Origin of the sequence: Streptomyces sp. VRA16 Mangrove soil (genome assembly GCF_017377775.1) — a bacterium.
Lineage (GTDB): Bacteria > Actinomycetota > Actinomycetes > Streptomycetales > Streptomycetaceae > Streptomyces.
This window is the reverse complement of sequence record NZ_JAFVLN010000012.1, coordinates 170443-285208: the sequence shown is the minus strand read 5'-3', so window position 1 is coordinate 285208 and position 114766 is coordinate 170443. Positions and strand designations below refer to the sequence as shown.

Here is a 114766-nt window from a genome sequence, read left to right as displayed (position 1 = left end):
AGGCCGCCGAAGCGCATGGTGACGTCGCTTGCTTCGAGGACGGTGTCGGTGACGGTGTTGGTCATGGTGGTCACGCCCCCGCCTTCGTGGTGGCCGGTTCGTCGGCGTCGGGCAGTCTTTGTTCGGGTACGTCGAGCTGGCCGGTCTCGTGGAACTCGAGTTGGCGGCGCCGGTTGGCGATGATGCCTTCGGGGCGGAACCGCATGAGGAGGACGAGTGCGATGCCGAAGGCGAGGAGTGACTTGTCCTGGAGGAAGACGAGCTTCTCGGGGAGCAGGTAGAGGAGGGCTGCGCCGAGGATGGGGCCTGCGACGGTGCCCATGCCGCCGAGGACGACGGCGGCGAGGAGGAATGCCGAGTTCGGGGGTGTGGAGCCCGCGAACTGGTAGGGGTTGGGGACGACGCTGTAGGTGACGTGGGCGCTGACGGTGCCGGCGAGGCCCGCGAGGGAGGCGCCGAGGGCGAAGGCGACGAGTTTGACGCGGAAGCCGTTGATACCCATGGCGGTGGCGGCGGTTTCGTCTTCGCGGATGGCGATCCAGCTGCGGCCGATGCGGGAGTCGGCGGCGCGGGTGTAGACGAGGACGACGATCGCCATGATGAGGACCATCAGGAGGTAGTAGTTGGCGAAGCGTCCGAGGGTGAAGCCGGCGATGTTGTGGGTCTGGCTGAAGTCGATGCCGAGGATGTGGAGGTCGGGGATCGACGGGATGCCGTTGGGGCCGTTGGTGATGTCGGGTCCGGAGTCGCCGTCCATGTTGTTGACGGCGATGCGGAAGATCTCTCCGAAGCCGAGGGTGACGATGGCGAGGTAGTCGCCGCGCAGTCGCAGGGTGGGTGCGCCGATGAGGACGCCGAAGACGAGGCTGGCGGCGGCGCCGGTCAACGCTGCTGCCCAGAAGGGGAACTGGACGCCGGAGAAGCGGGAGAACTCGGAGCCGGAGACGAGGGCGGCGGTGTAGGCGCCGACGCCGAGGAAGGCGACGTATCCGAGGTCGAGGAGTCCGGCGAGGCCGACGACGATGTTGAGGCCGAGGGCGACGGTCCCGAAGATCAGGATGTTGACGCCGATGTTGGCGTAGTGGTCGTCGGTCTGGGTGAAGGGGAAGGCGATGGCTGCGGCGAAGCCCATGGCGAGGGTGAAGCTGCGGTTCTTGGCGACGAGTCGGGAGAACTGGTCGATGAGGCCTGCGGTGTGCAGGGCCCAGACGGCGAAGACGACGACGATGAGGTAGCCGATGAAGAGTTCGCCGTACTCGGTGTCGATGCCGTAGGTGAAGACGAAGAGGCCGACGATGGTGACGGCGGTGATGATGAGGCGCTGGATCCAGGGGGTGGGCAGCGGCGTCGGGGGGATGGCGTCGGGCTTGGCGAGGTAGGCGCGGAAGGTGTCTGTGGCGCTGTGTTCGCCGGCTCCTGCCTGGGGGAGTGAGAAGGCTCCGATGAGGGGGAGGAGGGAGGCGACGGCGGCGATCCAGCCGCCTGGTTCGAGGTTGGTGAGGCCGCCGAGCTTGGCGGCGATGGCGATGACGGTGAACCAGGTGGTGCCGAAGGCGCCGAGTGCGGTGAGGGCGGCGGGTGCGTTGCTGCCGTCTCGGGCGAGGGCGCGCAGGCCGGGGACGCCGTAGTGGCCGAGTCCGACGAGGGTGACGAGGATGCCGGCGGTGAGGGTCAGCCACTGGAGGCCGCCGGGGTAGCCGGTGATGGTGAGGTCGCCGGGGAATTTGGCGGTCCAGGTCCAGGCCAGGAACGCGGAGGCGGCGGTGGCGATGCCGCCGATGACGAGGAGGGGGCGGGCCGCTGCGGCGGGGAGGGGGATGAGGCCGCGGGTGGGGGTGTCGCTCTGGGGCATGGCGTTTTCGGTGGTGTTGGTCATGGTGGTCACGCCCTGTCCGCGACGCGTTCGCCGAGCAGGCCTTGGGGCCTGAACAGGAGGACGAGGATGAGGAGGCAGAAGGCCCAGACGTTGGCCCAGGTGGAGCCGCCGAGTTGTTGCATGCCGGGGATGCCGTCGATGTAGGCGGAGGCCATGGTTTCGGCGACGCCGAGGACGAGCCCGCCGAGCATGGCGCCGTAGATGTTGCCGATGCCTCCGAGGACGGCCGCGGTGAAGGCTTTGAGGCCCATGAGGAAGCCCATGCGGTAGTCGATGCTGCCGTATTTGAAGCCGTAGGCGATGGCGGCGACGGCGGCGAAGAAGCCGCCGATGGCGAAGGCGATGACGATGATGCGGTTGGTGTCGATGCCCATGAGCTGGGCGGTGTCGGGGTCTTGGGCGGTGGCTTGCATGGCGCGGCCGGTGCGGCTGCGGCGGACGAAGAGGGCGAGGGAGGCCATGCAGATGACGGCGGCGATGATGAGGAAGATGTCGCCGTCCTGGATGGTGATGTTGCCCAGGTCGTGGGAGCCGCCGATGCCGGGGAAGGAGCGGGCGCGGTCGGCTCCGGGGTAGAAGTTGCGGACGACTTCCTGGAGGGCGAGGGAGAGGCCGATGGCGGTGATGAGCGGTGCCAGGCGTGGGGCTCCGCGCAGTGGTCGGTAGGCGAACCGTTCCGCTCCCACTGCTATGAGGACGGCGACGAGGCCGCCGCCGATCAGCATGAGGGGCAGCAGGATCCACATCGAGGTGCCGGAGGGAAGGATCAGTGAGACCGTGAGCGCGCCGAACGCTCCGGTCATGAAGATCTCGCCGTGCGCGAAGTTGATGAGCTGGACGATGCCGTACACCATCGTGTAGCCGATGGCGATCAGCCCGTACATCGAGCCGAGGAGCAGCCCGTTGGCCAGCTGCTGCGGCAGGGTGTTCACCGCGTGGCCTCCATGTCGCTGGTGGTCGGTGTGCACCCGTGGGGTGCTGGGTGGTGGTGTGAGAACGGGCCGCGCGGTGGGGGTCGTCCTGCCGCGCGGCCCGTGTGGTGCCTTGGGTCGTGGATCAGCTGACCGGCTGAGGCCGGGTCAGTTCTCTTCGTACGTGCCGGTCTTGACGGCCTTCCAGGCGCCGTTGGTGACCTGGTAGACGGTGAGCTGCTTGTTGCCGGTGTCGCCGTACTCGTCGAAGGAGACCTTGCCGGTGATGCCGTCGAAGTTGGACTTCTGGACTTCTTCGACGACCTTGGAGCGGAGTGCGTCGCCGGTGGGGAGCTTGCCGCCGTTGGCGTCCTTGACGGCCTTCACTGCCTTGATGATGGCGGTGGTGGCGTCGTAGGAGTAGCCGCCGTAGGCGCCGTAGTCGCCCTTGTAGCCCTTGGACTTGTACTCCTGGACGAAGGCCTTGGCGGCGGGGAGGGTGTCGACGGGGACGCCGACGGAGGTGGCGAGGTCGCCTTCGGCGGCCTTGCCGGCGGTCTCGATGTAGGTGGTGGCGAACATGCCGTCGCCGCCGAACAGCGGGATCTTGACGCCGGCTTCCTTGAGCTGCTTGGTGATCAGCTGGGACTCGTCGTACTGGCCGCCGTAGTAGAGGATGTCGGCCTTGGACGACTTGATCTTGGAGACGAGGGCCGCGAAGTCCTTGTCGCCGGTGTTGATGTGGTCGGTGCCGACGGCCTTGCCGCCCGCCTTGACGAACTGCTCCTTGAAGATGCGGGCGAGGCCGGCGCCGTAGGTCTGCTTGTCGTCGACGACGAACGCCTTCTTCTTCTTGAGGGCGTTGACGGCGTAGTCGGCGGCGAAGCCGCCCTGGAGGGCGTCGGTGGTGGCGGTGCGGAAGTACGTCTTGTAGGCGCGCTTCTTCGTGCCGCTCTGCCAGTCCTTGCCCTGGGTGAGGGACGGGTCCGTGTTGGACGGCGAGATCTCGACCAGGTTGGCGGAGGCGAAGACCTGCTGCATGGACTGGGCGACACCGGAGTTGAGCGGGCCGACGACGCCGACGACGGACTTGTCGCCGACGAGTGCCGTGGCGTTCTGCTGTCCGGTGGCGGGCTGGGCCTTGTCGTCGAGGGCCTTGATCTTGAAGGTGACACCTTCGACGGTCTTGTTCTTGTTGGCGTCGTCCACGGCGATCTTGGAGCCGTACTGGATGCCGAGACCGGTGGTGGAGTTCTCACCGGAGAGGGGTGCGTCGACGCCGATGGTCAGCGTGGTGTTGCCGCCGCTGTCGCTGCCCTTGTCGCCGTTGTCGTCCCGGGAACCGCAGGCGGTGAGGGTCAGCGCTCCGGTGGCGAGTGCTGTGGTGAGTATGAGCAAAGAACGGTGTCGCACGATCATTCCTCTCCCTGGCGCGGCTCCCGGGGTCGGGGGCCGTGTGTCTCGCCGGGCCGTACTGGGGTTGTACAGGGCCGTGCAGCAGACGCGCCCGGCGGCGCGGTGACTGGCCGTGACTATAAGCGCAGGTGGGGGAGTGGGGCACTGGGTGGGAGAGGCTGTGACGCTCTTGTTATGCCGGGGTGCGCGTGCGGGGGAGCGGTAGGGGCGATTGAGGCTTTTGGGTGGGGTCCGCCGGGTGGATGCGTGGCAAGAACACCCTGTTCCGCTAAGGAACTTGAAGTGATCTTGGTCCTTACGGGGTGGGGTGCGGGCGGGCGGTCCGGGACGGCGGGGTGTCCTGTGGGGGTGATGCGGAGTTCGTGATGCGGTGCATTGCTGTGTTTCGGCGCAGGTAACGGTGTGTTACCGATGCGTGAGGGCGGCCGGCTGCCCGGAAGGGCTTGCGGGGGCTGCCGACCGGGCGCAGGCGGCGTGGAGTTGGCGTGCCAGGTCGGTGGGGAAGGTGCCGCCGAAGAGGAAACTGTGCTGTTGCTGTGCCCGGTCGTTGCGGATCACGAGGTCGAGGTGGGGCAGGTCGATGCGGCGCGGCGGGTGCGGGCACTCGCGGATGCGGATTCGTACGGTGATCGAGGCGGGGTCGTGCGCCTTCACGGTCAGTGGCAGCCGGGGTGCGGTGGTGGTGCGGAACTCGGCGAAGGGGAGGGTGAGTTGGCTGATGGTGACGGGCTTTCCCTCTTGTACGCGGATGAGGAACCGGTAGCTGTCGGGGGTGGCGTCGTGGCCTTTGTAGTGCAGGTATGTCACCTGTGAGGGCCAGGGGGAGAGGGTGGGGGCGGTCGGTGTGGGGCGCAGGGCGAGTGCGAGGGCCGTGACGGTGCCCGCGGCGACGGCGGCCAGTGCCGCGTGCCTGCCCCAGGGCGGCAGGACGGCCCAACGCTCGCGCAGGGTACGGGGGTTGGCGGCTCCGGCGGTCATGACGTCCGGGGTCGCGGCTGGGGCGGGCGAGAGGGTGTCGTCCGGTTCGTACGGCTCGACGGGGCCGATGCCGGTCATGTCGGGAAGGTAAGCCGGAGGCGGTGGTTCCGCCAACGCCGGTGCGGAGCAGGAAGGTTGGTGAGGGCATCTGGCGCGTCGCCGGGTGACCCTGTGCAATACCTGTGTCCCGCGAGTGAACTCCTTTACCGCGCCCAGGAGGCACGATGGCGATATTCGTACGTACACCCGGTGTTCCCGGCAGACGCAGACCCCGTGGCGGGCTGGTCCTCGCCGCGGCCGGCGCGCTGGTCATGGCGCTGGCGGCCCCGGCCGCGTACGCGGCGGGGCAGGGACCCGAGCAGGCCCGGCCGGAGGTGTCCGGTGGTGAGACGCAACCGGTGTTCTCCCGGGCGGACGCCGTCTATCAGCAGGTCGACATCCAGACGGAGGTCGACAGTGACGGTGACGGGAAGCGTGACACCGTCAGGATGCGGATCCTGCGTCCGAAGGAGACGGACACGGCGCGTCTGAAGGTCGCCACGATCATCGAGGCGAGCCCGTACTGGGCGGGTGGCAACGATGTCCCCAACCACGGTGTGGATCTCGACGAGGACGGTCTGCCGCTGACCGGCGCGCGGGCCCAACCGGCCGCCGGGAAGCCCGGGTTGACGGGCCCGGCGGTCGCTTACTCCGGCTACTACGACAACTACTTCCTGCCGCGCGGCTATGCGGTGGCGCAGGTCGACAGTCTCGGTACGGGTGGCTCCACCGGCTGTCCGACGTCCGGGGGCCGCAACGAGACGCTGGGCGCGAAGGCCGCGGTCGACTGGCTGGGCGGCCGCGCCAAGGGCTGGGACCTGGACGGGAATCCGGTGCGGGCCGACTGGTCGACCGGGAACGCCGCGATGATGGGCATCTCCTACAACGGCACCCTGCCGACGGCGGTCGCCACCACCGGTGTGAAGGGCCTGAAGGCGATCGTGCCGATCTCGGGGATCTCCTCCTGGTACGACTACTACCGCGCCAATGGCGGGGTCGTGGCGCCGGGCACGTATCAGGGTGAGGACACCGACGTCCTTGCGCGGTACGTGTATTCGCGCGCCGACCAGGAGATCTGCAAGCCGGTCCTGGACTCTTTGGAGCGTGATCAGGACCGGGTGACCGGTGACTGGTCGGCGTACTGGGACGAGCGGGACTACATCAAGGACGTCGGCAAGATCAAGGCCGGTGTCTTCGTGGTGCACGGCCTCAACGACTGGAACGTGAAGACGAAGAACGCGGGACAGTTGTGGGAGGCGCTGAAGAAGAACCATGTGCCGCGCAAGCTGTGGCTGCACCAGGCGGGGCACGCCAATCCGATGCCGCTGCGCATGGAGGAGTGGCTGCGCCAGGTCCATCACTGGTTCGACTACTGGCTCTACGGCATCGACAACGGTGTCCTGGACGAGCCTCAAGTCGATGTGGAGCAGGCCGACTTCAGCTGGAAGCAGCAGTCGGACTGGCCCGCGGCCGGGACACGGGACAAGACGCTGCGGCTGCGCGCCGACGGTTCGCTGGGCACGGCCGGGGGTCCGGCCACGGTGCAGTCGCTGACGGACGCGGGCCGTACGGTCCCCGCCGAGCAGCTGGTGACGTCGCCGGACGCGGCGAACCCGAACCGGCTCGCGTACACGACGGGTGTCCTGGACGAGGACGTCCGTCTCAACGGTGTCCCGTCGGTCGATGTGCGCGCTTCGCTGGCGGGTTCGTCGCCGTACGTGACCGCGCTGCTCGTCGACTACGGGCGGGACACCCGCGCCACGTCGGGCACGGTCACCGACACGTCGCAGCAGGTCTGCTACGGGCAGGCGGTGCCGGGTATGTCGGGTGAGACGGGTTGTGCGTACCGCTCGAAGCACGCCACCGAGACCGCCGACTTCAAGATCGTGACGCGGGGCTGGCTGGACGCGCGCAACCGGGTCTCGTACGCGCGTCAGTCCAAGGTGGTCGAGGGGCGTGAGTACCGGCTGCGCTGGGACATGCAGCCGGAGGACTACGTGTTCAAGGCCGGGCACCGGCTCGGTGTGGTGCTGATCTCGACCGATTACGACTACACGCTGCGCTACCCGGCGGGCACGCGGATGACCGTGCGCGCCGGGGTCAGCTCGCTCACGCTGCCGGTGGCATCTGGTCGATGAGCGGGGAGTCCTTCAGCAGGCAGGTCAGGCGGGCCGTGCAGACCCGCCTGTCCTGCTCGTCGGTGATGACGACCTCGTACGTGGCCGTGGTGCGGCCGCGGTGCACGGGGGTGGCCACGCCGGTGACGAGGCCGGAGCGGGCGCTGGTGTGGTGCGTGCAGTTGAGGTCGACGCCGACGGCGACCTTGCGGATGCCGCCGTGCAGCATCGAGCCGACCGAGCCGAGCGTCTCGGCGAGGACGGCGGAGGCGCCGCCGTGCAGCAGGCCGTAGGGCTGGGTGTTGCCCTCGACCGGCATGGTGCCGACGACGCGGTCCGCGGACGCCTCCTTGATCTCGATGCCCATGCGGGTGCCGAGGTGTCCCGCGGAGAAGACGGCGGGCAGGTCCATGCCGTAGGCCGCGTACTCGTCGAGGACCTCTTGTGGGAACTTCACGTGGTTCTGCTCGCCCATGGGGCCCTGCTCCGTCCGTCGTGTCTGCATTCCTGAATGGGGTGACTGAGCAAACGCTCAGTCGGTTCCGGATTGTTCCAGGCGCACCACGACGGACTTGCTGGCGGGGGTGTTGCTGACGTCCGCTGTCGCGTCCAGCGGCACCAGGACATTGGTCTCCGGGTAGTACGCGGCCGCGCAGCCGCGGGCCGTCGGATAGTGCACGACGCGGAAGCCGGGGGCGCGCCGCTCCACCCCGTCGCTCCACTCGCTGACGAGGTCGACGTAACGGCCCTCGGCGAGGTCGAGCTCCTTGGCGTCCTCGGCGTTGACGAGGACCACCCGGCGGCCGTTCCTGATGCCGCGGTAGCGGTCGTCGAGGCCGTAGATGGTGGTGTTGTACTGGTCGTGCGAGCGCAGTGTCTGGAGCAGCAGCCGCCCGTCGGGCAGGTGTGGGTACTCGACGGGCGCGGCCGTGAAGTTGGCCTTGCCGGTGGCGGTCGGGAAGCGGCGCTCGTCGCGCGGGGCGTGCGGCAGCGCGAACCCGCCGGGGGCGGCGACCTTCTTGTTGAAGTCCTCGAAGCCGGGGACCACGCGCGCGATGCGGTCGCGGATCGTCGCGTAGTCCTTCTCGAACTCCTCCCACGGCGTACGGGACTCATGGCCGAGGACGCGGCGGGCGAGGCGGGCCACGATGGCGGGCTCGGACAGCAGGTGCCGGCTCGCGGGCTCCAGGCGGCCGCGGGAGGCGTGCACCATGCCCATGGAGTCCTCGACGGTGACGAACTGCTCGCCGCTGCCCTGAAGGTCGCGCTCGGTGCGGCCGAGGGTCGGCAGGATCAGGGCGCGGGCGCCGGTCACCGTGTGCGAGCGGTTCATCTTCGTCGACACGTGGACGGTCAGGCGGGCGCGGCGCATCGCCGCTTCGGTGACGTCGGTGTCGGGGGACGCGGAGACGAAGTTGCCGCCCATGGCGAAGAAGACCTTCGCCTCGCCGTCGCGCAGCGCGCGGATGGCCCGGACGACGTCGAGGCCGTGCTCGCGCGGCGGCGCGAAGTCGAACTCCTTCTCCAGGGCGTCGAGGAACGCGGGCGCGGGCCGCTCGAAGATGCCCATGGTGCGATCGCCCTGCACGTTGCTGTGGCCGCGCACCGGGCAGACGCCCGCGCCGGGCCGGCCGATGTTGCCGCGCAGCAGCAGGAAGTTGACCACCTCGCGGATGGTCGGCACGGAGTGCTTGTGCTGGGTCAGGCCCATCGCCCAGCACACGACGGTCCGCTTGGAGGCGAGGACCATCTCCAGGGCGCGCTCGATGTCGGCGCGGGACAGGCCGGTCGCCTTGAGGGTCTCGGTCCAGTCGGCGGTGCGGGCCGCCGCGGCGAACTCCTCGAAGCCGTGGGTGTGCTCGGCGACGAACCCCTCGTCGACGGCGCCCGGCGTGCCGAGGATCAGCTTGTTGAGCAGGCGGAAGAGGGCCTGGTCGCCGCCGAGCCGGATCTGCAGGAACAGATCGGTGAGCGAGGCGCCCTTGGCGAGGCCCCTGGGGGTCTGCGGGTTCTTGAACTTCTCCAGGCCGGCCTCGGGCAGTGGATTCACCGAGATGATGCGGGCGCCGCCCGCCTTCGCCTTCTCCAGGGCGGAGAGCATCCGCGGGTGGTTCGTGCCCGGGTTCTGCCCGGCCACGATGATCAGGTCCGCCTTGTAGAGGTCTTCGAGCAGGACGCTGCCCTTGCCGATGCCGATCGTCTCGGTGAGCGCCGAACCGGACGACTCGTGGCACATGTTCGAGCAGTCCGGCAGGTTGTTCGTGCCGAACTCGCGGGCGAACAGCTGGTAGAGGAACGCCGCCTCGTTGCTGGTCCGGCCCGACGTGTAGAAGAGCGCCTCGTCGGGGGAGGCCAGCGCCTCCAGCTCCTCGCCGATGATGTCGAAGGCCCGCTCCCACGTCACCGGCTCGTAGTGGGACGCGCCCTCGGCGAGATACATGGGGTGGGTGAGGCGGCCCTGCTGGCCCAGCCAGTACCCCGAGCGCGTCGCCAGGTCGGTCACCGGGTGCGCGGCGAAGAACTCGGGGGTGACGCGGCGCAGGGTGGCCTCCTCGGCGACCGCCTTCGCCCCGTTCTCACAGAACTCCGCCGCGTGCCGGTGCTCCGGCTCGGGCCAGGCGCAGCCGGGACAGTCGAAGCCGTCCTTCTGGTTGACGCGCAGCAGCGTCAGCGCGGTGCGCTTCACGCCCATCTGCTCACGGGCGATCTTCAGCGAGTGCTTGACGGCGGGGAGCCCCGCGGCGTGGTGCTGGGGCGCCGCTACCTGCGGCGCGTCCTGCACCGGGTCCGATGCGGGCGGCTTGCTGGCCATGTCGTGCTCCCCTTCGAGCCTGTCCTGCGAGCGTGCTGTGCGGTGCTGTGAGCTGTGTCTCCGATCCTCGCACGGGGGTCGGACAACGCCGTGGCGGGTGGCGCGTGGACCGGAGTGTCAGTGGGGTCTGGCAGGATCGGGGGCGTGGCAGAAAAAGCAGCGAAAACGGCGAAGACAACCGCGACGAAGGCGACGGACAGCGGTGCGGGTGGGCGCCCCCGGCTGATGCTCATGGACGGGCATTCGCTGGCCTACCGCGCGTTCTTCGCGCTGCCCGCGGAGAACTTCACGACGGCGTCGGGCCAGCCGACGAACGCGATCTACGGATTCGCGTCGATGCTGGCGAACACGCTGCGCGACGAGGCGCCCACGCACTTCGCGGTGGCGTTCGACGTGTCGCGCAAGACGTGGCGCTCCGAGGAGTTCACCGAGTACAAGGCGAACCGGTCGAAGACCCCGGACGAGTTCAAGGGCCAGGTCGAGCTGATTGGCGAGCTCCTCGACGCGATGCACACGCCGCGGTTCGCGGTGGACGGCTTCGAGGCCGACGACATCATCGCGACGCTCGCCACGCAGGCCGAGGAGGCGGGCTTCGACGTCCTCATCGTGACCGGTGACCGCGACTCCTTCCAGCTCGTCACGGACCACGTGACCGTGCTCTACCCGACGAAGGGCGTCTCCGAGCTGACCCGGTTCACGCCGGAGAAGGTCCAGGAGAAGTACGGGCTCACCCCGTCCCAGTACCCCGACTTCGCGGCGCTGCGCGGCGACCCGTCGGACAACCTGCCGGGCATCCCCGGCGTCGGCGAGAAGACCGCCGCGAAGTGGATCAACCAGTTCGGTTCGTTCGCGGAGCTGGTCGAGCGCGCCGACGAGGTCAAGGGCAAGGCCGGGCAGAACTTCCGCGACCACATCGAGGCCGTGAAGCTCAACCGCCGCCTGACCGAGATGGTCCGCGACGTCGAGCTGGACCGGACGGTCGCCGACCTGGAGCGCCAGGCGTACGACCGTACGGCGATCGCGATGATCCTGGACACCCTGGAGATCCGTAACCCGTCGCTGCGTGAGCGCCTGTTCGCCGTCGACCCGGGCGCGGCCGAGGCCGAGGAGGCGCCGGCGGAGCCCGGCGTGGAGGTGGACGGCACGGTGCTCGGCACCGGTGCGATCGCACCGTGGCTCACCGAGCACGGCACGGCGGTGCTCGGGCTCGCCTCCGTCGACACCTGGTCGCTCGGTGCCGGCTCGGTCACCGAGGTCGCGCTGGCCGCCGCCGGTGGCGAGGCCGCCTGGTTCGACCCGGCGACGATGGACGAGGCCGACGAGAAGGCGTTCGCCGCCTGGCTCGCCGACGCGAAGAAGCCGAAGGTGATGCACAACGCCAAGGGCGTCATGCGGGTCTTCGCCGAGCACGGCTGGCGCGTCGAAGGCGTCACCATGGACACGGCGCTCGCCGCGTACCTGGTCAAGCCGGGCCGCCGTTCCTTCGCGCTCGACGCGCTGTCCCTGGAGTACCTGGGCCGCGAGCTCGCCCCGGCCGGCGCCGCCGACGGGCAGCTCGCGTTCGGCTCGGAGGAGGACGAGCAGGCCGAGGCCGACGCCCTCATGGTGCAGGCCCGCGCCATCCTCGATCTCGGCGAGGCGTTCGGCGAGAAGCTCAAGGAGGTCGGCGCGGCCGAGCTCCTCACGGACATCGAGCTGCCCACCTCCGCGCTGCTCGCCCGCCTGGAGCGGCACGGCATCGCCGCCGACCGCGCGCACCTTCAGTCCATGGAGCAGATGTTCGCGGGCGCCGTCCAGCAGGCGGTCAAGGAGGCCCACGCCTCGGTCGGGCACGAATTCAACCTCGGCTCGCCGAAGCAGCTCCAGGAGGTCTTCTTCGGCGAGCTGGACCTGCCCAAGACGAAGAAGACCAAGACCGGGTACACGACGGACGCGGACGCGCTCGCCTGGCTCGCCACGCAGACCGACCACGAACTGCCCGTGATCATGCTGCGCCACCGTGAGCAGGCCAAGCTCCGCGTCACCGTCGAGGGCCTGATCAAGACCGTCGCCGCCGACGGCCGCATCCACACCACGTTCAACCAGACGGTGGCCGCGACGGGGCGCCTGTCGTCGACGGACCCGAACCTGCAGAACATCCCGGTGCGCACCGACGAGGGCCGCGCCATCCGCCGCGGGTTCGTGGTCGGCGAGGGCTTCGAGACCCTGATGACCGCCGACTACAGCCAGATCGAGCTGCGTGTCATGGCGCACCTGTCGGAGGACGCCGGCCTCATCGAGGCGTTCACCTCCGGCGAGGACCTGCACACCACGGTCGCCTCCCAGGTGTTCGGCGTGGAGCGGGACCAGGTCGACGCCGAGATGCGCCGCAAGATCAAGGCCATGTCGTACGGGCTGGCCTACGGCCTGTCGGCGTTCGGTCTCTCCGGTCAGCTGAACATCGACCCGGGCGAGGCCCGCGGCCTGATGGACACCTACTTCGAGCGGTTCGGCGGCGTACGCGACTATCTGCGCCGGGTCGTCGACGAGGCGCGGGCCACCGGATACACGGAGACGATGCTCGGGCGCCGCCGCTATCTGCCCGACCTGAACTCGGACAACCGGCAGCGCCGCGAGATGGCCGAGCGCATGGCGCTCAACGCGCCGATCCAGGGCACCGCCGCTGACATCGTGAAGATCGCGATGCTCAACGTCGACAAGGCGCTCACCGAGGCCGGGCTCACGTCCCGGATGCTGCTCCAGGTGCACGACGAAATCGTGCTGGAGATCGCGCCCGGGGAGGCCGCCGCCGCGGAGGAGATCGTGCGGCGGGAGATGGCCGGAGCGGTTGCCCTCCGGGCGCCGCTGGATGTTTCGGTGGGCCTGGGGACCGACTGGGAGTCCGCGGCGCACTAGCCTCCGGCGGGCGGGACGTCTCAGCGGGGCGGCACCTTGGGTGCCGCCCCGTTTTTTCGGGGGGTGCGTCTGCGCGGGCGGGGGGTTCGTCGCCGGGGGTGGGGTGCGTCGTGGCTGGGCGCGCAGTTCCCCGCGCCCCTGAAGCATGCGCTGCGCGCAGCTTCTCCTGCGCGAGCGAGGGGCGCGGGGAACTGCGCGCCCAACCCCCACCGGGCCCCCCGGCCCCTCCGGCCCCTCCGGCTCCTCCGGCTCCTCCGGCTCCTCCGGCTCCTCCGGCTCCTCCGGCTCCTCCGGCTCCTCCGGCTCCTCCGGCTCCTCCGGCTCCTCCGGCTTCTCCGGCTTCTCCGGCTTCTCCGGCTCCTCCGGCTCCTCCGGCTCCACCGGCTCCACCGGCTCCACCGGTCCCACCGGTCCCACCGGTCCCACCGGTCCCACCGGTCCCACCGGTCCCACCGGTCCCACCGGGCCCCACCGGGCCCCCACCCCCGCACCGCCCCCCAGGAAAAGCGGCGCTCGGGCGTGGACCCGGCCCCCCGATCGGCCCCCACACCGCGCACCCCCACGCAGTGGCCCCGCACGATGGGCCAATGCGTATCACCCTGGCTGCCCTCGCCGCCGTCACCGCGCTCCTGACGGCCACCCCCACCGCCGCCGCGGCCGACCGCACCCCCACCTGCCGGGCCCCCAAGCACCCGGCGCTCGCGAAGCAGCTGGCCCGGGACATCAGGGCCGCCCTCGCCCACCGCCGCGGCACCGTCTCGCTCGCCGTCCACGACGACCGCACCAAGGTCGACTGCACGCTCGCGCCGGCCACCCGCTACGACTCGGCGTCCATCGTGAAGGTCCTGATGATGGAGGCCACGCTGCGCAGGGCCGAGAACCGGGACCGCCCGCTGACCCGTTGGGAGCGCGGCAACGTCCGCCCCATGATCCGCAGTTCGGACAACACCGCCGCCAGCCGCCTGTGGAACGACCTCGGCCATCCCTACCTCGCCGCGACCCTGCACCGCGCCGGCACCACCCGCACCAGCCTCGGCCCCTACGGCTACTGGGGCCTGACCCGCACCACGGCCGCCGACCAGATGCGGCTGCTCGCGGCGCTCACCGGCCCGCGCTCGTTCCTGTCGGCCGGCTCACGCGCGTACGGACTGAAGCTGATGAGCGAGGTGCAGAAGAACCAGCGCTGGGGCGTGCCCGCCGGAATGCCGCGCGGTCTGCGCGCCCACCTCAAGAACGGCTGGCTGCCGCGGGCCACGCACGGCTGGCGCATCCACAGCATCGGCGCGTTCACCGGCGCGGGACGCTCCTACCGCATCGCCGTGCTCAGCCACGACAACCCGTCCATGAAGTACGGGGTGCGCACCGTCGAGCGGGTCGCCCAGGCCGTCCACCGCGCCCTCAACAAGGGCCGCGCCGCAGGTCTGGGGCTGACCCCGCCGGAGGAGATCAGCGAGATCCCGGACGGCTCGGTGCCGCCGGACGCTCCCGAACTCCCGGGTCCGTACGGGCTGCAGGGCCTCGCCACGCCCTGACCGCCACCGCGTACGCCACGACCCCGACGACCAGTCCCGCGCCCGCCCCGAAGCACACGGCGGGCACCACCTCCCACGGCGCCCAGTCGAGGCCCTCCCCCTTCACGTACGCCAGCCAGCGCGCCACCCGCACCGCCCCGCAGCCGCACGCACAGCCGCCGATCAGCGCCAGGGCCAGCCACCGTTGTCCCGCGGTGGGCGCCGGCAGTCCTTCCGCCACCGCCGCGGCGCGCACCGACCGCCACAGGAACAGCCCCGTCACGACGAGCGCGAGCGCCGAAGTCCCGTACTGCGCGTACCAGTAGAGCGGTGACCCGGCCACGTCCTGGCCGAGCACCGGTACCAGGCGCACGCCCCACCGGCCGTGGTGCGTGAACGCGTCCCACACCACGTGCGTGACCGCGCCGAGCACCGCGGAGACGTACCACCACAGCCACGGCACGCCCGGTGCGGGACGGCCCCGCACCAGTGACCACACCCGGCCGCGCGCCCGCCCCGGCAGCAGCGCGAGCACCGGCTCGCGCACCAGCCGCCACAACGCCACCAGACCGGCCGCGAACAGCACGTCCACCGTGCACACCCCGGCGAAGGAGTGCGTGAATGTGCCGAACTCCATGGCGCCGGGGATCGCGCTCGCCGCGAAGTAGGTGACGTCCGGCGCGAACGACCCGGCCACGAGCAGCGACGGCACCAGCCGCCCCCGCCCCGAACCGTCCCGCCGCACGAACGGCAGCACCGCCGCGGCATGGCTGATGGTGAACGGCAAGGGTTCCCTCCGGAACGACGGGGCACACGACGGGGCACACGGCAGGGCACATGGCAGGGCACACCGCAGGGCACACGACGAGGCACACGATGGGGCGCGGCCGCACGGACCGCATCGGAACACGAACGTCCGAGCGAGAAAGCGTACGGCAACGCGTATCTGATCAATCGGTTAATACCGGGCACGAACGGCTGTCTGTGCGGCGGAAGTTGTCGTAGGGTCGGCGGGGTCGTGCGCTGGGGAGCGTGCGGCGTGTGACGAGATGCTCCGGAACCGGGGCGGACCGGACGCACGCAGAGCTGGGACGGGCGATCGGGAGGGGTTCGCGGCATGGCGGCGGTTTTCGGCAAGAGGCTGCGCAGAGGTGTGATCACGGCCGCGGTCGCCGCCGCGGCGGTGGCGGCTCTCTCCGCGTCCCAGGCCCCGGGAGTGACGGCGCCTCAGGCGGACGGTGGCCGGTCGGCCGCGGACCGCTCGGACTCCGGTGACACCCCGGACCAGGCGTCGGGCCCCGACTACTACACGGACCTGCCGGATCTGAACAGCCCGACCGACGCGCCGACCGCCACGCCCGGTTCGGGCGGCGGCACCGGGGCCGCCCAGGCCGGCCTCCCGGCCACCGTCCTGGACGCGTACAAGAAGGCCGAGGCCGAGCTGGCCACGTCCAAGCCCGGCTGCAATCTGCCGTGGCAGCTGCTCGCGGCGATCGGCAAGGTCGAGTCGGGCCAGGCCAACGGCGGTGACGTGTACGCGAACGGCGACACGAAGCACCAGATCACCGGCCCTCCCCTCGACGGCAACGGCTTCGCGAAGATCACCGACACCGACGGCGGCCTCTTCGACGGCGACACGGTCCACGACCGCGCCGTCGGCCCCATGCAGTTCATCCCCTCCACCTGGGAGTGGGCGGGCCGCGACGGCAACGGCGACGGCAAGAAGGACCCCAACAACGTCTACGACGCCGCCCTCGCCGCCGGCCACTACCTGTGCCGCAACGGCTGGGACCTGTCGAACGCGAGCGATCTGAACAAGGCGATCCTCAGCTACAACAACTCCTCGGACTACCTCGCCAAGGTCCTGGCCTGGCTGGAGTACTACCGCAAGGGCACCTACGAGGTCCCCGACGGCACCGGCGTGCTGCCCAAGTACCCCAGCAGCGGCGGCAGCGGCAGCGGCAGCGGTGGCTCCGGTTCGTCGCCGAAGCCGAGCCCGTCCCCGGGCGACACCAGCGGCTCAGGCGGCTCCGGCGGGTCGAGTGGCTCGGGCGGTTCCGGCTCCGGTTCCGGCGGCGGGAATACGGGCGGCAGTTCGCCGAGCCCCACCCCGTCGGAGCCCACCAGCCCGACCGACTCCGTCACCAAGCTGTCCGACGCCGGCACCGGCACGCTCAGCGCGATGGCCGGCGACACCTTCGGCGAGCAGGTCCAGGTCCGCGCCAGGGACAAGGCGGGCAAGGGCGTCGGCGAGGTCAAGATCCGCTTCACGCTCATCGGCGAGACGGACGCCCGCTTCGCCGGCGACGCCACCAGCGCCGTCGTCACCACGAACAGCAGTGGCACGGCCACCGCGCCCAAGCTCACCGCGGGCGAGCAGACCGGCGGCTTCACGGTCCGCGCCGTCGTCGTCGGCCGCTCGCTGTCCGGCCTCGACTACAAGGCGACCGTCACCGCACGCGCCGCCGACACCCTGGCGCGCACCACCGACACGGAGCTCAGCTGCGTCGCGGGCGGTACGTTCGACGACACCGTGAAGGTGAAGGCGACGTACAAGGGCGCGGTCGCCGACGGCGTCGCGGCGACCGCCACCCTCATCAAGTCGGCGGACGACGCGACCGAGGCGACGACGGGCCCCTACTTCAAGGACGCGGACGGCAAGACGATGCGCACCCTCACCGGCCTCAAGACCGACAAGGACGGCCTGCTGGAACTGCCGAAGATGTACGCGGACGACGCGACCGGCACGTTCCTGCTGCGCATCAACACGACGGGCGGCGGCACGCTCACCGTCGAACTGAAGGTGACCGCGGCCCCGAGCGACGGCTCCTCCGCGACACCGACCGACTCCACGAGCCCATCGGCGAGCCCGTCCGCGTAACTCCCGGCGCACATACCGCACTTGAGCCCCCGGCCGACCATCGGCCGGGGGCTCGCGCGCGTCCGGCGGCGGTGCGAGGACGTCGTGTGCAACGTGTTCTCATCTGCCCCCGGCATTGCTACGGTGCACCGACCCAAAGGTCTGACGCACCATCAGATCCAGGGGACACCACTGATCCAGACCCGGGAGGCCCGACATGCGTGCCCTCATCGCGGCGGCGATCGGGCTGGCCGCGGCGCTCGCCCTCGTCCTCACCATCACGGCGGTCGGCGCCCCGGCGGGCAAGACGTCCCCCAAGCCCCTGCTCACCACGATCCCCAAACACCCTTGATCCGCACTTAGTTGGAGGAGGGCCGCCGAGATGCGCCGCAAGGCCAGCCTGATCCTGCTCGCCTTCGCCGTGTTCTTCACGGCGCTGTCCCCGCTGATGCGCTGGTACGCGTTCCCGCGCCTGGCGAAGATCCCGCCGAGCCAGTACCAGACCGCCGTCCTGGAGGCGAAGAACCCCACGCTCCTCGACTACGGCACGATGAAGGCCAAGAAGGTCTCCAAGGTGACCGTCGTGCAGACCCTCAAGGGCAACGTCGAGGAGGCCGAGAAGATCAGCGACAGCGCGGGCCGTGACGTCGTCGTCTGGGACGCGCTCTCCTACATCGTCGGCCCCGACGGCAAGATGGTCTCCAAGGTCCCCGAGCGCTACATCTTCGACGCGCACAGCCAGGACCCCGTGCACGCCACCGGCGAGATGGTCGACGGCGACCAGGTCAGGCGCGACGGCATCGAGTTCAAATGGCCCTTCCTGACGGAGAAGCGCGACTACGAGTACTTCGACGCGCAGGCCCGCATCACCCGCCCCATCCACTACAAGGGCACGACCACCTTCCGCGGCGTGAAGGTCTACTACTTCGAGCAGACCATCCCCTGGACCAAGGTCCCCATGCCCAAGACCATGCCGCTGCCCGGCGTCACCCCCGAGTCCGTCGCCAAGACCGGCACCACCCGCTGGTACACGACGGTCCGCAAGTTCTGGGTCGAACCCACCACCGGGGCCCCGGTGTACGGCGAGGAGATCCAGAAGAACGAACTGCGCGGCGGCACCCTGCTCGGCGGCCGCGACAAGGTCACCGTCTTCGCGGGCCACGTGAAGATGCGCGAGGACTACATCAGGTCGACCGTCGACCTGGTCAAGGACAACCGCGTCCTGGTCCTCCTGCTCACCTCCTACCTCCCCTGGGGCTTCCTGATCCTCGGTGTCCTGCTCCTCGCCCTCGCCCTGTGGCTGGAGGCCCGCGGCAGGCGGCCGGGAGAGCCGGAACGCACGGAGGTCGGGGAACCGGAGCCGGTCAGGGTGTGAGGCCGCGGCGCCCGGTGCGGCGGTCAGCGCCGGAGGCGGGCGTTCGTGTGCCGCGTCGGCTGCGCCGCGGCCGGGTCCTCGGGCCACGGGTGCCGGGGGTAGCGGCCGCGCAGATCGGCCCGCACCGCCTTGTACCCGTCGCGCCAGAACGAGGCGAGATCGGCGGTGACCGCGGCGGGCCGCCCGGCGGGCGACAGCAGGTGCACGAGAACGGGAACGCCGGGGACCCCGGCGACCCGCGGGGTCTCCTGCAGACCGAACATCTCCTGCAACTTCACGGCGAGGACCGGCTGTTCGGGGTTCGCGTAGTCGACCCGGATCCGGGAGCCGCTGGGCACCTCGATCCGCTCCGGAGCCAGCTCGTCGAAGCGGGCCGCCTCGCCGGTGGCCCACGGCAGCAGCCGCTTCAGGGCCTGGCCGGCGTCGACGCGGGCGAGATCGGCGCGGCGCCCGGCCCGGCTCAGCTCCGGCTCCAGCCAGTCGTCCACGCGCGCGTACAGCGCCTCGTCGCTCACGTCGGGCCACGGCTCCCCGGCGTGCCGCCGCAGGAAGGCGAGCCGCTGGCGCAGCACCTCGGCGTCCCGGTCCCAGCGCAGCAGCCCGAGCCCCTCCCGGCGCAGCCCGTCGAGCAGCCCTTCCCGTACGAGGGCGGGGGACGGGTTCCTCAGCGGGCGCACCGTCAGCTCGACCGCCCCGAGCCGGGTGACGTGGCGGGCCACCAACTCCCCGTCCGTCCAGGCCACTTCGTCGCCCTCGGTGTACAGCGGGGCGGCGGCCCACCGGGCGACCTCCTCGTCGACGACGGCCCCGAGCCGCACGCGCGCGTGCCCGGCGCCCACGGGCCGGTCGGCGACGGCCACGGCGATCCACTCGGCGTCCCGCAGCCCGGAGCCGTCCGGGACGTCGGCGCGGGTGCCGGAGGCCATGAGGAACGAGCCGCCGCCGCGACGGGCGACCCGCTCGGGAAAGGCGAGAGCGGCGACCAGACCGGCGGCGTGGTCGTCGCCCGCGGCGGCGGCGCCGCCCCCGTCGGCCTGCGGCACGAGCCGCGCCAGCCGCCGCACCTCCGCGCCCCACCGCCCGGCGTAGGCGTCGCCCCCGCGCCGGGCACGTCGCAGGGCCCCGCCCAGATCGTCCCCGTAGTCGCGCGGCGGCTCCTCGCTCAGCAGGGCCACCACCTCGGCGGCCCGCCGCGCCGAGACGGCCGGCGCCGCGTCCAGCAGCGCCCGCCCCAGCCGCGGATGCAGCCCGAGCCGCGCGAGACGCACCCCGCGCTCCGTCACCCGCCCGGAACCGGCCTCGACCGCCCCCACGGCGACCAGGACGTCCCGCGCCGCCGCCATCGCACCGCCCGGCGGCGCGTCGAGCAGGGCGAGCCCCGACGCCTCCGGATCGCCCCAGCAGGCCACCTGCAGCGCGAACGCCGTCAGATCCGCCACCTTGATCTCGGGCGAGGGGAACCGCGGCAGACGGGCGTCCTCCGCCTCCTCCCAGCACCGGTACACGGTCCCCGGCGCCTCGCGTCCGGCGCGGCCCGCGCGCTGCGTCCCGGCGGCGCGCGACGCACGTACGGTCGTCAGCGCGCTCAGCCCCCGCGCGTGATCGACCCGGGGCTCGCGCGCGAGCCCCGCGTCCACGACCACCCGCACCCCCGGCACCGTCAGCGACGACTCCGCGACGGCCGTGGCCAGCACCACGCGGCGTCGCGTCCCGGGGGAGAGCACCGCGTCCTGCACGGCGGCGGGCGCACGCCCGTGGACCTGAAGCACCTCCACGGGGCCGAGATCCCCCAGCTGACCGGCCACCCGCGCGATCTCCCCGACGCCCGGCAGGAAACACAGCACGTCCCCGGCCCGCTCGGCCAGCGCCCGCCGCACCACCGACGCGACATGCGTGAGCAGCGCCGGATCGACCCGCATCCCGTGCGGCGGCCGCACCGGACGGGCCGGTGGCGCCCACACCACCCGCACCGGGTGCGAGACCCCCTGGGCCTCGACGACCGGCGCGCCCCCGAGCAGCCGCGCCCACCCCTCGGCATCGGTCGTCGCCGACGCCGCGACCAGCTCCAGCTCGGGCCGCAGCGTCTCGCGCACGTCCATCAGGAAGGCCGCCACCGTGTCCGCGTCGAGGTGCCGCTCGTGCACCTCGTCGAGCACGACGGCGTCCACGCCGGTCAGCTCCTGGTCCCGCTGGAGCCGCTGGAGCAGCACCCCGGTCGTGACGACCTCCACGCGCGTGTCCGGTCCCACGACGCGCTCGCCGCGCACCGTGTACCCGACCCGCCCGCCGGGCTCGCCGAGATGCTCGCCGAGCAGCCACGCCATCCGCCGGGCCGCCGCCCGCGCCGCGATCCGCCGCGGCTCGGCGACCACGACCCGACGCACGGGCGCGTCCGCGTCGAGCAGCCCGGCGAGCACCAAGGGGACCAGCGTCGTCTTGCCGGTGCCGGGCGGCGCCACGAGCACGGCCACCCCGTCCGCGTCGAGCGCGGACCGCAGCGCGGGCACCGCGGAACGTACGGGGAGGCAGGAGAGGGCGTCGGCGCGGATCACGCCCTCAGTCTCCAGTACGGCCGCCACCCTCGGCGCACGCCCTGGCGCGACGAGGCCCTGACGGTTCCCGCGCTCGGCGCGCGCCGATCAGCCGCGGTCGTCCCGCTCGCACACGAAGATCGCCGTGCCCGGGATCAGGTTGCCGCGCAGCGGCGACCAGCCGCCCCACTCCTGCGTGTTCCAGGCCGGCCACTCCGGCTCGACCAGGTCCACCAGGCGGAACCCGCCGGCCACCACGTCCCGCACCCGGTCGCCGACCGTGCGGTGGTGCTCCACGTAGACCGCGCGCCCCTCGTCGTCCTGCTCCACATAAGGGGTGCGGTCGAAGTAGGAGGCGGAGACCGACAGGCCCTCGGGCCCCGGCTCGTCCGGGAACGCCCAGCGGATCGGGTGCGTGACCGAGAAGACGAACCGGCCGCCCGGCCGCAGGACGCGACGCACCTCGCGCAGCACCTTCACCGGATCCGCGACGAACGGCATCGCCCCGTACGCGGAACACACCAGGTCGAAGGAGCCGTCGAGGAAGGGGAGCGCGCCCGCGTCCGCCTCCACCAGGGGCACCTTGCCGCCGGCCCCGTCCTGGATGCGCTGCGCGTGCTGGAGCTGGCGGTGCGAGAGGTCGAGGGCGACAGGTCGCGCGCCCTGGGCGCGCAGCCAGCGCGAGCACTGGGCCGCGCCGGCGCCGATCTCCAGGACGTCCTTGCCGGCGAGCTCCTCGGGCGGGCCGAGCAGTTCGGCCTCCACCTCGTCGAGCCCCTCGGGACCCCAGACGAAACGGTCGTCCCCGAGGAAGGTGCCGTGCTCGATCTGGTACTCGTCCGCGTTCCGGTCCCACCAGCCGCGGTTGGCCCGCGCACTCTCCGTGGTGCCCGCGTCGCGCCGGGTCGCCGTCGAGTCCTCGTCCACCGTCGAGGGGTTCTCGTGCCCTTGCATTGGTCCGGACTCTTGGATGATCGGCTCCCTGGTATTAATCTGCGGGCACTGCGGCGGGTCCTGCGGCCCGCGTGGCCTCGTGAGACACGAATTGTGCCGGGTATGCGGCGATCCGCCCCGGGTGTGCGCCTTCGCGCATTGACCCTGTCCGGCTGCCCCCGTATGCTACAAGTTGCGCTGCGGGCCTGCGCACCTCAGACATAGCAGGCTGTGCTCGCATCTGTTGCATGTCCCCTCGGTTGTCGAGGCGCCTCCCGGTTCACGGGCGGGTCGCCTCTTAGGCTGTCCGGCTTCTTCGGTGCGAAACAGGCTCCCGGCGTAGCAGTACCCACCGACTTTCAATGTCCGCCGGAGCCCTTTCCCACATGACGAGCAGCACCGAGACCACCGCCACCACCCCGCAGGTTGCGGTCAACGACATCGGTAACGAGGAAGCTTTCCTCGCCGCCATCGACGAGACGATCAAGTACTTCAACGATGGCGACATCGTCGACGGCGTCATCGTCAAGGTTGACCGGGACGAGGTTCTCCTCGACATCGGTTACAAGACCGAAGGTGTCATCCCGAGCCGCGAGCTCTCGATCAAGCACGACGTCGACCCCAACGAGGTCGTCAAGGTCGGCGACGAGATCGAGGCCCTGGTTCTCCAGAAGGAGGACAAGGAAGGCCGCCTGATCCTCTCGAAGAAGCGCGCGCAGTACGAGCGTGCGTGGGGCACCATCGAGAAGATCAAGGAAGAGGACGGCATCGTCACCGGTACCGTCATCGAGGTCGTCAAGGGTGGTCTCATCCTCGACATCGGCCTCCGTGGCTTCCTGCCGGCCTCCCTCGTCGAGATGCGTCGCGTTCGCGACCTCCAGCCTTACGTGGGCAAGGAGCTCGAGGCGAAGATCATCGAGCTGGACAAGAACCGCAACAACGTGGTCCTGTCCCGCCGTGCCTGGCTCGAGCAGACCCAGTCCGAGGTGCGCCAGACGTTCCTCACCACCCTGCAGAAGGGTCAGGTCCGCTCCGGCGTCGTTTCCTCGATCGTCAACTTCGGTGCCTTCGTGGACCTGGGTGGCGTCGACGGTCTCGTCCACGTCTCCGAGCTGTCCTGGAAGCACATCGACCACCCGTCCGAGGTTGTCGAGGTCGGCCAGGAAGTCACCGTCGAGGTCCTCGACGTGGACATGGACCGCGAGCGTGTCTCCCTGTCGCTGAAGGCGACGCAGGAGGACCCGTGGCAGCAGTTCGCCCGTACGCACCAGATCGGTCAGGTCGTCCCGGGTAAGGTCACGAAGCTCGTTCCGTTCGGTGCGTTCGTCCGTGTCGACGAGGGCATCGAGGGTCTGGTCCACATCTCCGAGCTGGCCGAGCGCCACGTGGAGATCCCGGAGCAGGTCGTCCAGGTCAACGACGAGATCTTCGTCAAGGTCATCGACATCGACCTCGAGCGTCGCCGCATCAGCCTCTCGCTGAAGCAGGCCAACGAGGCCTTCGGCGCCGACCCGTCGGCCGTCGAGTTCGACCCGACCCTGTACGGCATGGCCGCGTCCTACGACGACCAGGGCAACTACATCTACCCCGAGGGCTTCGACCCCGAGACCAACGACTGGCTCGAGGGCTTCGAGACCCAGCGCGAGGCCTGGGAGACCCAGTACGCCGAGGCGCAGCAGCGCTTCGAGCAGCACCAGGCTCAGGTCATCAAGTCCCGCGAGGCCGACGCGCAGGCCGAGGCCGAGGGTGCCGTCGCCGGCGCCGGTGCGGCTCCGGCCGCGTCCGGTGGCGGTTCGTACTCCTCGGAGTCGGACGACAACTCCGGCGCGCTCGCTTCGGACGAGGCGCTCGCCGCGCTTCGCGAGAAGCTGGCCGGCGGCCAGAGCTGAATCGCTCTGCGCTAGCAGGTAGTTGACAGTGGGCCCGCACCTTTTGGTGCGGGCCCACTGTCGTTGCGCCGTCGCGCGGTAGGGGCTTCCCCCCGTTCGCGGGTCTCGGTTCGTCCTGGTCGCTCGCGCGGTTCCCCGTGCCCTGGAGGCTGGAAACATGGGCGATACAACAGTTGCTCGTGTGCCGTAACAGGGCGTTGTCAGGATCTCCGCGTCATGCAAGATCACTCTTGATCGCGACGGGAGCCTGCACATGGCAGCAGTGCGGCAGCAGACGGCAGGTACGGGAACCAGTCGGCGGAGCTTTCTGCGGAACGTCGGGCTCACCGGGGGCGCGGGGGCGATGTTCGCCACCATGGGCGCCCTCGGACTCGCCCCCACGGCGCAGGCCGCGCAGCGCGAACTCCCTTACCGGGCACCGCAGTCCGGGGACTTCACGCTGACCGGGCGGGGCGCCGCCAAGGTGGTGATCGTGGGAGGCGGCATCGCCGGGCTCGCCACCGCGTACGAACTCGGCAAGGCCGGCTACGACTGTACGATCCTGGAGGCCAGGGACCGGACCGGCGGCCGCAACTTCACGGTGCGGGGCGGCGATTCGACCACCGACCTCTACGGCAACAAGCAGACCGCGCGTTTCAGCGACGGGCAGTACATGAACGCCGGGCCCGCGCGGCTCCCGCAGTGGATGGTCACCCTCGACTACTGCCGTGAACTCGGCGTCCCCGTCGAGGTGTTCACCAACACCAACGCCGATGCCTACATCTTCAACGAGTCGGCCGGCATGACCGAGCCGATGCGCTACCGCACCGCCAAGGCCGACGTGTACGGCTATGTGTCCGAGCTGCTGGCGAAGGCCACGAACAAGGGCGCCCTCGACAAGGAGCTGACCGCCACCGACCAGGAGCAACTCGTCGAATTCCTCAAGGACTTCGGTGAGCTGGGCGACAAGCTGACCTACGAGGGCGGCGAGCGGCGCGGCTACACGACCGTGCCCGCCGCCACCGGCACACCTGGAGTGCTGCTCGGCGGCATCCCGTCCGCGTCCGACGTGCTCGCGAGCGGCGTCGGCCGGTACTTCTCCTTCGAGTTCGGCTTCGACCAGGCCATGCTGATGTTCCAGCCGGTCGGCGGCATGGACCAGATACCCAAGGCGCTGACCAGGGCCATAGGCGCGCACAAGGTGCGGACCGGGGCCGTCGTCAGCAGAATCACCGACAAGGGCGACGGCGTCGTCGTCACGTACACACAGGGCGGGCGGACCCGGTCCGTCGAGGCCGACTACTGCGTCGGCGCGCTGCCGCCCAACATCCTCGCCAAGATCCCGCACAACCTCGGCTCCGGCGTGCAGAGCGCCCTGGAGGCCATCACCCCGCAGTCCGCCGGAAAGATCGGCCTGGAGTACAAGTCCCGCTGGTGGGAGCTCGATCACAACATCTACGGCGGCATCACCGAGACCGACATGGACCTCAGCCACATCTGGCACCCGTCGTACGGGTTCCACGGCGAGCGCGGCGTCATGATCGGGTACTACAACTACGACGGTGACGCCGACGCGTACGCGAAGCTGAGCCCGGCGGCGCGCGAGGCGCGGGCCGTCGCGCAGGGCGTGAAGATCTACGGCGAGAAGTACCGCACCGAACTCGCCTCGTCCTTCTCGCACCACTGGCGGCAGACCCCGCACCTGGAGGCCGCCTGGCACAACACACCGGGCGGACCCGACGACGTGCGCTACAAGCCGCTCAACGAGCCCACGGGCCGCGTCTACTTCGCGGGTGACTGGCTCAGCTACACGGACGCCTGGCAGCACGGCGCGTTCACGTCGGCACGCCGGGCCGTCGGCAAGCTGCACGCGCGCGTGATGGCGGGTTAAGCGGTCGGTGCGTCCGTAAGAGGCGGCTGAGAAACGGCGGAAAGAGAAGGGCGCGGAGCGCTTCCGCGGAAGGGTGGTGACGGGAGACGGGCGGACGGGAATGTCCGCGCCCTTCGTACGCGTTCCCCTGGATGAACACGAGGAGGAGCGGTCACTGTGCTTGATCCGCAGGATTTGTACACATGGGAGCCGAAGGGCCTGGCCACGGTCGACATGGCGCTCGCCCAGGAGTCCGCCGGCCTTGTCATGCTCTACCACTTCGACGGATACATCGACGCGGGCGAGACCGGCGACCAGATCGTGGAGCGGCTGCTCGACTCGCTGCCGCACCAGGTCGTCGCACGCTTCGACCACGACCGGCTCGTCGACTACCGGGCCCGTCGTCCACTGCTGACGTTCCAGCGCGACCGCTGGACCGACTACGAGATCCCCGCGATCGAGGTGCGGCTCGTGCAGGACGCCACCGGGGCGCCCTTCCTGCTGCTCTCCGGCCCGGAGCCGGACGTGGAGTGGGAGCGGTTCTCGGCGGCCGTCCAGCAGATCATGGAGCGGCTCGGCGTACGCCTGGCCGTCAACTTCCACGGCATTCCGATGGGCGTCCCGCACACCCGCCCGGTGGGCCTCACGCCGCACGGGAACCGTACGGAGCTGGTGCCGGGCCACCGCAGCCCCTTCGACGAGGCGCAGGTGCCGGGCAGCGCGGCGGCGCTGGTCGAGTACCGGCTGATGGAGGCCGGGTTCGACGTGCTCGGTGTCGCCGCGCACGTACCGCACTACATCGCGCGCTCGGCGTACCCGGACGCGGCGCTCACGGTCCTGGAGGCGATCACGGGCGCGACCGGGCTCGTCCTGCCGGGCATCGCGCACGCGCTGCGCACCGAGGCGCACCGTACGCAGACGGAGATCGACCGGCAGGTCCAGGAGGGCGACGAGGAGCTCGTCTCGCTCGTCCAGGGCCTTGAGCACCAGTACGACGCGGCCGCCGGGGCCGAGTCCCGGGGGAACATGCTGGCCGAGCCGGTGGAGATCCCGTCGGCGGACGAGATCGGCCTGGAATTCGAGAGGTTCCTGGCGGAACGGGAAGGCGACGCCTGATCGCAGCGCCTAAGCTTCCGCTTATGTTGAAGGTGGGGCTGACCGGCGGCATCGGTGCCGGCAAGAGCGAGGTGTCCCGGCTCCTGGTGGAGCGGGGCGCGGTCCTGATCGACGCGGACCGGATCGCCCGCGAAGTCGTCGAGCCCGGTACGCCGGGGCTCGCGGCCGTCGTCGAGGCGTTCGGGGAGGGGATCCTCGGGCCCGACGGCGGTCTCGACCGGCCGAAGCTCGGGTCGATCGTCTTCGCGGACGCCGAGCGGCTGGCCACCCTCAACAGGATCGTGCACCCGCTCGTCGGGGCCCGCTCCGCGGAACTGGAGGCGACGGCCGGCCAGGACTCCGTCGTCGTGCACGACGTACCGCTGCTGGCAGAGAACTCCCTCGCGCCGCTCTACGACCTCGTCATCGTCGTCGACGCGAGTCCCGAGACCCAGCTCGACCGGCTGACCCGGCTGCGCGGCATGACCGAGGAGGACGCCCGCGCCCGGATGGCCGCGCAGGCCACCCGAGAGAAGCGGCTCGCCGTCGCCGACGTCGTGATCGACAACGACGTACCCCTGGAGAAGCTGACCGAGCAGGTCGACACGGTCTGGGACGACCTGGTGCGCCGGGCGCGCGCCGCGTCCCGGTGATCGTCCTCGCCGCGTTCACCGCGCTCGGCGGGCTCGTCGCCCTGCTCGCGGGTGCCTACGGGCTGCGGCGCACCCGGCGCATCCGGGCGGCGGGAAATGTCGTCGAGGCGCTGGTCAAGCCGCCGCAGCCGGGTTCCGACCGGCCGCTGCTGCAGTTCGCGACCGCCGACGGGCAGGTCATAGAGGTCGTCTCACCGGTCCCGGCCGGCCGGCACCGCCCGCTGCCCGCCGGCGGTGTCGTCAGCGTCGCGTACGACACCGAGGACCCGCGCGAGACGGTCGTGCTCGGCGGGGAACGGCCCGGCGTCGACCGGGGATTCATGATCGCCGGTGCGGTCCTGGTGCTCGTCGGCATGGGGCTCGCGGTGGCGCTGGGCTGAGTGTCCCCGCAGTGCCCGGTGGGCAGGAATAGCGGTTACCGGCCACGGCGTTGACGTGGTCGACACCGGAAGGGAGTGCACCGTGTCCGACGCCACCCCGGAGACGTACGTCATCGACTTCCGCGCCGCGGAGCAACTGCTCGCCGCGCGGGACCCCCGCGGTGCGGTGAAGCTGCTCGACGACGTGGTCGCCGCGCACCCGGAGAACACCGCGGCGCGGCTGCTGCGTGCCCGCGCGTTCTTCGCCGCCGCTCAACTCCGGGCCGCGGAGCTGGAGTTCTCCATCGTCCTGGAGCGGGAACCGGACAACGCGTTCGCGCACTTCGCACTGGCCCGCACCTACGAGCGGGCCGCCCGGCCGCAGCAGGCCCGGCGGCACTTCCGGCTCGCCGCGGCGCTCGATCCGCAGCCGGAGTACGTGGCCGCCGCCCGGTTCGAGGAGTAGCCGGGCCCGCCGTCAGGGCGCTTTCCGGTACGGCGGGACGTCACGCCCCGGCTGATAATGCGGGCCCTGGCGGATATGGCGGGTGATCATGAACAGGTCGACCGTCGTGATCAGCCAGAGGGCGCCGCAGGCCAGGGCCCAGCCGGGGCGGTGCGCGAAGAGGAACGCGATCGTGCCCGCCGTCGTCCACAGCAGGCCGAAAAGGGCGAGGCCAAGGCGCAGCCGCAGGGGGCTGCGGGCGGTGACCGGTTCGTCACCGGTACGGACCAGATGGTGCTGCATGGCCGTCACCTCCGCGCGGTGAGGAGAAGAGGCACCCTGGGTCGGTCTTCGACTTCCAGGGTGCCTCTTTCCGTCACGGAGTGGGGAGGGAGCGGCAGGGCGATCCGCGGCCTGGGTGAGCGGTCGCGTCAGTCTCCGCGACGCGCGCCGATGGGGCGGGCGTACGCCCGCCTCGCCGAGGGCGTTCGGGTGCGGCGGCGCCGCCACGGCATCGACCCGCGCGGGGTGTGCGGCCGCGCTGCACGTCCCCCTGGACACCGTCGGCCACCGTATCCGCCGCATCGTCCGCCCCACCGGTCTCTCCCCGGCCCGCCCCGGCGATCCGCAGCACCTGACGGCCGCCCTGGTGGCCCGGCGGGCGCGTACGTTGAGCCCATGACTGCTGCGACAACTGCCGTGATGCTGCTGGACGCCCTGAAGGCGGACGAGACCTGTGCGACGTGGCTGGAGTCCCTGGAGAACCCGGACATACCGTGGCTGGAGGCCGGTCTCCCGGAGCCGGACCAGCTGCCGGGCGTCCTCGTCGACCTGGCCGTCCCGCACGAGGACATCGCGCAGCTCCTCTCCCTGGCCGAGCAGGTGAGGCGGTCGCCCGAGCTGAGCGAGCTGCTGGGGCGGGCCGTGAGCGGGCTGCTGTGGCGGCCCACGGGCGCCCCGGGCGAGGGGACGGGACTGCCCGTCCTCCCCGCCGGGACGGGGGTGCTGGGGCGCTGCTTCGCGGTGCTGGTGTTCGTCGCCGCGCTGCCGTACGCGTACCGATTCCACGAGGAACGCGGCGTCCCCGCCGACGTCTCCCGGCGCACCTTCGCCGATCTGGGCCGCAACATGGCCGTGCACCGCAGGCGGTTCGGCACCACCGGGCTGCTCGTGCCCTGGTGGCCGACCCGGCACTTCCGCGGCGAGCTCTACCAGTTGGGGCGGCTCCAGTTCGAGCGGGCACGGCTCGGGCGGCGCACCGGGGAGGCCGTGGCAGGGGAAGGGCTCGCGGCGGGGCCCGGCGATCCGTGCCTGAGCGTGCACATCCCCGACTTCCTCGGGCCGATGACACCCGGGCTCTGTGACGACGCGATCGCGCGGGCCCGGACGTTCTTCGCGCGGCACTTCCCCGAGGAGGAGATCCGGGTCGCGGTCTGCCACTCCTGGCTCCTGGACCGGCAGTTGAGGAGGTACCTGCCGCCCGACTCCAACATCATCCGCTTCCAGGACCGCTTCCGCACCGCGTACGCCTCGGACGAGCCGGAGGACGACACCCCGGTCGCCTTCGTCTTCGGCGGTACCGAGACCCCGCGCGACCGGCTGCCCCGGCGCACGAGCGTGCAGCGCGCCGTGCTCGGACACCTCGACGCGGGCGGGCACTGGTACGCGGGGCACGGCTGGTTCCCGATGCAGGACTGAGGAACGCCCGGTGCGGGCTGTGCGTTCCTCGTGCATGAGCCTTGAGATGCGAGAGGGATACGGAGCGACGGGGCCGGGCGCCTTCACGCCCGACGGCTGTGCGGTGGAGCTGTACGCGAGACTGCCCGTCGAGGACGAGCCGGACATCGTCGAGGCGGCGGTCCCCGCGGGCGCGACCCTGCTCGAACTCGGCTGCGGGGTGGGCCGGGTGACGCACGAACTGATCGGGCGCGGCTTCGACGTGACGGCGGTGGACGAGTCCGCCGAGATGCTGGAGCGGGTCCGGGGCGCGCGCACGGTGCGCTCCACCATCGAGGGCCTGGACCTCGGGGAGAAGTTCGACGTCGTCATGCTCGCCTCGCTCCTGGTCAACACGGGGGACCCGGTGGTGCGGCGCGGCATGCTCGACACGGTCCGCCGCCATGTCGCCGACGACGGCTGTGTGCTGATCCAGCGGGTCCGGGACGGGGCCTACGAGAACCTGCCGAGGGAGCGGGTCTTCCCCGACCTGGACTTCACCATCCGCATGGTGTCGTCGGTGCCGGTCGGCGACGGGGTGCGCTCGGCGAAGGTGGAGTACGTGTTTCCGGACGCCAGGTGGACGCAGACGTACCGGGTCCTGCCGATGACACCGCAGGAGTTCGAACAGGCGCTGGCGGAGGCCGGGTTGAAGGTCGACCGGTATCTGACCGAGGACCGGGTGTGGGTGCGGGTGGTGCCCGTCTGAACCGGCTGAAGAGGTGCGGGGCGGTGCGATGAGTTCTGGCGGCGGCGCCGGTCTGTAGGGGTGACAGTGACCGACTGCTTGCTCGCACCGCTCAGGAGACCGCCATGACGAACCTCGCCCCCGCTTCCACGTCCGACGCTTCCACGGCCGACGCCGCCGCGCCGGTCCGCTCCCGCCGCGCCCGGATCGCGCTGAACACGACCGCGATCGTGCTGGCCGCGTTCTTCGCCGTCGCGAGCGCGCTGCCCAAGCTCTTCGCGGTCTCCGCCGCGGTCGACTCGTTCGACACGATCGGCTGGGGCGCGCCGGGGATGTACACCATCGGCGCACTCGAACTCGCCGGGGCCGTCGGCCTGTTGGTGCCGGTGCTCTCCGGGTTCGCACCGGTCGCGCTGAGCGGGCTGATGGTCGGCGCGTGCGTCACGCAGATCGTCGCCTTCGACGGGGAGAACGCGGCGACACCGCTGATCCTCATGGTTCCGCTGCTCGTGCTGGCCTGGGCGCGGCGCGGGCGGAACCGGGAGTTGGTGGCGCTGGTTCGCCGGGTGCTGTGAGCGGGGGCGTCCACCCGTCTGCCGGGTTCTGCCGGTGGGCGGGTGCGGCGTGCGTTGTGGCTGGTTGCGCAGTTCCTCGCGTCCCTGAACCTGAACGCATGCGCTGCGCGCAGCCTTCTCCCGCCGGACCGTCAGACGGAACCCGACCCCGAACCCGAACCCGATCCCGAACCCGATCCCGAACCCGATCCTGAACCCGCATCCGGCCCTGCCCCGGGCCCCTGCCCGAAGATCCCGCGCAACCGTTCCAGCTCGCGGCGGTCGCGCTTCGTGGGGCGGCCGGTGCCGCGGTCGCGGATGCCGACCGGGGCGACGACCTCGCGCGGCGGAGGCGGCGGGGAGTTGTCGACGTAGCACTCGACCGCGACCGGCGCCCCGACCCGCTTGCGGATCAGGCGCTTGACCACGACGACCCGCTCCCGGTACCCGGGCTGGCGCAGCCGCACCTCGTCGCCGACGCGCAGCGCGTACGCGGGCTTCACGCTCGTCCCGTTCACCTTGACGTGCCCGCCCTTGCAGGCCGCCGCGCCCGCCGAGCGGGTCTTGACCAGGCGTACGGCCCAGATCCAGCTGTCGACGCGCACGCTCTCGCCGCCGCCGGGCGCGGCCGCCCGCGCGGCGTCCGCCGGATCCTTCGGCGCTCCTGATGGGGGCGATGACTCCGATGCCATGCGTCGACCTTAGCCGCGTTGCCCCCGCCGTCGGCGAGCCCCGGAGCGGCTTCCCCTCCTCAGTGCGGATAATCCGGGCAAAGTGCATGAAGTCGACAGTGAAGGGCATCCTGTGACGCACGATCTGCACGCCGAGGTCGACCGGCTGATGGACGGACTGACGGCCGACCTGCAGCGGCTCGCCGCCATCCCGTCGATCGCCTTCCCGGGCTTTCCCGCGGCACCGGTCCGGCAGGCCCACGACCTCCTCGTGGACCTGCTGCGCGAGGCCGGCGTCGAGCACGTCGAGACCATCGAACTCCCCGACACCGCCCCGGTGATCTTCGGCGAGATCCCGCCGCCGACGCCGGAGGCGCCGACCGTCCTGCTCTACTCGCACTACGACGTGCAGCCGCCCGGCGACGAGAGCCTGTGGGACTCCCCGCCGTTCGAGCCCACCCCCATCGAGGAGGGCGGGGGCGGACTGCGGGCGCGCGGCGTCGCCGACGACAAGTCCAACGTCATCGCGCACCTGGGCATGCTCCGCGCCTTCGACGGCCGCCCGCCGGTCGGCATCAAGATCGTCTTCGAGGGGCAGGAGGAGTACGGCAGCCCCTTCGACACGTACCCGCCCACCGACCCGGAGCGGTTCGCCTGCGACGCCATGGTCATCGCCGACCTGGGCAACCTGCGCCCCGGCACCCCCACTCTCACCACCGGGCTGCGCGGCGCCGCCGAGGTGACCGTCGAGGCCCGCACCCTCAAGGAGCCCCGCCACAGCGGCGAGTTCGGCGGCGCCGCCCCCGACGCACTGCTCGTCCTCCTCAAGGCCCTCGCCACCCTGCACGACGTGCACGGCGACGTCGCGGTGGCGGGTCTGCGCCGCGACGAGTGGACCGGCGCCGGATACACGGAGGAGGAGTTCCGCGACCTCGCCGGCATCGAGGCGGATCTCCCGCTGCTCGGCAGCGGCACCCTCGGCGAGCGCCTGTGGAGCGGCCCCGCGATCACCGTCATCGGCCTCGACGCGCCCGGTGTGGAGCACGCCGCGTCCGCCGTCGTCCCGTACGCCCGCGCCAAGCTCAACCTCCGCTTCCACCCCCGGCAGGACCCCGTCGAGGCCCAGCAACACCTCGTGCGCCACCTCGGCGCCCTGAAGCCGTTCGGCGTCCCGCTCACCGTCACCCCCGGCGACACGGGCCCCGGCTACGAGGCGGCGACCGACGGACCCGCCTACCGCGCCGCCCGCACCGCGCTCGCGCACGCGTGGGGCACCGAGGCCTCGTACATCGCGACCGGCGGCTCCATCCCGCTCGTCAACGGGCTCGCGCAGGCCGCCCCGCACGCCGAGGTGCTGCTCTTCGGCGCGCAGGACAACCAGTGCAACCTGCACGCCCCGAACGAGCGCGTCCTCTTCTCCGAACTGCGCGCCACCGTGGTCGCGATGTGCGCCTTCGTGACCGAGTACGCCGCCGACTTCGGCACGGGCACGGCGGGCACGGGCACGGCAGGCACGGGCACGGCGGACACGGGGACGGCAGGCACCGGCACGGCAGACACGGGGGCCGGAGCGTGACCACGCAGACCACCGAACAGCCGCCCGCCCGGCGCAAGTTCACCTTCCCCAGCGCCCTCACCGTCCTCGCCGTCGTCACGATCGGCGTCTGGCTGCTCGCCTTCCTGATCCCCTCGGGGCAGTACGACAGGAACGGCGACGGCGCCCCGGTCGAGGGCACGTACCATCGCGTCCCCTCCGGACAGTCCTTCGTCGACCGGCTCAACGACCTTTTCCTCTCCCCGGTCAACGGTCTCTACGGCATCCAGGACCCCAAGACCTCCCTCGTCGGACCCGACAACTCCGGTGATCTGTACGGCAGTGCGGGTGTCTTCCTGTTCGTGCTCGCCATCGGCGCGTTCATCACCGTCGTCTTCGCGACCGGCGCTCTCGACCGCGGCATCGGCCGCCTCGCCCACCGGCTGCGCGACCGCGGCGCCCTGCTCATCGCGGGCGTCATGGTCGTCTTCTCGGTCCTCGGCACCGTGGAGGGCTTCGCCGAGGAGACCCTCGGCTTCTACGGGCTGATCGTGCCGCTGATGCTGGCCCTCGGCTACGACCGGATGACGGCGGTCGGCGCGATCATCCTCGGCGCGGGCATCGGCGTGCTCTGCTCCACGGTCAACCCGTTCGCCACCGGCGTCGCCTCGTCCGCCGCCGACATCTCCCTCGGCGACGGCATCGCGTTGCGGTTCGTGATGTGGGTGGTGCTGACGGGCGTCACGGTCGCGTACGTCATCCGGTACGCGCGGCGCGTGCGCAAGAACCCCGGGCGGTCGATCTCCGGATTCCTGCCCGGGGACCGCGAGACGTCCGACGCCGCCCGGACCGAGGTGCCCGAACTCACCGGGCTGCACAAGGCGGTCCTCGTCGTCACCGCGCTGGTCTTCGCGTTCATGATCTTCTCGGTGGTGCCGTGGGCGAGCGCCCTGACCGGCGACGCGGACGCGACCCCGTACGGTTTCGAACTCGACTGGTCCTTCCCGCAGTTGGCGGCGCTGTTCCTGTGCGCGGCCGTCCTCGTCGGGCTCGTCGCGCGGCTGGGGGAGCAGAAGCTCAGCTCCACCATCATCCAGGGCGCCGCCGACTTCATCTCCCCGGCGCTGGTCATCCTGCTGGCCCGCGGCGTGACCGTCATCATGAACAACTCGAAGATCACGGACACCGTGCTGCACGCCATCGAGGGCGTCGTCGAGGGCACCTCGTCCGCCATCTTCGCGATCATCATCTTCGTCGTGAACCTGCCGCTCGCCTTCCTCATTCCGTCCACCTCGGGCCACGCCACCCTCGCCATGCCGATCCTCGCGCCGCTCGCCGACTTCGCGGGCGTCTCGCGCGCGGTCGTCGTCACCGCCTGGCAGGCGGCCAGCGGCTGGATGAACCTGTGGGTGCCGACCACCGCCGTCACCATCGGCGGCGTGGCCCTCGCCAAGGTCGGCTACGACAAGTACCTGCGGTTCGTGTGGCCGCTGCTCGCGTTGCTCTTCCTGCTGATCTGCGCGTTCGTGGCGCTGGGGGCGGCGTTCACGTAGGGCCGGACACGGTCCGGCCCTACGGTGGACCGGGTGGACGGACTGAGCGCACTCGACGAGCGGATCACCGGATGCCGGGCCTGCCCGCGCCTCGTCGCCTGGCGGGAGGAGGTCGCGCGCACGAAACGCGCGGCCTTCGCCGACGAGACGTACTGGGGCAGGCCCGTCCCCGGCTTCGGCCCGCACGACGCGTCGCTGCTCGTCGTGGGCCTGGCCCCGGCCGCGCACGGCGCCAACCGCACCGGCCGGATGTTCACGGGCGACCGGTCCGGCGACGTCCTGTACCGCGCGCTGTACGACCTCGGCCTCGCCTCCCGCCCCGACGCCGTCGCGGCCGACGACGGCCTGACCCTGCACGGCGTACGCATCACGTCCCCCGTGCACTGCGCCCCGCCCGCCAACAAGCCCACCCCCGGCGAGCGCGACACCTGCCGCCCCTGGCTGGTCCGGGAGCTGGAGCTGCTGCGCCCGACCCTGCGCACCGTCGTGGTGCTCGGCGCGTTCGGCTGGCAGGCGGCGCTGCCCGCGTTCGCCGAGGCCGGCTGGGCGGTACCGCGCCCCCGGCCGCGCTTCGCGCACGGCGCCCGGGTCGACGTCGACGGCCTCGGCCTGTACGGCTGCTTCCACGTCAGCCAGCGCAACACCTTCACGGGACGCCTCACTCCAAAGATGCTGCGGGAGGTCATCGGCACGGCGGCCGCCTCGGCGGGCCTGTCGGTACGGAGCGCGCGCGGCGAAGTCACCTGAACGGATCAGCCCAACAGGAGTGGACGTCGACCCGTCCCTAGCGTGAAGGCGTGACGCCTACGGATACCGCGCAGCACGTCAGACCGCCGGCCGCGGCCTGGCGCAACCTCGTCGTGGCCACGGTCGGGTTCGCGCTCACCTTCTGGGCGTGGAACCTGATCGCGCCGCTCGGCAGCGCCTTCGGCGACAGCCTGGGCCTCAGCTCGTTCGAGCAGTCGTTCCTCGTCGCCGTGCCGGTCATCGTCGGATCGCTGGGCCGTATCCCGGTCGGCGCCCTCACCGACAAGTTCGGCGCCAAGCTGATGTTCCCGCTGGTGACCGCCGCGACGATCATCCCGGTGCTGCTCGTCACCGTGGCCCGGGACTCGTATCTGGCGATGATCCTGGTCGGGTTCCTGCTGGGCCTCGGCGGCACCACGTTCGCCATCGGCGTCCCGCTGGTCAACTCCTGGTTCCCGCCCGCGCAGCGCGGCGCCGCCATCGGCATCTTCGGCATGGGCATGGGCGGCGTGGCCCTGTCCGGCTACTTCACGCCGCGCATCGCCAAGCACGGCGAGAACCTGCCGTTCTACGTCGTCGCCGTCGCGCTCGCCGCGTACGTGGTGGTCGCCTGGTTCCTGATCAGCGACAACCCGAACCGCCCGATCCCCACCGACTCCCTCGGCCACCGCCTCGGCAAGGCCGGCCGGCTGAAGGTGACCTGGGAGCTGTCGGCGCTGTACGCGATCGGATTCGGCGGCATCGTCGCGTACGGCACGTACCTGCCCACGTATCTGAAGACCTGGTACGAGCTCGACCCCGTCGACGCGGGTACCAAGGCCGCCGGATTCGCGCTGGTCACCGTGGTCTTCCGGCCCATCGGCGGCTGGCTCTCCGACCGCGTCCACCCGGCGGTCGTCACCTCCTGGGCACTGGGCGTCGTGGCGCTTTGGGCCGTCGTGCAGGCCTTCGAACCGCCGCTGGCCCCCGGCGGCACCATCGACCTGCTCGTCATGGCGGCCGGCCTCGGCACCGCGAGCGGCAGCGTCTTCGCCCTCGTCGCCCAGGTCACCCCACAGCCCCAGGTCGGTTCCGTCACCGGCATCGTCGGCGCCATGGGCGGCCTCGGCGGCTTCGTCCCGCCGCTGGTGATGGGCGCGATCTACAGTGCGAAGGGCTCGTACAGCATCGGCTACATGCTCCTGTCCGACCTGGCGCTCGCCGGCTGCGTGTACGCGTACGGTCGGATGCGCAACGCCAAGCCGCAGGATCCGTCCGCGTCATAGGCTCGCGGGATGCCTGAGCATCCGAACCGTCCACACCGCCCCTCGCTGTACCCGGACATCGAGCCGTACGACCACGGCTTCCTCGACGTCGGCGACGGCAACCGCGTCTACTGGGAGACCTGCGGCAACCCCGAAGGCAAGCCGGCCGTCGTGCTGCACGGCGGCCCCGGCTCGGGCGCCTCGCCGTTCTACCGCCGCTACTTCGACCCCGAGCGCTACCGGATCGTGCTCCTCGACCAGCGCGGCGCGGGCCGCTCCACCCCGTCCGTGTCCGCGTACGACACCGACATGAGCGTCAACACGATCCCGCACCTGATCGCCGACCTGGAACTGCTGCGCGCCCACCTGGGCATCGAGCGGTGGCTGGTGTGGGGCGGATCCTTCGGTTGCGTGCTCGGTCTGCGGTACGCGCAGACGCACCCGCACGCCGTCACCGAACTCGTCCTCACCGGCCTCGCCACCGGCAGCCGCGAGGAGGTGGCGACCATGATGCGCGGCCTCGGCAAGGTGTTCCCGCAGGCGTACGAAGAGTTCCGGGCCGGCGTCCCCGAGGCGGAGCGCGACGGCGACCTGGCCGCCGCCTACCACCGGCTCCTGGAGTCGCCCGACGCCGAGGTGCGCGAGCGGGCCGCGCTCGCCTGGACCGACTGGGAGACGGCGTTGGTCTCGCTGCCGCCGCGCTCGATCCCGCGCTACCAGGACCCGGTCTTCCGCTACGGGTTCGCTCGCACCGTCGCCCACTACTGGGCGCAGGACCACTTCCTGGACGGCCCCGACACGGTGCTGCGCGATCTGCCGCTGCTCAAGGGGATCCCGGGCGTCCTCGTCCAGGGCACCCTCGACCTCAACAACCTCATCGGCATCCCGTGGCGCATCGCGCGGGACTGGCCGGACGCCGAGCTGGTGATGGTGGACTCGGCGGGGCACAACGCCGGGGCGCCGGGCATCGCGGAGCACCTGGCGGGCGCCGCCGACCGGTTCAGCGAGCGGTCCGGTCCCGCTTCCCGTTCCGGCGCCTGACGCGCTCGCCCTGGGGCTCGATGAACTGCAGCTCCAGGGCGACGGGCGCGGGCGCGACCCCGGGCCCGCCGGCCTGCGCCCAGGCCAGGATCTCGTCGGTGACGTCGTCCCCCATGGACCACCCGATCCACGCGGCACGGCCGCCGCGGGCCCGGCCCTGCGCGGACGGCTGCAGCACGACGACGTTCGCCTGGTCGCAGGGCCCGAGACAGTCGCTGACCCGGACGGCGAACGCGCCGCCGGAGGCTTCGGCCGCCGCCGTCAGCCGCTCCAGCTGCCAGTCGTGGTCGTGGCCGGGGTGCTTGCGGGCGTCGCCGCAGCAGCAGCCCCGGCACACGACGAGGGTGCAGGGGCGGGTGCGGGCGGCGCCTATCAGGGTGGGCACGGGGCTCCTGGGTGCTGGGTCTGCTGTTCCGGCTGGTCCGCGTCGCCGAAGAGGTGACGCACGGTGGAACGGTAGTTGGTCCGTACGTGCGCGAGCGCCACCGCCCTCGCCCGCTCCGGGTCGCCCGCGGCCACGGCCGCGTACAGCTCGCGGTGCTCGGCCAGCTGCTGGGGCCACTCCTCGTTGCGCCGGGTCAGCCAGCGCAGCCGGCCGGCGACCGGCTGCATGACGGTGACCAGGAGGCCGTTGCCCGCGAGGGCGAGCAGCCGGTCGTGGAAGCGGGAGTTGACGTCGGTGAGGGTCTCGGCGTCGTCCGCGCCGGTCGCCTCGGCGGCCAGGTCGAGGAGCTCGCCGAGCCGCGCCAGATCCTCCCGCGTGGCCCGCTCGGCGGCGAGCCCGGCCGCGTAGACCTCCAACGCCTCGCGCAGCTCGAAGAGTTCGGCGACGTCGGCGCGGGTCAGGGTGCGCACGAGGGCGCGGCGCGGGGTCTCGAAGGTGACGAACCCCTCGGCGACCAGGGCCCGCACGGCCTCGCGCACCGGCACCCGGGACACCCCGAACCGCTCGGCGAGCTCCCGCTCCACCAGCCGGTCGCCGGGGCGCAGCCGGCCGCCGACGATGTCGTCGCGCAGCGCGCCGAGCACACGCTCGCGCACCGCACCGAGGGGTTCCGTGACCGTCATGTCCCCATCTTCGCCGATCGTCGCCGCACCGGTTTACCGAGCCGTAACTGCACGGACATTGCCGGGAGTTGCCGGGAGCGGGACCATGACGGCGCTTTGGTATACCAAAGAAGGTCCCCAAGTGGACCCTCAAGGCCCTGGGAGGCTGCCCATGTCCGTGGCCGAACCGGTGAAGGCGTCGCTCGGCGCCGGCTTCACCCCCGACCCCCGTCTCGTCAACGAGGACCTCGCGCCCGCGGACGAGGGCGCCCGCAGGTGGAAGGTCTTCGACCTCTTCGCCCTGTGGATGTCCGACGTCCACAACCTCGGCAACTACACCTTCGCGGCGGGCCTGTTGGTGCTCGGGCTCAACGCCTGGCAGATCTTCACGGCCCTGCTCATCGGCTTCGTCCTCATCTACGCCGGCTGCAACGCGATGGGCCGTATCGGGCAGCGCCACGGCGTCCCGTTCCCGGTCGTCAGCCGGATCGGCTTCGGGGTCTGGGGTGCCAATGTCCCCGCCCTGATCCGGGCCGTGATCGCCATCATGTGGTACGGCATCCAGACGTATCTGGCGTCGGTGGCGGTGAACGTGATGGTGCTGGCGGCGTTCCCGGAGACGAAGTCGTGGACCGAGGGCTCCTTCCTCGGCCTGCACCCGCTCGGCTGGGCGTCCTTCCTCACCCTCTGGCTGGTGCAGTTCCTGATCATCACGCGGGGCATGGAGTCGGTCCGCAAGTTCCAGGACTTCTGCGGCCCGGCGATCTGGGTCGTGATGATCGCGCTCGCGGTCTGGGTCTGGGCGAAGGCCGGCTGGACGATCTCCCTCACCACCACCCCGCACCCGGTCTCGACCGGCGAACAGTTCCGCCAGTGGTTCGGCGCGATCGGCCTGATCCTGGCCACCTACGGCACGCTCATGCTGAACTTCTGCGACTTCTCCCGCTTCGCGCCCGACTACAGGACGGTCCGCCGCGGCAATTTCTGGGGCCTGCCCGTCAACTCGACCGCCTTCGTCGTCCTGTCGGTCGTCGTCACGGCCGGCAGCGTGGAGGTCTTCGGCGAGGCGATCACCGACCCGGCGCTCCTCGTGGCGCGGATCGGCAACACCTGGGTGCTGGTCTTCGGCGCCCTGACCTTCGCCATCGCCACCATGGGCGTCAACATCGTCGCCAACTTCGTCTCGCCCGCCTACGACCTGGCGAACGTCTGGCCGCAGAAGATCACGTTCCGGGTCGGCGGAGCGATCTCGACGGTGGCGGCGCTGCTGGTCACGCCGTGGAACCTCTACTCGAACCCGAACGTCGTGAACTACTTCCTTGGCGGCCTCGGCGCGTTCCTCGGCCCGCTGTTCGGCATCATCATGCTCGACTATTTCTGGGTGAAGCGCGGCAAGGTCGACACGGCGGCCCTCTTCGACGCGAGCCCCGGCTCGCGCTACTACTACCGGGGCGGCGTGAACCCGAAGGCGCTCGCGGCCTTCGTCCCCTCGGCCGCGCTCGCCGTGGTCCTGGCCCTCGTCCCGTACTTCGACGAGGTGGCGGCGTACTCGTGGTTCATCGGCACGGCGGTGGCGGCGGCCCTGTACGGGCTGATCTGCCGCTCGGAGCGCGACGGGGCGGCCGCGGGAGCCGTGGAGGCAACGGGAGCAACGGGAGCAACGGGAGCAATGGGCGCCGCGGCGGCCGAATGAGTGCATCCGGGGGTGACCGGCCTCGTCATGACGGCTGTCGAGGCCGGCCCCCGCGCATCATCCGCCCATGCTCACGCCCCGCAAGTCCCTGTACGCCGGTGCACTGCTGGCGGCGCTGCTGACGGTGACCCCGGCCACGGCCGCCCCGGCCCCCTCGGGCCCGGCGGCCACCTTCTGGGTGGACCCGAACACCCAGGCGGCCCGCCAGGCGGCGACGTACCGCGCCCAGCACCGCTGGAAGGACGCCGCCCTCATCGACCGCATCGCCCGGCGCGCCCAGGCGATCTGGCTCAACGGTTCGAACCCCGCCCCGACGGTCCGCGCGGTCACCCTCGCCGCGACCCGCGCCCACCGCACCCCGGTCCTGGTCGCCTACCACATCCCGCACCGCGACTGCGGCCTCCACTCGTCGGGCGGGGCGGGGGACGCGGCGGCCTACCGCGCGTACATCGACTCCTTCGCGGCGGGCATCGGTCCACGCGCCGCCTACGTCGTGGTCGAACCCGACGCGGTGGCCTCCCTCCTGGCGGGCTGCCCCGGCGCGAACGCCCGCGAACGCCACGCCCTGCTCACCTACGCGGTCACCCGCCTCGCCGCCCTGCCGCGCACCCGGGTCTACCTGGACGCGGGCAACGCGAGCTGGATCCAGGACGTCTGGTACCTGGCGAGCGCGTTGAAGTCGGCGGGGGTGGCCAAGGCGGACGGAGTGGCCCTCAACGTCTCCAACTACCGTACGAACAAGGAGACGTCGGCGTACGGGCGCCGGCTGGTGGACGTCCTGGGCAAGGTCGTACCGGGCTCCCACCCGCACTTCGTGATGGACACCAGCCGCAACGGCAACGGCCCTTGGCAGGGTACGGACGCCTGGTGCAACCCCCCGGGCCGCGCCCTGGGCACCCCGCCGACGACCCGCACCGGGGACGCGCTGCTCGACGCGTACCTGTGGGTGAAGCGTCCGGGGGAGTCGGACGGGGCGTGCCGGGGCGGGCCGGGGGCGGGGCAGTGGTGGGCGGCGAAGGGGCTGGAGCTGGCGCGGAACGCGAAGGGGTGAGCGGACCCTAGCCCTGCTTCGGGCCGGAGCCGGGGGGCCGCGGCATCAACACCAAGGCCGCGAAGGCGACGACGCAGCACCCCACGATGTACCAGCTGATCCCGGTGCTCGACCCCGTGTCCTCGATGATCGCCGTCGCGATGAGCGGGGCCGGGCCGCCGGCGATCACCGAGGCGAGCTGATATCCGAGCCCTGCCCCGCTGTAGCGGACGTTCGGCCCGAAGCTCTCGGCGATGAGTGCGGCCTGAGGCCCGTACTGGATGTCGTGGAAGAGCAGCGACAGCACGATCGCCAGCAGGACGAGGCCTCCGTCTCCGGTGTCGAGGAGGGCGAAGTAGGGGAAGGCGAAGGCCCCGACGAGGACGATCCCGACGCCGTACACCGTGCGCCGCCCGAACCGGTCCGACAGATGCCCGAACAGCGGGACGCTGACCAGGCCGATGGCGGCGGCGATCAGCGTGTCGTCGAGCAGGTCCCCGCGGGCCATGCCGAGATGACCGGTGCCGTAGGCGAGCACGAACGTGATGAAGAGATAGAACGGCGCCTGCTCCGACATCCGCACGAACGCCGACGTGAGCACCTCGCGCCACTGATCGCGCAGCACGATCCACAGCGGGAGCCGCTCCACCTTGCGTTCGGTGCGCACCTGGGCGAACTCGGGGCTCTCCAGGACCCGCAGCCGCACGTACAGTCCGATGCCGACGAGCACGAAGCTGACCAGGAACGGCACCCGCCAGCCCCAACTGTCGAAGGCGTCCGCGCTGGTCGTGCCGCTCATCAGCTTGACCATGCCGGTCGAGGCGAGCAGCCCGAGCGGCACCCCGAGCTGCGGCCAGCTCGCCATCAACCCGCGGCGTTCGGCCGTTCCCCACTCCATCGACAGCAGCACCGAGCCGCCCCACTCGCCGCCCACTCCGATGCCCTGGGCGACCCGCAGCACGACGAGCAGGATCGGCGCGGCGAGCCCGATCGAGCCGTACGTCGGCAGCAGCCCGATGAGGAAGGTGCTGACGCCCATCAGGAGCAGCGTCACCACGAGCGTCGACTTGCGGCCGCGCCGGTCGCCGAGATGCCCGAAGATCATCGCGCCCACGGGCCGGGCGGCGAACCCGACGAACTGCGTGGCGAAGGAGGCGAGAACGCCCGTGTACTCGGACTGCCCGGGGAAGAACAGGTGGGGGAAGACGAGCGCGGCGGCGGTGCCGTAGAGAAAGAAGTCGTACCACTCGATGGCGGTCCCGACGGTGCTCGCCGCCGCGGCACGACGCCGGTGCCTACGGACCTCGGACGGCGCGACGTGGGTGTGCAGGCCCTGCGGTTGCTGCGTGGTCACGGCAACTCCTGGCGCGAGAGGCGGCGTGGGGGGTGGGGAGGGGGCTGCCGGGAGCGTGCTCTCGTGGTGGGTACACGTCAAGGCGTGCGGCGGAGTCGTGGGGCGAGGACCCGGGGCTACGTGCGCCGCGCCCGCGCCTCCATCGCCTTGCGGGCCCCCGCCTCGCTCGGGAACTCGTGCACCGTGACCATGCCCGCGCTCCAGCCCACGCAGAACGCGGCGAACGCGGGCATCACCGGAGCCGCGAGCACGAGGAGCGCGCGGCCCGCGAACGCGAGTCCGACGGCACGCCCCTGCTCGGCCCGCTTGCGGCTCAGCGACTCCCCGGGGGACGGCGGATCCAGCAGATCCGCGCGATGACGGCGCCGCTGCACCACCCACCCCCACACCACCGCCCCGCAGGAGGCGATGACCTGCGCCCAGTCCCACACGCCGCGCACCCCGGACGGCAGGACCGAGCGGAACCCCTCGTACAGGCTGATCGCAGCGAAGCACAGGAACGCCATGACGGCCGCCATCAGCACGGCCGTCCGGATCCGGCGCAGCCGGTAGCGGGTGCCGCGCTCGTACCAGGTGGTGCCGAGACCGGGCAGTTCGGGGATCGGGGCCGGGACCGGCTCCGACGAGGACGGGGTCTCAGAAGATGCTCTTGATGCCACCCCAGACATCCTTTCCCAGCCTTGCGAAGTCCTGACCGGTCTCCGACAGGACGTGCCCCGAGCCGTGCAGGACGCCGCCGACCACGCCGTGGTCGTGGATGTCCTCACTCCAGTGCTCATGGAACGAATGATCGATAATACCGGTGGCGCCGATCACGACAGCGCCGCCGACCCCCGCCACCACGGCCGTCGGAACCTCGAAGGGCAGCGCGGCCACCACGCCCGCCGTGACCGCCGTCCCGGCGACGAGACCCGCGACATTCGCCCCGCCGTCCACCGCGACGGAGTGCTGCCACGACCACCCCTTGTCGTGGTCGTCGGAGGCTTCGAGGATCCCGCACGCCCCGGCCGCCGCGACATCGAGCACCGGGATCTCCTTGAGGAAGTCCGGCAGCTTCTCGGCGGCCTCGCCCGCGCGCAACGCGTCCGCCGCGTCGGCCAGTTTGACGTTCAGGGCCCGGTCGTACGGCAGCTTCGTACTGCCGTGATCGGCGCGGGCGATGTCGTCCTCAAGCCCCTTGAGCCGATTGACCGCGTCCCGGTACGCGCCCTTCTCCGGCAGATCGGCCGGCAGCTTCCTGCCCGCCTTCTGGTACGCCTTGCGCTCGGCCCGCAGATCCTTCTTCGCCGCCCGCTCCTGCGCCTTCGCGTCGTCCAGCTTCGCGCGCGCCTTCGCGCCCCCGGCCCGCGCGTCCTCGGCGTCGTAGGCGTACAGACCCCGCAGATAGTCGGCCAGCGTGGTCTTGTCACCCGGCGACACGGACCCCGTCGCCTGCGCGTACAGGCCGCGCAGCCGGTCGGCCGCGACCAGCCGGGCGTGCTGCGCCGTGTGCAGGATCTGCCGGCGCACGGTGTCGTACTCGGTGCGGGCGGCGATCGCCTTCTGGTCGTCCGCGCTCGGCGGATCGGCGGTCATCATCGCGTTCGGCACGCCCCTGGGGCCCATGGGCACGCCCTTGCGCGTGGCCGTGAACTCGGCGTTCTGCAGCGCGGTCTCGCACGCCGACAGTTCACTGACGAGCGTGTCGAGGATGTCGCCCGCGTCGTGCACGAGGTTCGCGAACGCCCCGGCCGTCAGCGCGTCCTCGCTCCACTGGGCGCGGAAACTCTCGGCCGCCTCCCCCGTCCACCCGGCGTCGCCGACGAGCCCCTCGACGGCCTCGGAGATGGGCCGGACCGCATCCTCCAACGGCTTCTTCGCACCCTTGTACGTGTCGGCCATCGTGCGCAGCCCCGCTATGTCACCGCCGACCCAGCTGTCACCCACCGCAGCCTCACCCCTCTCCCGTCATCAGATCCTCGAAGAGCCCGTGCACGTCGATGTCGTGCCGCTGGAACGAATCGCGCGCGTACGCCACCTTGTCGCCGTGGTCGTCGAGCCGGTCGGCGAAACCGGTGTGCAGGGCGACGATGAGATCGGCGACCTCGTTGACGGCGTGGTCGAGCCCGCCGTCGCCACCGCTCACGACCGGCGGCGCGACGTTCTGCCGCAGCCCCCGGTACTGCGCCGCCTCCCGGTGGAACGTCCCGGTCATCGACGTCAGATCGCTCAGCACGACCTTGTATCCGGCACCCGCCATCAGCGCATCTCCTCCGCGTACGCCGCCAGCGAGGCGGGCTGCCAGTGGGGCGCCCCGGTGAGCGCCACCGGGTCGAGCCGTACGGTCACCTCGTGCTCGGCCATCACCTCGGCCAACGGCCCGAGCGAGGTCGCGGCCCACGGCTGGGCCTCGCCGAGCACGGCGACGAGCCGGCCGAGCGACGTGAAGGCGAGGGCGACCGTGCCGTCGGTCGGATGCTCGAAGAGCTCGTACGCGATGAACGGCACCCGCACCGCGCGCCCGTCGCCGTCCGTGGCGTCCACCACGCGCGGATGGGCCGGGACGAAGACCGGCGTCGGGTAGGCGGGGACACCGGGTTTCGGGCCCGGGGCCCGGTCGTCCAAGGGGCGCGCGGGCAGCCCCTCGTCCACGTAGTCGAACAGCCGAGAGCGGCGCGGCGCGCTCGGCTCCCCGTACGACGTCTCCATCACCGGCCCCCTTCGAACGGTGCCCAGGACTGCCGGGCAGCGCCACACTAGGCATCGCGGCGACAGACAATTCCCTTCAAGCCGGTCGCCCAGAGCGAATGCATTCGCAACCCATACGTCACTTTGGGCGGGGCTTGATCGGGGCTTGACCCGGTGGTGGCCGAGGGGCCGGCGGCCGCGGTCGTTACCCTCCCCTCCATGCCGACCTCGAACGACACCGCCTTCCTCGACCACCTCGCCGACACCCTCGCCACCCTCCCCGGCACCCACGCCGTCTCCCTCGGCGGATCCCGCGCCCAGGGCACCCACACCCCCGACAGCGACTGGGACACCGCCGTCTACTACCGGGGGAGCGAAGGCATGTTCGCGCCGCGGTGTCTGCGGGAGCTCGGGTGGGAAGGGGAGGCGTCCGAGATCGGGGGCTGGGGCGGCGGCGTGTTCAACGGCGGGGGATGGTTCACCGTCGAGGGGCGGCGGGTCGACGTGCACTACCGGGACCTCGACGACGTCGAGCGGGTCCTCGCCGAGGCCGAGGAGGGGCGGTTCCGGGTGGAGCCGCTGATGTTCCATCTCGCCGGGATCCCGTCGTACCTCGTCGTCGCCGAGCTCGCCGTCAACCGGGTCCTGCGCGGCACCGCCCCGAAGCCCGACCGGTACCCCGACGCGCTGCGCGAGTCCGCGCCCGGTGAGTGGTGGGGGCGCGCCGAGGCGACGCTGGCGTACGCGCGGGCCGGGTTCGCGCCGAAGGGCGGGCGGACCGAGGTCGTCGGGGCCGTCGCCGTCGCCGCCGCGTCGGCCGCGCACGCCGTGCTCGCCGCCCGCGGGGAGTGGGTCACCAACGAGAAGCGGCTGCTGGAGCGGGCCGGGCTGCGCGGGGTCGACGATCTCGTGGTGGACCAGGGGCTCGGGCTCGCCGAACTCGTCGACCGGGCCCGGGAGTTGATGGCCGCGGTGGTGGAGGAGGCCCGTCAGGGGGCCTGAAGGGGGTACGAGCGGGCGTCCCGCCACGGAGTGCCTCTGCCGTCCGACACGATCAGGTGCACCTCGGTGACCCGCGCGCGCAACGGGAGGTGCGGGGTGAAGTCCGACGCCGGGATCTCGTCCGTGCCCGGACCGCTCGCCAGCGTCAGATGCGGGTCGAGGCCCTCGCTGCCGAAGATGCCGCGATAGGGGGCCGCCTCCGGCCAGCGTGCGCGCAGCGCCTTCGTGAGGGAGCGGACCGGGTCGGCGGGGGACGGCGAGAGGTACAGGACGCCCGGCCAGCGACGCAGATCCCGGTGCCGGAAGGTGAGCTCGATCGCCGGGGTCGAGGCGAACAGGGCGCGCAGGTCGCCGTCCGTGTCGGCCGTGAACGCGGGCAGCGGGACGAAGGGGTACAGCAGCGTCACGTGGGCGCGCGTTCCCGTACGGACCAGGGGGTCCGCCTCGGGGATGTGGATTGTCAGCGCGGTGTCGCCCGGAGAGTCCGGCCAGCCGGCCTCGGCCTCGGCATCAGTCGGAGCCTCGGTGTCGGTATCGGCCTCGGTGTGGGTATCGATGGGCACGGTCAAGTGTCACATTGCGGAAATGCGGGCGTTCCTTCCCCTCCATGAACTCCCGTTACGGTGGAGGAACCGCAACCAGTTCAGGTCTGGCCGACGTCGTCCGGCACCATCGCGTACGACAGGAGCCCCCGTGCCTTCTCTTCGCCCTCTTCCGCCCTGGCTCGGGCACGCCCTGCGGGCCCAGCGCGCCCCCGTCCCGTGGCCCGCCGTTGTGCGCGGCGCACTCGCCGCCGGGCCGCTGCTGCTGACCGCCGTTCTCGCCGGGCGCCCGTCCAGCGGGGTGCTGCTCGCGCTCGGGGCCATGCTCGCCGGCGTCAACGACCGGCCCGGTACCCGGCTCTCCGCCCTGACCCGGCTCGGCGGGCCCGCCCTCGCCGGCGGTGTCGGCATGACGCTGGGCACCGCGCTGCACGGGGGCGCCGTGCTCGTCGTCGCGGTGTTCGCCGGGCTCGGGCTCGTGGCCGGGGCGTTCAGCGCCGTCGGACCCGTCGCCTCCGCCTGCGGTACGCAGCTGCTGGTGACCGTCGCCATCGGCGCCGGGATGCCGCTGCCGGAGGCCGGATGGCAGCGGGGGTTGCTGTTCGTCGCGGGCGCCGGGTGGCTGATCGCGCTGCGGGTGCTGTTGCCGTCGCCCAGGAACCGCGCCCCCCGCGCCAAGGGGCTCGGTTACCTGTACGACGGTGAGCGCGTCGCCGTCGCCGCGGTGTACGACGCCGTCGCCCGGCTCATCGAGGCCGCGGGCCGCGGCGACGCCCGGGCCCGCCGCGCCGCCCTCACCGCCGCCCTCGACCAGGCCCAGGACGCCCTGCGCGGCGGCGGCGACGCGGCCCGCAGGCTGCGCGCGCTGTACGTCGCCGCGCTGCCGCTCGCCGAGGCCGCCACCGCGCTGGCCTGGGCCGGGAAGACGGTCCCCGGCCGGGCCGCCGAGGGGCCGCGCCGGCTCGCGGTCGCCGTGCGCACCGGGGAGCCGGTGGGGCCGCTGCCCGCGCCCGCCCGCTGCGACGCGGGACTGCGCGCGCTCGACGAGGCCCTGCTGCGGGCCGCCGAGGTGTTCGACGGGGGCCGCGCGCCCGCCCCGCTCCGGTCCGGGAGGACCCCGGCGGACGTCCTGCGCAAGGCGGCCGGGCCCGCCGGCCGCGAGTACGGGGTCCGCGTCGGACTCTCCTTCGGGGCCAGCGCCGCCGTCGCCCAGGCCCTGCACCCCGAGCACTGGTACTGGCTGCCCGCCACCGCCGTCTTCCTGGTCAAGCCCGACCTCGGGCCGCTCGCCTCGCGCGTGCTGTGCCGGGCCGCCGGAACCGTCGCGGGGGCGGCCCTGTTCGCGGGCCTCGCCGCGGTCCTGCCGCACCCCGCCGGGCTCGTCGCGCTGGTCGCGCTGTGCGGGGCGCTGATCCCCGTCGCCACCCGGCACTTCGCCGCGCAGACCGCGGTCGTCACCGTGCTGGTCCTCTCCCTCGTCATGGTCGGAGGGGAGCCCCAGGCGTCCGTCAGCCGGATCACGGAGACGCTGCTGGCCTGCGCGATCGTGCTGGTCGCCGGACATCTGCCGGGGCCGCGGGCGCAGCGCGGGGGCGGGGTCCGGGTGCGGATCGCGGTGGCCCGCGAGGCCGCCCACCAGTACGTACAGCATGTGCTGAGCGGGGCCACCGGGAGCGAGGCCCGGGTGCGGCGGTGGGCGCTGCGCCGCGAGGCGTACCGGACGCTGGCCCAGGCACGGGCCGCCGTCGACCTGGCCGCCGCCGAACTGCCCGTCGTCGCCCGGCACTCGGTCGGCGCGCGGCACGTCACCGTCGTGCTGGAACGGCTCGTCGACACGACCACCGCGTGCGCGGTGCAGGTCGACGACACCGGGCGGGTCCCGGAGCAGCACGCCGAACGGATCGGCGTGCTGCTCGCGGAACTCGCCGCCTGACACCGGCAGGCGTCAGGGCTTGGGCAGCGCACACCCCGGCGCGGACAGGTCGATCTTGTTGCCCGCGACGACGCACGGCACGATCCCGTACGTCTCCTGCGCGTAGTTGATGCCCTGGCGCACCGTCACGTTGCCGCTCTCGTCGACCTCGCACGGGTTGTTCTCCGTGCACCGCTCGCCGTCCTCGTTACCGGTGTTGTTCACCGCGACGACCTTGCCGGTCGCCTGGTCGAGGACGGGCGAGCCGGACGTGCCGCCGATCGTGTTGCAGGCGGAGGTGTAGCGGACCGAGTCCTTCCAGGTCCAGTCGCCCTCCTTGAGGCGGTACACGAAGCCGTCGACGGAGCAGTTGTACGTGCGCTTCCAGTACCCGGACACCACGCTGATCGCCGTGCCCTGCGTCGGGTGGTCGGCCGACAGCTCCAGGGCCTTGATGCCGTACGAGCTCTCGATCTGCTGGTACGTGGTGGTGAGCTGGTAGAGGGAGACGTCGGTGTCCGTCATCGTCCCGTACGCCACCTTGCTCGCCCGCAGCGTCGCGACCTTGCTGCCGGAGGAGTTGAGCAGGCTGAACGTACGCGTCGACGGCTGGTCGACCACGACCTCGCCCGGCCCGGGGAAACCGGACTCCAGGCAGTGGCCGTTGGACATCACCAGGGCCGGGTCCGTCGGCTGGGAGTTCGGGACGCGCACGACGGAGCCGGAGCAGTTGCTGAGCGCGACCGTGCCGGCGTAGGACACCGCCTTGGCTCTGGCGGCGGCCGGTGCGGCCGACGCACCGTCAGCCGCCGTGGCGGGGACGGCGGTTGCGGCGCTCGCGCCGAGAACGGCGACGCCGAGGAGCGCGCCGGCGAGGGACTTCTTCATGTGGGGGGTTCCTCTCCCGAGTTGAGAGTGGTGCACCTGGTGCGTGAGTCGTCACGCCTGACCTGAGCGGTTTGGCATGAGCATTGTGATGGCGTACGGCTCAGCGGACAACAGTGCATTCTCAGCGAACGGGGGAGAGGGGCCGGGGAGGCGGCGAAGAAGCCGGGGAGTCAGGGCCGCAGCTCGATCCAGACCGGCGCGTGGTCCGACGCCGTCGCGTCCCTGCGGTCGTGCGGGTTCTCGCCGACCGACGGCAGCGGCGGGCGCTCGGCGCCCTCCTCGGCCGGGACGCCGGTTCCGGCGCGGGAGATCCGGCCGACCAGTTCGTGCGTGACGAAGACGTGGTCGATCAGCTCACGGCGGCCCGCCTGGATCCGCGAGTACCGCTGGTCGGCGGGGATGAGCGGCGCGACGTTCCACAGCCGTTTCGCGTCGCCCCGGTCCGGCCGGTCGAAGCCGGGCGTGCCGATCTCGGAACCGGGCGGGCCGTGCAGGATCTGGGTGGTCGCGGCGGACGTGTCGTCGTTGAAGTCGCCCAGCACGGCGACCCGTTCGTGCCGTCCGTCCTCCCCGACGAGGACGTCGGCGAGCGCGCGCACGGTCGCCGCCTCCGCCGCCCTGCGCTGCAGCGCGTACGCCCCGTAGCGCGCCCGCTCGCTCTCGTCGTGTGGCTGGAACCTGCCGCCCGGATAGCTGAGCAGCTTCGACTTGAGGTGGCAGACGGCGGCCGTCAGCCAGGTCGCCCGCGTCGAGAAGTGCGCGGCGAGCACCCCGCGGCCCGCCCGGTCCGTGGTCCGGCCGCTGTCGTCGACCTGCACCGGACGCAGCCGGTCGGGGAACGCCGGGGTGTCCGCGACCACGTTCAGCACGACATCGCTCACGAACCCGACCCGGATCCCCCGTTCGTCGGGGAACTCGGACAGCGTCACGAAGTACTGCCCGTCCAGCATCTGCACGAGGTCGTCGAGCGCCGCGGGGTCACCCACCTCCTGCACACCGAGCAGCGTCGGCCGCAACCGGTTGACGGTCGCCGCGAGCGCGGCCAGCTTCGCCTCGTACGCGGCCTTGTCGCGCGGCCCGAAGGGGCTGCCGGGGCGGTAGAGGTTCTCCAGGTTCCAGGTGCCGACGAGCATGATGCCGTTCCCTCCCGGGCGGTGGGATCCGGCCCGGACGGGATGGGGCCGGGCCGGGGCGGCCAGCGTGACAGCGCGCACCGGCCGGGGACAGGGCGTGCGCACGATGTGCGACCCGGGTCGCCCCGGCGGCCGAACCGCCCGTACGCCGCTGAACGCACGCGGGGCGGACATCGCGCCGGACCCCGCTACCGTGCCCCCATGCCCACCCCGCCCGCGGACCTCATCGTCACCGGCTGCACGGCTCTGCTGCACGCCGACCCCGCCGAGACCGACCCCCGACGCGCCGCCGACGGGCTGCACTTCGTGCCGGACACCGCGCTCGTCGTCCGTGCCGGAGTCATCACCGACGTCACCGACAGCGCCGCCGCCGCGACCGTGCCGAGCCGTGAACGGATCGACGCACGCGGCCTCGTCGCCCTGCCGGGCCTGATCAACTGCCATACCCACAGCCCGATGGTGGCCCTGCGCGGCCTCGTCGAGGACCGGCCCGAGCAGGAGTGGTTCAACGACTGGATCTGGCCGATCGAGTCCAACCTCACCCCGCGCGTCATCGCACTCGGCGCCCGCCTCGCCTGCGCGGAGATGATCCGCGGCGGCGTCACCTGCTTCGCCGACCACTACTTCTCGATGGACGTCATCGCCGACGCGGTCGAGGAGACCGGCCTGCGCGCCAACCTGGGGGAGGCGTTCTTCTCCCATGAGGCTTCCCATGAGGCTTCCGGGGAGGCGTCCAGGAGCTCCTCCAAGGAGTCCTGGGCCCGCTCCCTCGACTTCGCGCTCACCCACCGCGGCCGCGCCGACGGCCGCATCACCACCGCCCTGGCCCCGCACGCCCCGTACACCGTCACCGACGACGACCTCGCGGCGACCGCCCGACTGGCCGCCGAACACGCCCTGTTGGTGCACCTGCACGCCGCCGAGAACCGCGCCCAGACCGACACCAGCCTCGCGCGCCACGGCCGCACCCCTGTCGACGTGCTCCGGGACACGGGCCTGCTGGGCGGTGACATCGACGTCCTCATCGCCCACGGCACCGGCATCCTCGGCCGCGACCTGCCCGCGCTGCGCGCCGCCCGCGGCCGGGTCGGGGTGGCGTCCGCGCCGCGCGGTTACATGAAGTTCGGCTGGGACACGACCCCGGTACGCGCCCTCGTCGACGCCGGCGTGCACGTCGGACTCGCCACCGACGGCGCCGCCTCCAACAACACCCTCGACGTGTGGGAGGCGATGACGCTCACCGCCCTCGTGCAGAAGCAGACCGAGCACGACCCGCGGTGGCTGACGGCGCGTCAAGCCCTGCGTCACGCCACCCTCGACAGCGCCCGCGCCGTCGGACTCGGCGACCGCATCGGCTCGCTCGCGCCCGGCCGCCGCGCCGACCTCGTCCTCGTCGACCTGAGCGGCCCGCACACCCGGCCGGTGCACGACCTGGCCGCGACCCTCGTGCACAGCGCGCGCTCCGCCGACGTCCGCACCACCGTCGTCGACGGCCGGATCCTGATGCGCGACGGACACCTCACGACCGTCGATGTGCCGTCCGTCGCAGGGGAGTTGAGCGAACTGCTGCCCGCCCTCGTCGAGCGCGGACACGGCCGCCGGATCCAGCGGTACGACACCTGACGGAGCCGCCCGCGGAAATCTTCCAAGATTTTCCTCCCGGCGGCGATGAGTTCCGCCTCCGGCCCCGGTCACCCCTGCGAGAGACCCGTCACGATGACTTACGGAGGAACCATGGGGCTGCCGAAGGTGGTCACCCGGGAGGAGTGGCGTGCCGCTCGCGAGGAGCTGCTCGCCCTGGAGAAGGCGGCGACCCGGGCGCGCGACGCGCTCAACACCCGGCGGCGCGAGCTGCCCATGGTGGAGATCGACAAGCTGTACGTGTTCGAGGGCCCGGACGGCAAGGCCGAACTGCTCGACCTGTTCGAGGGCCGGCCCCAACTCGTCGTCTACCACTTCATGTTCGCCCCGGAGTGGGACGCGGGCTGCCGCAGCTGCTCCGGCTTCCTCGACCAGATCGGGCACCTGGCGCACCTGCGCGCCCGGGGCACGGCGTTCGCGGCGGTCTCCCGCGCCCCGTTCACCAAGATCCTGCCCTTCAAGGCGCGGATGGGCTGGACCGTGCCCTGGTACTCCTCGAACCTCAGCGAGTTCAACCAGGACTTCGGCGCCACGCTCCGCGACGAGCACGGGCAGCTGCAGGAACGCCCGGCGCTCAGCTGCTTCCTGCACGAGGGGGAGCGGATCTTCCACACGTACTCGGCCTTCGACCGCGGCCTGGACAGCATCGGGTTCACCACGAACCTCCTGGACCTCACCGCCCTCGGCCGGCAGGAGGAGTGGGAGAAACCGGAGGGACGGGCGTCGTCCCTCGGGGCGCCGGCGGGCAGCGCGCGTGTCCGGTATCACGACGAGTACGTCGACTGACGGCCGCCGCGACCGACCTGACCTCGTCTCAACTCGGTGTCATTCTCGTCACGTTGCGAGTCCGCAGCGGCCCTGTCAGCGTTCTCCTTCACACAGGGCCCGGGACCGAACCGGAGCCCGAGCTTCAGGCACGATCACGGGGGACAGGGACGGACGATGATCAACGCACGAGTGGTACTGCAACGTTTCCCGGCCGGCGGGCCCCGCGGCTCCTGGCCCGCAGAGGAGTTCGCGCGTCAGCGCCGGCTCGAAGGCCAACAGGCCGAGGTGGTCATGGACCTGGCGACCGACGCGTTTCTCGTGATCGTACGGGAGGCGGCGGCGCAGCCCGTGGCGTGAACCGGGCCCGGTGTCACGGCGTGCCGACCGACCGGGACCACGCGGGAGTCGTCCCGGTCACCCGGCACAGCGCCAGATACAGCGGGATCGGCGGGGTGTAGGGCACGGCCCCGTCGGGGCAGTGGATGAGATCCGGCACCCGCGCCGCGTCCGGCACCACGGCACCCGCCGTGTAGCGGGCCGGCGCCGGCCATTCGAGCGCCACGTCGGAGTCCGACGGCACGAGCCACCACCAGTGCCCCTCGGCCGCGTAGACACATCCCATCCGGGGCAGCCGCCGCGTCATCGCGCGGGCGAACCCCTCGGGCACGGCCACCGCGTCGCAGCCCAGCGGTGCGGTCATGCCGTCCGGCACGGTCAGACGCACGGGTTCGGCGGGGTGCGGCCGCCCGGTGCGTCGTCTGCGGGAGAGCCCGACCAGCGAGTCCAGCTGCATCGTCCGCGTCCGCAAAGTGCCCGTCGTCACCACGCCCATCCGTTCCCGTTCAACACGCTCGGCGCCTCGGCACCTCAGCGCGCTCGTCGATCCCGCTCGTCGATCCCACCGGTAGAACTCCGCGGCCCTGCCCTGGCCCGCCCTGCCCTTGTCCGTCCCGTCATCTGTCCCGTCCCGTCCCCGGGTGCGGGGGGTTCGGGCCGTGCCTCACCAGGCCCAGCCGCTGCCGCCGCCGTCGGGCCCGCCGTGCGGCGCGTCCGGCACCGGTCCGGGGTCCGTCGCCCGCGCTCCGGCGTCTCTCGGCAGCTCCGCCCAGACCAGCAGGCCGGGGCCGGTCTCCTGGGCGCCCCACGCGGTGGAGACCGCGGCGACCAGAAGCAGCCCTCTGCCGTGCTCCTCCTCGGGCGCGATCCGCCCGGCGGGCCGGGCGTCGCCGGGGATGCAGCCCTCGTCGCGCACGGCTATCCGCACGCGCTCGCCCTCCCCGTCGTCACGCAGGTCGTGCAGCTCGCAGTGGATACGGCGGCTCGCGGTGTGGACGATCGCGTTCGTCACGAGTTCGGACACGACCAGGGCCGCCGCGTCACAGGTGTCCTCGCACGCGCCCCATCCCGTGAGCTGGGCACGCGTCATACGCCGGGCCTGCGCGGCAGAGCCCGGATGGGGAGCCAGTTCGAAACTGCTGCGGCGGACCGGAGAGATGGGCGACGTGCCCAAACGGTCACCGAGCGTAGCCTCGCCGGCTTCTGTTCCTAAAGGCGCGGACGGAATCACGCTTGCCACTATCGCCCCGTCGTGAACACTTGGCAAGAGCCACTCTGAAAAGTGCAGAGTGCAGTATGCCGTTCTGAACAGGCATGGCAGACTGCTCGCAACAGCCCGCCGCACGGCGGCTCCGGGACGCGCTCCGCGGGACACCCAGCCGATGTCAGGCCGCAAAATGGCCGGTTGTCGGCCTTCTCTCGCGGTTGTACGGGTCCGGGCACGGCTGCGTTTCGGACACGAGGACAAGGAACGACAACGGGTCGGGCGACACGCCGGACCGGGTCGGACTGCTGGGAGGGAAGCGGCGTGAGTGAACCGCGGTCCGCGCCGACGGTCGGCCAGGTCGTTCTCGGCCGGCGTCTGCAGGACCTGCGCGAGAGCGCCGGACTCAAGCGCGAGGACGCCGCGAAAGTACTCCGTGTAACCGCCGCGACCGTTCGCCGCATGGAGACCGCGGAGGTCGCGCTCAAGATCCCGTACCTGCAGATGCTCCTGAAGTCCTACGGCGTGACCGAGGCCGAGGCCGACGCGTTCGTGCGCCTCGCGGAGGACGCGAACAGGCCGGGATGGTGGCAGCGCTTCCACGACATCCTGCCCGGCTGGTTCTCGATGTACGTGAGCCTGGAGGGCGCCGCCTCGCTCATCCGGTCGTACGAGCCGCACTTCGTGCCCGGACTGCTGCAGACCGAGGAGTACGCGCGCGGGGTGCTCAGATCGGGGGCCATCGGCCGCTCCCTGGTCGACGACCCGGACCGCGTCGAACGGCACGTCGCCCTGCGCATGCAGCGCCAGGAACTGCTCACCCGCGAGAACGCGCCGCGGCTGTGGGTGGTCATGGACGAGACCGCGCTGCGCCGGCCCGTCGGCGACGCCGACGTGATGCGCGGGCAGATCGACCGGTTGCTCGACGCGATGGCGCTCCCGAACGTGACGCTCCAGGTCGCCCAGTTCGCGTCCGGGCCACACCCGGGCACGTACGGGCCTTTCGTGCTGTTCCGCTTCGCCGTGCCGGAACTGCCCGACATGGTCTACAGCGAGTACCTGACCGGCGCCGTCTATCTCGACGCGCGCCCCGAGGTGGCCACCCACCTCGAAGTCATGGACCGCATGGCGGCACACGCCGCGACCGCACAACGCACAAAGGAGATCCTCCGCGATCTCCGCAAGGAGCTGTGAATGGACCAGATCAGGGACCGAATACGAGGCGTCGACGGCGAACCCGTCTACAACGGCATGCCCGCGCGCGAACTCGGCACCGAAGGCTGGCACAAGCCCTGGAGCGGCGGTAACGGGGGCAACTGCCTCGAAGCGATGAAGCTGGCCGACGGACGCGTCGCCGTCCGCCAGTCCTCGGACCCGGACGGCCCGGCGCTGATCTACACGCCCGGCGAGATCTCCGCCTTCATCGAGGGGGCCAAGGCGGGGGTGGCGGACTTTCTGCTGTCCTGACCGTTCCTCAGGGACGGTTTTCGGGCGCGGTGTTCGGGCGCGGTGTTCGGGGTGCGGTTCACGGGGTGCGGCTTTCGGGGGCGACGGTCTTCTAGGTGCCCTTTGCGAGGCGCGGGTTTCGGGGGGCGGGCTTCGAGGTGTGGGCTTCGGCGTGCGGTTATGGAATGTGGGCTTCGGCGCGCGGGCTTCGAGGTGTGCGCTTCGGGGTGCGGGCTTCGGGGGTGCGGGCTTCGAGGTGTGGGTTTCGGGGTGCGGGCTTTAGGGCGCGGGCTTCGAGGTGTGGGGTGTTTGCGGAGGGCCGTGCCCACGGGCTTGTGCCCGGCTTCCTCACCCGGCGTTCTCCTTGACTCCGCCGGGGTCGCTCGGGCCGCTCGGGCTCGCTACCCCGCGTTCTCCTTGACTCCGCCGGGGCCGCTCGGACCGCTCGGACTCGCTGAGCGGTCCCGCGCCAGCACCCCGCACAACGCCTCGACCGCGGCCCCGTACGCACGCTCGGGCGCTGCCGCGTAGCCGACGACCAGCCCGTCGCCGTCCTGCCTCTCCTCCGCGCGATCCTCCTCGGCGGAGGGCGGGAACCCCGGATGCCGGAAATCGGCGAGCCCGTCGATCGCGATCCCTTGGGCCCGCGCCGCGGCGACCACCTCCGGCTCCCGCCCGGAGGGCAGCCGCACCACGGCGTGCAGCCCGGCCGCGACTCCGCTGACCTCGACCCACGGCGCCCGCTCGGCGAGCGCCGTCACCAGCAGGTCCCGGCGCGACCGGTACCGCTGCCGCATCCGCCGCACATGACGGTCGTACGCCCCGGACGACAGGAACTCGGCGAGCGCCAGCTGGTCGAGCGCGCTCGACCACCCCTCCCGTTCGCCCTTCGTCGCCAGCGCGTCCCGCACCAGATGGCCCGGCAGCACCATCCACCCCAGGCGCAGCGCGGGGGAGAGGCTCTTGCTCACCGAACCCACGTACACGACGCGCTCCGGATCGAGTCCCTGCACGGCCCCGACGGGCTTGCGGTCGTAGCGGAACTCCCCGTCGTAGTCGTCCTCCACCACGAGCCCGCCGCGCCGCCGCGCCCAGTCGACCACCGCGGCCCGCCGGTCGTGGTGCAGCGGACCGCCCGTCGGGAACTGGTGCGCGGGCGTGAGCAGCACCCCGCGCACGCCGTTGCCGAGCGCCTCCAACTCCGCCACGCGCGCCCCGTGTTCGTCGACCGGCAGCGGCACCGTCCGCACCCCGGACCCGGCCAGCAGCCCCCGGTGGAACGGGAGCCCGTACGCCTCCACGGCGAGCGGCCCGCGCAGCACCCTGCTCCCGTGGTGCTGGTCGCAGAGCAGGCGCAGCGCGTGCGCGAACCCCGCGCAGATCACGATCCGCCCGGGATCTGTGCGCACCCCGCGCGAGCGCGCCAGGTACTCGGCGAGCGCGGTGCGCAGTTCGATACGTCCCTGAGGGTCACCGGGGCCGAAGGCGGCGGCGGGCGCCGCGTTCAGGGCGCGCCGGTACGCCGCCGCCCACGCGGCCCGCGGGAACGCCGACGCGTCCGGCGATCCCTGCCGCAGCTCGTGCTCGTGCCTGCGACGAGGTACCGGCGCGGCCTCGGGTGTCCTGCGGCGCGCCCCGGCCGGCGGCGGCCCGGCCCGCTCCGCGACCCGCGTCCCCGACCCCTGGCGCGCGGTGAGCCAGCCCTCTGCGACGAGCTCGGCGTAGGCGTCCGCGACGGTGTTGCGGGCGACGCCCAGATCGGCGGCGAGCGCACGGTACGGCGGCAGCCGCGTGCCCGGCGCGAGCCGCCCGGACCGCACGGCCTCCCGCAGCGCGGCGGTCAGCGCACCCCGCCGGCTCCCCGAACCGGACAGCTCCAGATGCAGATCGACCCCGATCCGCTCCGCCGCATTGACCCACGATTCCGCCATGAGGTCGCACCCTACGACGGTCACACCCCGGGCCGCGGCCCCGGCGCCCGGTCAGACCGTCATGGGCCGGTCGTGCGCCCCGATCGGCGTCGGCAGCCGGGTCGCCCCCGTCAGCCACCGGTCGACCGCCGCGGCGGCCGCCCGGCCCTCCGCGATCGCCCACACCACGAGTGACTGGCCGCGCCCGGCGTCCCCGGCGACGAACACGCCCGGCACCTCGGTGGCGAACCCGGCGTCCCGCGCGATCCCGCCCCGCCCGTCCGCCGCCTTCAGCCCCAACTGGTCCACGAACCCGCCGGGTTGAAGCTCCGGGCCGTGGAACCCGAGCGCGATCAGGACCAGATCGGCGGGGAGCGTGCGCTCCGTCCCGGCCCGCGGCCTGCGCCCCGCGTCCACCTCGATCAGGTGCAGCGCCCGTACGTGCCCGTGGGCGTCCCCACTGAAGCGGAGCGTCGACGCCGCGAAGAGCCGGGCGTCCGCGTCCGCCGCCGGAGCCGTCCGCAGATCACCGGCCTCCTCGTGCGCGGCCGACATCCGGTACAGCTTCGGATACGTCGGCCAGGGCTCCGTCTCCTCGTCGCGTGCGGCGCCGGGCATGGCGTAGATGTCCAACTGCGTGACGGAAGCAGCCTGTTCGCGCACCGCCGTGCCCAGACAGTCGGCGCCGGTGTCACCGCCGCCGACGATGACGACGTGCTTCCCGGCCGCACTGAGCGGCGACACGGCCAGGTCGCCCTCGACGACCCGATTGGCGAGCGGCAGGTACTCCATCGCCTGGTGAATGCCGGTCAACTCCAGTCCGGGGACTTGGAGTTCGCGCCAGGCGGTCGCACCGGTGGCGACGACCACGGCGTCGTACCGTCCGCGCAACCGGTCGGCGCTGATGTCCCGTCCGACCTCCACGGACGTCCGCAACCGCACCCCCTCGTCCGTCAACTGCCGCAATCTCCGCTCCAGTTGGACCTTCTCCATCTTGAAGGACGGGATGCCGTAGCGCAGCAGGCCGCCCGCCCGGTCGTCCCGCTCGTACACGGCGACGGTGTGGCCGGCCCGCGTCAACTGCTGCGCCGCCGCGAGCCCGGCGGGCCCGGAGCCGACGACGGCCACCGTCAGCCCGCTGTGCCGCTCCGCGGGCCGGGCGGTGACGAGACCGTCCTCCCAGGCCCGGTCGGCGATGGCGACCTCGACGTTCTTGATGGTCACCGCGGGACTGTTGATGGCGAGGACACAGCCCGCCTCGCACGGCGCGGGGCACAGCCGCCCGGTGAACTCGGGGAAGTTGTTCGTGGCGTGCAGCCGCTCGCTCGCGGCCCGCCAGTCGTCCCGCGCGACGAGGTCGTTCCACTCCGGGATCAGATTCCCCAGCGGGCAGGACTCGTGGCAGAACGGGACCCCGCAATCCATGCAACGGTCGGCCTGCGCGCCGACGATCGGCAGCAGCCCACCAGGGACGTACACCTCGTCCCAGTCGCGCGCCCGCTCCTCCACGGGGCGGCGCGGTGCCTCCTGCCGCGGCGTGGTGAGAAAGCCTTTGGGGTCGGCCATGGCCGTCTCCCTGTCGTGCGCGCGTGAGCCCTTGCCGTTGGTCCACCTTTCGTCACGATACGTCGGTCCGGAGTGCCCCGCCTCAGGTCAGGGCGCGGGGCGGGGCTCAGGTCAGGGCTCTGGGCGGGGCTCAGGTCAGCGCAAGCACGAACGACGCCGACGCGGCGATGGCGGCGCCGCCCCGAATGTGGTTCCAGACGACCCACTCGCTCAGATACCGGTTCCATTGCGTGGCACTGCGCTCGGACTCCTCGTCACCGGCCAGCCTGGCGAGCGCCTCGTTGCGCGGAATGTTCGCCAGGACCGTCACCCCGAACGAACCCGCCAGATACAGCGCACACCCCAGCAGCAACTCGATGGTCCCCTGGTCCGGCCAGAGCACGAACGTCACGACGGCGATCACCGCGCACACCACGGCCGCACCGAGGAACACGACCATGAAAGCGGGGGTGACGGCGGCGACATTGATCGAGTTCATCGCGGCGATCCCGCTAGCGGCGGGCAGCGCGCCGAGTCCGCGCATCACGAAGGTGGAGAACGCCACGAACACTCCGGCCGCGACCCCGCACCACAATGCCCCGAGCACGACCAGAGCAAAGTACGGTCCCTCGATCATCATGACCCCCTCGGTCCGCCCCCGCGCTATGTGAAGGGATCATGCCGTAGATGTGCACATGAAGGGAGGGGTTTCCGTCCTCTGTGCACATAAATTCCGCATACCGGAACACGCTCGACCGGCGCCCCCGCGCCCCCCGCGCTTCCTATTGCTCAGCGGAGCCGAGGTGTTCGGTGGGGCAGGGGTGTTTGGTGGGGTTGGTGTTCGGTGGGGTAAAGGTGCGCGGTAGGGCGGAGGTGCTCGGCGGGGTTGGTGTTCGGTCGGCTGTTGTTCAGCCGGCTGCCGGGTGACCTGGCTGCGGGGTGACCCGGCATCGGTGAGCCGGCATCGGTGAGCCGGCTGTTCTTCAGCCGACTGTCGGTGCCCCCCGCGTCGGTGAGTCGGCCGGGGCTCAGTCGGCTGCCGCTCGGTCGATCACGTGCCCCCTCCCTTCCGTCGCCCAGTGTTCAAGTCCGTCGCCCAGTGTTCAAGAACTGCCTGCACCGCCCCTGTCACCCGTGCCCGCGCCTCGTTCCGCGGTACTCCCTCCATCAGCAACCGGTCGTACGGCGTGTCCACGTGCCGCACCGCGGCGCGCACCGCCGCCGTCACCGCGCCCCGCGACAGCGCCCGGCCCGCCGCGCTCCGCCCCACCCGGCCGCTCCCGCGCAGCCCGGCGTGCCCGGCGATGGCCGCGGCCCGTTCCTCCGGACACCCTGGGAACAGCCGCCGGATCTCCGCCGCGAACGCCGCCGTGAACCGCACATCCTCCACCGCCCGCCGCGCGGCGTCCCGCGCCCGCCGCCGCGCCCGTGCCTCCGCGTCCGCCAGACACCGCGCCTCGGCCCGCGTCAGCGCGTCCTCCTCGACGAGCACGCCCTGCCGCTCGTACCGCCCGCGCCGCCGGTGGAACCGCACCACGACCGCGGAGAGCCCGCTCTCCTCCCGTGCCCGCCGCGTCAGCGCGGTGTCGCCGCGCGGCAGAAACACCAGGTGCCCCAGGTCCGCACAGTCCAGACAGCGCGGCCGCCCCGCCTCCAGGACCAGCAGCCCGAGCGGCCCGCGACGGCACACCCCGCACCGTCGCCGCTTGACCGGCTGGAAGACGAGAGGGCCACGCGCGGCGAGAACAGGTGCATCGGCTGGGTCGGCGCTGCTCATACGGAGGTCATGCCCGGCCCGGACCCCCGGCCACCCCTCACACGCCGCCCGGCATCATGGACCGTGTGCGACTCGAAGCGATCACCTGGGAACGGCTCGGCGACACCCTGGCCGAGCGGCTCCTCGACCTGAAACCGTCCGACGGCGGCCCCTGGCCGAAGGTCGCCTTCGACGGTGCGCCGGCCGCCCGCCCCGGCGACCTGGCGGCCCGCGTCGGCGAAGCGCTGCGCGTCCGCGGCCGGTCTTCGCTGGTCGTCGCGACGGAGGGCTTTCTGCGCCCGGCGTCGCTCCGGTACGAGTACGGCCGCCAGGACGTGGAGGCGTACTACAGCGGTTGGTTCGACACCGGCGCCCTGTGGCGCGAGGTCTTCGGCCCCCTCGAACCGGACGGCACGGGCCGGATCCTGCCCGACCTGTGGGACCCGGTCACCGACCGGGCCACCCGCAGCGCCCCCGTCCAACTCCAGCCGGGTGGCGCCCTGTTGCTCCATGGCCCCCTCCTCCTGAACCACTGGTTCCCCTTCGACCTGACGGTCCACGTGAGCCTGTCCCCGGGCGCCCTGCGCCGCCGCACCCCCGAGCCGGACCACTGGACACTCCCGGCGTTCGCCCGCTACGACACCGAGACCGAACCCGCCACGACCGCCGACGTCGTCATCCGGGCCGACGACCCACGCCACCCCGCGTGGAACGGCGGCTGACCCGACGACGCGCCTCACCGGACGGGCCGTGCGTGAGAGTCGCCCTGCCCGCCCTGCCGGGCGACCCGTCACAACCACCCGTTGCGCTTGAACCCGCGGAACACCACGTAACAGATGGCCGCTATGACGGACATCATGATCGGGTAGCCGAACCTCCAGTGCAGCTCCGGCATGTGATCGAAGTTCATGCCGTAGATGCCACAGCCCATCGTCGGCACCGCCACGATCGCGGCCCACGCCGTGATCTTGCGCATGTCCTCGTTCTGCGCGACCGTCACCTGCGCGAGATGCGCCTGGAGGATCGAGTTGAGCAGTTCGTCGAAGGCCGCTATCTGCTCGGCCGCCCGCAGCAGATGGTCCGACACGTCACGGAAGTACGCCTGTATCTCGGGCGGCACGACCGGGAACGGCCGCCCCGCCAGTTCGAGCACGGGGCGCGACAGCGGCACCACCGCCCGCTTCAGCTCCAGGAGTTCCCGCTTGAGCTGGTAGATCCGCCCCGGGTCGGCCCGCGCCCCGTTCTGCGCGAACACGGCGGTCTCGACGTCGTCGATGTCCGCCTGCACCTCGTCGATCACCGTCAGATAGTCGTCGACCACACTGTCCGCGATGGCGTGCAGCACCGCGGCGGGGCCCTTGGCGAGCTGCTCCGGCTCGGCCTCCAGGGACTCCCGGACGGGCCCGAGCGATCCGTGCCGCCCGTGCCGCACCGTGATGACGAAGTCATGCCCGACGAACACCATGATCTCGCCGGTGTCGACGACCTCGCTCGTGGCGGTCAGCTCCGCGTGCTCGACGTAGCAGACCGTCTTCAGGACGGCGAACAGTGTCGTGCCGTACCGCTCGACCTTCGGCCGCTGGTGCGCGTGGACCGCGTCCTCCACGGCCAGCGGATGCAGATCGAACAGCTCGGCGATGCCCGCGAACTCCGGCTCGGTCGGCTCGTGCAGGCCGAGCCACACGAACCCGTCGTCCGCCTTGCGCACCGCTCGCACGGCCTCGTCGAGCGAACGCCCGCCCGTCTCCCGGCGGCCGTCGCGGTACGTCACGCAGTTCACCACCGCGGAGCCGAGCGGGGAGCGCGCCGGGTGGCTCAGATCGACCCGCGGCCGACGCCGCGCCAGCCGTGCGACTCTCCGCAACCCGCCCACTTTGCGCAGGTTGCCGACCCTTCGCAGATTGCCTGCCATCGACATGCTCGGCTCCTCGCGTCGCCGCTCGTACGTGCTCGTATCCGGCCGTCGCCCTGCCGCGAGGGCGACTTGGCCAGCCAGTCTGCCAGCGATCGCCGACACCGTGTTCAGCCCTGTGGGAACGGACGATTCCGCTCCAGATCTATTCGGGATGATCTCGGCGGAGACGGTCGCGGCCAGCCCAAATGCCCCGTATACCCACTCAGGGCTGGGATGATCGGGGCATGACGCACTCCGGCGGCCACGCCTACCTTCTCGACAACCAGCAGCCCGAGGCGGGACAGCGATTCGACGCGCTGTCGACGCTGTTCGATCCCACGACGTTCCGGCACATCGAGCGGCTCGGCATCGGTTCCGGCTGGCGCTGTTGGGAGGTCGGCGCCGGAGGCTCCTCGGTGGTGTCCTGGCTGGCGCGCAAGGTCGGGCCGACCGGCCGCGTTCTCGCCACGGACATCGACACGTCCTGGCAGACCAGTTCGCCCCGCACGCCGGTCGAGGTGCGTCGGCACGACGTCGGTGTCGACGACCCGCCGGCCGAGGGCTTCGACCTGGTCCACGCCCGGCTCGTCCTGGTCCATGTCCCGGACCGGGAGCGGGCGTTGCAGTCCATGATCCGTGCGCTGCGCCCCGGCGGCCGTCTCCTGATCGAGGACGCCGACCCGGCCCTGCAGCCCCTGCTCTGCCCCGACGAGCACGGTCCGGCACAGCAGTTGGCCAACCGCCTGCGGCACGGCTTCCGCGCCCTGCTCTCCGAGCGCGGCGCCGACCTCTCGTACGGCCGCAAACTCCCGCGTCTGCTCCGCGAGGCGGGCCTGCGCCAGGTCGAGGCGGACGCCTACTTCCCTCTGACCTCCCCGGCCTGCACGGCCCTGGAGACGGCGACGGTCGAACAGATCCGGGCCGACCTGGTCACGGCGGGCCTGGCCACGGACGCGGAGATCGACCGCCACCTCGCCAACGTGGCAGAGGGCTCGATGGACCTGGCGACGTCCCCCCTGATCTCGGCGTGGGGCAGAAAGGCCTGATCCGGGACGGGCGGGGAAGTTCCGGCGGGGGAGCCCGAGCGGGGCGCGGGGCGCCGAAGGGGAACCGGGCAGGGGCCTGAACGGGAGGCAGGCTGCTGAAGGGCGCCGGGCGGCGAAGCCCCGACAGGGGCACGGGAAACTGCGCGGTGAACTGCGCGAGCAACCGCCGCACCCCCCGCACCTCCGCACCCGCCACTCCACCGCAACTACCCCCTCCGCCCCCCCCCCGCGCCCCCGGGCACCGCAAGCCGGGGTCCAGGGGCGCAGCCCCGGTTTCGGGAAGGGGCGGGTCCGGGGGCACACTCCTCCCTGCCCCCCACCGACGACCACCCCACCGTCGACCGCTCCACAGAGCAGCCCCCTCACTGTCGACCGCTCCACAGACCAGCCGCCCCACTGTCGACCGCTCCACAGAGCAGCCCCCTCACTGTCGACCGCTCCACAGAGCAGCCGCCCCACTGTCGACCGCTCCACAGGCCAACCGCCTCACTGTCGACCGCTCCACAGACCAGCCACCCCACTGTCGACCGCTCCACAGACCAGCCACCCCACCGACGACCGCCCCACAGACCAACCGCCCCAACCCTCACTCCGGTGGCCGCCCCCCGATCCGTCCGACCGCCGCCGCCCCCGCCCGACACCCCTGCACCACAGCCCCCCGCCACGACTCCCCCCGAAGCCGCGCAGCGACCATCGCCCCGGTGAACGCATCCCCGGCCCCCGTCGAATCCCGCACCACCACCCCCTCCACCCCGGACACCCGCTCCCGCACCACCCCACCCCGAGCCACACAGGCCCCCACAGCCCCGGCCTTCACCACCACCACGGGAAACTGCCCGCTCAGCTTCGCCCCGGCGTCCTCCGCCCTCTCCACCCCGGCGAGCAGCACCGCCTCGTCCCGGCTCGGCACCAGCACGTCCACCCCCTCCGCCAGCGCCAGAAACCGCCCGACCCCCAACTCCCGCAGAAACCCGGCCGACGCCGGATCCACACTCACCGGCACAGCACGCGCGCGTGCATCGCGCACGGCGGCCCCCACCAGCGCGCGACCCGTGGCGGAGAAGAACAGATACCCCGACAGGTGCAGCCACCCCACGCCGTCCAGATACGCGGCCGACCAGTCCTCGGGCCCGGCCCGCAGACATGCCCCGCTGTCCGTCAGGAACGTCCGCTCACCGCCGTCCGCCTCGTCCACGAGACAGACCACGGCCCCGGTCGGCGCCTCGGCGTCCACCACCAGGCGCGGCCGCACCCCGGCCCGCACCAACGCCTCCTCGTGCCAGTGCGCCGAGTCCGCCCCGACCCGCCCGAGCAGCGCCACGTCCGCACAGCCCCAATGAGCGGCCCAACAGGCCACGTTGGCGCCCGCGCCACCAGGCACCGTCCGGATCGAGGCCGCCGTGTCCGTTCCCCGGGCGAGCTGCCCGCGATGCCGTGCGACGACATCCGTGACGACATCGCCGACGACGAGCAGCGCCCCACCCGCCCGCGTCACACCGCGGCCCAGGCCGCCGCGATCCGCCCGGCGAGCCGTACGTTCCCCCGCACGGCGGCCAGATTCGCTTCCAGGGAGGCCCCGTCGGTGTGCCGCACCAGATAGTCCAGCAGGAACGGCGTCACGGCCTGCCCGCTGACGCCCTCCTCCGCGCACGCCCGCAGCCCGCTCTCCAGCACGCGCGCGTGGAGCGCAGGGTCCAACTGCTCCTCCTCCGGTACGGGATTGGCGACGATCAGCGCCGAATCGCCGCCCTCAAGACCGTCCTGGGCCCGCATCACACGCGCCACCTCCTCCGGAGTGCGCAGCGTCCAGTCCACCGGCTCCCCGGAGTCGGCGAGATAGAAGCCCGGGAAGCGCTCGGTCCCGTAACCCGCCACCGCCACCCCCAGCGTCTCAAGCCGCTGCAACGTGGCCGGGACGTCGAGGATCGACTTGACCCCGGCGCACACCACGGTGATCCGGGTCCGCGCGAGCAACCTCAGATCGGCCGACTCGTCCTGGGTCTGAGTCCATTCCCTGTGCACCCCGCCGAGCCCACCCGTCGCGAAGACGCGTACCCCCGCCCGCGCCGCGAGCAGCGCCGTCGCGGAGACGGTCGTCGCCCCGCTCGCCCCCGTCGCGACGGCGAGCGGAAGATCACGCTGACTCAGCTTGCGTATGCCGTCCTCATGCGCGACCCGTTCCAACTGCGCCTTGTGCAGGCCGACATGAGGCCGCCCGTCGAGAACGGCGATCGTCGCGGGCACCGCGCCCTCGTCCCGGACGGTCTGCTCCAGTTCCAGCGCCACCCGCAGGTTCCGGGGCCGCGGCAGCCCGTGCGCGATGATGGTCGACTCCAGCGCCACCACAGGGCGCCCCGCCGCGACCGCGTCCCGAACCTCGTCCGACACGACCAACATGTGCTCGCCTCCCGCCAGTTGGAACACGATGACTGCGTCGGCGGTCTGCGCCGACCGTCTCTGTCATCCCTGGCGGACGCGCGTCACTCTCAAACACCCCACCCCGCGGCGGGACGGGAATGGGGCTCCACGCGTGCGTGGAGCCCCATTCCCCCGACTGTCACCTGTTTCCAGCTGTCACCCGTTTCTAGACGGGCCGCACTCCGCGCAACGCACCGTGCGGATCAAGGACGTACTTGCGGCTCGCCCCCTGATCGAACTCCGCGTAGCCGCGCGGCGCGTCCTCCAGGCCGATCACCGTCGCGTTCACGGCCTTCGCGATGTGCACGCGCTCGTGCAGGATCGCCATCATCAGGCCCCGGTGGTACGTCATGACGGGGCACTGCCCGGTCGTGAACCGGTGGCTCTTCGCCCAGCCGAGACCGAGCCGCACCTTCAGCGTCCCCGTGCGTGCGTCCTGGTCGACGCCGCCCGGGTCGTCGGTGACGTACAGACCGGGGATACCGAGCGCGCCACCGGCCGTCGTGAGCCCCATCAGCGAGTTCAGGACCGTCGCCGGTGCCTCGGGTGCGTTCGGGCCGTGCGCGCGGGCCTCGAAGCCGACCGCGTCCACGGCTGCGTCGACCTCCGGCACCCCCAGGATCTCGGCGACCTGCTCCTCGACCGTGCCGCGCGTGAGATCGACCGTCTCGCAGCCGAAACTCCGTGCCTGCGCGAGGCGTTCGGGATTGAGGTCGCCGACGATCACCACGGCGGCGCCCAGCAGATGAGCCGAGGCGGCCGCCGCGAGGCCGACGGGCCCGGCCCCCGCCACGTACACGGTCGAGCCGACCTTCGTCCCTGCCGTGACCGCCCCGTGGAAGCCGGTCGGGAAGATGTCCGACAGCATCGTCAGATCGAGGAGCTTCTCGCGCGCCTGATCGGCGTCCGGGAAGCGCAGCACGTTGAAGTCCGCGTACGGGACCATGACGTACTCGGCCTGCCCGCCGACCCAGCCGCCCATGTCGACATACCCATAAGCCGCACCGGGGCGGGCCGGGTTGACGTTCAGACAGATGCCGGTCTTGCGCTCCTTGCAGTTGCGGCAGCGTCCGCACGCGATGTTGAACGGCACCGAGACGATGTCCCCGACGTCCAGGAACTCGACGTCGGGGCCCTTCTCGACGATCTCGCCGGTGATCTCGTGGCCCAGCACGAGCCCCTCCGGCGCCGTGGTGCGGCCGCGCACCATGTGCTGGTCGCTCCCGCAGATATTGGTGGCGAGCACCTTGAGGATCACGCCGTGCCGGCATGTCCGGCCGACGTTCGCGGACGCCACCCCCGGGCCGTCCTTCAGCTCGAGCGTCGGGTGGTCGATGGTCCTGACCTCCACCGCACCCGGCTTGAGATATGCGACTGCCCTGTTTCCGCTCATGCGTGATCGCCGTCCCTTCGGCTCCGTTGCTCGTCTACGGCGGATGTTCCGGCTGTGCGCACGGTGGAGTCTGCTACCGAAACGGCGCGTTGAGGAGCCTTGCGGAGCAAGGCCGTTGAAGAGAGAACGGCTGTCACGCCCTGTGGCTCAGCGACGCATCCGGCCGCGGTCGAGCAGCCCCACCCCCAGCGCGGCCAGACCGATCTGGATCAGCCACTCGATCCAGTCCACACCCTTGGTGTCGGCGACGTCGAAGCCCGCCGCGATCGCCGAACCGAGCAGGGCCGCCACGATGCCGACGACAATCGTCGCCAGGATCCCGACGCGCTGCCGCCCGGGCAGCACCAGCCGACCCAGAACGCCGATGACGATACCGATCACTATCGCGCTGAAAATCCCAGAGATCTCCATGTCGCTACGAACTCCCTCGTATATGGCCATGTCGACAGAACGCCTTCTGCGTCTGTGAGTCGTGTTCCCCTCGACGGGCCGTCCAGTCGGCGGGGCGCGCACACTACGAGCCGTCCAGTGAGACGAGAGGCGCAGGCCAACTAGGGTGACCGGCTATGACCATGAACGATCGGCCCGCCGACCCCACCGCCACCCCCGCCACCCCGTCCTTCGCCGTCCGCATCCCCGACGTGGAGCTCGAACGGGAGCCGCTCGACCCCGCGCAGATCGTCTCGGGCACCCCCGAGGTCACCGGCAAGGTGCTGTGGGAGTCGGCGGACGGCAAGCAGCTGCGCGGCATCTGGCAGATCACGCCCGGTGTGGTCACCGACACCGAGGCGAACGAACTGTTCGTCGTCGTCAGCGGCCGCGCCACCGTCGAGGTCGAGGGCGGCGACACCCTGGAGGTCGGACCCGGCAGCGCCGCCGTGCTGCGCGAGGGCGACCGCACGACTTGGACCGTGCACGAGACGCTGCGCAAGGCCTACCACATCACGCTGGGCTGAACTCCCCGGCCCGTCAGGGCTGCTGGGGTATTCGGCGGGTGAACAGGGCGAGCGCGCCGAGCGGCACGAGCAGACAGGCCGCCGCCAGGTTCAGCCAGGCGTAACTCGCCGTCGCCACCACCAGACCCGCGGTCGCGCCACCGACACCCGCGGCCAGGCTCGTCGTCAGATCGGACAGACCCTGCGCGGCGGCCCGCGCGGCCTGCGGCACGGAGTCGGTGAGCAGCGCGGAACCCGAGACGAGCCCCGCCGACCAGCCAAGGCCGAGCAGGAAGAGACCGGCGGCGCTCTGCGCCCGACTGCCGTCGGAGGTCCCGGCGAGCAGCGCCGCGCACGCGAGCAGCCCCACGGCGAGCCCGATCACCGTGAGCCGCCCGAACCGGTCGGCCAGCCGCCCCATCACCGGCGAGAACGCGTACATCCCGGTGATGTGCCCACTGATCACCAGGCCGATCAACTGGATGCCCGCGCCGTGGTGTTCGAGATCCACCGGTGTCATCGACATGACCGACACCATCGCCGTGTGCGACACGGCGACCGTCACCAGCGCGAGCCGGGCGCGCGGTGAGGCGGACACCGCCGCGAACCCCGCCCGGATGGAGCGTGCCTCGGGCCGCTGCTCCTCGGCCGGGGCCATCGCCCGCGCGGTCAGCAGGGGATCGGGCCGCAAGGTGATGTGCACCAGGACGGCGGCGACGAGGAAGACCCCGGCCGCCCAGACGAAAGGACCGGCCTCCTTCGGTATCCCGAACCCGGTGACGCTGCGGCCGGCGGGCGCCGCGATGTTCGGCCCGAGCACGGCGCCGATCGTAGTGGCCCACACGACCGTCGAGATCGCCCGCGCCCGCCGGTCCGGCTCGGCCAGATCGGCGGCCGCGTACCGGGCCTGCAGATTCGCGGACGAGGCGGCACCGAACCCGGCCAGCCCGACGAGCAGCAGAGCGAAGCTGCCGACCACGGCGCCGACGACGGTCACCACGGCGCCCGCCGTGCCGATCAGATAGGCGAGCACGAGACCGGCCCGCCGCCCCCGCGCGTTCATCAGCGCGGCCAGCGGCACCGAGAGCACCGCCGTCCCGGCGACGCTCGCGGTGGAGGCCAGCCCGGACAGCGCCTCGTCCCCGCTCACCTTCTTGGCGAGCACGGCGGCCAGTGCGATCCCCGTCGCCGTGCCCAGACCACCGAGGATCTGCGAGGCGACGAGCACGCGCTGCGTACGCCGCTGCAATGCCTCAAGGCCCGGTCCTGCCTCCGGATCCGGCTGGGCCCCCGCCTGTCCGGCGTCCGGGGCCGCATCCTCGCGGCGGCCGAGCCGCCCACCCTCCGCACTCAACGCACAACCCCCACCCGTAGAACAACAGCGCAGCTCAGAGAGCCCCTCGGAACGCAGAGACCCTCTCAGAACAAAGGCTCGGGCAACACCCCTTCGAGTGCGAGCAGTTTCCGCTTCGTCTCCAGCCCGCCGCCGAACCCGCCGATCCCCCCGTCGCTCTCCACGACCCGGTGGCACGGCACGACGACCGGCAGCGGGTTCGCCCCCATGGCCGCCCCCACGGCCTGCGCCGCGCCCGGCTGCCCGACCCTGCGGGCCAGATCCCCGTACCCGACGACCGCGCCGTACGGGACGCCCGCGGCCAGCTCGCGCAGCACCTCCCGGTTGAACCCGGTGATCAGCGACCAGTCGAGCGGCAGCTCGAAATCGTGCCGCCGCCCGGCGAAGTACTCCGCCACCTGCCGTATCGCCTCGGCGAGCAGGGGGGAGTCGGGCGCCTCGACCGGCTCGGACCCGAGACGGGCCGCGAGCCGGTCGAGCGCCTTGTCCCGTACCGCGTCGGTGGCATGGAAGCCCACGTACACCAGGCCGTCCCGCGTCGCGGCCAGCATCAGCGGCCCGATGTCACTGCCCACGACGGCCCACACGACCTGCTGCGGTGCGGCGGTCGTGCCCTGCTCTTTCTGCCCGGTGGCGTCCATGGCGACCACGGTACGGCGCGGCACTGACAACGCGGGACGAGGGCGGGACGGACCTCAGTCGTCCAGGGCCTCGCGCACCACGTCGGGAGTGTTCGTGATGATCCCGTCCACGCCGAGCCCGGCCGCCCGCTGCGCGTCCGCGGCGTCGTTGACGGTCCACGTGAAGACCTCGAGGGGCTTGTCGTGCGGTCCCTTGAGCGCGTGCACCGCGTCGACGTAGTCCGCGCCGATCGTCGTGTGGGACGGGTTGATCTGGTCGACGAACTCCGCGTACGCGGGCAGCTCGGCCACGGCGGGGGTGCCGAGGAACCCGGTCGTGATGTCGGGCCGCCGCTCGTGCACGGTCCGCATGCTGTCCGCGCTGAAGCTCTGGATGACGAGCCGGTGCTTGACGTGCCCGTTCTTGAGCCAGCCGTCCCGGCCCAGCTGCCGCAGGATCTGGTCCTCGATGCCCGGGTACAGCTCGGGCGACTTGATCTCGAGCAGCAACTTCTGGTGGTTGTCCTCGACCCGGTCCAGGTACTGGTGCAGGGTCGGGATCCGCGCGCCGGTGAACTCGGCGCCCTTCCAACTGCCCGCGTCCAAGCCGGCGATCTCAGCGGCGGTGAAGTCCCGTACGTTCCACGGAGCGCGGTCGGGGAAGCGCTGCTCGACGTCGGTCGTGCGGGCCAGGGTGGTGTCGTGCAGGACGACCAGGGCGCCGTCCTTGGTCCGCTGTACGTCGTTCTCGACCCAGTCGAAGCCGAGGTCGTCGGCCTTGTCGACGGCTTCGAGCGTGTTCTCCGGGGCGTAGGCGGAGGCGCCCCGGTGGGCGACGACCACGGGGCCGTCGTGTCTGGTGGGCCCGGTGGCGGCTTGAGCGGCGGTGGGCAGGGCCAGAACGCCGATGACGACGGAACCGGTCATCGAGGCCAGAGCGGCTGCTGTGCGTGCGTACACGTCTGCTCCTCATGCGTCGTGAGATCACGGACCGCACGAGCCTGACAGCCGGAGGCCGACCGGAGACAGACCAAGGATGGTCACTGGTTGAACGGAGTTATCCAACTGCGACGGACCCCCGTGTCGGATGTCGGGGTTCTTTGCCGGAAAATCGTTCGAGCGTTCCGGTGTGAGCTTTAATCTCAGGCTCAACCGCGGCCACTCCGATGGCCGACGGCGAGGGGCGCGAGCGCGACATCTCAGGGCACAACAGGGCGGAAGGGCTGCGACAGATGCAGGGCACGGTCGACGGCTTCAGTTACGGACTCGTCACACCGGTGGTGGCGTATCTCATGGCCTGCCTGGGAGGTGCCCTGGGGCTGCGGTGCACCACCAGGTCGCTGCATGTGGCCAGCCGCTGGAAGGCCGGCTGGCTCGGACTCGGCTCGGCCGCGATCGGCTCGGGCATCTGGACGATGCACTTCATCGCGATGATGGGCTTCTCCGTCAGGGGAGTGCCCGTCCACTACGACCTGGCGACCACGTTCGCGAGCCTCGGGGTCGCCATCGTCATGGTCGGCATAGGCGTCTTCATCGTCGGCTACAAGGGAGCGACCGGCCTCACCCTGTTCACAGGCGGCACCATCACCGGCCTCGGGGTCGCGACGATGCACTACCTGGGAATGGCCGGAATGCGCCTTCACGGGACGATCCAGTACAACACCCTCACCGTGGCCGCCTCCGTGGCCATCGCCATGATCGCCGCGACCGTCGCCCTGTGGGCGGCCGTACAGGTCCGCGGCATCCTCTGGAGCCTCGGCGCGAGCCTCGTCATGGGACTCGCCGTCTCCGGCATGCACTACATGGCGATGGCGGGCGTCAGCGTCCAGGTGCACGGCTCCGTGACCGGCAGCCCCGGAGGCGACTCGGCCGCGGGAATCCTCGCGCCCATGATGATCGGCCCGCTCTGCTTCCTCCTGCTGGCCGGCGTGGTCGTCATGTTCGACCCGCTGATGGTCATGGGCCGTCCCGACTGGCGTGACGCCCAGGAGGCCGCCGACCAGCGCGGCACCCCGGCCGCCCGCGTCCCGGGCCAGCGGCAGCGCCGCGCCCCCGAGAGGCAGGCGCCGCGCACCCCGCAGGGCTGGTGAGGGCCGCTCCCGGCAGCGGTTCCGGCCCGGTTGTCAGTGGTGGGTCGTACGGTGGATTCCATGCGGCCCGTATCCAAGATCGAACGCACGGTGGCACCTTTCGAGGTCGTCAGCCCGTACCAGCCCAGCGGTGACCAGCCCGCGGCCATCGCCGAGCTGGAGAAGCGCATCACAGCAGGCGAGAAGGACGTCGTCCTGCTCGGCGCGACCGGCACCGGCAAGTCCGCCACCACGGCGTGGATGATCGAGAAGCTCCAGCGCCCCACCCTGGTGATGGCGCCGAACAAAACGCTGGCCGCCCAGCTGGCGAACGAGTTCCGCGAGCTGCTGCCGAACAACGCGGTCGAGTACTTCGTCTCGTACTACGACTACTACCAGCCCGAGGCGTATGTCCCGCAGTCGGACACCTACATCGAGAAGGACTCCTCGATCAACGAGGAGGTGGAGCGCCTGCGCCACTCGGCGACGAACTCGCTGCTGACCCGCCGCGACGTCGTCGTGGTCGCCTCCGTCTCCTGCATCTACGGCCTGGGCACGCCGCAGGAGTACGTGGACCGCATGGTCCCCCTGAAGGTCGGCGACGAGATCGACCGCGACGACCTGCTGCGCCGCTTCGTCGACATCCAGTACACGCGCAACGACCTGGCGTTCCAGCGCGGCACCTTCCGCGTGCGCGGCGACACCATCGAGATCTTCCCGGTCTACGAGGAGCTCGCGGTCCGCATCGAGATGTTCGGCGACGAGATCGAGTCGCTCTCCACCCTCCACCCCCTCACCGGCGAGGTCATCAGCGACGACCAGTCGCTGTACATCTTCCCGGCGACCCACTACGTGGCGGGCCCAGAGCGCCTGGAGCGCGCGGCCAACGACATCGAGAAGGAACTGGGGGAGCGCCTCGCCGTCCTGGAGAAGCAGGGCAAGATGCTCGAGGCCCAGCGGCTGCGCATGCGCACCACGTACGACCTCGAAATGCTCCGCCAGATCGGCTCCTGCTCCGGCGTCGAGAACTACTCGATGCACTTCGACGGCCGCGAGCCCGGCTCCCCGCCGAACACGCTGCTCGACTACTTCCCGGACGACTTCCTGCTCGTCATCGACGAGTCGCACGTCACCGTGCCGCAGATCGGTGCCATGTACGAGGGCGACGCCTCCCGCAAGCGCACCCTCGTGGACCACGGCTTCCGCCTGCCGTCCGCGCTCGACAACCGCCCGCTGAAGTGGGAGGAGTTCCAGGAGCGCATCGGCCAGACCGTCTACCTGTCGGCGACGCCCGGAAACTACGAGCTCGCGCGCTCGGACGGCTACGTCGAGCAGATCATCCGCCCCACCGGCCTCGTCGACCCCGAGGTCGTCGTCAAGCCGACCGAGGGGCAGATCGACGACCTGGTGCACGAGATCCGCAAGCGCACCGAGAAGGACGAGCGCGTCCTGGTCACCACGCTCACCAAGAAGATGGCCGAGGACCTCACGGACTACTTCCTGGAGCTCGGCATCCAGGTGCGCTATCTGCACAGCGACGTCGACACCCTGCGCCGCGTCGAGCTGCTGCGCGAGCTGCGTGCCGGCGAGTACGACGTCCTGGTCGGCATCAACCTGCTGCGCGAGGGCCTCGACCTGCCCGAAGTCTCCCTGGTCGCGATCCTCGACGCGGACAAGGAAGGCTTCCTGCGTTCCGGTACGTCCCTGATCCAGACGATCGGCCGTGCGGCCCGAAACGTCTCGGGCCAGGTCCACATGTACGCAGACAAGATCACCCCGGCGATGGAGAAGGCCATCGAGGAGACCAACCGCCGCCGGGAGAAGCAGGTCGCGTACAACAAGGCGAACGGCATCGACCCGCAGCCCCTGCGCAAGAAGATCAACGACATCGTGGCGTCCATCGCGCGCGAGGACGTCGACACGGAGGAGCTGCTCGGCACCGGCTACCGCAAGGGCGGCAAGGACGGGAAGGGAGCCAAGGCGCCCGTTCCCGCGCTCGGCAAGGAAACGGCGAAGAAGAAGCGCGGCAAGGCGGAGCCGGCCGTGCCCACCGACCGTCCGGCGGCTGAGCTCTCCGAGCAGATCGAGGAGTTGACCGAGCGGATGCGGGCCGCGGCGGCCGACCTCCAGTTCGAGATCGCGGCACGGCTGCGCGACGAAGTGTCCGAGATGAAGAAGGAGCTGCGCCAGATGAAGGAGGCGGGGCTCGCCTGACCTGCCGCGACGGGCGGGGTGGCGTGGCTGTGTTGCAAGACCGCCACAAAACCCCGCCCGCGGTGGCGGCGGTGTCAGTGCCGCCCTCTAGGGTTTGACCAACCGCGCATGCGCCGCGGCAACAGGGGACGGCACGAGAGGGGACAAGCGCGTGGGCATCAGCTTGGACAAGGGGCAGGCCATCAGCCTCGAGAAGCAGGGCGGAGGCACCCTGACCGCCGTGCGCATGGGCCTCGGCTGGCAGGCGGCACCCCGGCGAGGTCTGTTCGGCACCCGCACCCGTGAGATCGACCTCGACGCGTCCGCGGTCCTCTTCGCCGACAAGCAGCCGGTGGACGTCGTCTTCTTCCGCCACCTCGTCAGCGACGACGGCTCGGTGCGGCACACCGGTGACAACCTGGTGGGCGGCGCGGGCCAGGGCGGCGACGACGAGGCGATCCTCGTCGACCTCGCGCGGGTCCCGGTCCACATCGACCAGATCGTCTTCACGGTCAACTCGTTCACGGGCCAGACGTTCCAGGAAGTGCAGAACGCGTTCTGTCGCCTCGTCGACGAGACGAACGGCCAGGAGCTGGCCCGCTTCACGCTCGACGGCGGCGGTCAGTACACGGCGCAGATCATGGCCAAGGTCCACCGGGACGGGCCGGGCTGGAAGATGACGGCCCTGGGCACACCGGCCAACGGCCGAACGTTCCAGGACCTGATGCCCGCCATCCTGCCCGGCCTCTAGAGGGTCCCCGATGGCGGCCGAACTCGTGAGGGGCCAGAACCACCCCCTCACCCAGACCCGTCTGGAGATCCGGGTGTCGGCCGGCCATCCGGTCGTCGCGGGCGCCACGCTCGCCGACGACCGGGGCACCGTGCACGGCACCGCGCGCGTCGCCCACCCGGGCGCGCCCGCGCTTCCCGGTCTCGAAGTACCGCGCCAGGCGGCGGCCGACCATCGCCTCGCCGTCGACCTGGACGCGATGCCGCAGGACGTGCACCGCGTCACCGTGCTGCTCGCCCTGCCCGTCGGCACGGACGGGCCGACCCGGTTCGGCGCGGTCGCCGCCCCGTTCGTCGCGGTCACCGGTCTCGACGGCGCCGAGCAGGCGAGCTACACCGTCACCGGTCTCGACACCGAGTCGGCCCTCGTCGCCGTCGAGCTGTACCGCAGACAGGGCACATGGAAGGTGCGCGCCATCGGCCAGGGCTATGCCGACGGCCTCGCCGCCCTCCTCGCCGACCAGGGTCTGCCGGAGGCGCAGGCCCTGGCGGGCGCCATCCATGACGCCGTCGCACAGGGCCTTGCCCGCGCGGTGGCACCGCCACCACGTACGACCGACACGGCGCAGGTGCGCGCGACCGCCTCGGCGGGCCACGTCTCCGGCGAGCTGCCGCCCACACCGCAGGCCCCGCCGAGCACCGGAACCGGCGGCCCCATCGACTACACGCACCCCCGCCGCCAGGCACCACCGCCCCCGCCCACCGCGCAGCCCGCCGAACCGGGGCGCCCGGCCGCGCCCGTCGCGGGCGACGCCACCGGCTGGTCCATGGAGGAGCGGCTCTACAACCAGGTGTGGGGCATGTTCGAGGACCTGGCCCGCACCACGGCCGCCTATCGCAGTGCCGTCGACTTCGCCGACTCCCGCATGGAGCAGGAGCTCGACCAGGTCCTGTCCGATCCGCGCAGCCGGATCGGCGGCCAGGGCGACGCCGCCCGCGAGGCCGCGCGGGCCAAGCACGGCGCACTCGTCGACCGTGCCCGCGAGGCGCTCGATCGGGACCTGGCGCAGCTCGTCGCCGAGGCGGAGGTCGTGGAGCCCGCGCTCCCGGCCCCGTACGCGGGCTGGGACAACCCGTGCTGGCACGCCTACCGCAGTCCGATGGAGATGCCGATGGCCGTCCGCCTGGGCGACCTGAGGCTGCCCGAGAGCGACAGCGTGGGCCTGCGCATCCCGATGCTCGTGCGCCTGCCGCTGGAGCGCGGCCTGTGGATCGACTCGGGTGCCACCGCGGGCGAGACGCTCGCCGACGCCGACGAGGTGCGGGCCCGCTCCGCGCACACCGCCGCCGTGCACGCGGCCCGGCTGCTGGCCGCGTACCCCGCCGGCGAGTTCAGCGTGCACGTCGTCGACCCGGCGGGCACGGCCGCGGGAGCGCTGGCCCCGCTGGTCGACGCCGGGCTGCTCGTGCGTCCTCCCGCCAGGGGAGCGGCGGGCGTCACCGAGACCCTGACCCGGCTCACCGAGCGCGTCGATCTCGTCCAGATGGCGATCCGCGCGGGCGCCGCCGACTCCCTGCCGCCCGACCTGGACGTCGCCGAGCAACTGCTGATCGTGCACGACTTCCCGCACGGCTTCGACGACCGGGCCGTCACGCAGCTGCGCTATCTCGCGGACGAGGGGCCGCAGGTCGGAGTCCATCTGATGCTGGTCGCCGACCGGGAGGACGCCGCCGAGTACGGCCCCCTGCTCGACCCGCTCTGGCGCACGCTGCTCCGTCTGACCCCGGTGCCCGACGACCACCTCGCCGATCCCTGGGTCGGGCACACCTGGACGTACGAGCCGCTCCAGATCCCGCACGGCAGCGAGGTGCTGCGCCACGTGCTCGCCGAGGTGACGAGAGCCCGTCGAGAGAGAGGCCTTTGACCTGCACACTTGGTTACTTCTTTACCTACCCCTTTACCTTTCATGGGTATTTCTAGTACTCTCCTTGACGCGGAGGGGAGTACTCCCATGCGCGACGTACCCGTCAATACGGACGACCCGGCCCGATGGCCGTCGATCCCGGGGCGTCGGCCCGAAGCCCCGCTCACAGGGCGCTCGGGTGGAAGAGACCTCCGGCAGCGACGACGCTGATCAGTAGCCGTACGACGCCGGAGGCGCAGTGGACGTATCGATGACCCTGTGGGTGCTGACCATTCTTGGTCTGTGTGCCCTGATCGCGGTCGACTTCTTCATCGGGCGCAAGCCCCATGAAGTGTCGATCAAGGAAGCCGGAATCTGGACCGTGGTCTGGATCGTTCTCGCGGTGCTCTTCGGTATCGGCGTGACGATCTGGGGCAGTGCCCAGTCCGGTGGTGAATTCTTCGCCGGCTTCATCACCGAGAAGTCGCTCAGTGTCGACAACCTCTTCGTCTTCATCCTGATCATGGCGAAGTTCTCGGTGCCCACCCACCTGCAGCAGCGTGTCCTGCTCTTCGGTGTGCTCATCGCCCTCGTCCTGCGGGCGATCTTCATCGCGGCGGGCGCCGCGATCATCTCGAGCTTCTCGTGGGTCTTCTACCTCTTCGGTGCCTTCCTCATCTACACCGCCTGGAAGCTCATCAAGGAGGCCATGGCGGACGAGGAGGACGAGGACTTCGAGGAGAACCGTCTCCTCAAGTCGATCGAGAAGAAGTTCGGCGTCGCGGACCGGTACCACGGCACCAAGCTCTTCGTGCAGCAGCACGGCAAGAAGGTCATGACGCCCCTCCTGGTCGTCATGCTGGCGATCGGCATGACCGACGTGCTGTTCGCAATGGACTCGATCCCGGCGATCTTCGGCCTGACCCAGGACCCGTACATCGTCTTCACGGCGAACGCCTTCGCCCTGATGGGGCTGCGCCAGCTGTACTTCCTCATCGGCGGCCTGCTCAGGAAGCTGGTCCACCTCAGCTACGGTCTGTCGGTGATCCTCGGCTTCATCGGCGTGAAGCTGATCCTGCACGCCCTGCACGAGTCCGGGGTGCACGTACCGGAGATCTCCATCCCGGTCTCGCTCTCCGTCATCTGCGGCGTCCTGATCATCACGACGATCACCAGCCTCATCGCTTCCAAGAAGCAGGCGGAGCGCGAAGCGGCCGAAGCGAGTCAGAAGGACAGCATCGAAGCCTGACGTCAGGCGACGTAGGAATTACCAGCACCGGGAGTGGTGCGCGTTCGATTGCCGCGCACTTCTCCCGGTGCTTGCTTGTGCTCTGAGCGTGTTCCGGTCCCGGGGCGCGTCGGCACGGAGCGACGGGGGAGGACCCCATGAGCCAGAAGTTCGTCCAGATCATCGACTTCGAGTCCCAGCGCATGGACGAGATGCGGGAACTGCTCGACCGGTTCGAGCGGCAGATGCAAGGCACGCCCGGCGGCCCCACGCACCGCATCCTGCTCCAGGACCGGGAGAAGCCGGGACGCTACCTCGCGATCGTCGAGTTCGAGTCGCACGACGATGCCATGCGCAGCAACGAACGCCCCGAGGTCGCCAAGCTCAACGAGCAGCTCTCGGCCCTGTGCACCCGGCCCCCGGCCTTCACCAACTGCGATCTGAAGGACTCGCGCGAGCTGAAGTGAGCCGTGCCGGAGCCGGCGCGCAGGAGCCGCCGGCGAGGCCGCTGAACCGGTGCTGACCCAGGTCGCGCCCCCGCCCCGCCCCGGGCACCATCAAAGGCATGATCACCAGACTCCGGGCTCTGGCCACGCAGTGGACCGTCCTCGTCCCGGTACTGGCGGTGGTGCTGCTCGGGTGCACGTGGGGGCGCGAACTGCCCGGCGTCATGGTCGCCGTGGTCTCGGTAGTCCTCGCCGGATCCGTGCTCTCGGCCGTCCACCACGCAGAGGTCGTCGCCCACCGCGTCGGCGAACCCTTCGGGTCGCTCGTGCTCGCCGTCGCCGTCACGATCATCGAGGTGGCGCTCATCGTCACCCTGATGGCCGACGGCGGGGCCAAGAGCTCGACGCTCGCCCGGGACACCGTCTTCGCCGCCGTCATGATCACCTGCAACGGCATCGTCGGCATCAGTCTGCTCGCCGCCGCACTGCGCCACCGCGTCGCGATCTTCCAGTCCGAGGGCACCGGCGGCGCCCTCGCCACGGTGGCCACGCTCGCGACGCTCTGCCTGGTCCTGCCGACCTTCACGACCAGCAAGCTCGGACCGGAGTTCTCCACCTCCCAGCTGATCTTCTCGGCCGTCTCCGCAGTCGTCCTGTACGGGCTCTTCGTCGCGACGCAGACCGTGCGCCACCGCGACTACTTCCTGCCGATCACGCGGCAGGGCGTGGTCATCGACGCCGACGACCACGCCGAGGCGCCGACCACCCGCACCGCGCTGATCAGCCTCGGCCTGCTCGGTCTCGCCCTGATCGGCGTCGTCGGTCTGGCCAAGGGTGTCTCCAAGACGATCGAGCACGGCGTGGAGGCCGCGGGGATGCCGCAGGCCGTGGTCGGCGTGATCATCGCCCTTCTCGTACTGCTGCCGGAGACCATCGCGGCGCTGCGCGCGGCCCGCCGCGACCGTGTGCAGACCAGCCTCAACCTCGCGCTCGGCTCCGCGATGGCCAGCATCGGTCTGACCGTGCCGGCCGTCGCCATCGCCTCGTTCTGGCTGACCGGGCCGCTGGTCCTCGGCCTGGGCGCGACCCACATGGTGCTGCTCGCACTGACCATGGTCGTCAGCACCCTGACCGTCGTCCCCGGACGTGCGACACCGCTCCAGGGCGGTGTGCACCTGGTGATCCTCGCCGCGTACGTGGAACTCGCCGTCACGCCGTGACCGGCTCCCGCGCCACCACCTCGGGCGCCGTCTCCGGAAGCAGCGCGAAACACACGAGGCTCAGCGCCGCGATCCCTGTCAGATACCACCCCACGCCCCATGGAACCCCCGCTCCCTCACCGGCCAGCGCCGTCGCCACGATCGGCGTGAGCGCCCCGCCCAGCACACCGCCCAGGTTGTAGCCGACGGCGGCACCCGTACAACGGACCCGCGGTTCGTACAGTTCCGGAAGATAAGCGGCGATCACGGCGAACATCGTGATGAACGCGAGCAGCGCCACCAGGAATCCCAGGAACATCAACAACGGTTCTCCGGTGGACAACAGAGCCACCATTGGCACCATCCACACCACAGCCACCGCACACCCCGCCAGACACAGGGGCCGTCGCCCGTACCGGTCGCCGAGCAGCGCGGCCACCGGCGTCAGGGACCCCTTGATGACGACGGCCGCCATGATGCAGGTCAGCATGACGCTGCGGCTGACGCCCAGCCGCTCCACCCCGTAGGCGAGCGACCACGTCGTGACCGCGTAGAAGATCGCGTACCCGACGGCGAGCGCACCGGCGGTCAGAAGCACCAACCTCCCGTGCCCGCGCACCACTTCGGCGAGCGGCAGCCTCGCGGGCTCCTCGACGGAAAGGAACGCGGGACTCTCCACCAAGGACGCCCGCAGCCACAGGCCGATCAGCGCGAGCACCCCGGCGGCCCAGAACGGAACCCGCCACCCCCAGGCCGCGAACTGTGCGTCCGTGAGCGTCGTCGACAGCGTGAGCATGATGCCGTTGGCCAGCAGGAAACCCAGCGAGGGTCCGATCTGCGGCAGGCTCGCCCACAGGCCGCGCCGCCCGGCCGGTGCGTGCTCGGCGGTCAGCAGCACCGCCCCGCCCCACTCGCCGCCGAGCCCGAGCCCCTGCACAAAGCGCAGCAGGAGCAGCAGCAGGGGAGCGGCCACCCCGATCGACGCGTACGAGGGCACGCAGCCGACCGCCACGGTCGCCGCCCCGGTCAGCAACAGAGAGCCGACCAGCACGGGCCGCCGGCCGCGACGGTCCCCGATGTGCCCGAACAGGACCGACCCGAGGGGCCTGGCCACGAAGCCCACTCCGAAGGTCGCGAACGCCGCGAGAGTTCCCGCGAGCGGCGAGAACGTCGGGAAGAAGAGCGGGCCGAGGACGAGCGCGGCCGCGGTGCCGTAGACGAAGAAGTCGAAGAACTCGATGGCGGTACCGACCAGGGAGGCGGCCGCGAGACGTGTCAGTGACGGACGGTGAGTGGTGCGCATGACGCGGCAACTACCCGTGATCGGCGCTGGTTACGGGGGCGTACGAGAGTGCGGCGAGAGGCGCATGAGGGCGCTTCCCGGTCCCGTGCTCCACGCGGGGCGCGGGTGGCGCGGTCACCGGGCAGGCCGACAGGCAGGTTCTCGTCGCTCCAGGAGCCCGTGATAGACCCTCAAGGAGCAACCGCCCGACGTACGGAGGTCCCAGTGCCGCACACCCTCGCCAGCGCCCCGATCATGGTTCTCAACGGCCCCAACCTGAACCTGCTCGGCAAGCGCCAGCCGGAGATCTACGGCCACGACACCCTCGCCGACGTCGAGGCGCTGTGCGTGAAGGCGGCCGCTGCCCATGGCACGACCGTGGACTTCCGGCAGTCCAACCACGAGGGCGAGCTGGTCGACTGGATCCACGAGGCCCGTGAGAACCATGTGGGCATCGTGATCAACCCGGCCGCCTACTCGCACACGTCGGTGGCGATCCTGGACGCGCTCAACACCTGCGACGGCATGCCGGTGATCGAGGTCCACATCTCCAACATCCACCAGCGCGAGGAGTTCCGGCACCACTCCTACGTGTCGCACCGCGCCAATGGAGTGATCGCCGGATGCGGCGTCCAGGGATACGCGTTCGGCGTGGAGCGCGTGGCGGCACTGGCCGCGCCCGGCAGCGCGCAGGCGTAGGACCGCCCCTACAGGCGCCCCGCCTCCACGATCCGCCGCAGGAACTGTCGCGTACGTTCCTGCCGCGGATCCCCGAACAAGTCCTCAGGGGCGCCGCGTTCGAGCACGACACCGCCCTCCAGGAAGCACACCTGGTCGGCGACCTCGCGCGCGAAGCTCATCTCGTGCGTGGCCAGCACCATGGTCATGCCCTCGTCCTTCAAGTCGCGCACGACATCCAGGACTTCTCCCACCAGTTCCGGGTCGAGCGCCGCGGTGATCTCGTCGAGGAGCAACAGCCGGGGCCGGACGGCGAGGGCCCGTACGATCGCCGCACGCTGCTGCTGGCCGCCGCTGAGCCGGTCCGGGTACTCCTGGGCCTTCGCACCGAGTCCGAGACGCTCCAGCAGGCCCCTGGCGTACTCCTCGGCCTTCTCGCGCGCGACACCGTGCACCCGGCGCGGCGCCAGCGTGACGTTCTCCAGGACGGTCATGTGGGGGAACAGGTTGTACGCCTGGAACACCACGCCGATCCGCCGCCGGACGGCGTCCGCGTCGGTGCGCGGGTCGGTGATCTCCTGTCCGTCCAGCCAGATCGCCCCGTCGTCGATCTCCTCCAGGAGATTGGCGCAGCGCAGCAGCGTCGACTTGCCCGACCCGGAGGCGCCGATCAGCGCGGTCACGGTGTGCGGGGCGACCTCCAGGTCCACGTCGCGCAGCACCACGCTCTCGCCGAACGTCTTGCGCACGGACTCCATCCGCAGCACGGGCTCGGTCATACGAGGCCTCCTTGTGCCCGGCGCCGGTCCATACGGGCCGTCACCCAGTCGGTGAAGCGGGTCATGGGGATGGTGAGGGCGACGAACACCAGGCCGGCGACCACGTAGGGCGTGTAGTTGAAGTCCTTGCTGGAGATGATCTGCGCCGCGTACACGGCGTCCACCGCACCTCCGATGGAGACGAGTCCGGTGTCCTTCTGGAGCGACACCATGTCGTTCAACAAAGGAGGCACGACGCGGCGCACCGCCTGGGGCAGCACTACATGGCGCAGCGTCTGCCGGTTGTTGAGCCCCAAAGAGCGTGCGGCGGCGCGCTGCGAGGGGTGCACCGACTCGATGCCGGCGCGGAACACCTCGGCGACGTACGCCGAGTACGTCAGCACCAGCGCGGTACCTCCCAGGAGCACGGGATCCGTGGTGACCCCCTGGAGGCGCAGCGCGGGCACGCCGAAGATGACCAGCAGCAGGCAGATGATGAGCGGGAGCCCGCGGAAGAAGTCTGTGTACGCCGTCGCCAGCGCCCGCAGCGGGAAGAACACGGGGCCGCGCAGCGTGCGCGCAAGAGCCAGCAGCATTCCGAGGACGAGCACGCACACCCCGCACACCGCCAGAAGGCGCACGTTCAGCCACAGTCCTTCAAGGACGTCGGGCAGTGCCACGCGCGCGTAGTGCGCACTGAAGAACGTGTCCTTCGTGCGTTCCCAGCCGGGGGAGTTGGTGACGACGAGGAACAGGACGGCGCCGGTCACCAGGGTGCTCAGCGCCGCGACGGCGGTCGCGCGACGGGTCCTCGACCGCTTGAAGCGCTCGCGGGCCATCCGGCGCTCGGACGGGACGTACGCGTCCTCGACGGCGGCCTCCTTCGAGACGGTCACTTCAGCACCGGTGCGTCGACGGCCTCGGACAGCCACTTCTTCTCCAGGGAGGCGAGCGTGCCGTCCTTGCGCAGGGCGTCCACGGCGCCGCTCACGCACGAGGTGATGGCGCTCTCCTTGTCGAGCACGAGGCCGAACTGTTCAGGGGTGCCGCCCTTGTTGTCGAACTGGCCCACCACCTTGGCGTCCGTGACCTCGGCGCCCGTGATGTAGAACGCGGTCGGCAGGTCGACGACGATCGCGTCCACCTGGCCGTTCTTCAGGGCCGACTTGGCGAAGTCGTTCTTCTGGTAGACCGCGGGCTTCTGGGTCGGCTTCACGAGGTCGTTGATGAAGTCCAGGCTGGTGGTGCCGACCTGGGCGCCCAGCTTCACGTCCTTCAGGTCGGCCACGGACGTCGCCTTCGCCGCCTTGGAGGACTTCAGCGCGACGACGGCCTGACGCACGTCGTAGTAGCCGGACGAGAAGGCCACGGCCTTCTTGCGCGCGTCACTGATCGACACCTGGTTGATGTCGAAGTCGAACTTCTTGGCGCCGGGCGCGAAGGAGCTGTTGAACGGAACGGTCTGCCAGGCCACTTGGGACGTGCCGTAACCGAGCTTCTTCGCCACCGCGTAGGCGACGGCCGACTCGAAGCCCTTGCCGTTGGACGGCTCGTCGTCCTGGAACCAGGGGGCGTAGGCGGGCTTGTCGGTGCCCACGGTGAGCTTCCCGGACGCCACCGTGGACAGCTTGCCAGGGGCGCAGGAGGAGGCCGTGGAGGGCGTGCTCCCGGCCTTGCTCTCGGGTTCGGGGGCGCAGGCCGCCGCGGCGGCGAGAACCACGGTCGAGCAAACGGCAAGGCGCACAGTACGGTTGGCAAGAGGCATGGCGGGAGAGTGACAGCGCCCCGCCTCGTTTGTCGAGGTCAGGCGGTCAACTGTCCGGATAGTGGGAACGGGTGTTGCAGTTTGGTGAACACCCGCCCGATCCGGCCCTCCGGGTCACCAGCCCCGCTCGCGCCACTCCTGAAGGTGCGGCCGCTCGGCGCCCAGCGTCGTGTCGTTCCCGTGCCCCGGGTAGACCCAGGTCTCGTCCGGGAGCGGCGCGAAGATCTTCGACTCCACGTCGTCGATGAGACTCGTGAAGGCCTTCGGGTCCTTCCACGTGTTGCCCACGCCGCCCGGGAAGAGGCAGTCGCCGGTGAAGACGTGCGGGTGGCCGTGCGGGTCGTCGTAGACGAGCGCGATGGAACCGGGCGTGTGCCCCACCAGGTGGCGGGCCGTGAGTGAGATGCGGCCGAACTCGATCGTGTCCCCGTCTGCCACGGCGACGTCCGTCGCCACCGGGATGCCCTCGGCGTCGTCGCGCCCCGCGTACGTGCGCGCGCCGGTCGCCTCGACGACCTGGGCGAGGGCCTGCCAGTGGTCGCCGTGCCGGTGGGTGGTGACGACGGCCGCGATGCCGTCGTCACCGATGAGGCGCAGCAGCGTCTCCGGCTCGTTCGCCGCGTCGATCAGCAGTTGCTGGTCGGTGGAGCGGCAGCGCAGCAGATAGGCATTGTTGTCCATCGGCCCGACCGCGACTTTGGAGATCATCAGGCTCTCCAGCTCGTGCACGTCCGCCGGGCCGCCGACCTTCACCGTTCCGCTGTACGTCATGAGCTCAGCCTATAGCGGGGGCAGGGTGGGCAGGGAGCCTCGGTCGACGGTGAGGGCGTCGCCCTTCCTGCGGCCCGCGAGCCAGCCCAGGAGGTCCGCCTGGCGACCCTGGACGACGATGCCGAGCGGGGTCGGAGCCGTCCCGTCCTTGATCTCCTCCAGGCTGTGCGGCTGCACGGCCCCGGTGGAGATCATCCGTCCGTCGTCCTGCTTGATCAGGAGGGGCGGAAGGTCCGGGTGGTTGCGGAAGCGCTTCGCGAGGAAGTTGATCTCCCGCTGGGTGAACTCCTCCGACAGGTCCTCCAGCTCGTACCCGATCCCGAGGTCCACATGGTGCAGCTCGACCTCGATCCAGCGCCGGAACGGCACCTGGGAGGCGACGTCCTTGACGCCGTTGCGCAGCTCGACCGTCCGCCCCCAGTCCGCGTCCTTGGCCCCCACGCGCTGGAACCGGTCCGCGCTCGCGCGCACGTCCTCGACCTGCTCACGCAACCCGCGCGGGGCGTCCCGCTCGATGTCCGCGTCGCGTGCCTCGGCGCTGACGTACATGGGGTGACCTGCGAGGACGTTCACCAGCGCGTCCGCGTTGCGGGCGAGGTGCGCGAGCACATGGCCGCGGCTCCAGCCCGGAAGCCGTGACGACTCGGTCACAGCGGCGTTGTCCAGGGTGCCGATCGCGGCGAGCAGCCGGTCGGTCGCTTCGCGTACAGACACCAGGTCGCGTACATGATCACTCATGGCGCCGACCATAGTCGCGCCACACGTTCGGGTGAAGGTGGCCGACCTCGCGCCTAAATCGAATACACGTGCTATATGGTCGAGTGCGACGTCGGGCATGGTTGAAGGCCCGGGTTTGTTAGCAAGCAGGGAAACCCACCGGCGTTGTCAGTGGCTCCCTCTAGTCTTCGAAAGACAGCCTTCTCAGGACTTCTCCGGGGATCTCCCGGGGTCCTCCTCGAGAGTCAGATCTCGGGAGACAAGGGCTCTGCCCCTGTCGATTCTCTTCAGAAAGGTGCGGACCGGCGTGGCCGACCGTCTCATCGTCCGTGGCGCGCGCGAGCACAATCTCCGGAATGTCTCGCTCGACCTCCCGCGCGACTCCCTCATCGTCTTCACCGGTCTGTCGGGCTCCGGCAAGTCCTCGCTCGCGTTCGACACGATCTTCGCCGAGGGGCAGCGTCGGTACGTCGAGTCGCTGTCCTCGTACGCCCGCCAGTTCCTCGGCCAGATGGACAAGCCGGACGTCGACTTCATCGAGGGCCTCTCCCCGGCCGTCTCGATCGACCAGAAGTCGACGTCGCGCAACCCGCGCTCCACGGTCGGCACCATCACCGAGGTCTACGACTACCTGCGCCTGCTCTTCGCGCGCATCGGCAAGCCGCACTGTCCCGAGTGCGGCCGCCCCATCGCGCGCCAGTCGCCGCAGGCCATCGTCGACAAGGTGCTGGAGCTGCCCGAGGGCAGCCGCTTCCAGGTCCTGTCGCCGCTGGTGCGCGAGCGCAAGGGCGAGTTCGTCGACCTCTTCAGCGACCTGCAGACCAAGGGCTACTCCCGCGCGCGCGTGGACGGGCAGACGATCCAGCTCTCCGAGCCGCCGACCCTGAAGAAGCAGGAGAAGCACACCATCGAGGTGGTCGTCGACCGCCTCACCGTGAAGGACTCCGCCAAGCGCCGGCTGACCGACTCCGTGGAGACCGCGCTCGGCCTCTCCGGCGGCATGGTCGTGCTCGACTTCGTCGACCTCCCCGAGGACGACCCGGAGCGCGAGCGCATGTACTCCGAGCACCTGTACTGCCCGCACGACGACCTGTCCTTCGAAGAGCTGGAGCCCCGCTCCTTCTCCTTCAACTCGCCCTTCGGCGCCTGCCCGGACTGCTCCGGCATTGGTACGCGCATGGAGGTCGACCCGGAGCTGATCGTTCCCGACGAGGACAAGTCGCTCGACGAGGGCGCCATCCACCCCTGGTCGCACGGTCACACCAAGGACTACTTCGGCCGCCTCATCGGGGCCCTCGCCGACGCGCTCGGCTTCCGTACGGACATCCCGTTCGCCGGGCTTCCGCAGCGCGCCAAGAAGGCGCTCATCTACGGCCACAAGACCCAGATCGAGGTCCGCTACCGCAACCGGTACGGACGCGAGCGCGTGTACACGACGCCGTTCGAGGGTGCGGTGCCCTTCGTCAAGCGCCGTCACAGCGAGGCGGAGTCGGACGCGAGCCGTGAGCGCTTCGAGGGCTACATGCGCGAGGTGCCCTGCCCCACCTGTGAGGGCACGCGCCTCAAGCCGATCGTCCTGGCCGTCACGGTCATGGAGAAGTCGATCGCCGAGGTCTCGGCCATGTCCATCAGCGACTGCGCCGACTTCCTGGCCAAGCTCACGCTCAACGCGCGCGACAAGAAGATCGCCGAGCGCGTCCTGAAGGAGGTCAACGAGCGACTGAGGTTCCTCGTCGACGTGGGCCTCGACTACCTGTCGCTGAACCGGGCGGCCGGCACCCTCTCCGGTGGCGAGGCCCAGCGCATCCGCCTCGCCACCCAGATCGGCTCCGGCCTCGTCGGCGTTCTGTACGTGCTCGACGAGCCGTCCATCGGTCTCCACCAGCGCGACAACCACCGCCTCATCGAGACACTGGTCCGCCTGCGCGACATGGGCAACACGCTCATCGTGGTCGAGCACGACGAGGACACCATCAAGGTCGCCGACTGGGTCGTCGACATCGGCCCCGGCGCCGGTGAGCACGGCGGCAAGGTCGTGCACAGCGGTCCGTTGAAGGAGCTGCTGAAGAACGCCGAGTCGATGACCGGCCAGTACCTGTCGGGCAAGCGGTCCATCCCGCTCCCGGACATCCGGCGTCCGGTGGACCCGTCCCGCCGCCTCACGGTGCACGGGGCCAAGGAGAACAACCTGCGGGACATCGACGTGTCCTTCCCGCTGGGCGTCCTCACGGCCGTCACGGGTGTCTCGGGCTCCGGCAAGTCGACGCTGGTCAACGACATCCTCTACACGCACCTGGCAAGGGAACTGAACGGAGCCCGTTCGGTTCCGGGCCGCCACACGCGCGTGGAGGGTGACGACCTCGTCGACAAGGTCGTGCACGTCGACCAGTCGCCCATCGGCCGCACTCCGCGGTCGAACCCGGCGACGTACACCGGCGTCTTCGACCACGTCCGCAAGTTGTTCGCCGAGACGACCGAGGCGAAGGTCCGCGGCTATCTGCCGGGCCGCTTCTCCTTCAACGTCAAGGGCGGCCGCTGCGAGAACTGCTCGGGCGACGGCACCATCAAGATCGAGATGAACTTCCTGCCGGACGTGTACGTCCCGTGCGAGGTCTGCCACGGTGCGCGCTACAACCGGGAGACCCTGGAGGTCCACTACAAGGGCAAGTCCATCGCCGAGGTCCTGGACATGCCGATCGAGGAGGCGCTCGCCTTCTTCGAGGCCGTCCCGGCGATCGCCCGCCACCTCAAGACGCTGAACGACGTGGGTCTCGGCTATGTCCGCCTCGGGCAGTCCGCGCCGACGCTGTCCGGCGGTGAGGCGCAGCGCGTGAAGCTCGCCAGCGAGCTGCAGAAGCGTTCCACGGGCCGCACCGTCTACGTGCTCGACGAGCCGACCACGGGTCTGCACTTCGAGGACATCAGCAAGCTGATCACCGTCCTGTCGGGCCTGGTGGACAAGGGCAACTCGGTCATCGTCATCGAGCACAACCTCGACGTCATCAAGACCGCCGACTGGATCGTCGACATGGGTCCCGAGGGCGGCAGCGGCGGCGGCATCGTCGTCGCGGAGGGCACTCCGGAGGAGGTCGCGGCCGAACCGGCCAGCCACACCGGCAAGTTCCTGCGCGACATCCTCGGCGCCGACCGGGTCAGTGACGCGGCGGTGCCTGCGGCGCGCACCCGCAAGGCCACGGCGAAGAAGACGGTGGCGGCGACGAAGGCCCCGGCCAAGAAGACGGCCACGGCGAAGACGGCCGCCAAGTCGCCCGCGAAGAAGACTGCCTCGACGGCGAAGAAGGCGACACCGGCCAAGACCGCCAAGGCACCGGCCAAGGCCGCCAAGACAGCGGCGAAGAAGCCCGCCGCCAAGAAGGCGACCGGACGGACACGCACCAGCTGACGCGACGGAACGGATGCGTCACGCTCCGTGAAAACATGTGCGCCCCGCGGGAACTTCCCGCGGGGCGCCGTGCGTTCAACGATCAACCAGCCTGGTCCTGCGGTTCACGAGGCTCCACGAACTGCATGTCCAGTTGAATCTTGACAACATCACCCAGCAGACCGGTGCCGAAATCGAGCCCGAAATCGCTGCGCCGGATCTCCCCCGTCGCCTCGAATCCGGCGTGCCGGCTCCCGTCCATCGGCACATCGACGAGCCCGCCGAACTCCACGTCGAGCGTCACCGGACGGGTCACGTCACCGATGGTCAACTCGCCCGCCATCGACCAGTCCTCGTCCGCACCACTCACCCCGGTCGAGCGGAAGGCCATCGTGGGACGGCGCTCCACGTCCAGCAGATCCGCCGAGCGGGTGTGTGCGTCACGATCGGCATTCCCCGTGTCGATCGAGGCGAGCGAGACGGTGGCCGTCACTTGTACGTCCGCGAGTGTGTTGCCGACGTACAAGCCCGCCTCCACCTCGGTGAAGCGGCCGCGCACCTTCGCGATCCCCAGGTGCCGGATCGTGAAGTTCACCGCAGAGTGCAGCGGGTCCAGCGTCCAAGCGCCGGAGGACAGGGGTAGTGCGGCGGTGGAAGCCGCCGTCGCCGAAAGGGAGTTGACGGTCGCGAAGTCGTTGTCAGGCATGCCTTCACTCTGTGCTTCCTGCTGCACGTGAGGAAGGCCGAGCCAAGGCTGGTAGTGACAGGGCCACGATGAGCCGCGGGCGCGTTGGTACGTTCGTGGGGTGGCTGACAACGAGTTGGGTACGTTCCTGCGCACACGCCGGGAGGCTGTGACCCCGGCCGAAGTGGGCCTGCCGACCGGGCCGCGACGCCGCACCCCGGGGCTGCGCCGCGCCGAGCTGGCCACACTCGCCGGCATCAGCGCGGAGTATCTGACCCGCCTGGAGCAGGGTCGCGACCGCAATCCGTCGCCGTCGGTGATCGGCGCGCTCGCCGATGTGCTGCGACTCTCCACGGACGAGCGGCTGTTGCTGCGCCGTCTCGCCAAGGCCGGCGGGGCGGACGCCGTGCTCTGCTCCACCGGTGCGGCCCCGTCACAGACCGTCCGGCCCACCGTGCACGCGCTCCTGCGCCGACTGGAACCCACCCCGGCGATCGTCGTGAACTGGGTCGGAGACGTCCTGGCCCACACCGACGGATATGCGCGCTTCGCCAAAGCGCTCGGCATCCTGGACGTGGACCGGCCCAACCTCGTGCGATACCTGTTCACCGACGAGCGGGCGCGCCGTGTCTATCCCGAGTGGGACCGGGTGGCCGACGACCAGATCGCGCGGCTCCGGCAGGGGGCACCGCTCGTGGATTCCCTGGTTGCCTCCCTTGTCGACGAGTTGACCGTCACGGCCGGGGCGCCCTTCACCGACCGGATGGCCGCGGCCGCCGCCCCGCCCCGGCGCGCCGGGCATTACCTGGTGGCGCACCCCGACGTGGGGCCACTGCGCCTCGCGATGGAAACGTTGGCCCTGCCGGACGGCGACGGGCAGTCGATCCTCGTGCACCTGCCGGCCGACGACGTCACGGCAGCGGCCCTGGACCGGCTCAACGGCCGCACTCCGGGCGCGCTCCGCGCGGTCAGCGGCTGAGCAGGGCGCTCCGCCGGGCGCCCCGGCGTTGGCCGGCGGTCACACCTCGCCGGCCTCGGACCGGTACGGCGGTTCGGCTCCCGCCCGCGAGCACGTGATCGCCGCGGCGCGTGCCGCGAACCGCAGCAGCCGGGTCCAGGTCTCCTCGTCCAGCTCGGCGACGGCGGCGGGGGAGAGGGCGGCCAACTGCGAAAGGCCGTGCAGCAGCGCCGCGTTGACCGTGTCACCCGCACCGATCGTGTCCACGATGTCGACCCGCTCAGCCGGCGCGGCGTACGTCTCGCCGCTCCGAGTGAAGACGCTCAGGCCGTCCCCGCCCCGCGTGACCACCACGGCGGCCGGGCCGGCGGACAGCCACTCCTGCGGTGTCCCCCCGAGCCATTGGGCGTCCTCCTCGGAGAGCTTGAGCAGCGAGGTCGAGGGCAGCCAGCTCTTGAAGCGGGCCCGGTAGGCGTCCGCGTCGGGGATCAGCCCGGCCCGGATGTTCGGGTCGAGCGCGGTGAAGACACCCTGGGCGGCGGCCGCCCGCATCAGTTCCTCGTAGGCGCCGGCCCCCGGCTCCAGGACCAGCGAGCAGGTGCCGAACGACACCGCGCGCGTGCCCGCCGGAAGGGCCTGAGGCATCGAGAAGAGCCGATCGGCGGTGCCTTCCGCGTAGAACGAGTAGCGGGCCGAGCCGTCGTCGCCGATGGAGGTGACGGCCAGCGTCGTCGGCTCGTCGCCCCGTTGCACCGGGGACACCTCGACCCCGGCTGTACGCAGCCCCGTCAGCAGGGCCTCGCCGAAAGTGTCCCGGGAGAGGCGCGAGCAGAAGGCGACGGCGGAGCCGAGCCGGCCGAGCGCCACCGCGGTGTTGTACGGGCCACCGCCGAGCCGGGGGGCGAGTGCGGGCAGTGCCGAACCGTGCTGACCCGGGCCGTCGGCGGAGCGCGGGCCCAGCGGGACGAGGTCGATCAGGGCCTCTCCGGCGACGACGATCACGGTGGTTCCTCTCGGAGCTGAGCGGGACGGGTCAGGATGGTCGGGGAGCTGAGCGGGACGGTCAGGATGGTCGGGAGCCTTGGCGCAGGGCCGTGAGCAGCGACGTCGTACGCCCCGCGAGGAGGCACACTAGAACCTCGCGATCCGTGAAGCACCCCGTGCCCCGAAGCGGGCAGCACCCGTGCCCCGAAGCGGGCAGCGCCACGGCCGAAGCGGGCAGGGCGAGGGCCGGATCGGGCAGCGGCAGTGTCCTGGTATCCCTTCGCCACGGCCCACGGCCCACGGCCCACGGCCCACGGCCCACGGCCCGCAGCCGAGCTTCGTGCCCCACCCCCCTGGCTTCTGTCCTCTGTTCGGCCCGGGGCCCAGCCGTCGGCGTCCCTTTCCCCGCCGGTATCGTCGGATCTGTCACCCTCCTGGTCAGCCGCATGATCGGCCGGACCGTGACCGGTCGGATCGTGATCCGTCGGACCGACGTCCGGCGGGCTGCGACCCACCGGCCCGCGCCCGCGATCCGTAGCCCGGCTGTGCCTCCGCCCAGCGACACCCGTGGAGCCCCGATGCCCGGCACGACCCCCTCCCGCATCTCCCGCCGCACCGCACTGCGCGGCGTCGCCGTGGCGGGAACGGCCGGTATCGGCCTCACCGCGTGCTCCGGCGGATCCGACTCGGGTGCGGCCGCGGCGCCCACCGCGCCCGTCGACCTGGGCAAGGCCGACGAGGTCCCCGCGGGCGGCGCGAAGCTGTACAAGGACGAGCACGTTGTGGTCAGCCGCACGAAGGACGGCGCCTACAAGGCGTTCAGCACCATCTGCACCCACGCGGGCTGCCCGATCGGCATGCTCAAGGGCACGGAGCTGACCTGCAACTGCCACGGCAGCAAGTTCGACGCCATCAGCGGAAAGGTGCTGCAGGCCCCGGCGACGGTGCCGCTCGAGGAGCTGTCGGTGAAGGTCGAGGGCGGCAAGATCGTCGCGGGCCCGAAGCAGTAGCCGCACTCTCAGCGCCGCACGCTGGCTGGACCGAGGGCTACCGGGGGCTACTACTCCCAGTCCCAGCCGATGCCCAGCAGCCCGGCCCGCACCTGCTGCTCCACCACGTGCACCGACCGGTGCCGGCCGCTGAGCATCAGTTCCCGGCGGCCCACGCGCGGGGCCGCGGTGGACTGCTGGGTGAAGCGGTGGCAGCGCACGGGCAGCGCGTCGTCGGTGAACCGCACCTGGAGCGCGTACTGCCCGCCGGCGAAGCTGAACCCGCGGACGTACTCGCTCGACGCGCCCGCTGTGCCATCCTCGAAGCCGTACCGGAACATGTGGGTGTCGCCGGCTCGCAGCCGCGTGTCGAAGAGCAGTTCCGCCACCAGGACTCCGGTGCCGGCGTCCCAGCACACCCGCCCGGTGCGGCAGTTCTCCATGGCTTCCACCGCCACGTCACCGGGGGAGCAGCCCGGGTCTCCATGGTGGATGGCCACATAGCGGTCCACGCCCTCGCGGTGGGCGCGCACGATGTGCTGGGAGTCCCGGCCGACCAGTTCCCGGCGCGGCCCGATCCGGACCCGTTCGAGGTGCCCGACGGTGTGCAGACCGCCGTCGATCGGTGACTCCAGTTCCGTCAACAGCCGGTGCAGGACCCCGGAGGCCTCGACCAGCGACCGGTAGGAGCGGGCCGCGGGACGTGGTGGCGCGACCGGCCGCTCTCCCGGGCCGAGGAGCCGGATGAGGGACTCCTCGGGCAGTTCGAGGATCTCCTCCAGAGCACGCACGGCCCGCATCGACTCCTCACGCTGCGGTCTGCGCGCGCCCTGCTGCCAGTAACTCAGGCTGGTCACGCCGACCTTGATGCCCTGGCGCGACAGATGGTGCTGCACCCGGTGCAGCGGCAGCCTGCGGGCGGCGATCGCGGCCCGCAGAGCGAGATGGAACGGGCCGGTGCGCAGCGCCGCGTCCAGGGCCGGTGCCGGTTCCGTTTCTGTGTGCCGTTCGCCGAGCCGCATAGGGGCCTCCTGCTTCTCCGCGCGCCGCCCGCGAGCTGTGAACATTCACATCGCCGCAGCCGGGCGTTCGCGCCGGTCGGAGCGGGGCGGCTGGTCGTCGTACGAGAGTTGTTCACATCCGTACGACGTCGTTCACCGCCCCAAGTCACCCGGCATTGAAGCGTGTTGACCTGCCCGCGACAAGAGCCGATCCTCGTCAACGCGTCCGGACGCGCTCCTCCACCCCTCACCCCGTTCAGGGAGGACCGCGATGCGCACACCGAGTACGAGACGTCCCCGACGTCCCCGACCAGCCGTCCCGCGCCACAGACGTCTGCGTGCGGCTGTCCTGGCGGTCACGATGACGGCAGCCGTCGCCCTGCCCGCGAACACGGCGACAGCGACCACCACGGCCGATACGGACTCCTCAGCGACAACGGCCACTACAGCTGCCACGGCCACCACGGCCACCAGAGATACCAGGGACACCACGGCCACACCGGCCGCCCTCGCCACGAAGCGCCTGAACATCACGATGCAGGCCCAGCAGAAGACGAACTGGTGCTGGGCCGCGAGCGGCAACACCATCGCCACCTGGTTCGGGCGGAACTACTCCCAGAACCAGTTCTGCAACGCCGCCTTCGGTCGCGCTCAGGGCACCGAATGCCCCAACTATCAAGCCACCTTGGGCAATGTGCAGGACGGACTCCAATGGGCCGGCATCAGCCCCGGCTCGTACGTGACCGGCTGGCTGCGCTACGCCACCGTCCAGACGGAGATCAACGCCGACCGCCCCGTCGAGACGCGCATCCAGTGGTCGAGCGGCGGCGGCCACATGCACGTCCTGTACGGCTACGACGACGCGAACGGCTGGGTCTACTGGGGCGACCCCTGGCCCTCCAATGACCGCTACAACTGGGCGTCCCACGACTGGTACGTCAGCAACGGCTCGTTCTCCTGGACCCACTCGCTGTACCGGATCGGGGCGTGAAGGAGATGAGACGACGCACCACGGCGATGTCGGTGAGACGGCGCACCATGGCGAAGTCGGTGAGACGGCGCACCACGGCGAAGGCGATGGGACGACACATCACGCTGAAGGCGATGGGACGACGCGGCATGGCCCCAGTCCTGGCCGGGACCGCCGCCACGCTCCTGCTCGGCCTCGCGGCCCCGCACGCGACCGCCGATCCCACCCCGGCTCCCGCTCCGGTCGTACCCGACCACGCGCGCGTGGCGGCGCACGACGCGGCGATGTCGCCCCGCACGCTGGACACCCTCGCCCGCTTCTTCGCCCGCGACGGGGCCCTCACGAAGGCGGCCGCGACGCCCCGCATAGAAGGCGAACGAGCCGTACCGGTCTCCTACTTGTCGCGTGATTTCGTGGCCGGCAAGAAGGACGCGCCCATCGCGGAACTCGCCTTCCTCGCCAGTGAGGCGGTGGCCGCCGACGGGCAGAAGGCTTCCTTGTGGACCGTCGAGCGGCAGGGCGCCTGGAAGGTGGTCAACATCGCCTCCGGGGACGACGAGACCCGTTACGCGGCCCTCGGCGCGCACAAGCTGCCTGGTGGCACGGTCTTCCAGGAGCCGCAGATCGACGCCTGGTACGTCGCGGACCACGCGCGCGTGCTGCCGCTCGACGCGGACGCGGTGCGGGCCGTCGGCCGGGCCGGGATCTCCGTGACGGCGTACCGGGCACGCGTCGACCGGGCCTACGGCGACAAGCTGCCGGGTTCCGCGTACGCGAAGAAGGGGGAGGCGGGCGGTTACGGCACGCCGCAACAGGAACCGGCGCCACAGCAACAGACACAGCAACAGACACAGCAACCGACACAACAACCGACACAACAACAGACACAGGGACCGGTGCAGGAACCGGCGCGGGGACCGCTGACGGCCGCCTCCGCCCTGGCCGGAACCGGCGCGCTGGCGGCCCTCCTCCTGAGCGGCCGCGCCCTGCGCCGCTCCCGCAGGGCCCGCGGGACAGGCTGACGCGGCGGGGCGCCCGGCCCGTCCGGCGCCGGGCGCCCCGAACTGTCACACCCCGGAAGTAGGGTGTCTGACATGGCCGACCCCTCCAGCTACCGCCCCAAGCCGGGACAGATTCCCGACTCCCCAGGGGTGTACAGGTTCCGCGACGAGCACCGCCGGGTGATCTACGTCGGAAAGGCGAAAAGCCTGCGCCAGCGCCTGGCGAACTATTTCCAGGACCTGGCGAACCTGCACCCGCGCACCCGCACGATGGTCACCACGGCCGCGTCCGTGGAGTGGACCGTCGTGTCCACGGAGGTCGAGGCACTACAGCTGGAGTACTCCTGGATCAAGGAGTACGACCCCCGGTTCAACGTCAAGTACCGCGACGACAAGAGCTATCCGTACCTCGCGGTGACGATGAACGAGGAGTTCCCGCGCGTCCAGGTGATGCGTGGCCAGAAGAAGAAGGGCGTGCGCTACTTCGGCCCCTACGGGCACGCGTGGGCGATCCGCGACACCGTGGACCTGCTGTTGCGTGTCTTCCCCGTCCGTACCTGCTCCGCGGGCGTGTTCAAGAACGCGACGCGCACCGGCCGCCCCTGCCTTCTCGGCTACATCGGCAAGTGCTCGGCCCCGTGCGTGGAGCGCGTCACGCCCGACGAGCACCGCGAACTGGCCGAGGAATTCTGCGACTTCATGGCCGGGCGGACGGGGACGTACCTCCGCCGCCTGGAGAAGGACATGCAGGCCGCGGCCGAGGAGATGGAGTACGAGCGGGCCGCGCGCCTGCGCGACGACATCGAGGCCCTGAAGAAGGCCATGGAGAAGAGCGCGGTCGTCCTCGCCGACGCCACCGACGCCGACCTCATCGCCCTCGCGGAGGACGAGCTGGAAGCGGCCGTGCAGATCTTCCACGTACGCGGCGGACGCGTGCGGGGTCAGCGCGGCTGGGTCACCGACAAGGTCGAGGCCGTCACCAGCGGCGACCTCGTCGAGCACGCGCTCCAGCAGCTCTACGGCGAGGAGAGCGGGGACGCCGTCCCCAAGGAGGTCCTCGTCCCGGCGCTGCCCGACCCGGTGGAGCCCATCCAGGCATGGCTCACCGAGCGCCGCGGTTCGAACGTCTCGTTGCGCATCCCGCAGCGCGGCGACAAGAAGGCACTCATGGAGACGGTGCACCGCAACGCGCAGCAGGCGCTCGCCCTGCACAAGACGAAGCGCGCCTCCGACCTGACCACCCGCTCCCGCGCCCTGGAGGAGATCGCCGAGGCCCTCGACCTGGGCAGCGCGCCGCTGCGCATCGAGTGCTACGACATCTCGCACCTCCAGGGCGACGACGTCGTGGCCTCCATGGTGGTCTTCGAGGACGGCCTCGCCCGCAAGAGCGAATACCGCCGCTTCCAGATCAAGGGCTTCGAGGGCCAGGACGACGTCCGCTCCATGCACGAAGTGATCACGCGTCGTTTCAAGCGCTACCTCGCCGCCCAGGAGAAGTCTGCCGACTGGTCCGACGCCGAGATGGACGACGAGACCGAGCAGGAGTCCCGGCTCACCGAGGACGACGGCCGCCCCAAGAAGTTCGCCTACCCGCCGCAGCTCGTCGTGGTCGACGGAGGCCAGCCGCAGGTCGCGGCCGCCAAGCGGGCCCTGGACGAGCTGGGCATCGACGACGTCGCGGTGTGCGGCCTCGCCAAGCGCCTCGAAGAGGTGTGGGTGCCCGATGAGGACGACCCGGTGGTGCTGCCGCGCACCAGCGAAGGGCTCTACCTGCTGCAGCGGGTCCGCGACGAGGCCCACCGTTTCGCGATCACCTACCAGCGCACCAAGCGGGCCAAGCGCTTCAAGGCAGGTCCTCTGGACGACGTACCGGGCCTGGGCGACGCGCGCAAGCAGGCGCTCATCAAGCACTTCGGCTCGGTGAAGCGGCTACGGTCCGCCACAATCGACCAGATCTGTGAGGTTCCCGGCATAGGCCGCAAGACCGCCGAGACCATCCTGGTGGCCTTCGCGCAGGCGGCACCGGCGGCGCCCGCCGTGAACACGGCCACCGGAGAGATCATGGAAGACGAAGAGCACACCAGCGAAGAGCACGCGCACGAAGAGCAGACCTACGTACATCAGACGCACGTACATCAGACGCACGTAGAGCAGACCGACGAAGAGAACAGCACGGGCCAAGCGACGGACGCGCGGCCCACCGGGGAGCCCGTGGGCACCTCGGAGGAACGACGGGGGCAGGAGCCATGACCGAGCAGGACCACGAGAGCAGCGACACCAGCGACACCGGCGACACCAGCGGTACGGCGAACAGCCCCGCACCACCGGAGCAGTCGTCCGGGCAGCAATCCGACCATGGAGCACCAGTGAGTACCGGCCCAGGCACCCCCGTCGACACCGCAGGTGTCCCCGACTCCGCCATCCCCGAGCTGGTGATCATCTCCGGCATGTCCGGCGCCGGCCGCTCCACGGCGGCCAAGTGCCTGGAGGACCTCGGCTGGTTCGTCGTCGACAACCTGCCGCCCGCGCTGATCCCCACCATGGTGGAGCTCGGCGCCCGCTCGCAGGGCAACGTGGCGCGGATCGCGGTCGTCGTCGACGTCCGTGGCCGCCGCTTCTTCGACAACCTCCGCGAATCCCTCGCCGACCTGGAGAACAAGCACGTCACGCGACGCATCGTCTTCCTGGAGTCCTCCGACGAGGCCCTGGTGCGCCGCTTCGAGTCGGTGCGCCGCCCGCACCCCCTGCAGGGCGACGGCCGCATCGTCGACGGCATCGACGCCGAGCGCGAGCTCCTGCGGGAGCTGCGCGGCGACGCGGACCTCGTCATCGACACCTCCAGCCTCAACGTGCACGAGCTGCGCGCCAAGATGGACGCCCAGTTCGCCGGCGAGGAGGAGCCCGAGCTGCGGGCCACCGTCATGTCGTTCGGCTTCAAGTACGGCCTGCCCGTCGACGCCGACCTCGTCGTGGACATGCGCTTCCTGCCGAACCCGCACTGGGTTCCCGAGCTGCGCCCCTTCACGGGCCTGAACGAGGAGGTGTCGAACTACGTCTTCTCGCAGCCCGGCGCCAAGGAGTTCCTCGACCGCTACACCGAACTGCTCCAGCTCATCGCGGCCGGCTACCGCCGCGAGGGCAAGCGGTACGTGACCATCGCCGTCGGCTGCACCGGTGGCAAGCACCGCTCCGTCGCCACCTCGGAGAAGCTCGCCGCCCGCCTCGCCTCGCAGGGCGTGGAGACCGTGGTCGTCCACCGGGACATGGGACGGGAATGACGGGACGTACGCTGCGGCTCACCAGCAGGATCCGCCGCAGGAGCTCACCGGCGAAGCCCGGCAAGGGCACGCCCAAGGTCGTCGCCCTCGGCGGCGGCATGGGCCTGTCGGCCTCGCTCGCGGCGCTGCGCCGCATCACGGGTGATCTGACGGCCGTGGTCACGGTCGCCGACGACGGCGGCTCCAGCGGCCGCCTCCGTGACGAGCTGGGCGTGCTGCCGCCCGGCGACCTGCGCAAGGCCCTCGCGGCCCTGTGCGGCGACGACGACTGGGGCCAGACCTGGGCCCGCGTCATCCAGCACCGCTTCCAATCGCCGGGCGAGATGAACGGTCACGCGGTCGGCAATCTGCTGATCGTCGCTCTGTGGGAGCAGCTCGGCGACCACGTGCAGGCCCTCGACCTGGTCGGCAAGCTGCTCGGCGCGCACGGGCGCGTGCTGCCCATGTCCGCGGTGCCGCTCGAACTGCTGGCCGAGGTCAGGGGCCACGATCCGGCCCGCCCGGACGCCATGGGCACGGTCCGCGGCCAGGCCAACGTCGCCCTCACCCCGGGCGAGGTGCAGTCCGTGCACGTGGTGCCGCACGACCCGCCGGCCGTCCCCGAGGCGGTCGCCGCGGTGCTCGACGCGGACTGGGTGGTGCTCGGTCCGGGCTCCTGGTTCTCCTCCGTGATCCCGCACCTCCTGGTGCCGGAGTTGCTCGACGCGCTCATCGAGACGAAGGCCCGCAAGGTCCTCTCGCTCAACCTGGCTCCGCAACCGGGAGAAACCGATGGCTTCTCCCCGCAGCGTCATTTGGAGGTTTTGGGACGACACGCCCCTAAACTCGCCCTGGACGTGGTGCTGGCCGACGAGGCCGCCGTGCCCGACCGCGAAGAACTCATCGACGCCGCCAAGGAGCGCTTCGGTGCCGCGGTCGAGCTGGCGCCGGTGGCCAGGCCCGACGGGACTCCAAGGCATGATCCGGAGCTGTTGGCCGCCGCGTACGACCGTATTTTTCGGATGCATGGAAGGATCGGCCCATGGCGATGACGGCAGCGGTGAAGGACGAGATCTCCCGGCTCCCCGTCACCCGGACCTGCTGCAGGAAGGCCGAGGTCTCGGCGATCCTGCGGTTCGCGGGCGGCCTTCACCTGGTGAGCGGCCGCATCGTGATCGAGGCGGAGCTGGACACCGCGATGGCCGCCCGGCGGCTCAAGCGGGACATTCTCGAAATCTTCGGGCACAGCTCGGAGCTGATCGTGATGGCGCCCGGCGGGCTGCGCCGCGGCTCGCGTTTTGTGGTGCGTGTCGTCGCGGGCGGCGACCAGCTGGCGCGCCAGACGGGTCTCGTGGACGGCCGCGGCCGCCCGATCCGCGGTCTGCCCCCGCAGGTGGTCTCGGGGGCCACCTGCGACGCGGAGGCCGCCTGGCGGGGCGCTTTCCTGGCCCACGGTTCGCTCACCGAGCCGGGGCGCTCCAGCTCCCTGGAGGTGACCTGCCCCGGCCCGGAGGCCGCGCTCGCCCTGGTCGGCGCCGCCCGCCGCCTCTCGATCGCCGCCAAGGCCCGCGAGGTGCGGGGCGTGGACCGTGTGGTGGTCCGCGACGGTGACGCGATCGGTGCCCTGCTCACCCGAATGGGTGCGCACGAGTCAGTGCTCGCCTGGGAGGAGCGGCGGATGCGCCGCGAGGTCCGCGCCACCGCGAACCGCCTGGCGAACTTCGACGACGCGAACCTGCGCCGTTCGGCCCGCGCCGCGGTCGCCGCCGGTGCCCGCGTCCAGCGCGCCCTGGAGATCCTCGCCGACGAGGTGCCCGAGCACCTCGCGGCCGCCGGCCGGCTGCGCATGGAGCACAAGCAGGCCTCCCTGGAGGAGCTGGGCGCGCTCGCCGACCCGCCGCTGACGAAGGACGCCGTGGCGGGCCGCATCCGCCGCCTGCTCGCGATGGCCGACAAGCGGGCCCAGGACCTCGGTATCCCGGGCACGGAGTCGAACCTGACGGAGGAGCTCGCCGACGAGATGGCGGACAACCTCGCGGGCTGACCTGCGACGTACTCCCAAGTGGCCGGTGGCGGCGCCCTGTTGCGGGCGCCGCCACCGGCCTTTGTCGTACCGGCTGCCGCACGGACTGCCGCACGGACTGTTGCACGGACTGCTGTACCGACTGCCACGCCGGCTGCCGTGCCGACCGCCATACCGGTTGTCACCCCTGCGCGGGAGTGGGACCCGAAGCGCTCGAAAAGGTCCCCGAAGAAGTTCACCTTCCTGTACGCGTTCCTGTGCCCGTTCCCGTTCCTGCGTCCGTTCCCGCGCCTGTTCCTGTACGCGCGCGTGGACGACCAGCATGTTTCCGCGATCGCCGGTAAGTCCGCACATGACAAGCGGTTGAACTTCCGCATCAATGGCCCCACGGTCACCAGCACACCCAATTGTGCGGGGGTGGCGACAAGTGAGCTGCGCGGAAATTTGGATATCGGAACCAGGCGCACCAGCCGGCGTGCCGTTCGGTCACCCCCTCGGGAGGCCCTGGCCCGGACCGCCCGGACCGCCCAGACCGCGCGGGGCCTGAGGCGGCGGCGCGAGCAGGGCCGATCGAAATGCGCTCATCAGAAAGCCCCTGCGCTCAATTAGCGAGTGATCGACCGTCGATCGGTCTTGAAATACCGGCGAAATAACCGGTACCTCAAACGTTACTGGCCAGTAAGGGCTGCTCTTCCCTCCACGCGGCCTCTCGATGTCACCCAAAGCTCTTATGGGAGGTAGGGTCGGAGGCGGTCGGGGACATCCCAATACATCTCGCCGGCGTCGAAACCCGGCGTACCAACGAGGAGATCGGTTCGTGACGATCCGCGTAGGCATCAACGGCTTTGGCCGCATCGGTCGTAACTACTTCCGCGCGCTGCTGGAGCAGGGTGCGGACATCGAGATCGTGGCTGTCAACGACCTGGGTGACACCGCGACCACCGCACACCTCCTGAAGTACGACACCATCCTGGGCCGCCTCAAGGCCGAGGTGTCGCACACCGAGGACACCATCACGGTCGACGGTCACACCATCAAGGTGCTGTCGGAGCGCAACCCGGCCGACATCCCGTGGGGTCAGCTGGGCGTCGACATCGTCATCGAGTCGACCGGCATCTTCACCAAGAAGGCCGACGCCGAGAAGCACATCGCCGGTGGCGCGAAGAAGGTCCTCATCTCGGCTCCGGCCAAGGACGAGGACATCACCATCGTGATGGGCGTCAACCAGGACAAGTACGACGCGGCCAACCACCACGTCATCTCGAACGCGTCCTGCACCACCAACTGTGTGGCGCCGATGGCCAAGGTTCTCGACGAGAACTTCGGCATCGTCAAGGGCCTGATGACGACGGTCCACGCGTACACCAACGACCAGCGCATCCTGGACTTCCCGCACTCGGACCTGCGTCGCGCCCGCGCCGCCGCCGAGAACATCATCCCGACCACCACCGGTGCCGCCAAGGCCACCGCCCTGGTGCTCCCGCAGCTGAAGGGCAAGCTGGACGGCATCGCCATGCGCGTCCCGGTTCCCACCGGCTCGGCCACCGACCTGGTCGTGGAGCTGCAGCGCGAGGTCACCAAGGACGAGGTCAACGCCGCGTTCAAGAAGGCCGCCGACGACGGCGACCTCAAGGGCATCCTGTTCTACACCGAGGACCCGATCGTGTCCTCGGACATCGTCAGCGACCCGGCCTCCTGCACCTTCGACTCCTCCCTGACCATGGTCCAGGAGGGCAAGACGGTGAAGATCCTCGGCTGGTACGACAACGAGTGGGGCTACTCCAACCGTCTCGTCGACCTCACGGTCTTCGTCGGCGGCCAGCTCTGAGCCTCTAAGGTTCTAGAGCAGCAAGGCACTCAGATGTGAGCGAAGGGTCCGGACCCGCGCGACGCCGCGCGACAGTCCGGGCCCTTCGCACGTCAGCCTTCTCAGCCCTCCAGCCTCGTACGACCAGTCCTCTCAAGGAGCCGACTCATGAAGACCATTGAGGAACTTCTCGCCGAAGGGGTCGACGGCAAGCGGGTGTTCGTCCGCGCCGACCTCAACGTGCCGCTGGCCGACGGCCTGATCACCGACGACGGCCGCATTCGCGCCGTCCTGCCGACCGTCAAGGCCCTCGCCGACGCGGGCGCCAAGGTGATCGTCGCCTCCCACCTGGGCCGCCCCAAGGGTGCCCCGGACCTTCAGTTCTCCCTGCTGCCCGCCGCCGAGCGCCTCGCCGAACTCCTCGGCAAGCCGGTCGCCTTCGCGCAGGACACCGTCGGCCCCGCCGCGCACGACGCCGTGAACGGCCTGGAGCCGGGTCAGGTCGCCGTCATCGAGAACCTGCGCTTCAACGCCGGCGAGACGAGCAAGGACGACACCGAGCGCGGCGAGTTCGCCGACCGGCTCGCGGCCCTCGCGGACGTCTACGTGGGTGACGGCTTCGGCGCGGTGCACCGCAAGCACGCCTCCGTGTACGACCTGCCGAAGCGCCTGCCGCACTACGCCGGTTTCCTCATCGCCACCGAGGTCGGCGTCCTGAAGAAGCTCACCGACGAGGTCCAGCGCCCCTACGTGGTCGCGCTCGGCGGCGCCAAGGTCTCCGACAAGCTGGCCGTCATCGACCAGCTGCTCGGCAAGGCCGACCGTCTCCTCATCGGCGGCGGCATGGCGTACACGTTCCTCAAGGCCAAGGGCTACGAGGTCGGTATCTCCCTCCTTCAGGAGGACCAGCTCCCGGCCGTCACCGAGTACATGGAGCGCGCCGAGAAGAACGGCGTGGAGATCGTGCTCCCCGTGGACGTCCTGGTCTCGTCCGAGTTCCCCGACCTCAAGGGCAAGACCCCGGCCAACCCCTCCACCGTCGCCGCGGACGCGATCCCGGCCGACCAGGAGGGGCTGGACATCGGTCCCGAGACCCGCAAGCTGTACGCCTCGAAGCTCGCCGACGCGCAGACCGTCTTCTGGAACGGTCCGATGGGCGTCTTCGAGCACCCCGACTACGCCGAGGGCACCAAGGCGGTCGCCCAGGCCCTCATCGACGCGCCGGGCTTCACCGTGGTGGGCGGCGGCGACTCCGCCGCCGCCGTCCGTACCCTGGGCTTCGACGAGAAGGCATTCGGCCACATCTCGACCGGCGGCGGCGCCTCCCTCGAGTACCTCGAGGGCAAGACGCTGCCCGGTCTCGCCGCACTGGAGGACTGACCTTAATGAGCACCCGCACGCCGATCATGGCGGGCAACTGGAAGATGAACCTCAACCACCTCGAGGCCATCGCGCACGTCCAGAAGCTTGCCTTCGCCCTGGCGGACAAGGACTACGAGTCCGTCGAGGTCGCCGTTCTCGCCCCCTTCACCGACCTGCGCTCCGTGCAGACGCTGGTCGACGGCGACAAGCTCAAGATCAAGTACGGCGCCCAGGACATCTCGGCGCAGGACTCCGGTGCCTACACCGGCGAGATCTCGGGCCCGATGCTGGCCAAGCTCAAGTGCACGTACGTCGCGATCGGTCACTCCGAGCGCCGGCAGTACCACAACGAGACCGACGAGGTCGTCAACGCCAAGGTGAAGGCCGCCTACAAGCACGGCCTGACCCCGATCATGTGCGTCGGCGAGGAGCTGGACGTCCGCGAGGCGGGCAACCACGTCTCCCACACCCTGGAGCAGGTCGAGGGCGGCCTCAAGGACCTCCCGGCCGAGCAGGCCGAGACCATCGTCATCGCCTACGAGCCCGTGTGGGCCATCGGCACCGGCAAGGTGTGCGGCTCCGACGACGCGCAGGAGGTCTGCAAGGCCATCCGCGGCAAGCTCGCCGAGCTGTACTCGCAGGACGTCGCCGACAAGATCCGCATCCAGTACGGCGGCTCCGTGAAGTCCGGCAACGTCAAGGAGATCATGAGCCAGGCCGACATCGACGGCGCCCTGGTCGGCGGTGCCTCGCTGGACACGGACGAGTTCGTCAAGATCGTTCGATTCAACGAGCAGTAAGCCGAGCAGCGAGTAGGCGCTAGCGGCGATACGTCGTACTCTTGCGGGGGCTGAGCAGGTCGCTGCTCGGCCCCCGTCGTCCAAATAAGTCCGAGGAAGTTGGTCCAGCCGTGGTTATGGGGTTCTCGATCGCCCTGATCGTCTTCAGCCTGCTGCTGATGCTCCTGGTGCTCATGCACAAGGGAAAGGGTGGCGGCCTCTCCGACATGTTCGGTGGCGGCATGCAGTCCTCCGTCGGTGGCTCCTCGGTCGCCGAGCGGAACCTGGACCGGATCACCATCGTGATCGGTCTGCTGTGGTTCGCCTGCATTGTCGTGCTCGGCATTCTCATGAAGATCAACAACTGACCTTCCTGAGGCTGGCCCGTTACAACTGCACATAGGTCACGTATTTTCACGTAAGGCCCCATGTAAGGTACGCGCTCAACTGCGCGGCCTATCATGGGGCTTGCGTCTTGGTGGAGGGATGTAACTCCAATCACTGGACGCGCGTTGGGCCTTACGTAGACTGAGGCGCTCCGCGGCGAAGCGAGACGCCGACACGCTTCGCGGCACCATCACGCAGGGAGTTACGACCGTGGCAAGTGGCAACGCGATCCGAGGAAGTCGGGTCGGGGCGGGGCCGATGGGCGAGGCCGAGCGTGGCGAGTCCGCGCCCCGCCTGCGCATCTCCTTCTGGTGCTCGAACGGGCACGAGACGCAGCCGAGCTTCGCCTCCGACGCGCAGGTGCCGGAGACCTGGGACTGTCCGCGCTGCGGATTCCCGGCCGGGCAGGACCGGGACAATCCGCCGGACCCGCCGCGCACCGAGCCGTACAAGACGCACCTCGCGTACGTACGGGAGCGGCGCAGTGACGCGGACGGTGAGGCCATCCTCGCCGAAGCGCTCGCGAAGTTGCGGGGCGAGATCTGACGTCAGTTCAACTGACGGAGCGGGCCGAGCACTTGGACGGTGTCCGGCCCGTTCGGCTGTCCGAATCCGGTCCGGCTGGTCCGTAGTGGGCCGTCGCGGACCGTCGCGGAGCGGAACCGCGTCCCAGCCCTCTGTCCCGGAATTCCCCTGTTCACCTGCCTTTCACCGGCTCGCGGCAGCGATCCAAAAGGCTCGATTCCTCCTGATCTACTAGGTTGGGTGGGAGCAGTGGGACCCGGCACGTACCCCGGTACGAGAGAAGGCTGAAGTTCGAGATGAACGCGTCCGACAAGCAGGTGGCACTTACCCAGACGCCCGAGTGGCAGGCGCTGGCCAAGCACCGGGAGCAGCTGGGGGACGTACAGCTGCGCGACCTGTTCGCCACTGATCCGGGGCGCGGCTCCGGCTGGACCCTCCAGGTCGGCGATCTGCACATCGACTACTCCAAGCACCTGGTCACGGACGAGACGCTGCGGCTGCTGCGCGAGCTGGCCTCCGCGACCGACGTCTTCGGGCTGCGCGACGCCATGTTCCGCGGCGACAAGATCAACACGACCGAGGACCGCGCCGTGCTGCACACCGCGCTGCGCGCCCCGCGCGACGCCGTGGTGGAGGTCGACGGCGAGAACGTCGTGCCGGGCGTGCACGCGGTGCTCGACAAGATGAGCGCGTTCGCGGACAGGGTGCGCGGCGGCGAGTGGACCGGCCACACCGGCAAGCGCATCAAGAACATCGTCAACATCGGTATCGGCGGCTCCGACCTCGGCCCCGCCATGGCCTACGAGGTGCTGCGCTCCTTCACCGACCGGGACCTCACCGTCCGCTTCGTGTCGAACGTCGACGGCGCCGATCTCCACGAGGCCGTACGCGACCTGGACGCGGCGGAGACGCTGTTCATCATCGCCTCGAAGACGTTCACGACCATCGAGACGATCACCAACGCGACGTCCGCGCGCAACTGGCTGCTCACCGAGCTGAAGGCCGGCCAGGACGCCGTCGCGAAGCACTTCGTGGCGCTGTCGACCAACGCCGAGAAGGTCTCCGAGTTCGGTATCGACACGGCCAACATGTTCGAGTTCTGGGACTGGGTCGGCGGACGTTACTCGTACGACTCCGCGATCGGGCTCTCCCTGATGATCGCCATCGGCCCCGACGCGTTCCGCGAGATGCTCGCCGGGTTCCACCTCGTCGACGAGCACTTCCGCACTGCGCCCGCCGAGTCGAACGTGCCGCTCCTGATGGGCCTGCTGGGCATCTGGTACGGCAATTTCCACGACGCCCAGTCGCACGCCGTGCTCCCGTACAGCCACTACTTGTCGAAGTTCACCGCCTACCTGCAGCAGCTCGACATGGAGTCGAACGGCAAGTACGTGCAGCGCAACGGCGAGGAGGTCGGCTGGCAGACCGGCCCCGTGGTGTGGGGCACCCCGGGGACGAACGGGCAGCACGCCTACTACCAACTCATCCACCAGGGCACGAAGTTGATCCCCGCGGACTTCATCGCCTTCGCCGAGCCGGTCGCCGATCTGCTGCCGGGGCTCGTCCCCCAGCACGATCTCCTGATGGCCAACTTCTTCGCGCAGACCCAGGCGCTGGCCTTCGGCAAGACGCCCGACGAGGTGCGCGCCGAGGGCGTGGCGGAGGACCTGGTGCCGCACAAGACCTTCAAGGGCAACCACCCGACCACGACGATCCTCGCGAAGGAACTCACTCCTTCCGTGCTCGGGCAGCTCGTCGCCCTCTACGAACACAAGGTGTTCGTGCAGGGCGCCGTCTGGAACATCGACTCCTTCGACCAGTGGGGCGTCGAGCTCGGCAAGGTTCTCGCCAAGCGTGTCGAGCCCGCCCTGACGGAGGGTGCCGACGTGCCGGGCCTCGACGAGTCGACCAAGGCGCTCGTGGCCAAGTACCGGGAGCTCCGCGGCCGTTAATCGGATGCACGAGGGCCTTTCGGCGGGCGAGACTGCGGGTTCCGTATGTCACCCTGCCGGGAGGCCCCTCGTGGACCAGCTCCTGTCGGCGCTCGCCGACCCCGAACGACTCAGGCTGTACGCGCGCATCGTCCTCGACGACCTGCCACCGCGCGAGGCCGACTCACCCGCCGCCCGCAAGCATCTGGGCCGGCTGATCTCGGCAGGGCTCGTCGAGCGCCAGGGGGACGGATCGCTGCGCGCCGGGGCCGAGGTGTTCCACCGGGCGCGCACTCCCGAGCCCGCCGCCGCGGGGGTGCCGCGCCACCTCACCGGGTTCTTCGCCCGCGGCCGCCTGACGGCCATCCCCGTGCGGCCCGCGGTCCGCCACGACCTTCTCGTCCATCTCACGGACACCCTCTTCGACACGGACCGCACGTACAGCGAGCGCGAGGTCAACGAAGCGCTGCGCACCGTCCACGACGACACCGCGGCCCTGCGCCGCTACTGCGTCATCGACGGCCTGCTCCTGCGGGAGAAGGACGGCACCGAGTACCAGGTGGCGGCCCGGTAGCCCGCCCGGGGGGACGGTCGGCGGGGTTTCCCGGGGCGGTTCCGGCGCATATCTTTTACGGGTAAAACACATGCTAAGCTTTTTTGTATGAGTCATGCCGTGTCCGCCACCCCGCAACCCCCCGTCCGCAGGCTCCCGCTGTCCGGCGTGCTCCGCGTCAACCGGCCCTCCGACATCTGGTTCAAGCCCGCGACCAGCGTCGCCGTGGCCGCCGCCCTCGTCCTGGTGCCGCTCCTGATAGCCGGGCGCACGGACCTGGCGATGTACGCGATGTCCGGCGCCTTCTGCGCGCTCTACGGGCATCAGTTGCCCTACAAGGCGCGCGTGCGGGCGAGTGTGTGGTGCGTGATCGGCATGACCGCGGGCATGGCCGTCGCGCTGGTCTGTGCCTCGCTCATCGACAGCGTCCCGGCGCTGATCGCGATCGCCGCCGTGCTGGCCGGCGTGCAGAAGGCGGTCTGTGACGCCACCCGGATCGGCCCGCCCGGCCATGTGATCCTCGTCTTCGTCGTGGCGGGCAGCCTGTTCGCCCCGCAGGCGCTGCACGAGGTCCCCTTCCACGTCACACTGACCTTCGTCGGGGGCGTCGTGGGCGCGTTCGTCGCCCTGGCCCCGGCCCTGGTCCGGCGCGAGGGCCCCGAGCGGCGCACCACGGCACGGGCCCTGGAGGCCGCCGCCGGATACCTCGCCACCGAGGACGGCCCCAAGCGCCGCCGCGCCCGGCACGCCGCTGCCGCCGCCGTCCAGGGCGCCTGGCAGGCTCTGCTCGCCGCCGGTGAGCGCACCGAGACCCGGCGCACCCTGGAACACCTCGTGCTGCACGCCGAGGCCGCCCTCGTCGGCACGCCCCGCGCCGGTGACCTCGACCAGCTGCGCACCTGGGCCCACCAGGTCCGCGGCCGCGGCGCACTGCCCGAGGTGGCGCTCCCGGACGGCGCCGGCGACGAGCTTCTCGGCATCGAGACTGAGCGCGAGGGCCTGCGCAAGCAGGGGCGCGAGCGGCTCGTACGGATGCTGCTGAAGCCGGGATCGCCGGTGTTGCCCATCGCCGTGCGCTGCGCCGTCGGCTGCGCGGCCGCCGGATACGTCGGACTCGCCCTCGGCGTCGGCCACCCGTACTGGGCGATCGTCTCGGCCTCCGCGATCTACCAGGCCAATGTCACCCTCACCTGGCACCGTGTGCTGCAGCGCCTGCTCGGCAACGTCCTGGGCGTCGTGGTCTTCGCCGCGCTCGTCCCGCTGGCCAGGACCAGCGTCGTCGTCCTGGCGGTGCTGTGCATCGTCCTCAGCTTCTGCAACGAGATGCTGATCAGCCGCAACTACTGGCTCGGCTCCGTCTCGGTCACCCCGATGGCGCTGCTGATCACCGAGTTCGCGCATGTCCGGCCGGTCACGGAGCTCGTCACCGACCGTGTCCTGGACACCCTCGCCGGTGTCGTGGTCGGCATGGCCGTCGCCATCCTCATCACCAACCGGCGCACCGGCGGCCGCATGGAGCAGGCGCTGGCCGCCACCGAGCGGGCCACCTCCGGCGCCGACCGGGTGCTGGCGGCCCCCACCGGCTCCGCCACCGAGCTGGCCGTCGCCCGCCGCGGTCTCACCACCAGCCTCGTGGAGCTCCGGGACGCCGCCGACACCGCCGCCGGCGAGTGGTGGCAGCGTGCCCTCCCCGAGGAGCGGCTGCTGCGTACCGAGCAGCGGGCGCACCGGACGCTCGCCGCGACCGTACGCCGGCAGGGCCTGGTCAGGGACGCGGACGAGGGCACGGACCCGGGTACGGACGGGCTGCTCGTAGCCGCCGCGGACCGGGTGGCGCGGTGACCCGCACGACGGGTGGGTGACGGCGCGGCGGACGACATCGTGGCCCTGGTGGTCCGGCAGTGGCAGAGCGTCCATCCGGGCCTGGGCACCGGCCCCATGGAGCTCATCGGCCGCATCAACCGCTGCGCCGCTCTCCTCCAGCAGGCCGAGAGCACGGCGCTGCGCGACGCCGGGCCGTCCCGTGCCGAGTTCGACCTCCTGGGCGCGCCGCGCCGCACCGCCGTCGAGCTCACCCCTGGCGAGCCGGCCCGGGAGACCTTCTCCTTCGGCGCCACGGCCACCAAGCGGCTGCGTGGGCCCACCGGCCGCGGACTGGTCGAACGGCGCACCGACGACCGCGACCGCAGAGTGGCGCCCGTGCGGCTGACCGACGCGGGCCGCGCTGTCGTCGACGCCGTGCTCACCGCCCGGCCGGCCTTCGAGCTCGACGCCGTACTCCCCGCCCGGCCGGCCTTCGAGCGCACCGTGCTCGCCGGGCTCGACCCGGACCGGCTCGGTGGGCTCGCGACGCGACTGGGGGAGCTGCTGGTCGGGCTGGAGGGCAGGGGAGCGGCACGCGGCTTCTGAGCCACATTCGTTTCAAACATGCGCGAGGGCCCCGTACCGGATCGGTACGGGGCCCTCGCATGCGATCGGTGTCAGGCCACCGACGGCGGATACAGCTCCGACGGCAGCTGCGACGCCGCGGCCGCGTCGAGCAGCCACAGGGTGCGCGAGCGGCCGTAGGCGCCCGCGGCCGGGGCCTGGATCTCACCGGTGCCCGACAGGGCGATCGCGGCCGCCTTGGCCTTGTCCTCGCCCGCCGCGAGCAGCCACACCTCGCGCGCGGCCCGGATCGCCGGGAGCGTGAGCGAGACGCGGGTGGGCGGGGGCTTGGGGGCGCCGTGCACGCCGACGACCGTGCGCTCCGTCTCGCGGACCGCCGGAAGCTCCGGGAAGAGCGACGCGACGTGCGTGTCCGGGCCGACGCCGAGCATCAGGATGTCGAACGTCGGGACGTCGCCATGGTCCTCCGGGCCCGCCGCGGCGGCGAGCTCGGCCGCGTACGCCTCGGCGGCCGCGTCCGCGTCGTTGCCGTGCGGCCCGTCCGACGCGGGCATGGCGTGCACGCGCGCGGGGTCGAGCGGAACGGCGTCCAGCAACGCCTCCTTGGCCTGCGTGTAGTTACGCTCGGGGTCGCCCTCGGGCAGGAACCGCTCGTCGCCCCACCACAGGTCGAGGCGGCCCCAGTCGATCGCGTCCCGCGCGGGGGACGCGTTCAGCGCGGCCAGCAGGCCGTTGCCGTTGCGGCCGCCCGTCAGGACGACGGAGGCCGAGCCGCGGGCGGCCTGGGCGTCGACGATCTTGGTGATCAGCCGGGCCGCGGCCGCCTGCGCCATCAGCTCCTTGTCGCGATGGACGACCAGTTGGGGTGCTGCACTCACTTAGTTGCCGCTTTCTTGGCCGGTGCCTTCTTGGCAGGGGCCTTCTTGGCTGTTGTCTTCTTCACGGCCGCCTTCTTGGCGGGCGCCGGTCGCGACACCGCCTCCGCGGGCGCCGGCTCCGCGGGGACCGTCGTCTGCGCCGCCGGTTCGCCGAGCCGGTCCACACCGAACCGCAGGGCGGCCGCGTACGTGTCGTCCGGGTCCAGGCGCCGCAGCTCCTCCGCGATCAGCTCGGACGTCTCGCGGCGCTTGAGCGCGACCGCGCGGTCCGGCTGCCCCTGGATGGAGAGCGTCGCCAGGGTGCCGTCGGCCCGATCCAGGACGATCGGCCCCTGCGTGGAGTCCAGACGTACGCCGGTCAGGCCGGGGCCCGCCGACAGGGTCCGCTTCACGGGGACGTCGAGCCGGTCCGCGAGCCACATGGCGAGCAGCTCGCAGCTCGGGTTGAACTCCTCGCCCTCGACCTCCACCGACGTGACATCGGTGGTGACCTGGTCCAGGGCCGCCGCGAGCATGGAGCGCCACGGCGTGATCCGGGTCCAGGACAGGTCGGTGTCGCCGGGGGAGTAGGACGCCGCGCGGGCCTCCAGCTCGTGGACCGGCTGCTCGGCCGCGTACGTGTCCGTGACGCGGCGCTGGGCCAGGGAGCCCAGCGGGTCGTTCGCGGGGTCCAGAGGGGCGTCCACGGGCCACCAGACGACCGTCGGGGCGTCGGGCAGCAGGAGCGGCAGGACGACCGACTGGGCGTGGTTCACGACCTCGCCGTAGAGCCGGAGGATCACCGTCTCGCCGGTGCCCGCCTCCGCGCCGACCCGCACCTCGGCGTCGAGCCGGGACTTCGTGCGGTCACGCGGGGAGCGGGAGACCCGCTTGATGACGACCAGCGTGCGCGAAGGGTGCTCGCGCGACGCGTCGTTGGCCGCCTTCAGGGAGTCATAGGCGTTCTCCTCGTCGGTGACGATGACGAGGGTGAGCACCATGCCGACGGCAGGCGTGCCGATGGCCCTGCGCCCTTGGACGAGCGCCTTGTTGATCTTGCTGGAGGTGGTGTCCGTGAGGTCGATCTTCATGGCCGGCGCCAGCTCCGTCCGTCTCGTGCGAGCATTTCGTCCGCCTCGGCGGGCCCCCACGTGCCGGACGGGTACTGCGCGGGCTTGCCGTGCGTGTCCCAGTACTTCTCGATCGGGTCGAGGATGTTCCAGGACAGCTCGACCTCCTCCGTGCGCGGGAAGAGGTTGGAGTCGCCCAGCAGGACGTCCAGGATCAGCCGTTCGTACGCCTCCGGGCTCGACTCGGTGAAGGACTCGCCGTAGGCGAAGTCCATCGAGACGTCCCGGATCT

The 114766-nt window shown here is 71.1% G+C and carries 106 protein-coding genes (2 of these 106 running past the window's edge); 58 read left to right on the top strand and 48 right to left on the bottom strand.

What is annotated here, in order from left to right:
• The 5 genes from J3486_RS29765 to J3486_RS29745 form a co-directional block, all read right to left on the bottom strand.
• On the bottom strand, window positions 1-65 hold the 5' end (the start) of the coding sequence (locus tag J3486_RS29765; protein ID WP_207825847.1) for an ABC transporter ATP-binding protein. The gene continues 790 nt to the left of window position 1, outside the view; only the first 65 of its 855 coding nucleotides appear in the window; it begins with the start codon at window positions 63-65; its stop codon lies beyond the left edge, outside the window.
• Between the two features lie 5 nt (window positions 66-70).
• Window positions 71-1876, bottom strand: coding sequence for a branched-chain amino acid ABC transporter permease (locus tag J3486_RS29760; RefSeq protein WP_207825846.1), 1806 nt, complete (start codon window positions 1874-1876; stop codon window positions 71-73).
• A 5-nt stretch (window positions 1877-1881) separates the two neighbouring features.
• The gene (locus tag J3486_RS29755; protein WP_207825788.1) at window positions 1882-2808 is read right to left on the bottom strand and encodes a branched-chain amino acid ABC transporter permease; all 927 of its coding nucleotides are present in this window, start codon (window positions 2806-2808) and stop codon (window positions 1882-1884) included.
• A 147-nt stretch (window positions 2809-2955) separates the two neighbouring features.
• Window positions 2956-4206: a branched-chain amino acid ABC transporter substrate-binding protein gene (locus J3486_RS29750; RefSeq protein ID WP_229378775.1), complete on the bottom strand. Its 1251-nt coding sequence runs from the start codon at window positions 4204-4206 to the stop codon at window positions 2956-2958.
• A 402-nt stretch (window positions 4207-4608) separates the two neighbouring features.
• Complete coding sequence (locus tag J3486_RS29745; protein WP_207825785.1) at window positions 4609-5259, bottom strand: hypothetical protein; 651 nt, start codon at window positions 5257-5259, stop codon at window positions 4609-4611.
• A 146-nt stretch (window positions 5260-5405) separates the two neighbouring features.
• Here J3486_RS29745 and J3486_RS29740 point away from each other — a divergent pair, with 146 nt between their 5' ends.
• Window positions 5406-7358, top strand: coding sequence for a Xaa-Pro dipeptidyl-peptidase (locus tag J3486_RS29740; RefSeq protein ID WP_207825783.1), 1953 nt, complete (start codon window positions 5406-5408; stop codon window positions 7356-7358).
• Here the strand turns inward: J3486_RS29740 and J3486_RS29735 are convergent.
• Both J3486_RS29735 and J3486_RS29730 read right to left on the bottom strand, forming a co-directional pair.
• On the bottom strand, window positions 7330-7812 hold the full coding sequence (locus J3486_RS29735; protein ID WP_207825782.1) for a PaaI family thioesterase: 483 nt from the start codon (window positions 7810-7812) through the stop codon (window positions 7330-7332). The genes J3486_RS29740 and J3486_RS29735 overlap by 29 nt on opposite strands.
• A gap of 57 nt (window positions 7813-7869) precedes the next feature.
• Complete coding sequence (locus tag J3486_RS29730) at window positions 7870-10149, bottom strand: FdhF/YdeP family oxidoreductase (RefSeq protein WP_207825781.1); 2280 nt, start codon at window positions 10147-10149, stop codon at window positions 7870-7872.
• Window positions 10150-10374: 225 nt separating this feature from the next.
• Here J3486_RS29730 and polA point away from each other — a divergent pair, with 225 nt between their 5' ends.
• Complete coding sequence (polA, locus tag J3486_RS29725) at window positions 10375-13044, top strand: DNA polymerase I (protein ID WP_207825842.1); 2670 nt, start codon at window positions 10375-10377, stop codon at window positions 13042-13044.
• Window positions 13045-13631: 587 nt separating this feature from the next.
• Window positions 13632-14576, top strand: coding sequence for a serine hydrolase (locus tag J3486_RS29715; protein ID WP_207825779.1), 945 nt, complete (start codon window positions 13632-13634; stop codon window positions 14574-14576).
• On the opposite strand, the gene J3486_RS29710 is transcribed toward J3486_RS29715, so the two are convergent.
• Window positions 14491-15342 carry a DUF4184 family protein gene (locus J3486_RS29710; RefSeq protein ID WP_207825777.1) on the bottom strand — a complete coding sequence of 284 codons (852 nt, stop codon included), beginning with the start codon at window positions 15340-15342 and terminating at the stop codon, window positions 14491-14493. The genes J3486_RS29715 and J3486_RS29710 overlap by 86 nt on opposite strands.
• A 330-nt stretch (window positions 15343-15672) precedes the next feature.
• Here J3486_RS29710 and J3486_RS29705 point away from each other — a divergent pair, with 330 nt between their 5' ends.
• The 3 genes from J3486_RS29705 (at window position 15673) to J3486_RS29695 (ending at window position 18790) form a co-directional block, all read left to right on the top strand.
• Complete coding sequence (locus J3486_RS29705) at window positions 15673-17436, top strand: lytic transglycosylase domain-containing protein (RefSeq protein WP_207825775.1); 1764 nt, start codon at window positions 15673-15675, stop codon at window positions 17434-17436.
• 196 nt (window positions 17437-17632) lie between these two features.
• Window positions 17633-17767 carry an SPW_0924 family protein gene (locus J3486_RS29700; protein WP_207825773.1) on the top strand — a complete coding sequence of 45 codons (135 nt, stop codon included), beginning with the start codon at window positions 17633-17635 and terminating at the stop codon, window positions 17765-17767.
• Window positions 17768-17797: 30 nt separating this feature from the next.
• On the top strand, window positions 17798-18790 hold the full coding sequence (locus tag J3486_RS29695) for a DUF3068 domain-containing protein (RefSeq protein WP_207825771.1): 993 nt from the start codon (window positions 17798-17800) through the stop codon (window positions 18788-18790).
• Window positions 18791-18813: 23 nt separating this feature from the next.
• On the opposite strand, the gene hrpB is transcribed toward J3486_RS29695, so the two are convergent.
• Both hrpB and J3486_RS29685 read right to left on the bottom strand, forming a co-directional pair.
• Window positions 18814-21342 carry an ATP-dependent helicase HrpB gene (gene hrpB / locus J3486_RS29690; RefSeq protein WP_207825769.1) on the bottom strand — a complete coding sequence of 843 codons (2529 nt, stop codon included), beginning with the start codon at window positions 21340-21342 and terminating at the stop codon, window positions 18814-18816.
• A gap of 87 nt (window positions 21343-21429) precedes the next feature.
• The gene (locus J3486_RS29685; RefSeq protein ID WP_229378774.1) at window positions 21430-22275 is read right to left on the bottom strand and encodes a class I SAM-dependent methyltransferase; all 846 of its coding nucleotides are present in this window, start codon (window positions 22273-22275) and stop codon (window positions 21430-21432) included.
• Window positions 22276-22640: 365 nt separating this feature from the next.
• Here J3486_RS29685 and rpsA point away from each other — a divergent pair, with 365 nt between their 5' ends.
• From rpsA to J3486_RS29655, 6 genes are all read left to right on the top strand, one after another.
• Complete coding sequence (rpsA, locus tag J3486_RS29680) at window positions 22641-24143, top strand: 30S ribosomal protein S1 (RefSeq protein WP_207825768.1); 1503 nt, start codon at window positions 22641-22643, stop codon at window positions 24141-24143.
• 343 nt (window positions 24144-24486) lie between these two features.
• A complete protein-coding gene (locus J3486_RS29675; protein WP_207825837.1) occupies window positions 24487-26013 on the top strand; it encodes a flavin monoamine oxidase family protein in 1527 nt (508 codons plus the stop codon).
• A gap of 156 nt (window positions 26014-26169) precedes the next feature.
• The gene (locus tag J3486_RS29670; RefSeq protein ID WP_207825767.1) at window positions 26170-27108 is read left to right on the top strand and encodes a PAC2 family protein; all 939 of its coding nucleotides are present in this window, start codon (window positions 26170-26172) and stop codon (window positions 27106-27108) included.
• 23 nt (window positions 27109-27131) lie between these two features.
• The gene (gene coaE / locus J3486_RS29665; protein WP_207825766.1) at window positions 27132-27740 is read left to right on the top strand and encodes a dephospho-CoA kinase; all 609 of its coding nucleotides are present in this window, start codon (window positions 27132-27134) and stop codon (window positions 27738-27740) included.
• The gene (locus J3486_RS29660) at window positions 27737-28120 is read left to right on the top strand and encodes a DUF3592 domain-containing protein (RefSeq protein ID WP_207825765.1); all 384 of its coding nucleotides are present in this window, start codon (window positions 27737-27739) and stop codon (window positions 28118-28120) included. The genes coaE and J3486_RS29660 overlap by 4 nt, the downstream gene beginning before the upstream one ends.
• An 82-nt stretch (window positions 28121-28202) precedes the next feature.
• Entirely contained in the window at window positions 28203-28565 is a 363-nt protein-coding gene (locus J3486_RS29655) for a tetratricopeptide repeat protein (RefSeq protein WP_207825764.1), read from the top strand.
• A gap of 12 nt (window positions 28566-28577) precedes the next feature.
• Here J3486_RS29655 and J3486_RS29650 read toward each other — a convergent pair whose 3' ends face one another.
• Window positions 28578-28847, bottom strand: coding sequence for a DUF6343 family protein (locus J3486_RS29650; protein WP_207825763.1), 270 nt, complete (start codon window positions 28845-28847; stop codon window positions 28578-28580).
• Between the two features lie 375 nt (window positions 28848-29222).
• On the opposite strand from J3486_RS29650, the gene J3486_RS29645 reads away from it, so the two are divergent.
• The 3 genes from J3486_RS29645 to J3486_RS29635 all read left to right on the top strand — a co-directional run bounded on the left by J3486_RS29645 (window position 29223) and on the right by J3486_RS29635 (window position 31523).
• Entirely contained in the window at window positions 29223-30242 is a 1020-nt protein-coding gene (locus J3486_RS29645; protein ID WP_229378773.1) for an acyltransferase domain-containing protein, read from the top strand.
• 46 nt (window positions 30243-30288) lie between these two features.
• On the top strand, window positions 30289-30969 hold the full coding sequence (locus tag J3486_RS29640) for a bifunctional 2-polyprenyl-6-hydroxyphenol methylase/3-demethylubiquinol 3-O-methyltransferase UbiG (protein WP_229378772.1): 681 nt from the start codon (window positions 30289-30291) through the stop codon (window positions 30967-30969).
• A gap of 104 nt (window positions 30970-31073) precedes the next feature.
• Window positions 31074-31523, top strand: coding sequence for a DoxX family protein (locus J3486_RS29635; RefSeq protein ID WP_207825760.1), 450 nt, complete (start codon window positions 31074-31076; stop codon window positions 31521-31523).
• 131 nt (window positions 31524-31654) lie between these two features.
• On the opposite strand, the gene J3486_RS29630 is transcribed toward J3486_RS29635, so the two are convergent.
• Window positions 31655-32194: an RNA-binding S4 domain-containing protein gene (locus tag J3486_RS29630; RefSeq protein WP_207825758.1), complete on the bottom strand. Its 540-nt coding sequence runs from the start codon at window positions 32192-32194 to the stop codon at window positions 31655-31657.
• Window positions 32195-32306: 112 nt separating this feature from the next.
• Here J3486_RS29630 and J3486_RS29625 point away from each other — a divergent pair, with 112 nt between their 5' ends.
• The 5 genes from J3486_RS29625 to pip are packed head-to-tail and all read left to right on the top strand — an operon-like array spanning window position 32307 to window position 38292.
• Entirely contained in the window at window positions 32307-33749 is a 1443-nt protein-coding gene (locus J3486_RS29625) for a M20/M25/M40 family metallo-hydrolase (protein WP_307804986.1), read from the top strand.
• Window positions 33746-35260 (top strand): YfcC family protein, encoded by a 1515-nt coding sequence (locus J3486_RS29620; RefSeq protein WP_207825755.1) that lies wholly within the window; start codon window positions 33746-33748, stop codon window positions 35258-35260. The genes J3486_RS29625 and J3486_RS29620 overlap by 4 nt, the downstream gene beginning before the upstream one ends.
• 33 nt (window positions 35261-35293) lie before the next feature.
• Window positions 35294-36007, top strand: coding sequence for a uracil-DNA glycosylase (locus J3486_RS29615; protein ID WP_207825753.1), 714 nt, complete (start codon window positions 35294-35296; stop codon window positions 36005-36007).
• 50 nt (window positions 36008-36057) lie between these two features.
• Window positions 36058-37272: a nitrate/nitrite transporter gene (locus tag J3486_RS29610; protein ID WP_207825751.1), complete on the top strand. Its 1215-nt coding sequence runs from the start codon at window positions 36058-36060 to the stop codon at window positions 37270-37272.
• A gap of 9 nt (window positions 37273-37281) precedes the next feature.
• On the top strand, window positions 37282-38292 hold the full coding sequence (gene pip, locus J3486_RS29605) for a prolyl aminopeptidase (protein WP_207825749.1): 1011 nt from the start codon (window positions 37282-37284) through the stop codon (window positions 38290-38292).
• Here the strand turns inward: pip and J3486_RS29600 are convergent.
• Together J3486_RS29600 and J3486_RS29595 are read right to left on the bottom strand one after the other, a co-directional pair.
• Window positions 38252-38677 (bottom strand): (2Fe-2S) ferredoxin domain-containing protein, encoded by a 426-nt coding sequence (locus tag J3486_RS29600; RefSeq protein ID WP_307804985.1) that lies wholly within the window; start codon window positions 38675-38677, stop codon window positions 38252-38254. The two genes, pip and J3486_RS29600, sit on opposite strands and share 41 nt — an antisense overlap.
• Window positions 38665-39360: a GntR family transcriptional regulator gene (locus tag J3486_RS29595; protein ID WP_207825747.1), complete on the bottom strand. Its 696-nt coding sequence runs from the start codon at window positions 39358-39360 to the stop codon at window positions 38665-38667. Before J3486_RS29595 ends, J3486_RS29600 begins: the two co-directional genes overlap by 13 nt.
• Before the next feature lie 151 nt (window positions 39361-39511).
• Here J3486_RS29595 and J3486_RS29590 point away from each other — a divergent pair, with 151 nt between their 5' ends.
• Both J3486_RS29590 and J3486_RS29585 read left to right on the top strand, forming a co-directional pair.
• The gene (locus tag J3486_RS29590) at window positions 39512-41032 is read left to right on the top strand and encodes an NCS1 family nucleobase:cation symporter-1 (RefSeq protein WP_207825745.1); all 1521 of its coding nucleotides are present in this window, start codon (window positions 39512-39514) and stop codon (window positions 41030-41032) included.
• Between the two features lie 67 nt (window positions 41033-41099).
• Entirely contained in the window at window positions 41100-42083 is a 984-nt protein-coding gene (locus tag J3486_RS29585; RefSeq protein WP_207825743.1) for a glycoside hydrolase family 6 protein, read from the top strand.
• A 7-nt stretch (window positions 42084-42090) separates the two neighbouring features.
• Here the strand turns inward: J3486_RS29585 and J3486_RS29580 are convergent, their stop codons facing one another.
• From J3486_RS29580 to J3486_RS44420, 5 genes are all read right to left on the bottom strand, one after another.
• Complete coding sequence (locus J3486_RS29580; protein WP_207825741.1) at window positions 42091-43416, bottom strand: MFS transporter; 1326 nt, start codon at window positions 43414-43416, stop codon at window positions 42091-42093.
• A gap of 116 nt (window positions 43417-43532) precedes the next feature.
• Window positions 43533-44084: a hypothetical protein gene (locus J3486_RS29575; protein ID WP_207825739.1), complete on the bottom strand. Its 552-nt coding sequence runs from the start codon at window positions 44082-44084 to the stop codon at window positions 43533-43535.
• Window positions 44053-45342 (bottom strand): WXG100 family type VII secretion target, encoded by a 1290-nt coding sequence (locus tag J3486_RS29570; RefSeq protein ID WP_207825737.1) that lies wholly within the window; start codon window positions 45340-45342, stop codon window positions 44053-44055. The genes J3486_RS29575 and J3486_RS29570 overlap by 32 nt, the downstream gene beginning before the upstream one ends.
• A gap of 7 nt (window positions 45343-45349) precedes the next feature.
• Complete coding sequence (locus tag J3486_RS29565) at window positions 45350-45655, bottom strand: DUF6317 family protein (protein ID WP_207825736.1); 306 nt, start codon at window positions 45653-45655, stop codon at window positions 45350-45352.
• Window positions 45655-46104 carry an SAV_915 family protein gene (locus J3486_RS44420; protein WP_229378770.1) on the bottom strand — a complete coding sequence of 150 codons (450 nt, stop codon included), beginning with the start codon at window positions 46102-46104 and terminating at the stop codon, window positions 45655-45657. Before J3486_RS44420 ends, J3486_RS29565 begins: the two co-directional genes overlap by 1 nt.
• Before the next feature lie 198 nt (window positions 46105-46302).
• Here J3486_RS44420 and J3486_RS29555 point away from each other — a divergent pair, with 198 nt between their 5' ends.
• Window positions 46303-47085, top strand: coding sequence for a nucleotidyltransferase domain-containing protein (locus J3486_RS29555; RefSeq protein WP_207825733.1), 783 nt, complete (start codon window positions 46303-46305; stop codon window positions 47083-47085).
• On the opposite strand, the gene J3486_RS29550 is transcribed toward J3486_RS29555, so the two are convergent.
• Entirely contained in the window at window positions 47073-47648 is a 576-nt protein-coding gene (locus J3486_RS29550) for a 2'-5' RNA ligase family protein (protein WP_307804984.1), read from the bottom strand. The two genes, J3486_RS29555 and J3486_RS29550, sit on opposite strands and share 13 nt — an antisense overlap.
• A 130-nt stretch (window positions 47649-47778) precedes the next feature.
• On the opposite strand from J3486_RS29550, the gene J3486_RS29545 reads away from it, so the two are divergent.
• On the top strand, window positions 47779-49560 hold the full coding sequence (locus tag J3486_RS29545; protein WP_307804983.1) for an FUSC family protein: 1782 nt from the start codon (window positions 47779-47781) through the stop codon (window positions 49558-49560).
• Window positions 49561-49572: 12 nt separating this feature from the next.
• Here the strand turns inward: J3486_RS29545 and J3486_RS29540 are convergent, their stop codons facing one another.
• The gene (locus J3486_RS29540; RefSeq protein WP_207825731.1) at window positions 49573-50427 is read right to left on the bottom strand and encodes a serine protease; all 855 of its coding nucleotides are present in this window, start codon (window positions 50425-50427) and stop codon (window positions 49573-49575) included.
• A 170-nt stretch (window positions 50428-50597) separates the two neighbouring features.
• Window positions 50598-51560 (bottom strand): endonuclease/exonuclease/phosphatase family protein, encoded by a 963-nt coding sequence (locus J3486_RS29535; protein ID WP_207825730.1) that lies wholly within the window; start codon window positions 51558-51560, stop codon window positions 50598-50600.
• 201 nt (window positions 51561-51761) lie between these two features.
• On the opposite strand from J3486_RS29535, the gene J3486_RS29530 reads away from it, so the two are divergent.
• The 3 genes from J3486_RS29530 to J3486_RS29520 all read left to right on the top strand — a co-directional run bounded on the left by J3486_RS29530 (window position 51762) and on the right by J3486_RS29520 (window position 54326).
• Window positions 51762-53183 (top strand): amidohydrolase, encoded by a 1422-nt coding sequence (locus J3486_RS29530; protein ID WP_207825729.1) that lies wholly within the window; start codon window positions 51762-51764, stop codon window positions 53181-53183.
• A 111-nt stretch (window positions 53184-53294) separates the two neighbouring features.
• Window positions 53295-53987 carry a DUF899 domain-containing protein gene (locus J3486_RS29525; RefSeq protein ID WP_207825728.1) on the top strand — a complete coding sequence of 231 codons (693 nt, stop codon included), beginning with the start codon at window positions 53295-53297 and terminating at the stop codon, window positions 53985-53987.
• A 156-nt stretch (window positions 53988-54143) separates the two neighbouring features.
• The gene (locus J3486_RS29520) at window positions 54144-54326 is read left to right on the top strand and encodes a hypothetical protein (RefSeq protein ID WP_207825726.1); all 183 of its coding nucleotides are present in this window, start codon (window positions 54144-54146) and stop codon (window positions 54324-54326) included.
• A gap of 13 nt (window positions 54327-54339) precedes the next feature.
• Here the strand turns inward: J3486_RS29520 and J3486_RS29515 are convergent, their stop codons facing one another.
• Together J3486_RS29515 and J3486_RS29510 are read right to left on the bottom strand one after the other, a co-directional pair.
• Window positions 54340-54801, bottom strand: coding sequence for a hypothetical protein (locus J3486_RS29515; RefSeq protein WP_207825724.1), 462 nt, complete (start codon window positions 54799-54801; stop codon window positions 54340-54342).
• Between the two features lie 168 nt (window positions 54802-54969).
• Window positions 54970-55395 carry an ATP-binding protein gene (locus tag J3486_RS29510; protein WP_374194784.1) on the bottom strand — a complete coding sequence of 142 codons (426 nt, stop codon included), beginning with the start codon at window positions 55393-55395 and terminating at the stop codon, window positions 54970-54972.
• A gap of 438 nt (window positions 55396-55833) precedes the next feature.
• On the opposite strand from J3486_RS29510, the gene J3486_RS29505 reads away from it, so the two are divergent.
• Together J3486_RS29505 and J3486_RS29500 are read left to right on the top strand one after the other, a co-directional pair.
• A complete protein-coding gene (locus J3486_RS29505; RefSeq protein ID WP_207825722.1) occupies window positions 55834-56703 on the top strand; it encodes a helix-turn-helix transcriptional regulator in 870 nt (289 codons plus the stop codon).
• Window positions 56704-56976 carry a DUF397 domain-containing protein gene (locus J3486_RS29500; RefSeq protein ID WP_207825720.1) on the top strand — a complete coding sequence of 91 codons (273 nt, stop codon included), beginning with the start codon at window positions 56704-56706 and terminating at the stop codon, window positions 56974-56976.
• Window positions 56977-57356: 380 nt separating this feature from the next.
• Here the strand turns inward: J3486_RS29500 and J3486_RS29495 are convergent, their stop codons facing one another.
• From J3486_RS29495 to J3486_RS29480, 4 genes are all read right to left on the bottom strand, one after another.
• Window positions 57357-58886 carry a PLP-dependent aminotransferase family protein gene (locus J3486_RS29495; RefSeq protein WP_207825718.1) on the bottom strand — a complete coding sequence of 510 codons (1530 nt, stop codon included), beginning with the start codon at window positions 58884-58886 and terminating at the stop codon, window positions 57357-57359.
• A gap of 51 nt (window positions 58887-58937) precedes the next feature.
• Window positions 58938-60431 carry a glutamate synthase subunit beta gene (locus J3486_RS29490; RefSeq protein ID WP_207825716.1) on the bottom strand — a complete coding sequence of 498 codons (1494 nt, stop codon included), beginning with the start codon at window positions 60429-60431 and terminating at the stop codon, window positions 58938-58940.
• Between the two features lie 130 nt (window positions 60432-60561).
• A complete protein-coding gene (locus J3486_RS29485) occupies window positions 60562-61047 on the bottom strand; it encodes a DUF1772 domain-containing protein (RefSeq protein ID WP_207825823.1) in 486 nt (161 codons plus the stop codon).
• 414 nt (window positions 61048-61461) lie between these two features.
• On the bottom strand, window positions 61462-62187 hold the full coding sequence (locus J3486_RS29480) for a DUF2293 domain-containing protein (protein WP_207825714.1): 726 nt from the start codon (window positions 62185-62187) through the stop codon (window positions 61462-61464).
• 56 nt (window positions 62188-62243) lie between these two features.
• Between J3486_RS29480 and J3486_RS29475 the strand changes: the two genes are divergently transcribed.
• A complete protein-coding gene (locus J3486_RS29475) occupies window positions 62244-62888 on the top strand; it encodes a uridine kinase (RefSeq protein WP_207825712.1) in 645 nt (214 codons plus the stop codon).
• A gap of 68 nt (window positions 62889-62956) precedes the next feature.
• Here J3486_RS29475 and J3486_RS29470 read toward each other — a convergent pair whose 3' ends face one another.
• A complete protein-coding gene (locus J3486_RS29470) occupies window positions 62957-64084 on the bottom strand; it encodes a magnesium and cobalt transport protein CorA (protein ID WP_207825710.1) in 1128 nt (375 codons plus the stop codon).
• A 221-nt stretch (window positions 64085-64305) separates the two neighbouring features.
• On the opposite strand from J3486_RS29470, the gene J3486_RS29465 reads away from it, so the two are divergent.
• Window positions 64306-65106 (top strand): methyltransferase domain-containing protein, encoded by an 801-nt coding sequence (locus J3486_RS29465; RefSeq protein ID WP_207825708.1) that lies wholly within the window; start codon window positions 64306-64308, stop codon window positions 65104-65106.
• 586 nt (window positions 65107-65692) lie between these two features.
• Here the strand turns inward: J3486_RS29465 and J3486_RS29460 are convergent.
• The 4 genes from J3486_RS29460 to J3486_RS29445 all read right to left on the bottom strand — a co-directional run bounded on the left by J3486_RS29460 (window position 65693) and on the right by J3486_RS29445 (window position 69328).
• Window positions 65693-66601, bottom strand: coding sequence for a PfkB family carbohydrate kinase (locus J3486_RS29460; protein ID WP_207825706.1), 909 nt, complete (start codon window positions 66599-66601; stop codon window positions 65693-65695).
• Complete coding sequence (locus tag J3486_RS29455; RefSeq protein WP_207825704.1) at window positions 66598-67503, bottom strand: pseudouridine-5'-phosphate glycosidase; 906 nt, start codon at window positions 67501-67503, stop codon at window positions 66598-66600. Before J3486_RS29455 ends, J3486_RS29460 begins: the two co-directional genes overlap by 4 nt.
• 187 nt (window positions 67504-67690) lie before the next feature.
• Window positions 67691-68917 (bottom strand): formaldehyde dehydrogenase, glutathione-independent, encoded by a 1227-nt coding sequence (gene fdhA, locus J3486_RS29450; protein WP_207825702.1) that lies wholly within the window; start codon window positions 68915-68917, stop codon window positions 67691-67693.
• 147 nt (window positions 68918-69064) lie between these two features.
• Window positions 69065-69328 carry a GlsB/YeaQ/YmgE family stress response membrane protein gene (locus tag J3486_RS29445; protein ID WP_207825699.1) on the bottom strand — a complete coding sequence of 88 codons (264 nt, stop codon included), beginning with the start codon at window positions 69326-69328 and terminating at the stop codon, window positions 69065-69067.
• Window positions 69329-69483: 155 nt separating this feature from the next.
• Between J3486_RS29445 and J3486_RS29440 the strand changes: the two genes are divergently transcribed.
• Window positions 69484-69873 (top strand): cupin domain-containing protein, encoded by a 390-nt coding sequence (locus J3486_RS29440; RefSeq protein WP_207825697.1) that lies wholly within the window; start codon window positions 69484-69486, stop codon window positions 69871-69873.
• Window positions 69874-69886: 13 nt separating this feature from the next.
• Here the strand turns inward: J3486_RS29440 and J3486_RS29435 are convergent, their stop codons facing one another.
• The 3 genes from J3486_RS29435 to J3486_RS29425 form a co-directional block, all read right to left on the bottom strand.
• Entirely contained in the window at window positions 69887-71101 is a 1215-nt protein-coding gene (locus J3486_RS29435) for an MFS transporter (RefSeq protein ID WP_229378829.1), read from the bottom strand.
• A 170-nt stretch (window positions 71102-71271) separates the two neighbouring features.
• Window positions 71272-71847 carry a methylated-DNA--[protein]-cysteine S-methyltransferase gene (locus tag J3486_RS29430; protein WP_207825692.1) on the bottom strand — a complete coding sequence of 192 codons (576 nt, stop codon included), beginning with the start codon at window positions 71845-71847 and terminating at the stop codon, window positions 71272-71274.
• Between the two features lie 54 nt (window positions 71848-71901).
• Complete coding sequence (locus tag J3486_RS29425) at window positions 71902-72786, bottom strand: glycerophosphodiester phosphodiesterase family protein (RefSeq protein ID WP_207825690.1); 885 nt, start codon at window positions 72784-72786, stop codon at window positions 71902-71904.
• 272 nt (window positions 72787-73058) lie between these two features.
• Here J3486_RS29425 and J3486_RS29420 point away from each other — a divergent pair, with 272 nt between their 5' ends.
• The 7 genes from J3486_RS29420 to J3486_RS29390 all read left to right on the top strand — a co-directional run bounded on the left by J3486_RS29420 (window position 73059) and on the right by J3486_RS29390 (window position 81615).
• A complete protein-coding gene (locus J3486_RS29420; protein WP_207825686.1) occupies window positions 73059-73916 on the top strand; it encodes an MHYT domain-containing protein in 858 nt (285 codons plus the stop codon).
• Window positions 73917-73976: 60 nt separating this feature from the next.
• A complete protein-coding gene (gene uvrB / locus J3486_RS29415) occupies window positions 73977-76109 on the top strand; it encodes an excinuclease ABC subunit UvrB (protein WP_207825684.1) in 2133 nt (710 codons plus the stop codon).
• A gap of 163 nt (window positions 76110-76272) precedes the next feature.
• Window positions 76273-76839, top strand: a complete 567-nt coding sequence (locus J3486_RS29410; protein WP_229378827.1) for a TerD family protein — start codon at window positions 76273-76275, stop codon at window positions 76837-76839.
• A 10-nt stretch (window positions 76840-76849) separates the two neighbouring features.
• Window positions 76850-78742 (top strand): TerD family protein, encoded by a 1893-nt coding sequence (locus J3486_RS29405; RefSeq protein WP_207825680.1) that lies wholly within the window; start codon window positions 76850-76852, stop codon window positions 78740-78742.
• Window positions 78743-78980: 238 nt separating this feature from the next.
• A complete protein-coding gene (locus J3486_RS29400; RefSeq protein WP_207825678.1) occupies window positions 78981-79970 on the top strand; it encodes a TerC family protein in 990 nt (329 codons plus the stop codon).
• 137 nt (window positions 79971-80107) lie between these two features.
• Window positions 80108-80416 carry a hypothetical protein gene (locus J3486_RS29395; protein ID WP_207825675.1) on the top strand — a complete coding sequence of 103 codons (309 nt, stop codon included), beginning with the start codon at window positions 80108-80110 and terminating at the stop codon, window positions 80414-80416.
• 98 nt (window positions 80417-80514) lie between these two features.
• Window positions 80515-81615 (top strand): calcium:proton antiporter, encoded by a 1101-nt coding sequence (locus J3486_RS29390; protein WP_207825673.1) that lies wholly within the window; start codon window positions 80515-80517, stop codon window positions 81613-81615.
• On the opposite strand, the gene J3486_RS29385 is transcribed toward J3486_RS29390, so the two are convergent.
• Window positions 81605-82897: an MFS transporter gene (locus J3486_RS29385; protein WP_207825671.1), complete on the bottom strand. Its 1293-nt coding sequence runs from the start codon at window positions 82895-82897 to the stop codon at window positions 81605-81607. The two genes, J3486_RS29390 and J3486_RS29385, sit on opposite strands and share 11 nt — an antisense overlap.
• Window positions 82898-83101: 204 nt before the next feature.
• Between J3486_RS29385 and aroQ the strand changes: the two genes are divergently transcribed.
• Entirely contained in the window at window positions 83102-83575 is a 474-nt protein-coding gene (aroQ, locus tag J3486_RS29380; RefSeq protein ID WP_207825669.1) for a type II 3-dehydroquinate dehydratase, read from the top strand.
• 8 nt (window positions 83576-83583) lie between these two features.
• On the opposite strand, the gene J3486_RS29375 is transcribed toward aroQ, so the two are convergent.
• From J3486_RS29375 to J3486_RS29355, 5 genes are all read right to left on the bottom strand, one after another.
• Entirely contained in the window at window positions 83584-84333 is a 750-nt protein-coding gene (locus J3486_RS29375; RefSeq protein WP_207825667.1) for an amino acid ABC transporter ATP-binding protein, read from the bottom strand.
• Window positions 84330-85151, bottom strand: coding sequence for an amino acid ABC transporter permease (locus J3486_RS29370; RefSeq protein WP_229378824.1), 822 nt, complete (start codon window positions 85149-85151; stop codon window positions 84330-84332). The genes J3486_RS29375 and J3486_RS29370 overlap by 4 nt, the downstream gene beginning before the upstream one ends.
• A gap of 53 nt (window positions 85152-85204) precedes the next feature.
• A complete protein-coding gene (locus tag J3486_RS29365) occupies window positions 85205-86077 on the bottom strand; it encodes an ABC transporter substrate-binding protein (RefSeq protein WP_207825662.1) in 873 nt (290 codons plus the stop codon).
• Between the two features lie 114 nt (window positions 86078-86191).
• On the bottom strand, window positions 86192-86848 hold the full coding sequence (locus J3486_RS29360; protein ID WP_207825660.1) for an MBL fold metallo-hydrolase: 657 nt from the start codon (window positions 86846-86848) through the stop codon (window positions 86192-86194).
• A gap of 9 nt (window positions 86849-86857) precedes the next feature.
• Window positions 86858-87586: a maleylpyruvate isomerase family mycothiol-dependent enzyme gene (locus J3486_RS29355; protein ID WP_207825658.1), complete on the bottom strand. Its 729-nt coding sequence runs from the start codon at window positions 87584-87586 to the stop codon at window positions 86858-86860.
• Between the two features lie 286 nt (window positions 87587-87872).
• Between J3486_RS29355 and uvrA the strand changes: the two genes are divergently transcribed.
• Window positions 87873-90968 (top strand): excinuclease ABC subunit UvrA, encoded by a 3096-nt coding sequence (gene uvrA / locus J3486_RS29350; protein ID WP_207825656.1) that lies wholly within the window; start codon window positions 87873-87875, stop codon window positions 90966-90968.
• Between the two features lie 82 nt (window positions 90969-91050).
• Here the strand turns inward: uvrA and J3486_RS29345 are convergent, their stop codons facing one another.
• Entirely contained in the window at window positions 91051-91653 is a 603-nt protein-coding gene (locus tag J3486_RS29345; protein ID WP_207825653.1) for a YceI family protein, read from the bottom strand.
• 100 nt (window positions 91654-91753) lie between these two features.
• Between J3486_RS29345 and J3486_RS29340 the strand changes: the two genes are divergently transcribed.
• Window positions 91754-92611, top strand: coding sequence for a helix-turn-helix domain-containing protein (locus tag J3486_RS29340; RefSeq protein ID WP_207825651.1), 858 nt, complete (start codon window positions 91754-91756; stop codon window positions 92609-92611).
• A gap of 39 nt (window positions 92612-92650) precedes the next feature.
• Here the strand turns inward: J3486_RS29340 and J3486_RS29335 are convergent, their stop codons facing one another.
• Entirely contained in the window at window positions 92651-93592 is a 942-nt protein-coding gene (locus J3486_RS29335; protein ID WP_207825649.1) for a carbohydrate kinase, read from the bottom strand.
• A gap of 560 nt (window positions 93593-94152) precedes the next feature.
• Between J3486_RS29335 and J3486_RS29330 the strand changes: the two genes are divergently transcribed.
• A complete protein-coding gene (locus J3486_RS29330) occupies window positions 94153-94584 on the top strand; it encodes a Rieske (2Fe-2S) protein (RefSeq protein WP_207825644.1) in 432 nt (143 codons plus the stop codon).
• A 50-nt stretch (window positions 94585-94634) separates the two neighbouring features.
• Here the strand turns inward: J3486_RS29330 and J3486_RS29325 are convergent, their stop codons facing one another.
• On the bottom strand, window positions 94635-95585 hold the full coding sequence (locus tag J3486_RS29325) for a hypothetical protein (RefSeq protein WP_207825636.1): 951 nt from the start codon (window positions 95583-95585) through the stop codon (window positions 94635-94637).
• A gap of 250 nt (window positions 95586-95835) precedes the next feature.
• Between J3486_RS29325 and J3486_RS29320 the strand changes: the two genes are divergently transcribed.
• The 15 genes from J3486_RS29320 to J3486_RS29250 all read left to right on the top strand — a co-directional run bounded on the left by J3486_RS29320 (window position 95836) and on the right by J3486_RS29250 (window position 112568).
• The gene (locus J3486_RS29320) at window positions 95836-96555 is read left to right on the top strand and encodes a papain-like cysteine protease family protein (protein WP_374194783.1); all 720 of its coding nucleotides are present in this window, start codon (window positions 95836-95838) and stop codon (window positions 96553-96555) included.
• 113 nt (window positions 96556-96668) lie between these two features.
• Entirely contained in the window at window positions 96669-97556 is an 888-nt protein-coding gene (locus J3486_RS29315; protein ID WP_207825822.1) for a hypothetical protein, read from the top strand.
• A gap of 72 nt (window positions 97557-97628) precedes the next feature.
• Window positions 97629-99785, top strand: a complete 2157-nt coding sequence (gene uvrC, locus J3486_RS29310; RefSeq protein ID WP_374194782.1) for an excinuclease ABC subunit UvrC — start codon at window positions 97629-97631, stop codon at window positions 99783-99785.
• Window positions 99782-100813 (top strand): RNase adapter RapZ, encoded by a 1032-nt coding sequence (rapZ, locus tag J3486_RS29305; protein ID WP_207825631.1) that lies wholly within the window; start codon window positions 99782-99784, stop codon window positions 100811-100813. The genes uvrC and rapZ overlap by 4 nt, the downstream gene beginning before the upstream one ends.
• Complete coding sequence (yvcK, locus tag J3486_RS29300; RefSeq protein WP_207825628.1) at window positions 100810-101844, top strand: uridine diphosphate-N-acetylglucosamine-binding protein YvcK; 1035 nt, start codon at window positions 100810-100812, stop codon at window positions 101842-101844. The genes rapZ and yvcK overlap by 4 nt, the downstream gene beginning before the upstream one ends.
• Window positions 101835-102836, top strand: coding sequence for a DNA-binding protein WhiA (gene whiA / locus J3486_RS29295; protein ID WP_207825626.1), 1002 nt, complete (start codon window positions 101835-101837; stop codon window positions 102834-102836). The genes yvcK and whiA overlap by 10 nt, the downstream gene beginning before the upstream one ends.
• A 796-nt stretch (window positions 102837-103632) precedes the next feature.
• Window positions 103633-104643 (top strand): type I glyceraldehyde-3-phosphate dehydrogenase, encoded by a 1011-nt coding sequence (gene gap / locus J3486_RS29290; RefSeq protein WP_018533283.1) that lies wholly within the window; start codon window positions 103633-103635, stop codon window positions 104641-104643.
• A gap of 147 nt (window positions 104644-104790) precedes the next feature.
• Window positions 104791-106002, top strand: a complete 1212-nt coding sequence (gene pgk, locus J3486_RS29285) for a phosphoglycerate kinase (protein WP_207825624.1) — start codon at window positions 104791-104793, stop codon at window positions 106000-106002.
• Window positions 106003-106007: 5 nt separating this feature from the next.
• Window positions 106008-106784 (top strand): triose-phosphate isomerase, encoded by a 777-nt coding sequence (gene tpiA / locus J3486_RS29280; RefSeq protein ID WP_207825621.1) that lies wholly within the window; start codon window positions 106008-106010, stop codon window positions 106782-106784.
• Between the two features lie 116 nt (window positions 106785-106900).
• Window positions 106901-107131 (top strand): preprotein translocase subunit SecG, encoded by a 231-nt coding sequence (secG, locus tag J3486_RS29275; RefSeq protein ID WP_018533286.1) that lies wholly within the window; start codon window positions 106901-106903, stop codon window positions 107129-107131.
• 229 nt (window positions 107132-107360) lie between these two features.
• The gene (locus J3486_RS29270; RefSeq protein WP_003976875.1) at window positions 107361-107696 is read left to right on the top strand and encodes an RNA polymerase-binding protein RbpA; all 336 of its coding nucleotides are present in this window, start codon (window positions 107361-107363) and stop codon (window positions 107694-107696) included.
• A 275-nt stretch (window positions 107697-107971) separates the two neighbouring features.
• Window positions 107972-109627, top strand: a complete 1656-nt coding sequence (gene pgi / locus J3486_RS29265; protein WP_207825617.1) for a glucose-6-phosphate isomerase — start codon at window positions 107972-107974, stop codon at window positions 109625-109627.
• A 70-nt stretch (window positions 109628-109697) separates the two neighbouring features.
• On the top strand, window positions 109698-110180 hold the full coding sequence (locus J3486_RS45265) for a DUF2087 domain-containing protein (RefSeq protein WP_374194781.1): 483 nt from the start codon (window positions 109698-109700) through the stop codon (window positions 110178-110180).
• Window positions 110181-110267: 87 nt separating this feature from the next.
• Window positions 110268-112001: an FUSC family protein gene (locus J3486_RS29255; RefSeq protein ID WP_207825613.1), complete on the top strand. Its 1734-nt coding sequence runs from the start codon at window positions 110268-110270 to the stop codon at window positions 111999-112001.
• A gap of 12 nt (window positions 112002-112013) precedes the next feature.
• Complete coding sequence (locus tag J3486_RS29250; protein ID WP_207825612.1) at window positions 112014-112568, top strand: MarR family transcriptional regulator; 555 nt, start codon at window positions 112014-112016, stop codon at window positions 112566-112568.
• A 71-nt stretch (window positions 112569-112639) separates the two neighbouring features.
• On the opposite strand, the gene pgl is transcribed toward J3486_RS29250, so the two are convergent.
• The 3 genes in view from pgl to zwf are tightly spaced (each overlapping or abutting the next) and all read right to left on the bottom strand, a layout consistent with a single transcriptional unit that may run on beyond the window.
• A complete protein-coding gene (gene pgl / locus J3486_RS29245) occupies window positions 112640-113425 on the bottom strand; it encodes a 6-phosphogluconolactonase (RefSeq protein WP_207825610.1) in 786 nt (261 codons plus the stop codon).
• Complete coding sequence (opcA, locus tag J3486_RS29240; RefSeq protein ID WP_207825608.1) at window positions 113422-114495, bottom strand: glucose-6-phosphate dehydrogenase assembly protein OpcA; 1074 nt, start codon at window positions 114493-114495, stop codon at window positions 113422-113424. The genes pgl and opcA overlap by 4 nt, the downstream gene beginning before the upstream one ends.
• A protein-coding gene (gene zwf, locus J3486_RS29235; protein WP_207825606.1) for a glucose-6-phosphate dehydrogenase crosses the window boundary here: on the bottom strand, window positions 114492-114766 show its final stretch. Its footprint extends 1255 nt past the window's final position; the window shows 275 of its 1530 coding nt (coding positions 1256-1530); its start codon lies off the right edge, out of view — the gene reads right to left on this strand; the stop codon is at window positions 114492-114494. Before zwf ends, opcA begins: the two co-directional genes overlap by 4 nt.

Coding starts and splice junctions, on each gene's coding strand:
- J3486_RS29630 (WP_207825758.1), bottom strand. CDS start 32,194: ATGGCATCGGAGTCATCGCCCCCATCAGGAGCGCCGAAGGATCCGGCG.
- J3486_RS29530 (WP_207825729.1), top strand. CDS start 51,762: ATGCCCACCCCGCCCGCGGACCTCATCGTCACCGGCTGCACGGCTCTG.
- J3486_RS29575 (WP_207825739.1), bottom strand. CDS start 44,084: ATGTCTGGGGTGGCATCAAGAGCATCTTCTGAGACCCCGTCCTCGTCG.
- J3486_RS29440 (WP_207825697.1), top strand. CDS start 69,484: ATGACCATGAACGATCGGCCCGCCGACCCCACCGCCACCCCCGCCACC.
- J3486_RS29365 (WP_207825662.1), bottom strand. CDS start 86,077: ATGCCTCTTGCCAACCGTACTGTGCGCCTTGCCGTTTGCTCGACCGTG.
- J3486_RS29745 (WP_207825785.1), bottom strand. CDS start 5,259: ATGACCGGCATCGGCCCCGTCGAGCCGTACGAACCGGACGACACCCTC.
- coaE (WP_207825766.1), top strand. CDS start 27,132: ATGTTGAAGGTGGGGCTGACCGGCGGCATCGGTGCCGGCAAGAGCGAG.
- J3486_RS29315 (WP_207825822.1), top strand. CDS start 96,669: ATGGGACGACGCGGCATGGCCCCAGTCCTGGCCGGGACCGCCGCCACG.
- J3486_RS29500 (WP_207825720.1), top strand. CDS start 56,704: ATGGACCAGATCAGGGACCGAATACGAGGCGTCGACGGCGAACCCGTC.
- J3486_RS29565 (WP_207825736.1), bottom strand. CDS start 45,655: ATGGCGGGTGCCGGATACAAGGTCGTGCTGAGCGATCTGACGTCGATG.
- rapZ (WP_207825631.1), top strand. CDS start 99,782: ATGACCGAGCAGGACCACGAGAGCAGCGACACCAGCGACACCGGCGAC.
- fdhA (WP_207825702.1), bottom strand. CDS start 68,917: ATGAGCGGAAACAGGGCAGTCGCATATCTCAAGCCGGGTGCGGTGGAG.
- J3486_RS29445 (WP_207825699.1), bottom strand. CDS start 69,328: ATGGAGATCTCTGGGATTTTCAGCGCGATAGTGATCGGTATCGTCATC.
- opcA (WP_207825608.1), bottom strand. CDS start 114,495: ATGAAGATCGACCTCACGGACACCACCTCCAGCAAGATCAACAAGGCG.
- J3486_RS29590 (WP_207825745.1), top strand. CDS start 39,512: ATGTCCGTGGCCGAACCGGTGAAGGCGTCGCTCGGCGCCGGCTTCACC.
- J3486_RS29490 (WP_207825716.1), bottom strand. CDS start 60,431: ATGGCCGACCCCAAAGGCTTTCTCACCACGCCGCGGCAGGAGGCACCG.
- J3486_RS29645 (WP_229378773.1), top strand. CDS start 29,223: ATGACTGCTGCGACAACTGCCGTGATGCTGCTGGACGCCCTGAAGGCG.
- J3486_RS29430 (WP_207825692.1), bottom strand. CDS start 71,847: ATGGACGCCACCGGGCAGAAAGAGCAGGGCACGACCGCCGCACCGCAG.
- J3486_RS29375 (WP_207825667.1), bottom strand. CDS start 84,333: ATGACCGAGCCCGTGCTGCGGATGGAGTCCGTGCGCAAGACGTTCGGC.
- J3486_RS29480 (WP_207825714.1), bottom strand. CDS start 62,187: ATGAGCAGCGCCGACCCAGCCGATGCACCTGTTCTCGCCGCGCGTGGC.
- J3486_RS29510 (WP_374194784.1), bottom strand. CDS start 55,395: ATGACGCGTGCCCAGCTCACGGGATGGGGCGCGTGCGAGGACACCTGT.
- J3486_RS29320 (WP_374194783.1), top strand. CDS start 95,836: ATGCGCACACCGAGTACGAGACGTCCCCGACGTCCCCGACCAGCCGTC.
- J3486_RS29535 (WP_207825730.1), bottom strand. CDS start 51,560: ATGCTCGTCGGCACCTGGAACCTGGAGAACCTCTACCGCCCCGGCAGC.
- J3486_RS29635 (WP_207825760.1), top strand. CDS start 31,074: ATGACGAACCTCGCCCCCGCTTCCACGTCCGACGCTTCCACGGCCGAC.
- uvrC (WP_374194782.1), top strand. CDS start 97,629: ATGGCCGACCCCTCCAGCTACCGCCCCAAGCCGGGACAGATTCCCGAC.
- J3486_RS29585 (WP_207825743.1), top strand. CDS start 41,100: ATGCTCACGCCCCGCAAGTCCCTGTACGCCGGTGCACTGCTGGCGGCG.
- J3486_RS29520 (WP_207825726.1), top strand. CDS start 54,144: ATGATCAACGCACGAGTGGTACTGCAACGTTTCCCGGCCGGCGGGCCC.
- J3486_RS29395 (WP_207825675.1), top strand. CDS start 80,108: ATGAGCCAGAAGTTCGTCCAGATCATCGACTTCGAGTCCCAGCGCATG.
- J3486_RS29640 (WP_229378772.1), top strand. CDS start 30,289: ATGCGAGAGGGATACGGAGCGACGGGGCCGGGCGCCTTCACGCCCGAC.
- J3486_RS29595 (WP_207825747.1), bottom strand. CDS start 39,360: ATGACGGTCACGGAACCCCTCGGTGCGGTGCGCGAGCGTGTGCTCGGC.
- J3486_RS29420 (WP_207825686.1), top strand. CDS start 73,059: ATGCAGGGCACGGTCGACGGCTTCAGTTACGGACTCGTCACACCGGTG.
- J3486_RS29495 (WP_207825718.1), bottom strand. CDS start 58,886: ATGGCGGAATCGTGGGTCAATGCGGCGGAGCGGATCGGGGTCGATCTG.
- J3486_RS29355 (WP_207825658.1), bottom strand. CDS start 87,586: ATGAGTGATCATGTACGCGACCTGGTGTCTGTACGCGAAGCGACCGAC.
- J3486_RS29525 (WP_207825728.1), top strand. CDS start 53,295: ATGGGGCTGCCGAAGGTGGTCACCCGGGAGGAGTGGCGTGCCGCTCGC.
- J3486_RS29255 (WP_207825613.1), top strand. CDS start 110,268: ATGAGTCATGCCGTGTCCGCCACCCCGCAACCCCCCGTCCGCAGGCTC.
- whiA (WP_207825626.1), top strand. CDS start 101,835: ATGGCGATGACGGCAGCGGTGAAGGACGAGATCTCCCGGCTCCCCGTC.
- J3486_RS29685 (WP_229378774.1), bottom strand. CDS start 22,275: ATGCAAGGGCACGAGAACCCCTCGACGGTGGACGAGGACTCGACGGCG.
- yvcK (WP_207825628.1), top strand. CDS start 100,810: ATGACGGGACGTACGCTGCGGCTCACCAGCAGGATCCGCCGCAGGAGC.
- J3486_RS44420 (WP_229378770.1), bottom strand. CDS start 46,104: ATGGAGACGTCGTACGGGGAGCCGAGCGCGCCGCGCCGCTCTCGGCTG.
- J3486_RS29650 (WP_207825763.1), bottom strand. CDS start 28,847: ATGCAGCACCATCTGGTCCGTACCGGTGACGAACCGGTCACCGCCCGC.
- secG (WP_018533286.1), top strand. CDS start 106,901: ATGGGGTTCTCGATCGCCCTGATCGTCTTCAGCCTGCTGCTGATGCTC.
- J3486_RS29475 (WP_207825712.1), top strand. CDS start 62,244: ATGGACCGTGTGCGACTCGAAGCGATCACCTGGGAACGGCTCGGCGAC.
- uvrB (WP_207825684.1), top strand. CDS start 73,977: ATGCGGCCCGTATCCAAGATCGAACGCACGGTGGCACCTTTCGAGGTC.
- pgi (WP_207825617.1), top strand. CDS start 107,972: ATGAACGCGTCCGACAAGCAGGTGGCACTTACCCAGACGCCCGAGTGG.
- J3486_RS29750 (WP_229378775.1), bottom strand. CDS start 4,206: ATGATCGTGCGACACCGTTCTTTGCTCATACTCACCACAGCACTCGCC.
- J3486_RS29515 (WP_207825724.1), bottom strand. CDS start 54,801: ATGGGCGTGGTGACGACGGGCACTTTGCGGACGCGGACGATGCAGCTG.
- J3486_RS29385 (WP_207825671.1), bottom strand. CDS start 82,897: ATGCGCACCACTCACCGTCCGTCACTGACACGTCTCGCGGCCGCCTCC.
- J3486_RS29715 (WP_207825779.1), top strand. CDS start 13,632: ATGCGTATCACCCTGGCTGCCCTCGCCGCCGTCACCGCGCTCCTGACG.
- J3486_RS29465 (WP_207825708.1), top strand. CDS start 64,306: ATGACGCACTCCGGCGGCCACGCCTACCTTCTCGACAACCAGCAGCCC.
- J3486_RS29700 (WP_207825773.1), top strand. CDS start 17,633: ATGCGTGCCCTCATCGCGGCGGCGATCGGGCTGGCCGCGGCGCTCGCC.
- J3486_RS29760 (WP_207825846.1), bottom strand. CDS start 1,876: ATGACCAACACCACCGAAAACGCCATGCCCCAGAGCGACACCCCCACC.
- J3486_RS29325 (WP_207825636.1), bottom strand. CDS start 95,585: ATGCGGCTCGGCGAACGGCACACAGAAACGGAACCGGCACCGGCCCTG.
- J3486_RS29345 (WP_207825653.1), bottom strand. CDS start 91,653: ATGCCTGACAACGACTTCGCGACCGTCAACTCCCTTTCGGCGACGGCG.
- J3486_RS29485 (WP_207825823.1), bottom strand. CDS start 61,047: ATGATCGAGGGACCGTACTTTGCTCTGGTCGTGCTCGGGGCATTGTGG.
- J3486_RS29555 (WP_207825733.1), top strand. CDS start 46,303: ATGCCGACCTCGAACGACACCGCCTTCCTCGACCACCTCGCCGACACC.
- J3486_RS29540 (WP_207825731.1), bottom strand. CDS start 50,427: ATGAAGAAGTCCCTCGCCGGCGCGCTCCTCGGCGTCGCCGTTCTCGGC.
- J3486_RS29695 (WP_207825771.1), top strand. CDS start 17,798: ATGCGCCGCAAGGCCAGCCTGATCCTGCTCGCCTTCGCCGTGTTCTTC.
- J3486_RS29470 (WP_207825710.1), bottom strand. CDS start 64,084: ATGTCGATGGCAGGCAATCTGCGAAGGGTCGGCAACCTGCGCAAAGTG.
- pip (WP_207825749.1), top strand. CDS start 37,282: ATGCCTGAGCATCCGAACCGTCCACACCGCCCCTCGCTGTACCCGGAC.
- tpiA (WP_207825621.1), top strand. CDS start 106,008: ATGAGCACCCGCACGCCGATCATGGCGGGCAACTGGAAGATGAACCTC.
- J3486_RS29455 (WP_207825704.1), bottom strand. CDS start 67,503: ATGTTGGTCGTGTCGGACGAGGTTCGGGACGCGGTCGCGGCGGGGCGC.
- polA (WP_207825842.1), top strand. CDS start 10,375: ATGCTCATGGACGGGCATTCGCTGGCCTACCGCGCGTTCTTCGCGCTG.
- J3486_RS29730 (WP_207825781.1), bottom strand. CDS start 10,149: ATGGCCAGCAAGCCGCCCGCATCGGACCCGGTGCAGGACGCGCCGCAG.
- pgk (WP_207825624.1), top strand. CDS start 104,791: ATGAAGACCATTGAGGAACTTCTCGCCGAAGGGGTCGACGGCAAGCGG.
- rpsA (WP_207825768.1), top strand. CDS start 22,641: ATGACGAGCAGCACCGAGACCACCGCCACCACCCCGCAGGTTGCGGTC.
- J3486_RS29405 (WP_207825680.1), top strand. CDS start 76,850: ATGGCGGCCGAACTCGTGAGGGGCCAGAACCACCCCCTCACCCAGACC.
- J3486_RS29705 (WP_207825775.1), top strand. CDS start 15,673: ATGGCGGCGGTTTTCGGCAAGAGGCTGCGCAGAGGTGTGATCACGGCC.
- J3486_RS29735 (WP_207825782.1), bottom strand. CDS start 7,812: ATGGGCGAGCAGAACCACGTGAAGTTCCCACAAGAGGTCCTCGACGAG.
- J3486_RS29360 (WP_207825660.1), bottom strand. CDS start 86,848: ATGACGTACAGCGGAACGGTGAAGGTCGGCGGCCCGGCGGACGTGCAC.
- J3486_RS29330 (WP_207825644.1), top strand. CDS start 94,153: ATGCCCGGCACGACCCCCTCCCGCATCTCCCGCCGCACCGCACTGCGC.
- J3486_RS29675 (WP_207825837.1), top strand. CDS start 24,487: ATGTTCGCCACCATGGGCGCCCTCGGACTCGCCCCCACGGCGCAGGCC.
- J3486_RS29370 (WP_229378824.1), bottom strand. CDS start 85,151: ATGGCCCGCGAGCGCTTCAAGCGGTCGAGGACCCGTCGCGCGACCGCC.
- J3486_RS29740 (WP_207825783.1), top strand. CDS start 5,406: ATGGCGATATTCGTACGTACACCCGGTGTTCCCGGCAGACGCAGACCC.
- J3486_RS29390 (WP_207825673.1), top strand. CDS start 80,515: ATGATCACCAGACTCCGGGCTCTGGCCACGCAGTGGACCGTCCTCGTC.